This is a genomic window from Streptomyces sp. 35G-GA-8, from assembly GCF_023534745.1.
In the GTDB taxonomy this organism is placed as follows: Bacteria; Actinomycetota; Actinomycetes; order Streptomycetales; family Streptomycetaceae; genus Streptomyces.
The window spans coordinates 562520-676606 of the sequence record NZ_JAMHJQ010000002.1; the positions used below are offsets into that span (position 1 = coordinate 562520).

At 70.1% G+C, this 114087-nt stretch carries 105 protein-coding genes, 1 pseudogene and 2 riboswitches (2 of these 108 only partly in view); of the genes and pseudogenes, 41 read left to right on the top strand and 65 right to left on the bottom strand.

Annotated features, from left to right (window positions below):
* The 4 genes in view from M1203_RS05735 to M1203_RS05750 are tightly spaced (each overlapping or abutting the next) and all read right to left on the bottom strand, a layout consistent with a single transcriptional unit that may run on beyond the window.
* Positions 1-194 carry the 5' end (the start) of a complex I subunit 1 family protein gene (locus tag M1203_RS05735; protein ID WP_249948367.1) on the bottom strand. 775 nt of this gene lie to the left of the window's left edge, so 194 of the gene's 969 nt are visible here — the first part of the coding sequence; it begins with the start codon at positions 192-194; its stop codon lies beyond the left edge, outside the window.
* Positions 191-1078: an NADH-quinone oxidoreductase subunit C gene (locus M1203_RS05740; RefSeq protein ID WP_374402007.1), complete on the bottom strand. Its 888-nt coding sequence runs from the start codon at positions 1076-1078 to the stop codon at positions 191-193. The genes M1203_RS05735 and M1203_RS05740 overlap by 4 nt, the downstream gene beginning before the upstream one ends.
* Positions 1075-1737, bottom strand: coding sequence for an NADH-quinone oxidoreductase subunit B (locus tag M1203_RS05745; protein WP_249948368.1), 663 nt, complete (start codon positions 1735-1737; stop codon positions 1075-1077). The genes M1203_RS05740 and M1203_RS05745 overlap by 4 nt, the downstream gene beginning before the upstream one ends.
* Positions 1728-2120, bottom strand: a complete 393-nt coding sequence (locus M1203_RS05750) for an NADH-quinone oxidoreductase subunit A (RefSeq protein ID WP_249948369.1) — start codon at positions 2118-2120, stop codon at positions 1728-1730. Before M1203_RS05750 ends, M1203_RS05745 begins: the two co-directional genes overlap by 10 nt.
* Before the next feature lie 178 nt (positions 2121-2298).
* Here M1203_RS05750 and M1203_RS05755 point away from each other — a divergent pair, with 178 nt between their 5' ends.
* The 6 genes from M1203_RS05755 to M1203_RS05780 all read left to right on the top strand — a co-directional run bounded on the left by M1203_RS05755 (position 2299) and on the right by M1203_RS05780 (position 9310).
* Entirely contained in the window at positions 2299-3408 is a 1110-nt protein-coding gene (locus M1203_RS05755) for a sensor histidine kinase (protein WP_249948370.1), read from the top strand.
* Positions 3366-3581 (top strand): hypothetical protein, encoded by a 216-nt coding sequence (locus M1203_RS05760; RefSeq protein WP_249948371.1) that lies wholly within the window; start codon positions 3366-3368, stop codon positions 3579-3581. Before M1203_RS05755 ends, M1203_RS05760 begins: the two co-directional genes overlap by 43 nt.
* Before the next feature lie 197 nt (positions 3582-3778).
* Positions 3779-5092 (top strand): sensor histidine kinase, encoded by a 1314-nt coding sequence (locus M1203_RS05765; RefSeq protein WP_249948372.1) that lies wholly within the window; start codon positions 3779-3781, stop codon positions 5090-5092.
* Between the two features lie 251 nt (positions 5093-5343).
* Positions 5344-6003: a response regulator transcription factor gene (locus M1203_RS05770; protein WP_249948533.1), complete on the top strand. Its 660-nt coding sequence runs from the start codon at positions 5344-5346 to the stop codon at positions 6001-6003.
* 285 nt (positions 6004-6288) lie between these two features.
* Positions 6289-8259: a 2-oxoacid:acceptor oxidoreductase subunit alpha gene (locus M1203_RS05775; RefSeq protein WP_249948373.1), complete on the top strand. Its 1971-nt coding sequence runs from the start codon at positions 6289-6291 to the stop codon at positions 8257-8259.
* Positions 8252-9310 (top strand): 2-oxoacid:ferredoxin oxidoreductase subunit beta, encoded by a 1059-nt coding sequence (locus M1203_RS05780; RefSeq protein WP_249948374.1) that lies wholly within the window; start codon positions 8252-8254, stop codon positions 9308-9310. The genes M1203_RS05775 and M1203_RS05780 overlap by 8 nt, the downstream gene beginning before the upstream one ends.
* A 46-nt stretch (positions 9311-9356) precedes the next feature.
* On the opposite strand, the gene M1203_RS05785 is transcribed toward M1203_RS05780, so the two are convergent.
* Positions 9357-9749: a helix-turn-helix domain-containing protein gene (locus M1203_RS05785; protein WP_249948375.1), complete on the bottom strand. Its 393-nt coding sequence runs from the start codon at positions 9747-9749 to the stop codon at positions 9357-9359.
* A 106-nt stretch (positions 9750-9855) separates the two neighbouring features.
* On the opposite strand from M1203_RS05785, the gene M1203_RS05790 reads away from it, so the two are divergent.
* Complete coding sequence (locus M1203_RS05790; protein WP_249948376.1) at positions 9856-10716, top strand: SDR family oxidoreductase; 861 nt, start codon at positions 9856-9858, stop codon at positions 10714-10716.
* Between the two features lie 197 nt (positions 10717-10913).
* Positions 10914-11882, top strand: coding sequence for an EamA family transporter RarD (rarD, locus tag M1203_RS05795; protein WP_249948534.1), 969 nt, complete (start codon positions 10914-10916; stop codon positions 11880-11882).
* Positions 11883-11897: 15 nt separating this feature from the next.
* On the opposite strand, the gene M1203_RS05800 is transcribed toward rarD, so the two are convergent.
* Positions 11898-12512 carry an ABATE domain-containing protein gene (locus M1203_RS05800; RefSeq protein WP_249948377.1) on the bottom strand — a complete coding sequence of 205 codons (615 nt, stop codon included), beginning with the start codon at positions 12510-12512 and terminating at the stop codon, positions 11898-11900.
* A gap of 21 nt (positions 12513-12533) precedes the next feature.
* On the opposite strand from M1203_RS05800, the gene M1203_RS05805 reads away from it, so the two are divergent.
* Both M1203_RS05805 and M1203_RS05810 read left to right on the top strand, forming a co-directional pair.
* Positions 12534-12998: a VOC family protein gene (locus M1203_RS05805; RefSeq protein ID WP_249948378.1), complete on the top strand. Its 465-nt coding sequence runs from the start codon at positions 12534-12536 to the stop codon at positions 12996-12998.
* Between the two features lie 270 nt (positions 12999-13268).
* Positions 13269-14678 (top strand): M28 family metallopeptidase, encoded by a 1410-nt coding sequence (locus tag M1203_RS05810; RefSeq protein ID WP_249948379.1) that lies wholly within the window; start codon positions 13269-13271, stop codon positions 14676-14678.
* A gap of 107 nt (positions 14679-14785) precedes the next feature.
* On the opposite strand, the gene M1203_RS05815 is transcribed toward M1203_RS05810, so the two are convergent.
* From M1203_RS05815 to M1203_RS05830, 4 genes are all read right to left on the bottom strand, one after another.
* Positions 14786-15727: an ABC transporter permease gene (locus M1203_RS05815; RefSeq protein WP_374402018.1), complete on the bottom strand. Its 942-nt coding sequence runs from the start codon at positions 15725-15727 to the stop codon at positions 14786-14788.
* Positions 15714-16733, bottom strand: a complete 1020-nt coding sequence (locus tag M1203_RS05820) for an ABC transporter ATP-binding protein (RefSeq protein ID WP_249948380.1) — start codon at positions 16731-16733, stop codon at positions 15714-15716. The genes M1203_RS05815 and M1203_RS05820 overlap by 14 nt, the downstream gene beginning before the upstream one ends.
* A gap of 120 nt (positions 16734-16853) precedes the next feature.
* Positions 16854-18170 carry a DUF2092 domain-containing protein gene (locus tag M1203_RS05825; RefSeq protein ID WP_249948381.1) on the bottom strand — a complete coding sequence of 439 codons (1317 nt, stop codon included), beginning with the start codon at positions 18168-18170 and terminating at the stop codon, positions 16854-16856.
* A gap of 293 nt (positions 18171-18463) precedes the next feature.
* Complete coding sequence (locus M1203_RS05830; protein WP_249948382.1) at positions 18464-19474, bottom strand: polyprenyl synthetase family protein; 1011 nt, start codon at positions 19472-19474, stop codon at positions 18464-18466.
* A 442-nt stretch (positions 19475-19916) separates the two neighbouring features.
* Here M1203_RS05830 and fahA point away from each other — a divergent pair, with 442 nt between their 5' ends.
* A complete protein-coding gene (fahA, locus tag M1203_RS05835; RefSeq protein WP_249948383.1) occupies positions 19917-21140 on the top strand; it encodes a fumarylacetoacetase in 1224 nt (407 codons plus the stop codon).
* A 98-nt stretch (positions 21141-21238) separates the two neighbouring features.
* On the opposite strand, the gene nuoN is transcribed toward fahA, so the two are convergent.
* From nuoN to M1203_RS05905, 14 genes are read right to left on the bottom strand one after another with little or no spacing between them, the layout of a single operon-like run.
* Positions 21239-22891 (bottom strand): NADH-quinone oxidoreductase subunit NuoN, encoded by a 1653-nt coding sequence (gene nuoN, locus M1203_RS05840; RefSeq protein WP_249948384.1) that lies wholly within the window; start codon positions 22889-22891, stop codon positions 21239-21241.
* Complete coding sequence (locus M1203_RS05845; RefSeq protein WP_249948385.1) at positions 22888-24465, bottom strand: NADH-quinone oxidoreductase subunit M; 1578 nt, start codon at positions 24463-24465, stop codon at positions 22888-22890. The genes nuoN and M1203_RS05845 overlap by 4 nt, the downstream gene beginning before the upstream one ends.
* Before the next feature lie 5 nt (positions 24466-24470).
* Positions 24471-26366 (bottom strand): NADH-quinone oxidoreductase subunit L, encoded by a 1896-nt coding sequence (gene nuoL, locus M1203_RS05850; RefSeq protein ID WP_249948386.1) that lies wholly within the window; start codon positions 26364-26366, stop codon positions 24471-24473.
* Positions 26367-26380: 14 nt separating this feature from the next.
* Positions 26381-26680, bottom strand: a complete 300-nt coding sequence (gene nuoK, locus M1203_RS05855; protein WP_030351371.1) for an NADH-quinone oxidoreductase subunit NuoK — start codon at positions 26678-26680, stop codon at positions 26381-26383.
* A complete protein-coding gene (locus tag M1203_RS05860) occupies positions 26677-27555 on the bottom strand; it encodes an NADH-quinone oxidoreductase subunit J (RefSeq protein WP_249948387.1) in 879 nt (292 codons plus the stop codon). The genes nuoK and M1203_RS05860 overlap by 4 nt, the downstream gene beginning before the upstream one ends.
* Positions 27552-28157, bottom strand: a complete 606-nt coding sequence (gene nuoI, locus M1203_RS05865; protein ID WP_249948388.1) for an NADH-quinone oxidoreductase subunit NuoI — start codon at positions 28155-28157, stop codon at positions 27552-27554. The genes M1203_RS05860 and nuoI overlap by 4 nt, the downstream gene beginning before the upstream one ends.
* On the bottom strand, positions 28150-29550 hold the full coding sequence (gene nuoH / locus M1203_RS05870; RefSeq protein ID WP_249948389.1) for an NADH-quinone oxidoreductase subunit NuoH: 1401 nt from the start codon (positions 29548-29550) through the stop codon (positions 28150-28152). The genes nuoI and nuoH overlap by 8 nt, the downstream gene beginning before the upstream one ends.
* Complete coding sequence (locus tag M1203_RS05875; protein WP_249948390.1) at positions 29547-32090, bottom strand: NADH-quinone oxidoreductase subunit G; 2544 nt, start codon at positions 32088-32090, stop codon at positions 29547-29549. The genes nuoH and M1203_RS05875 overlap by 4 nt, the downstream gene beginning before the upstream one ends.
* Entirely contained in the window at positions 32087-33448 is a 1362-nt protein-coding gene (nuoF, locus tag M1203_RS05880) for an NADH-quinone oxidoreductase subunit NuoF (protein ID WP_249948391.1), read from the bottom strand. The genes M1203_RS05875 and nuoF overlap by 4 nt, the downstream gene beginning before the upstream one ends.
* Positions 33448-34188, bottom strand: coding sequence for an NADH-quinone oxidoreductase subunit NuoE (gene nuoE, locus M1203_RS05885; RefSeq protein WP_249948536.1), 741 nt, complete (start codon positions 34186-34188; stop codon positions 33448-33450). The genes nuoF and nuoE overlap by 1 nt, the downstream gene beginning before the upstream one ends.
* A gap of 35 nt (positions 34189-34223) precedes the next feature.
* The gene (locus M1203_RS05890) at positions 34224-35564 is read right to left on the bottom strand and encodes an NADH-quinone oxidoreductase subunit D (RefSeq protein ID WP_249948392.1); all 1341 of its coding nucleotides are present in this window, start codon (positions 35562-35564) and stop codon (positions 34224-34226) included.
* Complete coding sequence (locus tag M1203_RS05895) at positions 35564-36301, bottom strand: NADH-quinone oxidoreductase subunit C (protein ID WP_249948393.1); 738 nt, start codon at positions 36299-36301, stop codon at positions 35564-35566. Before M1203_RS05895 ends, M1203_RS05890 begins: the two co-directional genes overlap by 1 nt.
* Positions 36298-36852, bottom strand: a complete 555-nt coding sequence (locus tag M1203_RS05900) for an NADH-quinone oxidoreductase subunit B family protein (protein ID WP_046505025.1) — start codon at positions 36850-36852, stop codon at positions 36298-36300. The genes M1203_RS05895 and M1203_RS05900 overlap by 4 nt, the downstream gene beginning before the upstream one ends.
* A 19-nt stretch (positions 36853-36871) precedes the next feature.
* The gene (locus M1203_RS05905; RefSeq protein WP_249948537.1) at positions 36872-37231 is read right to left on the bottom strand and encodes an NADH-quinone oxidoreductase subunit A; all 360 of its coding nucleotides are present in this window, start codon (positions 37229-37231) and stop codon (positions 36872-36874) included.
* Positions 37232-38024: 793 nt separating this feature from the next.
* On the opposite strand from M1203_RS05905, the gene M1203_RS05910 reads away from it, so the two are divergent.
* The gene (locus M1203_RS05910) at positions 38025-38882 is read left to right on the top strand and encodes a C40 family peptidase (protein WP_249948394.1); all 858 of its coding nucleotides are present in this window, start codon (positions 38025-38027) and stop codon (positions 38880-38882) included.
* Positions 38883-39043: 161 nt separating this feature from the next.
* Here the strand turns inward: M1203_RS05910 and M1203_RS05915 are convergent, their stop codons facing one another.
* Positions 39044-39964 carry an SDR family oxidoreductase gene (locus M1203_RS05915; protein ID WP_249948538.1) on the bottom strand — a complete coding sequence of 307 codons (921 nt, stop codon included), beginning with the start codon at positions 39962-39964 and terminating at the stop codon, positions 39044-39046.
* A 115-nt stretch (positions 39965-40079) separates the two neighbouring features.
* Here M1203_RS05915 and M1203_RS05920 point away from each other — a divergent pair, with 115 nt between their 5' ends.
* Positions 40080-40772 carry a TetR/AcrR family transcriptional regulator gene (locus M1203_RS05920; protein ID WP_249948395.1) on the top strand — a complete coding sequence of 231 codons (693 nt, stop codon included), beginning with the start codon at positions 40080-40082 and terminating at the stop codon, positions 40770-40772.
* 53 nt (positions 40773-40825) lie between these two features.
* Here the strand turns inward: M1203_RS05920 and M1203_RS05925 are convergent, their stop codons facing one another.
* Both M1203_RS05925 and M1203_RS05930 read right to left on the bottom strand, forming a co-directional pair.
* Positions 40826-40999: a hypothetical protein gene (locus M1203_RS05925; protein ID WP_249948396.1), complete on the bottom strand. Its 174-nt coding sequence runs from the start codon at positions 40997-40999 to the stop codon at positions 40826-40828.
* A gap of 360 nt (positions 41000-41359) precedes the next feature.
* Positions 41360-42031, bottom strand: coding sequence for a trans-aconitate 2-methyltransferase (locus M1203_RS05930; protein WP_249948397.1), 672 nt, complete (start codon positions 42029-42031; stop codon positions 41360-41362).
* Between the two features lie 93 nt (positions 42032-42124).
* Here M1203_RS05930 and M1203_RS05935 point away from each other — a divergent pair, with 93 nt between their 5' ends.
* The 4 genes from M1203_RS05935 (at position 42125) to M1203_RS05950 (ending at position 43742) form a co-directional block, all read left to right on the top strand.
* Positions 42125-42592, top strand: a complete 468-nt coding sequence (locus M1203_RS05935; RefSeq protein WP_249948398.1) for an NUDIX hydrolase — start codon at positions 42125-42127, stop codon at positions 42590-42592.
* Positions 42593-42734: 142 nt separating this feature from the next.
* Positions 42735-43061 (top strand): PadR family transcriptional regulator, encoded by a 327-nt coding sequence (locus M1203_RS05940; protein ID WP_249948399.1) that lies wholly within the window; start codon positions 42735-42737, stop codon positions 43059-43061.
* A complete protein-coding gene (locus M1203_RS05945; protein ID WP_249948400.1) occupies positions 43058-43414 on the top strand; it encodes a DUF1048 domain-containing protein in 357 nt (118 codons plus the stop codon). The genes M1203_RS05940 and M1203_RS05945 overlap by 4 nt, the downstream gene beginning before the upstream one ends.
* 1 nt (position 43415) lies before the next feature.
* Entirely contained in the window at positions 43416-43742 is a 327-nt protein-coding gene (locus M1203_RS05950; RefSeq protein ID WP_249948401.1) for a DUF1048 domain-containing protein, read from the top strand.
* 612 nt (positions 43743-44354) lie between these two features.
* Here M1203_RS05950 and M1203_RS05955 read toward each other — a convergent pair.
* From M1203_RS05955 to M1203_RS05965, 3 genes are all read right to left on the bottom strand, one after another.
* Positions 44355-44810, bottom strand: a complete 456-nt coding sequence (locus M1203_RS05955) for a VOC family protein (protein ID WP_249948402.1) — start codon at positions 44808-44810, stop codon at positions 44355-44357.
* A gap of 570 nt (positions 44811-45380) precedes the next feature.
* On the bottom strand, positions 45381-45641 hold the full coding sequence (locus tag M1203_RS05960; RefSeq protein WP_249948403.1) for a hypothetical protein: 261 nt from the start codon (positions 45639-45641) through the stop codon (positions 45381-45383).
* On the bottom strand, positions 45641-46114 hold the full coding sequence (locus M1203_RS05965; protein WP_249948404.1) for an ATP-binding protein: 474 nt from the start codon (positions 46112-46114) through the stop codon (positions 45641-45643). Before M1203_RS05965 ends, M1203_RS05960 begins: the two co-directional genes overlap by 1 nt.
* Positions 46115-46357: 243 nt before the next feature.
* Here M1203_RS05965 and M1203_RS05970 point away from each other — a divergent pair, with 243 nt between their 5' ends.
* From M1203_RS05970 to M1203_RS05985, 4 genes are all read left to right on the top strand, one after another.
* Positions 46358-47209: a Scr1 family TA system antitoxin-like transcriptional regulator gene (locus tag M1203_RS05970; protein WP_249948405.1), complete on the top strand. Its 852-nt coding sequence runs from the start codon at positions 46358-46360 to the stop codon at positions 47207-47209.
* 12 nt (positions 47210-47221) lie between these two features.
* Complete coding sequence (locus M1203_RS05975) at positions 47222-47416, top strand: DUF397 domain-containing protein (protein ID WP_249948406.1); 195 nt, start codon at positions 47222-47224, stop codon at positions 47414-47416.
* 90 nt (positions 47417-47506) lie between these two features.
* Complete coding sequence (locus tag M1203_RS05980; RefSeq protein ID WP_249948407.1) at positions 47507-47701, top strand: DUF397 domain-containing protein; 195 nt, start codon at positions 47507-47509, stop codon at positions 47699-47701.
* Positions 47702-48020: 319 nt separating this feature from the next.
* Complete coding sequence (locus M1203_RS05985; protein ID WP_249948408.1) at positions 48021-48371, top strand: hypothetical protein; 351 nt, start codon at positions 48021-48023, stop codon at positions 48369-48371.
* Positions 48372-48412: 41 nt separating this feature from the next.
* Here the strand turns inward: M1203_RS05985 and M1203_RS05990 are convergent, their stop codons facing one another.
* A complete protein-coding gene (locus M1203_RS05990) occupies positions 48413-50950 on the bottom strand; it encodes an enterotoxin A family protein (RefSeq protein ID WP_249948409.1) in 2538 nt (845 codons plus the stop codon).
* A 345-nt stretch (positions 50951-51295) separates the two neighbouring features.
* Here M1203_RS05990 and M1203_RS05995 point away from each other — a divergent pair, with 345 nt between their 5' ends.
* Complete coding sequence (locus M1203_RS05995) at positions 51296-51844, top strand: glycoside hydrolase family 25 protein (protein ID WP_249948410.1); 549 nt, start codon at positions 51296-51298, stop codon at positions 51842-51844.
* A 47-nt stretch (positions 51845-51891) separates the two neighbouring features.
* On the opposite strand, the gene M1203_RS06000 is transcribed toward M1203_RS05995, so the two are convergent.
* The gene (locus M1203_RS06000) at positions 51892-53178 is read right to left on the bottom strand and encodes a geranylgeranyl reductase family protein (protein ID WP_249948411.1); all 1287 of its coding nucleotides are present in this window, start codon (positions 53176-53178) and stop codon (positions 51892-51894) included.
* Between the two features lie 107 nt (positions 53179-53285).
* On the opposite strand from M1203_RS06000, the gene M1203_RS06005 reads away from it, so the two are divergent.
* Positions 53286-53795, top strand: a complete 510-nt coding sequence (locus tag M1203_RS06005) for a GNAT family N-acetyltransferase (RefSeq protein WP_249948412.1) — start codon at positions 53286-53288, stop codon at positions 53793-53795.
* 62 nt (positions 53796-53857) lie between these two features.
* Here the strand turns inward: M1203_RS06005 and M1203_RS06010 are convergent, their stop codons facing one another.
* The 5 genes from M1203_RS06010 to M1203_RS06030 all read right to left on the bottom strand — a co-directional run bounded on the left by M1203_RS06010 (position 53858) and on the right by M1203_RS06030 (position 59247).
* The gene (locus M1203_RS06010) at positions 53858-54550 is read right to left on the bottom strand and encodes a demethylmenaquinone methyltransferase (protein WP_249948413.1); all 693 of its coding nucleotides are present in this window, start codon (positions 54548-54550) and stop codon (positions 53858-53860) included.
* 31 nt (positions 54551-54581) lie between these two features.
* Complete coding sequence (locus tag M1203_RS06015; RefSeq protein WP_249948414.1) at positions 54582-55112, bottom strand: hypothetical protein; 531 nt, start codon at positions 55110-55112, stop codon at positions 54582-54584.
* Between the two features lie 69 nt (positions 55113-55181).
* The gene (mqnC, locus tag M1203_RS06020) at positions 55182-56408 is read right to left on the bottom strand and encodes a cyclic dehypoxanthinyl futalosine synthase (protein WP_249948415.1); all 1227 of its coding nucleotides are present in this window, start codon (positions 56406-56408) and stop codon (positions 55182-55184) included.
* A gap of 175 nt (positions 56409-56583) precedes the next feature.
* Entirely contained in the window at positions 56584-58344 is a 1761-nt protein-coding gene (locus M1203_RS06025; protein WP_249948416.1) for a serine/threonine-protein kinase, read from the bottom strand.
* A gap of 90 nt (positions 58345-58434) precedes the next feature.
* On the bottom strand, positions 58435-59247 hold the full coding sequence (locus M1203_RS06030) for a menaquinone biosynthesis protein (protein WP_249948539.1): 813 nt from the start codon (positions 59245-59247) through the stop codon (positions 58435-58437).
* A 439-nt stretch (positions 59248-59686) separates the two neighbouring features.
* Here M1203_RS06030 and M1203_RS06035 point away from each other — a divergent pair, with 439 nt between their 5' ends.
* A complete protein-coding gene (locus M1203_RS06035) occupies positions 59687-59890 on the top strand; it encodes a cold-shock protein (protein WP_017948713.1) in 204 nt (67 codons plus the stop codon).
* 2069 nt (positions 59891-61959) lie between these two features.
* On the opposite strand, the gene M1203_RS06040 is transcribed toward M1203_RS06035, so the two are convergent.
* The 7 genes from M1203_RS06040 to M1203_RS06070 form a co-directional block, all read right to left on the bottom strand.
* Positions 61960-62589 carry a TetR/AcrR family transcriptional regulator gene (locus M1203_RS06040; RefSeq protein WP_249948540.1) on the bottom strand — a complete coding sequence of 210 codons (630 nt, stop codon included), beginning with the start codon at positions 62587-62589 and terminating at the stop codon, positions 61960-61962.
* A 272-nt stretch (positions 62590-62861) separates the two neighbouring features.
* Positions 62862-64217 carry a dicarboxylate/amino acid:cation symporter gene (locus M1203_RS06045; RefSeq protein WP_249948417.1) on the bottom strand — a complete coding sequence of 452 codons (1356 nt, stop codon included), beginning with the start codon at positions 64215-64217 and terminating at the stop codon, positions 62862-62864.
* Between the two features lie 502 nt (positions 64218-64719).
* Entirely contained in the window at positions 64720-64974 is a 255-nt protein-coding gene (locus M1203_RS06050) for a DUF4229 domain-containing protein (protein ID WP_374402120.1), read from the bottom strand.
* 140 nt (positions 64975-65114) lie between these two features.
* Positions 65115-65645 (bottom strand): GNAT family N-acetyltransferase, encoded by a 531-nt coding sequence (locus M1203_RS06055; RefSeq protein ID WP_249948419.1) that lies wholly within the window; start codon positions 65643-65645, stop codon positions 65115-65117.
* Between the two features lie 49 nt (positions 65646-65694).
* The gene (gene mqnE, locus M1203_RS06060; RefSeq protein WP_249948420.1) at positions 65695-66873 is read right to left on the bottom strand and encodes an aminofutalosine synthase MqnE; all 1179 of its coding nucleotides are present in this window, start codon (positions 66871-66873) and stop codon (positions 65695-65697) included.
* 52 nt (positions 66874-66925) lie between these two features.
* Entirely contained in the window at positions 66926-67906 is a 981-nt protein-coding gene (locus M1203_RS06065) for a zinc-binding dehydrogenase (RefSeq protein ID WP_249948421.1), read from the bottom strand.
* 104 nt (positions 67907-68010) lie between these two features.
* Positions 68011-68466 carry an Lrp/AsnC family transcriptional regulator gene (locus tag M1203_RS06070; protein ID WP_249948422.1) on the bottom strand — a complete coding sequence of 152 codons (456 nt, stop codon included), beginning with the start codon at positions 68464-68466 and terminating at the stop codon, positions 68011-68013.
* A 121-nt stretch (positions 68467-68587) separates the two neighbouring features.
* Here M1203_RS06070 and M1203_RS06075 point away from each other — a divergent pair, with 121 nt between their 5' ends.
* Entirely contained in the window at positions 68588-68743 is a 156-nt protein-coding gene (locus tag M1203_RS06075) for a hypothetical protein (RefSeq protein WP_249948423.1), read from the top strand.
* Positions 68744-68793: 50 nt separating this feature from the next.
* On the opposite strand, the gene M1203_RS06080 is transcribed toward M1203_RS06075, so the two are convergent.
* The gene (locus tag M1203_RS06080) at positions 68794-69504 is read right to left on the bottom strand and encodes a UbiX family flavin prenyltransferase (protein WP_249948424.1); all 711 of its coding nucleotides are present in this window, start codon (positions 69502-69504) and stop codon (positions 68794-68796) included.
* A 131-nt stretch (positions 69505-69635) separates the two neighbouring features.
* Here M1203_RS06080 and M1203_RS06085 point away from each other — a divergent pair, with 131 nt between their 5' ends.
* Positions 69636-70250 (top strand): rhomboid family intramembrane serine protease, encoded by a 615-nt coding sequence (locus M1203_RS06085; protein WP_374402049.1) that lies wholly within the window; start codon positions 69636-69638, stop codon positions 70248-70250.
* 17 nt (positions 70251-70267) lie between these two features.
* Here M1203_RS06085 and mqnP read toward each other — a convergent pair whose 3' ends face one another.
* Positions 70268-71170 (bottom strand): menaquinone biosynthesis prenyltransferase MqnP, encoded by a 903-nt coding sequence (mqnP, locus tag M1203_RS06090; RefSeq protein WP_249948426.1) that lies wholly within the window; start codon positions 71168-71170, stop codon positions 70268-70270.
* On the bottom strand, positions 71167-72618 hold the full coding sequence (locus tag M1203_RS06095) for a menaquinone biosynthesis decarboxylase (protein ID WP_249948427.1): 1452 nt from the start codon (positions 72616-72618) through the stop codon (positions 71167-71169). The genes mqnP and M1203_RS06095 overlap by 4 nt, the downstream gene beginning before the upstream one ends.
* Before the next feature lie 166 nt (positions 72619-72784).
* On the opposite strand from M1203_RS06095, the gene M1203_RS06100 reads away from it, so the two are divergent.
* Positions 72785-73117 carry a PLD nuclease N-terminal domain-containing protein gene (locus M1203_RS06100; RefSeq protein ID WP_249948428.1) on the top strand — a complete coding sequence of 111 codons (333 nt, stop codon included), beginning with the start codon at positions 72785-72787 and terminating at the stop codon, positions 73115-73117.
* A gap of 176 nt (positions 73118-73293) precedes the next feature.
* Here M1203_RS06100 and ccsB read toward each other — a convergent pair whose 3' ends face one another.
* The 7 genes from ccsB to hemL form a co-directional block, all read right to left on the bottom strand.
* Entirely contained in the window at positions 73294-74385 is a 1092-nt protein-coding gene (gene ccsB / locus M1203_RS06105; RefSeq protein WP_249948429.1) for a c-type cytochrome biogenesis protein CcsB, read from the bottom strand.
* Positions 74382-76133, bottom strand: coding sequence for a cytochrome c biogenesis protein ResB (locus tag M1203_RS06110; RefSeq protein WP_249948430.1), 1752 nt, complete (start codon positions 76131-76133; stop codon positions 74382-74384). The genes ccsB and M1203_RS06110 overlap by 4 nt, the downstream gene beginning before the upstream one ends.
* A gap of 4 nt (positions 76134-76137) precedes the next feature.
* A complete protein-coding gene (locus tag M1203_RS06115; RefSeq protein ID WP_249948541.1) occupies positions 76138-76875 on the bottom strand; it encodes a cytochrome c biogenesis CcdA family protein in 738 nt (245 codons plus the stop codon).
* Between the two features lie 28 nt (positions 76876-76903).
* Positions 76904-77524, bottom strand: coding sequence for a TlpA disulfide reductase family protein (locus M1203_RS06120; protein ID WP_249948431.1), 621 nt, complete (start codon positions 77522-77524; stop codon positions 76904-76906).
* Between the two features lie 120 nt (positions 77525-77644).
* Positions 77645-78892, bottom strand: a complete 1248-nt coding sequence (locus M1203_RS06125) for a hypothetical protein (protein WP_249948432.1) — start codon at positions 78890-78892, stop codon at positions 77645-77647.
* A 222-nt stretch (positions 78893-79114) separates the two neighbouring features.
* Positions 79115-79798, bottom strand: coding sequence for a histidine phosphatase family protein (locus M1203_RS06130; protein WP_249948433.1), 684 nt, complete (start codon positions 79796-79798; stop codon positions 79115-79117).
* Entirely contained in the window at positions 79795-81156 is a 1362-nt protein-coding gene (gene hemL / locus M1203_RS06135; RefSeq protein ID WP_283958202.1) for a glutamate-1-semialdehyde 2,1-aminomutase, read from the bottom strand. Before hemL ends, M1203_RS06130 begins: the two co-directional genes overlap by 4 nt.
* A 116-nt stretch (positions 81157-81272) precedes the next feature.
* Between hemL and M1203_RS06140 the strand changes: the two genes are divergently transcribed.
* Positions 81273-81848, top strand: a complete 576-nt coding sequence (locus M1203_RS06140; RefSeq protein WP_249948542.1) for a hypothetical protein — start codon at positions 81273-81275, stop codon at positions 81846-81848.
* Positions 81849-82142: 294 nt separating this feature from the next.
* On the opposite strand, the gene M1203_RS06145 is transcribed toward M1203_RS06140, so the two are convergent.
* The gene (locus M1203_RS06145; RefSeq protein ID WP_249948435.1) at positions 82143-82682 is read right to left on the bottom strand and encodes a flavoprotein; all 540 of its coding nucleotides are present in this window, start codon (positions 82680-82682) and stop codon (positions 82143-82145) included.
* Between the two features lie 291 nt (positions 82683-82973).
* On the opposite strand from M1203_RS06145, the gene M1203_RS06150 reads away from it, so the two are divergent.
* Positions 82974-84671 carry a hypothetical protein gene (locus M1203_RS06150; protein ID WP_249948436.1) on the top strand — a complete coding sequence of 566 codons (1698 nt, stop codon included), beginning with the start codon at positions 82974-82976 and terminating at the stop codon, positions 84669-84671.
* A 275-nt stretch (positions 84672-84946) separates the two neighbouring features.
* A complete protein-coding gene (locus tag M1203_RS06155; protein WP_249948437.1) occupies positions 84947-86833 on the top strand; it encodes an FtsX-like permease family protein in 1887 nt (628 codons plus the stop codon).
* 192 nt (positions 86834-87025) lie between these two features.
* Here the strand turns inward: M1203_RS06155 and cobN are convergent, their stop codons facing one another.
* Positions 87026-90658, bottom strand: a complete 3633-nt coding sequence (cobN, locus tag M1203_RS06160; protein ID WP_249948438.1) for a cobaltochelatase subunit CobN — start codon at positions 90656-90658, stop codon at positions 87026-87028.
* Positions 90659-90714: 56 nt separating this feature from the next.
* Positions 90715-90787: riboswitch (cobalamin riboswitch) on the bottom strand.
* Between the two features lie 179 nt (positions 90788-90966).
* On the opposite strand from cobN, the gene cobG reads away from it, so the two are divergent.
* From cobG to M1203_RS06175, 3 genes and pseudogenes are all read left to right on the top strand, one after another.
* On the top strand, positions 90967-92382 hold the full coding sequence (gene cobG / locus M1203_RS06165; protein WP_249948439.1) for a precorrin-3B synthase: 1416 nt from the start codon (positions 90967-90969) through the stop codon (positions 92380-92382).
* Positions 92379-93041 carry a precorrin-8X methylmutase gene (locus tag M1203_RS06170; RefSeq protein ID WP_249948440.1) on the top strand — a complete coding sequence of 221 codons (663 nt, stop codon included), beginning with the start codon at positions 92379-92381 and terminating at the stop codon, positions 93039-93041. Before cobG ends, M1203_RS06170 begins: the two co-directional genes overlap by 4 nt.
* Positions 93038-94678 (top strand): annotated as a pseudogene (locus tag M1203_RS06175) (precorrin-2 C(20)-methyltransferase); the annotation flags it as partial. The gene M1203_RS06170 and the pseudogene M1203_RS06175, both read left to right, overlap by 4 nt.
* Here M1203_RS06175 and M1203_RS06180 read toward each other — a convergent pair.
* On the bottom strand, positions 94669-95541 hold the full coding sequence (locus M1203_RS06180) for a cobalt-precorrin-6A reductase (RefSeq protein ID WP_249948442.1): 873 nt from the start codon (positions 95539-95541) through the stop codon (positions 94669-94671). The pseudogene M1203_RS06175 and the gene M1203_RS06180 overlap by 10 nt on opposite strands.
* Positions 95542-95558: 17 nt before the next feature.
* On the opposite strand from M1203_RS06180, the gene M1203_RS06185 reads away from it, so the two are divergent.
* On the top strand, positions 95559-96680 hold the full coding sequence (locus tag M1203_RS06185; protein WP_249948443.1) for a cobalt-precorrin-5B (C(1))-methyltransferase: 1122 nt from the start codon (positions 95559-95561) through the stop codon (positions 96678-96680).
* An 8-nt stretch (positions 96681-96688) separates the two neighbouring features.
* Here the strand turns inward: M1203_RS06185 and M1203_RS06190 are convergent, their stop codons facing one another.
* The 3 genes from M1203_RS06190 to cbiT form a co-directional block, all read right to left on the bottom strand.
* Positions 96689-101044, bottom strand: a complete 4356-nt coding sequence (locus M1203_RS06190; protein ID WP_249948543.1) for a serine protease — start codon at positions 101042-101044, stop codon at positions 96689-96691.
* Positions 101045-101248: 204 nt separating this feature from the next.
* A complete protein-coding gene (gene cobM / locus M1203_RS06195; RefSeq protein WP_249948444.1) occupies positions 101249-102001 on the bottom strand; it encodes a precorrin-4 C(11)-methyltransferase in 753 nt (250 codons plus the stop codon).
* Positions 101998-103353, bottom strand: coding sequence for a precorrin-6Y C5,15-methyltransferase (decarboxylating) subunit CbiT (gene cbiT / locus M1203_RS06200; RefSeq protein WP_374402125.1), 1356 nt, complete (start codon positions 103351-103353; stop codon positions 101998-102000). Before cbiT ends, cobM begins: the two co-directional genes overlap by 4 nt.
* Positions 103354-103624: 271 nt before the next feature.
* Between cbiT and M1203_RS06205 the strand changes: the two genes are divergently transcribed.
* The gene (locus M1203_RS06205) at positions 103625-104017 is read left to right on the top strand and encodes a hypothetical protein (protein ID WP_249948445.1); all 393 of its coding nucleotides are present in this window, start codon (positions 103625-103627) and stop codon (positions 104015-104017) included.
* A gap of 87 nt (positions 104018-104104) precedes the next feature.
* Here the strand turns inward: M1203_RS06205 and M1203_RS06210 are convergent, their stop codons facing one another.
* Positions 104105-104767 (bottom strand): TetR/AcrR family transcriptional regulator, encoded by a 663-nt coding sequence (locus M1203_RS06210; protein ID WP_249948446.1) that lies wholly within the window; start codon positions 104765-104767, stop codon positions 104105-104107.
* 92 nt (positions 104768-104859) lie between these two features.
* On the opposite strand from M1203_RS06210, the gene M1203_RS06215 reads away from it, so the two are divergent.
* Positions 104860-105495 carry an NAD(P)-dependent oxidoreductase gene (locus M1203_RS06215; protein ID WP_249948447.1) on the top strand — a complete coding sequence of 212 codons (636 nt, stop codon included), beginning with the start codon at positions 104860-104862 and terminating at the stop codon, positions 105493-105495.
* 130 nt (positions 105496-105625) lie between these two features.
* Here M1203_RS06215 and M1203_RS06220 read toward each other — a convergent pair whose 3' ends face one another.
* Both M1203_RS06220 and M1203_RS06225 read right to left on the bottom strand, forming a co-directional pair.
* A complete protein-coding gene (locus M1203_RS06220) occupies positions 105626-106444 on the bottom strand; it encodes a CbtA family protein (RefSeq protein WP_249948448.1) in 819 nt (272 codons plus the stop codon).
* Between the two features lie 21 nt (positions 106445-106465).
* Complete coding sequence (locus tag M1203_RS06225) at positions 106466-106699, bottom strand: CbtB-domain containing protein (protein WP_249948449.1); 234 nt, start codon at positions 106697-106699, stop codon at positions 106466-106468.
* A gap of 61 nt (positions 106700-106760) precedes the next feature.
* A riboswitch (cobalamin riboswitch) is annotated at positions 106761-106849 on the bottom strand.
* 200 nt (positions 106850-107049) lie between these two features.
* On the opposite strand from M1203_RS06225, the gene M1203_RS06230 reads away from it, so the two are divergent.
* Positions 107050-107772 (top strand): histidine phosphatase family protein, encoded by a 723-nt coding sequence (locus M1203_RS06230; protein ID WP_249948450.1) that lies wholly within the window; start codon positions 107050-107052, stop codon positions 107770-107772.
* Positions 107773-107889: 117 nt separating this feature from the next.
* Positions 107890-110625, top strand: a complete 2736-nt coding sequence (locus M1203_RS06235) for a SpoIIE family protein phosphatase/ATP-binding protein (protein WP_283958203.1) — start codon at positions 107890-107892, stop codon at positions 110623-110625.
* Between the two features lie 104 nt (positions 110626-110729).
* Here M1203_RS06235 and M1203_RS06240 read toward each other — a convergent pair whose 3' ends face one another.
* Entirely contained in the window at positions 110730-111299 is a 570-nt protein-coding gene (locus M1203_RS06240) for a TIGR03086 family metal-binding protein (RefSeq protein WP_249948451.1), read from the bottom strand.
* Positions 111300-111389: 90 nt separating this feature from the next.
* On the opposite strand from M1203_RS06240, the gene M1203_RS06245 reads away from it, so the two are divergent.
* Genes M1203_RS06245 through M1203_RS06255 form a run of 3 tightly spaced genes read left to right on the top strand, consistent with a single transcriptional unit; the run spans position 111390 to position 113708 of the window.
* Complete coding sequence (locus M1203_RS06245) at positions 111390-112319, top strand: helix-turn-helix domain-containing protein (RefSeq protein WP_249948546.1); 930 nt, start codon at positions 111390-111392, stop codon at positions 112317-112319.
* 52 nt (positions 112320-112371) lie between these two features.
* Positions 112372-112977, top strand: coding sequence for a GNAT family N-acetyltransferase (locus M1203_RS06250; protein ID WP_249948452.1), 606 nt, complete (start codon positions 112372-112374; stop codon positions 112975-112977).
* Positions 112974-113708, top strand: coding sequence for a Mut7-C ubiquitin/RNAse domain-containing protein (locus M1203_RS06255; protein ID WP_249948453.1), 735 nt, complete (start codon positions 112974-112976; stop codon positions 113706-113708). Before M1203_RS06250 ends, M1203_RS06255 begins: the two co-directional genes overlap by 4 nt.
* A gap of 41 nt (positions 113709-113749) precedes the next feature.
* On the opposite strand, the gene M1203_RS06260 is transcribed toward M1203_RS06255, so the two are convergent.
* Positions 113750-114087 carry the 3' portion of a hypothetical protein gene (locus tag M1203_RS06260; RefSeq protein ID WP_249948454.1) on the bottom strand. 217 nt of this gene lie beyond the right edge of the window, so the window shows 338 of its 555 coding nt (coding positions 218-555); the start codon falls outside the window, past its right edge — the gene reads right to left on this strand; it ends in the stop codon at positions 113750-113752.

The following is a 114087-nucleotide window of genomic DNA, read 5'->3' on the forward strand; positions in this document are numbered from 1 at the left end:
TCCTTCTGCGCGAACTTCACCCCGTCCGCGACGAGCTGGGCCCAGCCGTGGAAGCCGCCCGCGTGCATGGGGCCGAGACGGCCCTGCATATGGGCCATCACCTTGTGCTCGGTCTGACCGACGACGAGGGGAACGACCAGGAACACGGCGAAGACGACGATGAGCCGGAGGGCGACGTCGAGTACGTCGTTCACGCGTCTCCTTCGGGGCGGCGGTCGCTCTCGGGGCCCTCGCTCCGGGGGCCCTCGCTCTGGGGGCCCTCGGGCTCGGGAGCTTCCGGCTTGGGGCCTTCCGGCTTGGGGCTTTCGCTCCCCGGGCTCTCGGCCGGAGGGGGTTTGCGCCACGGCGCGTCCGGGGTCGTGCCCTCCGGCTGCTGGCTCGCCGAGCCCTGCGTGACGCTGCGCGCGCGGCGCACCGGGCGGTCGCCCGCGGCGGCACCGGCACCCGCGCCACCGGCACCCGCGGCGCGTGCCCCGCGGGCGGGCCGGGCCGGGGCCGGGGGCAGCTGGCCCTTGAGAGGACCCCACTCGTTCGGATCGGGCACACCGGGCGGGAGCATCTGGCGCCGCTTGGGGCCGCCGTGCTCGGACTCGCCCGGCTCCTTCGCGCCCGGCCATGCCTTGACGACCCGGGCCGCCAGGACGAAGTCCTTGCGCAGCGGGTGCCCCTCGAACTCCTCGGGGAGAAGAAGGGGAACGAGATGGGGGTGGCCGGAGAAGGAGACGCCGAACATCTCGTGCGTCTCGCGTTCGTGCCAGCCCGCGCCCGCGTAGACGCCGATGGCCGTGGGCAGGACGGCCGCGTCGTGCGGGACGGTCGTACGGACCAGCAGCCGGCGGACCGTACCGCCCTCCAGGGCGACGACATGGGCGCAGACGCGGAAGCCGGTGCCCGGCTCGTCGACCGCGCTCAGCCAGTCGAAGTAGGTGCAGCCCAGCTGGTCGCGGGCGGTTTCGAGCGCGGGGATCCAGGACTCGGCGGGGACATCGACCGTCAGCAGGTCATAGGTCAGCTCGGCCGTGGCCCCCTCACCGAAGATCTCGGCGGCGGCGTCCGGCAGCCGGTCGTATGCGTTCACGAGGCGCTCTCCCCCGGCGTCGACGTCGTCGGCGGCGGTGGCGGCGTGACCAGTCCGCTGCGCAGCGCGGCGGCCGAGGGCCGGCCGGCCGCGGCGTAGCGCTCGCCGAGCGATTCGCGGGCGATCTTCTCCTGGAGCTTCAGGATGCCCTGGAGCAGCGCCTCGGGGCGGGGCGGGCAGCCCGGTACGTAGACGTCGACCGGGATGATCTGGTCGACGCCCTTCGTCACGGAGTAGGAGTCCCAGTACGGGCCACCGCAGTTGGAGCAGGCGCCGAAGGAGATCACGTACTTGGGCTCGGGCATCTGCTCGTACAGCCGCTTCACGGCGGGTGCCATCTTGTCCGTGACGGTGCCGGAGACGACCATCAGGTCGGCCTGGCGCGGTCCCGGGGCGAAGGGGATCACTCCGAGCCGGATGAAGTCGTGCCGGGACATGGAGGCGGCGATGAACTCGATGGCGCAGCAGGCGAGTCCGAAGTTGAAGACCCAGAGGCTGTAGCGGCGGCCCCAGTTGAGGACCACTTTCATGGGCTGCGGGGCCAGCCGGGAGAGCACACCGAGCCGTTTTCCGGTTCCGCTCGCGGCGGGACCGTCGGCGGGCACGGTCGGCAGGAATTCGGGAGCGGGAGCGGGAGTGGGAGTGGGGGTCACGTCCATTCCAGGACGCCCTTCTTCCATGCGTAGAGCAGTCCTACGGCCAGGAAGCCGAGGAAGATGAACATCTCGATCAGCGTCGTTGCGCCGTATCCCGGGGCCGCGAAGACGGTCGCCCAGGGGAAGAGGAAGATCGAGTCGACGGCGAAGATCACGTAGAGGAACGCGTACACGTAGTAGCGGACCTGGGTGTGTGCCCAGCCCTCGCCCACGGGGTCCACACCACATTCATAGGTGAGCAGTTTCTCCGGCGTCGGCACCACCGGCCGCAGCAGCCGGCCCGCCCCGAAGGCGACGGCGACGAACAGCACGCCGACGACCGCGAGCAGTCCGACCACCGAATAGCTCTGGAAGTAGTCCGACGCGAGAACGGTCGGTTGCGACACGTCCGCCCCTCGCTCCCTGACCTCGTAGCGGCTTCTTCGACGATCTGTACGGACGGGAGTCTAGGCCCTGTTAAAGACTTGGTAAGCAGCCGCGTCCCGCTTAGTGGGGTTATCCCTACTTCAACCGGCCCAGCTACCCCATGGCGCGCGCCATCGGCTCCGTGCAGGCTTGGTCTCTATGACCGTGAGCAGCAGCCTCCCCGACGATGACCGTCCGCCACCCGCGCGTTTCGCTTTCGACCGGCACACCTGGAAGGAGATCGCGCACCTCCTGGTGAACCTTCCGGCTTCCCTGGTCGGTTTTGTCTATGTGGTGTTCACGGTCTCCACCGGTGCGGGGCTTTCGGTGACGGTGATCGGGCTGCCGTGGCTGGTCTGCGGGCTCGCGGGGGCGCGGCTGCTCGGCCGGGCGGAGCGGGCGCGGGCGCGGGCGCTGCTCGGGGTACGGATCGAGGAGCCGAGCCCGCTGCACGGCCCCGGACGGCGGCCCGACGGGCTGCTCGGCCGGATATGGGCCGGGCTGAAGGATCCGGTGGCCTGGCGGACCGTGCTGTACGAGTTCATCCGGCTGCCCTGGGGCGTGCTGACGTTCGGTGTCACGATCGCGGGTCTCTTCGTGTTCTGGCCGGTCCTCCCCTACGTGGCGCGCGGGCTCGCCAATGTCGACCGGGCGATGGTGCGGGCGCTGCTCTCGCCCTCCGACGAGCTGGAGCGGCGGATCGCGGAGCTGGAGTCGGACCGGGGAGTGGTGGTCGACACGGCCGCCGCCGATCTGCGCCGTATCGAACGCGATCTGCACGACGGCGCGCAGGCGAGGCTGGTGGCCCTGGCCATGGGGCTCGGCCTCGCCAAGGAGAAGCTGCTGGAGGATCCGGAGACGGCGGCGAGCATGGTGGACGAGGCCCATGGCGAGGTGAAGCTGGCGTTGCAGGAGCTGCGGGATCTGGCGCGCGGCATCCACCCGGCCGTCCTCACCGACCGCGGGCTGGACGCGGCGCTCTCCTCCGTGGCCTCCCGCTGCACGGTCCCGGTGAAGGTGGAGGTCGATCTCCCCTACCGGCCGGCCGCCGCGATCGAGGGCATCGCCTACTTCACGGTCTCCGAGCTGCTGCAGAACGTCAGCAAGCACGCCAGGGCGAGCCNACCGTGGATCTGGACGAGCGGCCGGCCGAGGCCATCGAGGGCATCGCGTATTTCACGGTCTCCGAGCTGCTGCAGAACGTCAGCAAGCACAGCGAGGCGCGGATGGCGTCGGTGGATGTGTGGCGGCGGGACGACCGGCTGCTGATCCAGGTGCAGGACGACGGGCGCGGCGGCGCGCGGCTGGACGGTGGTACGGGCATGTCCGGCCTGTCCGAGCGGCTCGACGCGGTGGACGGTCTGTTCGTCCTCGAATCCCCGGCCGGCGGGCCGACGGTCGTCACGGCGGAGCTGCCGTGGCGGCGGCGCGGTAAGAGCTGAGCGCGGCTTCGGGCCGCCCAGGGGAGCGCCCAGGGCGGCCCCGCGCGGGGCGCGACCGCACCTCGGGGGTGGGGAAAACCCCAGGGGAAAGACGGAGACCGGCCTCATGGTGCGGGTGCTCGGGCCCCGGGAGCATGGAGGACATGGAGACACGCAGCCCGCTCTCCCCCAGCCCGCTCGCAGAACGGACCACACCCATGGCCTTGGATTATGGATCGCAGCCGCGGCCCCACTTCCTTCCGCCGGCCCTGCGCGCCCCGGTCGAGGGACGCACCTGGCGCGAGTTCGGCTATCTGCTGCTCAGCCTGCCCATCAGCACGGTGCTGTTCTGCTACGCGATAGCGACCATCGCGCTCGGGGCGGGGCTGCTGGTCACCTTCCTCGGGGTGCCCGTGCTGGCCTTGGGGCTGGCCGGCTGCCGCGGCTTCGGGATGATGGAGCGGGCGCGGGCGCGCGCGCTGCTGGGGCTCGATGTGCCGGAGCCGGAGCCGGCCCGTGGCGCGAAGAGCGGGCTGATGTCCTGGGTCGGCGCGGTGCTGAAGAGCGGGGTGTCCTGGCGCCATCTGCTCTACGCGATCCTGCATTTCCCGTGGGCGCTGTTCGCGTTCGTGGTGTCCCTGACGGTCTGGTCCGTGGCCTGGGGGCTGTTCACGTATCCGCTGTGGCAGTGGGTGTTTCCCAGCAATCTCGACCAGTCGGGAATCGCGATCTACAGCGACGGCGCGGGGAACGGCTTCTTCCTGGACACACCGTTCGAGATAGCCGCCACCTCGGTGGTGGGGCTGGTGCTGGTGCTCTTCTGCCCCTGGCTGATACGCGGCCTGGCGACCGTGGACCGGCTGCTGGTGATGGGGCTGCTCGGCCCGTCCCGGCTGGCCACCCGGGTCTCGGAGCTGGAGTCGGACCGGGGAGTGGTGGTCGACACGGCAGCGGCCGATCTGCGCCGTATCGAACGCGATCTGCACGACGGCGCGCAGGCGAGGCTGGTGGCCCTGGCCATGGATCTGGGGCTGGCGAAGGAGAAGCTGGCGGAGGACCCGGAGGCCGCGGCGCGCATGGTCGGCGAGGCGCACGGCGAGGTGAAGACGGCGCTCCAGGAGCTGCGGGATCTGGCGCGCGGCATCCACCCGGCCGTCCTCACCGACCGCGGGCTGGACGCGGCGCTCTCCTCCGTGGCCTCCCGCTGCACGGTCCCGGTGAAGGTGGAGGTCGATCTCCCCTACCGGCCGGCCGCCGCGATCGAGGGCATCGCCTACTTCACGGTCTCCGAGCTGCTGCAGAACGTCAGCAAGCACGCCAGGGCGAGCCGGGCGACGGTGGAGGTGTGGCAGACGCAGGACCGGCTGATGCTTCAGGTCACGGATGACGGCAGGGGCGGGGCGGACGCGACGGCGGGCAGCGGGCTGGCCGGGCTGACGGAGCGGCTGGACGCGGTGGACGGGATCCTGGTCATCGACTCACCCGCCGACGGTCCGACGACGGTGACGGCGGAGCTGCCCTGGCGGGGCTGACGCTCAAGGAACGCCGCACGGCGTGAGCTCGTAGGGCGTGAGCTCGTACGGCGTGAGCTCGTACAGCTGGAACTCGTACGGCGTGAGCTCGTACGGCGTGCTGCCTTCCGGGTGCCCCCGCCCGGGAGGCTCGCGCACACCCAGCGGGCCTTTTCCCGCCGGGTGTGCGCGCAGCGATACGAATACTGGGATGCTGGAGGGCACAGGGGACAGATCTCACCAATGGGGGCTACATCATCGTGGAAGACAGAGTGCGGGTCGTCATCGCCGAGGACTCAGTGCTGCTTCGGGAGGGCCTGACCCGGCTGCTGACCGACCGCGGACACGATGTCGTCGCCGGTGTCGGTGACGGGGAAGCGCTCATCAAGACCGTGGGTGATCTGGCGAACGAGGGCGCGCTCCCGGATGTGGTGGTCGCGGACGTACGGATGCCGCCGACCCACACCGACGAGGGGGTGCGGGCGGCCGTGCGGCTGCGCCGGGACCATCCGGGGATCGGGGTGCTGGTGCTCTCCCAGTACGTCGAGGAGCAGTACGCCACCGAGCTGCTGGCCGGCAGCAGCCGGGGCGTGGGGTATCTGCTCAAGGACCGGGTGGCCGAGGTCAGGGAGTTCGTGGACGCCGTCGTACGGGTGGCCAGGGGCGGGACCGCGCTGGACCCCGAGGTGGTCGCCCAGTTGCTGGGCCGGAGCCGCAAGCAGGATGTGCTGGCGGGGCTGACGCCCCGCGAGCGTGAGGTGCTCGGGCTGATGGCCGAGGGGCGGACGAACTCGGCGGTCGCCAAGCAGCTGGTCGTGAGCGACGGAGCGGTCGAGAAACATGTCAGCAATATCTTTCTGAAGCTTGGGCTTTCCCCTAGTGATGGGGATCACCGCCGGGTGCTGGCCGTCCTGACGTATCTGCGGTCCTGACCGGGGAACAGACCGGGGGACACCCTGGCTGTCGCCCCGTCGGTCGCACAGGCGGGGCGGGGGGCGGGACGAAAGCCCTAGCACCAAAGGATGAGAGCGGAACGACTTTCACGGATCCCATCGGGGGTGGGCAAAGTATGACAAATCAGCGCACGCGGCCGTCTCAAACTGGCGTCCACCATTCGATCGGTCAAGGGAAGGCGACCCTTACCGACGTAGGGTGGCCTCCGGGACTGCCGGGCGGCCGGTCGGTCCCGAGCCGCCGCCCGAGGGAGGTCCAGTTCAGTGACCAGCCAGGTCAGTAGCCCAGCCGAGCAGGCCGATGGGGCCGACGACGCGCGTGAGAGCGATCGCGCCGTCGGTGACCAGCGCGCCCCCGCGTCCGGACAGGGGGGCGCAGGCGAGAAGGAAGTCCGTCGACTGGACCGGGTCATCATCCGTTTCGCGGGTGACTCGGGTGACGGGATGCAGCTGACGGGTGACCGGTTCACCTCCGAGACGGCGTCGTTCGGGAACGACCTGTCGACGCTGCCGAACTTCCCGGCCGAGATCCGGGCTCCCGCGGGGACGCTGCCGGGCGTCTCCTCGTTCCAGCTGCACTTCGCCGACCACGACATCCTCACGCCGGGCGACGCGCCCAATGTGCTCGTGGCCATGAACCCGGCCGCGCTGAAGGCGAATATCGGCGATGTGCCGCGCGGCGCGGAAATCATCGTGAACACCGATGAGTTCACCAAGCGGCCGATGGCCAAGGTCGGCTATCTGACCTCACCGCTGGAGGACGGCTCGCTCGACGGCTACCAGGTGCACCCGGTGCCGCTGACGACGCTGACGATCGAGGCGCTCAAGGAGTTCGGTCTCTCCCGCAAGGAGGCCGAGCGCTCCAAGAACATGTTCGCGCTCGGGCTGCTCTCCTGGATGTACCACCGGCCGACGGAGGGCACCGAGAGGTTCCTGCGGGCCAAGTTCGCCAAGAAGCCGCAGATCGCGGAGGCCAATGTCGCCGCCTTCCGGGCCGGCTGGAACTTCGGGGAGACCACCGAGGACTTCGCGGTCTCCTACGAGGTCGCCCCGGCCGGTGCCGCGTTCCCGACCGGCACGTACCGCAATATCTCCGGGAACCTGGCGCTGGCGTACGGCCTGATCGCCGCAGGCCACCAGGCGGACCTGCCGCTCTATCTCGGCTCGTACCCGATCACCCCGGCCTCGGACATCCTGCACGAGCTGTCCCGGCACAAGAACTTCGGCGTACGGACCTTCCAGGCCGAGGACGAGATCGCGGCCATCGGCGCGGCGCTGGGCGCGGCGTTCGGCGGGTCCCTCGCCGTCACCACCACCTCGGGCCCGGGTGTGGCGCTCAAGTCGGAGACCATCGGTCTGGCGGTCTCGCTGGAGCTGCCGCTGCTGGTCGTCGCCATCCAGCGCGGCGGTCCCTCCACCGGGCTGCCGACCAAGACCGAGCAGGCGGATCTGCTCCAGGCGATGTACGGGCGCAATGGCGAGGCCCCGGTGCCGGTGGTCGCGCCGCAGACCCCGGCGGACTGCTTCGACGCCGCCATGGAGGCCGCGCGGATCGCGCTGACCTACCGCACCCCGGTCTTCCTGCTCTCCGACGGCTATCTCGCCAATGGCTCCGAGCCCTGGCGGATCCCGGAGACGGACGAACTCCCCGATCTGCGGGTGCGGTTCGCGACCGGACCCAACCATGAGCTGGCCGACGGCACCGAGGTGTTCTGGCCGTACAAGCGTGACCCGCGGACCCTGGCCCGCCCGTGGGCGGTGCCCGGCACACCGGGGCTTGAGCACCGTATCGGCGGGATCGAGAAGCAGGACGGCACGGGCAATATCTCGTACGACCCGGCCAACCACGACTTCATGGTGCGCACCCGCCAGGCCAAGATCGACGGGATCCAGGTCCCCGATCTGACCGTCGACGACCCGGACGGCGCCCGCACGCTGGTCCTGGGCTGGGGCTCCACCTATGGGCCGATCACCGCCGCGGTCCGCCGGCTGCGCAGGGCGGGCACGCCCATCGCCCAGGCGCATCTGCGTCATATCAACCCCTTCCCGCGCAACCTCGGGGAGATCCTTGGCCGTTATGACAAGGTCGTCGTGCCGGAGATGAACCTCGGCCAGCTCGCCACGCTGCTGCGGGCGAAGTATCTCGTCGACGCCCACTCGTACAACCAGGTCAACGGCATGCCGTTCAAGGCCGAGCAGCTGGCCACGGCCCTCAAGGAGGCCATCGATGTCTGATGCGAACGAGTTGCTGACGCTGGTCCCCAAGGCCGAGGCCAAGCAGTCCATGAAGGACTTCAAGTCGGACCAGGAGGTCCGCTGGTGCCCCGGCTGCGGTGACTACGCGGTGCTGGCCGCGGTCCAGGGCTTCATGCCCGAGCTGGGCCTCGCCAAGGAGAACATCGTCTTCGTCTCCGGCATCGGCTGCTCCTCGCGCTTCCCGTACTACATGAACACGTACGGGATGCACTCCATCCACGGCCGCGCCCCCGCCATCGCCACCGGGCTGGCGACCTCGCGCCGCGATCTGTCGGTCTGGGTGGTCACCGGCGACGGCGACGCGCTCTCCATCGGCGGCAACCATCTGATCCACGCGCTGCGGCGGAACGTCAACCTCAAGATCCTGCTGTTCAACAACCGGATCTACGGGCTGACCAAGGGCCAGTACTCGCCCACCTCCGAGCTGGGGAAGATCACCAAGTCGACCCCGATGGGTTCGCTGGACGCGCCCTTCAACCCGGTGTCGCTGGCGATCGGCGCGGAGGCGTCGTTCGTGGCCCGTACGGTCGACTCCGACCGCAAGCACCTCACCGAAGTGCTGCGCCAGGCCGCCGACCACCCCGGCACCGCGCTGGTGGAGATCTACCAGAACTGCAATATCTTCAACGACGGCGCCTTCGAAGTCCTCAAGGACCGGGAGAAGGCCGCGGAGGCCGTGATCCGGCTGGAGCACGGGCAGCCGATCCGCTTCGGCGTGGAGGGCAAGAAGGGCGTCGTCCGCGACCCGGCCACCGGTGACCTGGAGGTCGTGGCCGTCACGCCCGAGAACGAGTCGCGGATCCTCGTCCATGACGCGCACGCGACCAGCCCCACCACCGCGTTCGCGCTGTCGCGTCTCGCGGACCCGGACACGCTGCACCACACCCCCATCGGGGTGCTGCGCAGCGTCGAGCGGCCCGTCTACGACACCCTGATGTCGGACCAGCTGGACGCGGCCGTCAAGCGGCAGGGCAAGGGCGATCTGGCCACGATGCTCGCCGGTGGCGACACCTGGACGGTCGTCGGCTAGGGCCTGGACCCGAAGTCGGGACGCGGTTCTCCGGGGCCCGGATCTCTTACGAGGTCCGGGCCTCGTCGTATGCCCGACGGGCCTTGAACACGTCGTCCAGCCGTCGTTCCGTCCAGCGCCCCAGATCGCACACATACTCGGCGGCCTCCCTGCCCAGCTCGGTCAGGGAGTAGTCCACGCGCGGCGGGATGACGGGCTTGGCGTCGCGGTGGACGAAGCCGTCACGCTCCAGGGTCTGGAGTGTCTGGGCGAGCATCTTCTCGCTGACCGCGCCGATCTCCCGGCGCAGTTCGCTGAAGCGGTACGAGCGCTCCAGCAGGGCGCCGAGCACCAGCACCCCCCAGCGGCTGGTGACATGCTCCAGGACCAGCCGGGAGGGACACATGGACGGGGTGACGTCCGACTTCTCCGCCTTGCCCACCTGCTTGCTTACGACCATGCCAGTACCTTACTTCAAGGTGGGTACTTTCGCATGGTTAGTGTCGACCCTAGGGTGAGTGACAGAGAGTCCCGATCCGCGCATATCCACCCGAACTGGAGCATCCATGAGCATCGTTGTCACCGGAGCCACCGGACACCTCGGCCGACTGGTCGTCGCGGCCCTGCTGGCCGACGGCGTGCCGGCCGACGGAATCGCCATCGTCGTACGGAACGAGGAGAAGGCCGCGGACCTGGTGGCGCGCGGTGTCGAGCTGCGCGTCGCCGACTACAGCAAGCCCGAGACGCTGGCGGACGCGTTCCGGGCCGGTGACCGGGTGCTGCTGATCTCCGGCAGCGAGGTCGGGCAGCGCGTGCCGCAGCACACCGCCGTCATCGACGCCGCGCGGGCGGCGGACGTGGCCCAGCTCGCGTACACCGGCATCCTCGGCGGCCCCGACGCCGATGTCCGACTGGCCGACGAGCACAAGGCGACCGAGCGGCTGATCCTCGACTCCGGGCTGCCGTACACCTTCCTGCGCAACGGCTGGTACACCGAGAACTACACCGGCAACCTCGCGCCCGTACTGGAGCATGACGCCGTCGTCGCCGCCGCGGGCGAGGGCAGGATCGCCGCCGCCTCCCGCGCCGACTACGCGGCCGCGGCGGCGGCCGTACTGACCGGTGAGGGTCACCTCGACAAGGCGTACGAGCTGAGCGGCGACACGGCGTGGTCGCTGAGCGAGTACGCGGCGGAGCTGTCGCGGCAGACCGGCAGGACCATCGCGTACAACAACGTGCCGGCCGGGACGCTGCTCGGAATCCTCACCGGCGCGGGGGTGCCGGAGCAGATGGCCTCGATCCTGGTCGACGTGGACCACGGAATCGAGCGCGGCCTGCTCGCCGGTACGACCGGGGATCTGGCCCGGCTGACCGGCCGCCCCACCACCCCGCTCGCCGAGACGATCGCCGAGGCGCTCAAGGGCTGACACTCGCGCACAGACGCGTCATGACCGTATGACGATACGGACATGACATCGCGGCCCGCGCGGCGCTACCTTCTTGGGGGCGCCGTGCCGGGACGGCGCGTCTGTGGTGGGGAGGGCCAGTGAAGGCGGACGGCGACCAGCGGGCGGGACTGCCGGCCCAGCGGGCGGGACTGCTGTACGGGATCGGTGCCTACGGGATGTGGGGACTGGTCCCGCTCTACTGGCCGCTGCTCGAACCGGCCGGGGCGATGGAGATCCTGGCCCACCGGATGGTCTGGTCGCTGGCGTTCGTCGCCGTCGGGCTGCTGGTGCTGCGCCGCTGGGGCTGGATACCGGAGCTGATACGTCAGCCTCGCAAGCTGGGGCTCATCGCCGTGGCCGCCACCACGATCTCCCTCAACTGGGGTTTCTACATCTGGGCGGTCAACAGCGGCCGGGTCGTCGAAGCCTCGCTGGGCTATTTCATCAATCCGCTGGTGACGATCGCCATGGGCGTTCTCCTGCTCAAGGAACGGCTGCGGCCCGCCCAGTGGACGGCGGTGTTCATCGCCCTCGCCGCCGTGCTCGTCCTCGCCGTCGGATACGGGCAGCCGCCCTGGATCTCGCTCGTACTGGCCTTCTCGTTCGCGACCTACGGCCTGGTCAAGAAGAAGATCAACATTGGCGGACTGGAGTCGCTGGCCGCCGAGACCGCGGTCCTGTTCCTGCCCGCGCTCGGCTATCTGGTGTGGCTGGGCGCGTCCGGCTCGGCCACCTTCGGCTCGGAGGGTACGGGCCAGATGGCCCTGCTCGCCGGGACGGGCGTGATCACCGCGCTGCCGCTGATCTGCTTCGGCGCGGCGGCGATCCGGGTACCGCTGTCGACGCTGGGCCTGCTCCAGTATCTGGCGCCGGTCTTCCAGTTCGTGCTGGGGGTCGCGTACTTCCACGAGGCGATGCCGCCGGAGCGGTGGGCGGGCTTCTCGCTGGTCTGGCTGGCCCTGGCGATCCTGACCTGGGACGCGCTGCGAAACGCCCGCCGTACGCGGGCGGAGGCGCTACGGCTGGCGGCGGAGGCGGCAGCGACGGCGACCGCGACCGCGACGACCGTGGCGGCCTCGTCTTCGGCCTCGACTGCGGCCTCGACTTCGGCCTCCCCCGATCCCCGCGAACCGGGCCCCCGGTAACCGGGCTCAGTCAGCTCAGGCGGTGTCGCCGCGGGTGCGGTGGGCCCGCACCTTCTCGCGCGTACCGCACCGCTCCATCGCGCACCAGCGGCGGCGCCCCGGCCGTGACGTGTCGACGAAGAGCAAGTAGCAGTTGTGCGCCGCGCATTCGCGCACGCGCGCCGCGAAGGGGCCGGTCAACAGCTCGACGGCGTCGCGGGCGACGGTCGACAGCAGCCCCGGCCCGGTGGCGCCCGGGGCCCAGGCGCGGGTCCCGTCGGGCGCGATACGGGTGACGAGCGGGGGTTCGGCCGCCGCGGTGTTGATCACCGCGAGATCCGCCGCCGCCAACGCTCCACCGTGGGCGCGGGCCAGGGTCAGCCGCAGCAGCGCGTCCCGCACCGTACGGGCGCCCCCCACATCCTCCTGCCGCACCGACAGCACCCCTTCGAGCCCCGGCGCCAGCCGGCTCCGCCGTACCCACTCCAGCAGCGCCGCGGGGTCGTGCAGCACCTCGTGCCGCGCGTACATCCCCGGGCCGCCGGTCGTCAGCAGCTCCAGGCAGAGCGCGCCCGTGTCGAACCGGTAGGGGCGGCCCCCTCCGGGCGGCTGAAGAAGCATGCCCGTCCTGTCTGTTGCGGGCTGACTCATGTAACCAATATAACTGGTTACATGAGTCAGTCCCCCAAGCCCGTGCACTGGAAACTCGTCATCGACGCCGCCGATCCGCACACCCAAGCCGACTTCTGGGCGGCGGCCCTCGGCTATCTCGTCGAGGACCACAGCAGCCTCATCGAGAAGCTGCTGAGCCTCGGCCAGGTGACGGACGCGGATGTCCTGGAAGCGCACGGCCGCCCGGCCTGGCGGGATCTGGCCGCCGTCCGCCATCCGGACGAGCCGTACGAGGAGGAGAGCGGCATGGGGATGGGCCGCCGGATCCTGTTCCAGCGCGTGCCGGAGGCCAAGACCGTCAAGAACCGGATCCATCTCGACCTGCACCCCGGCCCCGAGCTGCGGGAGGCGGAGGTCGGGCGTCTGGAGAGGCTGGGAGCGACGGTGGTCCGCCGCGTGAAGGAGCCCGGCGGGGCATGGGTCGTCATGAGCGACCCTGAACTCAACGAGTTCTGCGTGGCGTAGGTCGTGTCTTCAAAGTCCCGCCTGCCCGGCCGAGCGAGCCCGACATCCCGTCCGGTCAGCGAACACCGCTGACCGGTTTGCTCTCTTGACGGCGAGTCAGCCTCTCACCGAGCATTCAGCACGCACAGCGCACCGACAGCTTCCGCATCACGATCAGCACCAGCGCACCACAGGCACAGCACCCGCACAGCTCCAACGCCCCGCGCACCACCTGTCGCGGGGCGTCTCGCACGTTCCGTCCTGTCCCCGTACGGAATCCGGAGCCCCCACATGAAACTCTCCGTTCCCGGAGCCCACCGCATATCCGGTCGGCGCGTCCGACCCGGCCGAATATCCACCCGCGCCACCACGGCCGCGGTCGCGGGACTCGCCGCCGCAGGGCTGCTCGCCGCCGCCGCGCCCGCCGTGTCAGCGGCGCCCGCCGCGCCTCCGGTCTCCACCAGACCGGCGCAGTCCACGCCCGCCGCGCCCGCCGCCCTCGCGGCCCCCGATATCCCGCTCGCCAATGTCAAGGCGCATCTCACCCAGTTCTCGTCCATCGCCGCCGCCAACGGCGGCAACCGCGCCCATGGCCGCGCCGGCTATCTGGCCTCCGTCAACTACGTCAAGGGCAAGCTGGACGCGGCCGGGTTCACCACCTCCGTACAGCAGTTCACCTCCGGCGGCGCCACCGGCTACAACCTGATAGCCGACTGGCCGGGCGGCGATCCGAACCAGGTCCTGATGTCCGGTTCGCATCTCGACTCGGTCACCTCGGGCGCCGGGATCAACGACAACGGTTCGGGCTCCGCCGCCGTCCTGGAGACCGCGCTCGCCGTCTCCCGGGCCCAGCTCCAGCCGGCGAAGCATCTGCGGTTCGCCTGGTGGGGCGCGGAAGAGCTGGGTCTGGTCGGTTCGCGGTACTACGTGAACAATCTGCCGGCCGCCGAGCGCGCGAAGATCAGCGGATATCTGAACTTCGACATGATCGGCAGCCCGAACGCCGGTTACTTCGTCTACGACGACGACCCGACCATCGAGCAGACCTTCAAGAACTACTACGCGGGCATCGGCGTCCCGACGGAGATCGAGACCGAGGGCGACGGCCGCTCGGACCACGCGCCGTTCAAGAACGTCGGCATCCCCGTCGGCGGGCTCTTCAGCGGCGCCGGTTACATCAAGAGCGCCGCGCAGGCGCAGAAGTGGGGCGGCACCTCGGGGCAGGCCTTCGACCGCTGCTACCACTCCTCCTGCGACACCACGGCGAACATCAACGACACGGCGCTCGACCGCAACAGCGACGCCGCCGCCCACGCGGTCTGGACGCTGTCGGCGAACTCGTCCGGCCCCTCGGGCGAGGTCTTCGAGACCGTCGACGATGTCACCATCCCGGACAACGGCCCCACCATCACCTCGGCGGTGACCGTCTCCGGCCGTACGGGCAACGCGCCCGCCGCACTCAAGGTGGGTGTGGACATCAAGCACACCTGGCGGGGTGACGTGGTCATCGACCTGATCGGCCCGAGCGGGACGGTCTACCGGCTGAAGGACTCCAGCGGCAACGACTCGGCGGACAACGTGATCGCCACGTACACGGTGGACGCGTCGAGCGAGACCGCGAACGGCGTCTGGCGGCTGCGGGTCCAGGACGTGGCCGCCCAGGACACCGGCTACATCGACAGCTGGCGCCTCACCTTCTGAGACCACGAGCCCTCCCGAGACCGCGGGCCCTCCCGAGACCGCGATCGCTCCCCCGAGACCGCGGCTGCCCGCGTGCTGCAATCGGTGCGCACGCGGGCAGCCGCACGTCAGGCGCTGATGTCCTTCGCCGTGAAGCGCGCCCAGGCCGCCGAGCCGAACACCGCCGCGTACAGCGCCTGGAGCCCCAGGTTCTTGACGATGTCGTCCCAGTAGAACGGCTCGCGCAGCAGATCCGCGAAGGACAGCCAGTGGTGCGGGAAGAGATACGGCTGTATCGCGTGCAGCTGCGGGATCGTGTCCAGGATCTGCACCGTGATCAGCAGCCCGACGGTCGCCGCCATCGCCGCGATCCCGCTGTTGGTCAGGGTGGAGATGAACAGACCGAGCGCCGCGAGACCCACCAGCGAGGCGGCGACGACCAACGCGATCAGCAAGGCCCGCAGCAGCCCGTCACCGAAGGAGATCCGGGTGCCCGAGATCGTGGTGACCTCACCGAGCGGGAAGAGCAGCGCGCCGACGGCCAGCGCCGAGGCCGCCACGACGAGCGTCGCGACCAGGCAGAAGGCCAGCGTGGACGCGTACTTGGCGAGCAGCAGTCTCGTACGCCCGGCCGGGGCGACCAGCAGATAGCGCAGTGTCCCGCCGTTGGCCTCACCGGCGATCGCGTCGCCCGCGATGACCGCCACCGCCATCGGCAGGAAGACGGGCAGCGTCGCGGCGAGCGCGGCGAAGACCAGGAACAGTCCGTTGTTGGTGATCTGCGTCAGGAACGCGGGCCCGTGCGCCCCGCCGCCCCCGCCCACTCCGCCGCCGTCGCTCGTCTCGATCTTCACGGCGATCCCGATGAGGACGGGTACGGCTGCGAGCACACCCAGCAGCGCGAGGGTCCGCCAGCGCCGGAAGGTGGTGGTCACCTCGGAGCGCAGCAGCCCGAAGGTCCACCACAGCCGGCGCTCCCGGTCCCGGGCCATGGGCTCCGCCGGTCCCCCGCCCGCCGTCGCCAGGTCCCCCGCCTCAGCCTCCAGGTCCCCCGCCTCAGCCCGCGACATCGAAGCCCTCCCCCGTCAGCGCGACGAAGGCGTCCTCCAGCGAGGCGCGCTCCTGGCCGAAGGCCCGTACGCGCACCCCTGCCCGGACGAGCGCCGCGTTGAGGTCCGCGGGGTCCACCGGCTCCGTCCCGCCCGTGGGCAGCTCTCCGCTCACCCGGTCCTCCGCCACGACCACATCGGTGACCCCCAGTTCCTTCAGCACCCGGGCGGCCTCGCCGGGGTCGGGGGTGGTGACGGCCAGCCGGCCCCGGGTCCCGGCCGCCAGCTCGGCGACCGGACCCTGTGTGACCAGCCGCCCCTGGGCCATCACGGCGGCGTGCGTGCACACCTGCTCGATCTCGTCGAGGAGGTGCGAGGAGAGGAAGACGGTCGTGCCGTCCGCCGCCAGCTCCCGTACCAGGGCCCTGATCTCCCGCATGCCCTGCGGGTCCAGCCCGTTCGTGGGCTCGTCGAGCACCAGCAGCCGGCGCGGTCGCAGCAGCGCCGACGCGAGCCCGAGCCGCTGCTTCATCCCGAGGGAGTACGCCTTCGCCTTCTTGCCCGCGGCGGCGGTCAGCCCGACCCGGTCCAGGGCATCGGTCACCCGGGCGCGGCGGGTACGGGGATCGGCCGTCGGGTCGGCGGAGTCGTACCGTACGAGGTTGTCCCGGCCCGACAGGTAGCCGTACAGCGCGGGCCCCTCGATCAGGGCGCCGACCTGGGGAAGTACGGCGCGGGCCGCGCGGGGCATGGGCCGGCCGAGGAGCGAGGCCGAGCCCGCGGTCGGCTCGATCAGCCCCATCAGCATCCGGATCGTGGTCGTCTTGCCCGACCCGTTGGGCCCGAGGAAGCCGAAGACGCTGCCGGCGGGGACGGCGAGATCGAGCCGGTCCACGGCGAGCTGACCGCCGCGGAACCGCTTGGTGAGTCCCCGCGTCTCGATCACATCGATCTCATCGCGCGCCTCGCCCACGTCACTCACGTCGCCCACGTCGCCCACGTCGCCCCCATCGAGCACGGCTGTCATCACCCTCCCGTCCCTCCCGGTCGCACATCGGCAGTACGAGAACGGACCGGCCCCGGTCAGCGTTCCGCCCCGCCGTACGGAGCGTACGGCGGGGCGGAACGTGCCGGATGGGCCGAATCGTCACTTCGCCGCGTTGGCGGCCTTGACCAGCGCGTCCTGCGTCACCGCGCCGACGTACACCGTGCCGTCGTCCGTCATCAGGGCGTTGATCAGACGGGTCTTGAAGACCGTGCCAGAACCGAACTTCCCGGTGACCTTGTCACCCAGCGCGTCCAGGAACTGCTGCGCCTCGGCCGGGACATCGCCCGACTTCGCCGCGTCCGCGCCGGCCGCGCCCGCAATACCCCCGTCGACGCCGGTCTCCAGCTCGTAGACGGCGTTCCAGCCCTCGCCGATGACCTTCGGCTCGCTCTTGTCCCCGGTCCCCTTGGCGCCGTCCTCGCCCTTGGGCAGCTCCCAGGCTCCGCCCTTGTCGCCCTTGTGCTCGCCCGCGCCCTTGTCGTCGCCCTGCGTCACCTTCGCGCCCTTGGGCGGCGTGAACTCGAACGTGGAGGCAGCGGGCTTGGCGAAGTCGACATCGGTGAAGCCGACATCGACCACGGCCTTGCCACCGCTGCTCGGGGACAGCGTGAACTTCAGCGGGGTGCCGGTCTCCGCGTCGACCGCGATCTTGATCGAGCCGACCGTCGAACCGCTCTGCTTGGGCTTGATGAGCAGCTGGTACGCGTCGCGCCCGGCGATCTTCGCCGTACCGTCGACGGTCACGGATGTCGTGTCGCCCGCGGCCTTCAGCGCCTCCTCGGCGAAGTCCTTGGGGGTCGCCGGGATGTCCTTCAGGGCGTCCTTCGGGGCCTGCTTCTCGCCGCTCCCGGCCGCGCCGTCCTTGGCCGCGTCCTTCGGGGCGGTCGCGTGGTACGCCTCGTTGGAGGCGCTGTCGTACGCCCAGACCTCGCCGGCGTTGTGGATCAGGCTGTACTCGGCGGCGGTGTCGCGGATCGACAGCCGCTGCTTGTCGGGGCCGTCCACCGCGATCCGGAGCGTGTGCGTGCCGGAGCTGAGCTCCATCAGCTTGGCGTTCGGGTCCGCGGACGAGCCGTCGGTGGGTCCGGCGCCGCCGGGCCCGCCCTTGCCACCGGCGAGCGCGCCGCCGGCCATGTCGCCGAGGCCGCCGAGCGACGGGAGCCCCAGATCCGTGGTGATCTTCACGGAGCCCGAGAGCTGCTCGGTCTCCGACGCGGCGATCTTCTCGATGAGTTGCTGCGCGCTGATCTTCGGCAGTTCGGGGTCTCCGGTCGCGGCGAGTGCCGGGACGAGCCCGATGGTCGCCGCAGCCACCACCGCCACCGCGGCGGGGAGCGCGTAGCGCGCCGCCTTGCGGCGGCCCTCGCCGGGCTCCCTGTCCTCCTCGGTGATCCGTGCGCTGTCGTTCGGTGCCATGTGTGCCCTACCTCCGTGGTCGGCGGCCTTCCGTCCCGTGCACTCGTCCACTCCGCGCCGCCAGTCTCACCCGAATTGGTCAGGAGTGGTGTTGACCATCTGACCAAACGGCCCCGTGTAAAGCGTCAGACCCCGGGCGCAACTTGTCGTACTGCTCTGGGATGACATCCCGATGAGATGCTTCCCGCATCCACTAGGGGAAGACAGGATTCCGCCGGTCCGGTTCCCGGCTCGGGACCTCCGGCGGCTCACGCCACGTCAGCGCACGCCACGCAGGGCGGACAGACGCCCCGTCAGCCCGCCCGGTGGACCACGGCGTCGCACAGCTCGATCAGCGCCGACTTCGCGTACCCCTCGGGCAGCGGCGTCAGCGTCGCCCGCGCCTCCTGCGCGTACCGCACCGTGTCCCTGCGCGCCTGCTCCAGGGCCGGATGCGCGCGCAGCCGCCGCAGCGCCTCCGAGAGCCGCGCGTCGTCCGCCAGATCGCCGTCCAGCAGCTCGACCAGCGCGAGGTCGTCGGGGCGGCCGTGTGCCTCGGCCTGGGCGCGCAGCAGCAGCACGGGCAGCGTGGGGATGCCCTCACGCAGATCCGTGCCGGGCACCTTGCCCGACTCGTGCGAGTCACTGGCGATGTCGAGAACGTCGTCCGCGAGCTGGAAAGCGACTCCCAGGCGCTCCCCGTACTGGGTGAGGATGTCGACGACCGACTCGTCCGCGCCGGAGGTCATCGCGCCGAAGCGGCAGGAGACCGCGACCAGCGAACCGGTCTTGCCGCCCAGGACGTCGAGGTAGTGCGCGACCGGGTCGCGGCCGTCGCGCGGTCCCGCGGTCTCCAGGATCTGGCCCGTCACCAGCCGTTCGAACGCCTCGGCTTGGATCCGTACCGCCTCGGGCCCCAGATCGGCCAGGATGTGCGACGCGCGCGCGAAGAGAAAGTCACCCGTGAGGACGGCGACCGAGTTGCCCCAGCGCGCGTTGGCGCTGTCCACGCCCCGGCGGACCTCCGCCTCGTCCATCACGTCGTCGTGGTACAGCGTCGCGAGATGGGTCAGCTCGACGACCACCGCGGCGGGGACGACACCGGGCGCGTACGGATCGCCGAATTGTGACGCGAGCATGACCAACAAAGGCCGGAAACGTTTGCCGCCCGCCCGTACCAGGTGCTGGGCAGCCTCCGTGATGAAGGGCACGTCGCTCTTGGTGGCATCGAGCAGTCCTGCCTCGACAGCCGCCAACCCGGTCTGGACATCGGCCTCAAGAGCCTGGTCCCGCACGCTCACCCCGAACGGCCCGACGACGGTCACGAGAGGTACTCCTGTCTGCTGACGATCACACGGATTGTCGATGTGTCGGCGTCTCCACTCAAGTCAGCCTATCCGGTCGCCTTTCGATCACCGTGGGCGCCTTCCCGGACCCGCCGGTATGTTCGGGATCAGCCATACGACCAGGAGTAGTGCTTTCGTCCCGAACAGTGACCGAACCCCGAGCGAACAGGGAGCGGCCATCACGCGGCGATGATCATGGTCGGGACCGCCCGCCGGGGTACGAGGCAACCACGAGGCGACCGGCATGCCTCCGCCCACTCCCCCCGCCTGCACCCCCGCCGCCATCCGCACCGGCTTCCCGCACGAGACGACACCCCACATCGCCGCCCCATTGGGTCAAGACGGACTTTTTGCCACTGCCGCGGCTGGGCAACAGCGACGTAACGTGTCCTGCATCGATCCGGAAAGCGAGGCAGCACCAATGCCCGAGCAGAGCCCGCTCGAACCGGCCGAGGGAGATCCCTTCGGCCCGCACAACCTCCCGTACGGAGTCTTCTCCACCGCCGACGAGCCCGACCGCCGCCGGCTCGGGGTCCGTATCGGCGACCACGTGCTCGACGCGGGAGCGGCGGCGCACGCCCTGGGCTCCCCGTACGCGGCACTGCTGGCCAGGCCGAGCCTCAACCCCCTGATGGCGGCGGGCCGTACGGCCTGGCGCGATGTCCGCCGGGCCCTCACCGCCTGGGTCACGGTGCCCGCGCACCGCGCGGACATAGAGCCCCTGCTCCATCCGCTCGGCTCGGTCACCCTGCATCTGCCGTACGAGATCGCGGACTATGTCGACTTCTACGCGAGCGAGCACCACGCCACCAATGTGGGCCGGATCTTCCGCCCCGACGGAGACGCGCTGCCGGCCAACTGGAAGCATCTGCCGATCGGTTACCACGGCAGGGCCGGCACGATCGTCGTGTCGGGTACGGATGTGACGCGCCCGTCGGGACAGCGCAAGGCGCCCTCCGACCCGGCGCCGGTCTTCGGCCCCTCCGTCAAGCTCGACATCGAGGCGGAGGTCGCCTTTGTCGTCGGGACGCCCTCGCGGCAGGGCAGTCCGGTCGAGCAGACGTCCTTCCGTGACCATGTCTTCGGGCTGTCGCTCCTCAACGACTGGTCGGCGCGCGACATCCAGGCATGGGAGTACGTGCCGCTCGGCCCGTTCCTCGGGAAGTCCTTCGCCACCTCCGTCTCGGCCTGGGTGACCCCGCTGGAGGCCCTGGACGCGGCCCGGGTGGCGCCCCCGGCCCGTACCGCCGAGCTGCTTCCCTATCTGGACGACGCGGACGACGAGGAGCCGGGCGGCTTCGATCTGCGGATCTCCGTCTCGCTCAATGGCCGGGTCATCTCCGAGCCGCCGTTCTCCACCATGTACTGGACGGCGGCCCAGCAGCTGTCCCATATGACGGTCAACGGCGCCTCGCTCCGTACGGGCGATGTCTTCGCGTCCGGCACGGTCAGCGGCGCGGAGCGCGAGCAGCGCGGCTCCCTGCTCGAACTCACCTGGAACGGCACCGAGCCCCTGGAACTCCCCGACGGCGGCCGGACATTCCTGGAGGACGGCGACGTGGTCACCCTGACCGCCTGGGCCCCGGGTCCCGACGGCACCCGGGTCGGCCTCGGCGAGGTCACGGGCCGGATCGTGCCCGCCTGAACCGGACTGCCCGGCACCCGCGGACGGGTGCCGGGCAGCCGGCTCGTTACGCGGCGGCGCACGCACCCCGCGGGCAGCGGCGTGCGGGCGCCCCCGGGCTACCGCACGAACCCGCCCGCCTGGCCCGCCAGATCCAGGAAGTACTGCGGGGCCACGCCCAGGACCAGCGTGACCGCGACGCCGACCGCGATCGCCGTCGTCGTCAGGGCCGACGGCACCGCGACCGTCGGGCCCTCCGGCTTCGGCTCGCTGAAGAACATCAGCACGATGACCCGGATATAGAAGAACGCGGCGATCGCCGAGGCGATCACACCGATCACGACCAGCACGCCCGCGCCGCCGTCCGCCGCCGCCTTGAAGACCGCGAACTTCCCGGAGAAGCCCGAGGTCAGCGGGATACCGGCGAAGGCGAGCAGGAAGACGGCGAAGACCGCGGCCACCAGGGGCGAACGCCGCCCGAGCCCGGCCCACTTGGACAGATGCGTCGCCTCGCCGCCCGCGTCGCGCACCAGCGTAACGACCGCGAACGCGCCGATCGTGACGAAGGAGTACGCCCCCAGATAGAAGAGGACGGACGAGATACCCTCGCTCGTCCCCGCGATCACACCGGCCAGGATGAAGCCGGCGTGCGCGATCGAGGAGTACGCCAGGAGGCGCTTGATGTCGGTCTGGGTGATGGCGACGATCGCGCCGCCCAGCATCGTGACGATGACGACGCCCCACATCACCGGCCGCCAGTCCCAGCGCAGCCCCGGCAGCACGACATACAGCAGCCGCAGCAGCGCGCCGAAGGCCGCCACCTTGGTCGCCGCGGCCATGAAGCCGGTGACCGGCGTGGGCGCGCCCTGGTAGACGTCCGGAGTCCACATGTGGAACGGCACCGCGCCGACCTTGAAGAGCAGCCCCATCAGGACCATCGCGCCGCCGATCAGCAGCAGCGCGTCATTGCCCATGGTGTCGGCGAGGGCCGGGTTGACGTTCTGGACGGTGCCGTTGACGACCTCCGCGATCCGCGCGTACGAGACGGAGCCCGCGTATCCGTACAGCAGGGCGATCCCGAAGAGCAGGAACGCCGACGAGAAGGCGCCCAGCAGGAAGTACTTGACCGCCGCCTCCTGCGACATCAGCCGCTTGCGGCGGGCGAGGGCGCACAGGAGGTAGAGCGGGAGCGAGAAGACTTCCAGCGCGATGAAGAGCGTCAGCAGATCGTTGGCCGCCGGGAAGACCAGCATGCCCGCGACGGCGAACATGGCCAGCGGGAACACCTCGGTGGTGGTGAACCCGGCCTTGACCGCCGCCTTCTCGCTGTCGCTGCCCGGTACGGCCGCGGCCTGCGCCACAAAGGAGTCGACGCGGTTGCCATGGGCCTCCGGGTCGAGCTTGCGCTCGGCGAAGGTGAACACGGCGACGATCGAGGCCAGCAGGATCGTGCCCTGGAGGAAGAGCGCCGGGCCGTCGACGGCGATGGCGCCCATGGCCGCGATGTGCTTCTTGGTCGTGCCGTATCCGCCGGCCGCGAGCCCGACCACCGCCGCGAAACCGGCGGCCAGGGCGACCACGGAGAGGAACAGCTGTGTGTGGTACCTGCCCCGGCGCGGGACGAACGCCTCGGCCAGGATGCCGAGGACCGCCGCGCCCAGCACGATCAGTACGGGTGACAGCTGCGCGTACTCGATGTTCGGGGCCGGGATCTTGGTGATCCCGTCGGCCGCCGTCGTTGTCCACAGGCTGTGGACGACAGTCGCACTCATGGAGCGGCCTCCACCTCGGGCTTGGGATCGGTCTGCTGTACGTCGGAGAGCGTGTGCTCCACCGCCGGGTTGACGATCTCGGTCAGCGGCTTCGGATAGACGCCCAGGAAGAGAAGCAGCGCGATCAGCGGGGTGATGACCACCAGCTCCCGGACGCGCAGATCCGGCATCGACCTGACCTCGGCCTTCACCGGCCCGGTCATCGTGCGCTGATAGAGCACGAGGACATAGAGCGCGGCGAGGACGATGCCGATGGTGGCGATGATGCCGATCACCGGATATCTGCTGAACGTACCGACCAGGACCAGGAACTCACTCACGAACGGCGAGAGCCCCGGCAGCGAGAGCGTCGCGAGCCCGCCGATCAGAAACGTCCCGGCGAGAACCGGCGCGACCTTCTGCACCCCGCCGTAGTCCGCGATGAGCCGCGAGCCGCGCCGGGTGATCAGGAAGCCGGCCACCAGCATCAGCGCGGCCGTCGAGATCCCGTGGTTGACCATGTAGAGCGTGGCGCCCGACTGGCCCTGGCTGGTCATCGCGAAGATGCCCATGATGATGAAGCCGAAGTGGGAGATCGACGCGTACGCGATCAGCCGCTTCATGTCCCGCTGGCCGACCGCGAGCAGCGCGCCGTAGACGATGCTGATCAGCGCGAGCACCAGGATCACCGGGGTGGCCCACTTGGACGCCTCCGGGAAGAGCTGGAGGCAGAAGCGCAGCATCGCGAACGTGCCGACCTTGTCGACCACGGCGGTGATCAGTACGGCGACGGGCGCGGTGGCCTCGCCCATGGCGTTGGGCAGCCAGGTGTGCAGCGGCCACAGCGGCGCCTTCACCGCGAAGGCGAAGAAGAAGCCGAGGAAGAGCCATCGCTCGGTGTCGGTCGCGATGGACAGCGAGCCGTTGGCCCGCGCCTCGGCGATCTCGGAGAGCGAGAAGCTGCCCGCGACGACATAGAGCCCGATGACGGCGGCCAGCATGATCAGGCCGCCGACCAGGTTGTAGAGGAGGAACTTGACGGCGGCGTACGAGCGTTGGGTGGCCGCCGCCTCGTCCCCGCCGCTGTGGGCGCGGTCGCCGAAGCCGCCGATGAGGAAGTACATCGGGATGAGCATGGCTTCGAAGAGGATGTAGAAGAGGAAGACGTCGGTGGCCTCGAACGAGAGGATCACCATCGCCTCGACCATCAGGATCAGCGCGAAGAAGCCCTGGGTCGGCCGCCAGCGGCGGTTCGGGTTCACCTCTTCCAGCGGGTCGGCGTCATGCCAGCCGGCCAGGATCACAAAGGGGATCAGCAGCGCGGTCAGCGCGAGGAGCGCCACCCCGATGCCGTCCACGCCCAGTTCGTAACGGACCCCGAAGTCGGAGATCCAGGCATGCGATTCGGTGAGCTGATAGCGGTCACCACCGGGCTCGAAGCGGACCACCACGACGGCGGCCAGCACGAGCGTGGCGAGCGAGAAGAACAGCGCCAGCCACTTGGCGGCGGTGCGCCGGGCGGCCGGGACGGCCGCCGTGACGATCGCGCCGACCGCGGGCAGCACGGCCGTGGCTGTCAGGAGCGGGAACGACATGTCCGTTACACCGCCCTCATCAGCAGGGTCGCGGCGATGAGCACTGCCGTACCTCCGAACATCGAGACCGCATAGGTGCGGGCGTAGCCGTTCTGCAGCTTGCGCAGCCGGCCGGAGAGCCCGCCGAACGACGCGGCGGTGCCGTTGACCACTCCGTCGACCAGGGTGTGGTCGACATAGACCAGGGAGCGGGTGAGGTGCTCGCCGCCGCGGACCAGGACCACATGGTTGAAGTCGTCCTGGAGGAGATCGCGGCGGGCGGCGCGGGTGAGCAGCGAGCCGCGCGGGGCGGTCACCGGCACGGGCTTGCGTCCGTACATGACCCAGGCGACGGCGACCCCGATGACCAGCACGACCACGGTGGCCGTGGTGACGGTGGCCGCGCTGACCGGCGAGTTCCCGTGGGAGTATCCGGTGACGGGCTCCAGCCAGTGCACGAAGCGCTCACCGATGGCGAAGAACCCGCCGGCGAAGACCGAGCCGAAGGCCAGGATGACCATGGGGATGGTCATGGACTTCGGGGACTCGTGCGGGTGCGGCTCGTGTCCCTTCTCATCGGGCTGCCAGCGCTTCTCGCCGAAGAACGTCAGCAGCATCACGCGCGTCATATAGAACGCGGTGATCGCGGCGCCCAGCAGCGTGACGGCGCCGAGGATCCAGCCCTGCGTCCCGCCCTTGGCGAAGGCGGCCTCGATGATCATGTCCTTGGAGAAGAAGCCGGACAGCCCGGGGAAGCCGATGATCGCCAGATAGCCGAGACCGAACGTGACGAACGTGACCGGCATGTACTTCCGCAGACCGCCGTACTTCCGCATGTCGACCTCGTCGTTCATGCCGTGCATGACCGAACCGGCACCGAGGAAGAGCCCGGCCTTGAAGAAGCCGTGCGTCACCAGGTGCATGATCGCGAAGACATAGCCGATCGGGCCGAGGCCCGCCGCCAGGATCATGTACCCGATCTGCGACATCGTCGAGCCCGCGAGGGCCTTCTTGATGTCGTCCTTCGCGCAACCGACGATCGCACCGAACAGGAGCGTCACCGCGCCGACCACGACGACCACCAGCTGTGCGTCCGGCGCCGCGTTGAAGATCGCGCCGGAGCGGGTGATCAGATACACGCCCGCCGTCACCATCGTCGCCGCGTGGATCAGGGCCGAGACCGGGGTCGGGCCCTCCATCGCGTCACCGAGCCAGGACTGGAGCGGCACCTGGGCCGACTTGCCGCACGCGGCCAGCAGCAGCATCAGGCCGATCGCCGTCAGCTTGCCCTCCGTCGCGTCGCCCGTGGACGACAGCACGGGGCCGAAGGCGAAGGTCCCGAAGGTGGTGAACATCAGCATGATCGCGATCGACAGACCCATGTCGCCGACCCGGTTGACCAGGAACGCCTTCTTGGCGGCCGTCGCCGCGCTGGGCTTGTGCTGCCAGAACCCGATGAGCAGGTACGAGGCGAGCCCCACACCCTCCCAGCCCATGTACAGCAGCAGGTAGTTGTCGGCGAGGACCAGCAGCAGCATCGCCGCCAGGAACAGGTTCAGATAGCCGAAGAAGCGGCGGCGCCGCTCGTCGTGCTCCATGTACCCGATCGAATAGATATGGATCAGCGTGCCCACGCCGGTGATCAGCAGGACGAAGGTCATCGACAGCTGGTCGAGCTGGAAGGCGATGTCCGCCTGGAACCCCTCGACGGGGATCCAGCTGAACAGATGCTGGTGCAGGGAGCGGCCTTCGCCGCTCTTGCCGAGCATGTCGCTGAAGAGCACGACACCGATCACGAAGGACGCGGCGGCCAGCAGCGTGCCGAGCCAGTGGCCCACGCGGTCGAGCCGACGGCCGCCGCACAGCAGCACCGCCGCTCCGAGCAGAGGCGCCGCGATGAGCAGCGCAATCAAGTTCTCCACGATTCAGCGACCCCTCAGAGCTTCATCAGGCTGGCGTCGTCGACCGAGGCCGAGTGGCGGGAACGGAACAGCGACACGATGATCGCGAGCCCGACCACGACCTCCGCGGCGGCGACGACCATCGTGAAGAAGGCGATGATCTGGCCGTCGAGATTGCCGTGCATCCGGGAGAAGGCGACGAACGCGAGGTTGCAGGCGTTCAGCATCAGCTCGATGCACATGAACACCACGATCGCGTTCCGCCGGATCAGCACCCCGGCCGCGCCGATGGTGAACAACAGCGAGGCGAGATAGAGGTAGTTGACCGGATTCATCGCTTGACCTCCTCATCCTCGCGGCCCAGCCGCTCCGACGACCGCTGCTCCAGCGCCTTGAGGTCCGCGATGGCCTCGTTCGACACATCGCGGATCTGCCCGCGGTCCTTCAGCGTCTTGTTGACCGTCAGCTCGGACGGGGTGCCGTCGGGCAGCAGACCGGCGATGTCCACCGCGTTGTGCCGGGCGTAGACACCGGGGGCGGGCAGCGGGGGCAGTTGCGTGCCCTTGCGTACGCGCTCCTCGGCCAGCTCCCGCTGGGTCTTGGCCCGTTCGGTCCGCTCCCGGTGCGTGAGCACCATCGCGCCGACCGACGCGGTGATCAGCAGCGCGCCGGTGATCTCGAAGGCGAACACGTACCGGGTGAAGATCAGGGCGGCCAGTCCCTCGACATTGCCGCCGGCGTTGGCCTGGCCGAGCCCGGTGAAGGAGTTCAGCGAGGCGTTGCCGATCCCGGCGATGAGCAGGACCCCGAAGCCCAGCCCGCAGGCGGCGGCCCACCAACGCTGGCCCTTCAGCGTCTCCTTGAGGGAGTCGGCGGCCGTGACACCGACGAGCATCACCACGAAGAGGAACAGCATCATGATCGCGCCGGTGTAGACGACGATCTGCACCACGCCCAGGAAATACGCCCCGTTGGCGAGATAGAAGACCGCCAGGACGATCATCGTGGCGGCCAGGCACAGCGCGCTGTGCACGGCCTTCTTCATCAGGATCGTGCAGAGAGCGCCGATCACGGCGACGGTGCCGAGGATCCAGAACTGGACGGCCTCACCGGTCGAGGTCGTCGTGGCGGCGGTGGTGAGAGAGGAAGCCGAGGTGAGAGAGGAAACGGGCAGGACGGACGCGAGGGAGGACGCGGCGAGCAGGCTCATGCACCGACCTCCTCGTCCGTCGGCTTCTCGCCCTTGCTGACCGCGACCTGCCGGACCGTGCCCGGCGCGGCCTCGGTGACCAGCCCCCGGTAGTAGTCCTGTTCGTCGGTGCCCGGGAAGATCGAGTGCGGTGTCTCGACCATGCCTTCCTGAAGGCCCGCGAGAAGCTGCTCCTTCGTATAGATCAGGTTCTCGCGGGAGCTGTCGGCCAGCTCGAAGTCATTGGTCATCGTGAGCGCCCTGGTCGGGCAGGCCTCGATGCACAGACCGCACAGGATGCAGCGCGCGTAGTTGATCTGGTAGACGCGGCCGTAGCGCTCCCCCGGGGAGTAGCGCTCCTCGTCCGTGTTGTCCGCGCCCTCCACATAGATCGCGTCCGCCGGGCACGCCCAGGCGCACAACTCGCAGCCGATGCACTTCTCCAGCCCGTCCGGATGCCGGTTCAGCTGATGCCGGCCGTGGAAGCGCGGCGCCGTCACCTTCTGCTGTTCCGGGTACTGCTCGGTCAGCCGCTTCTTGAACATGGCCTTGAAGGTCACGCCGAAGCCGGCCACCGGATTCCGGGGGGGACGCGGGATGTCCCCCGGCGAAGAGTCAGACACTGTCAGCCTCCTTTCCGTCACTCTCGGTACCGTCACTCACAGTATTGCCCCCGCCACTGACAATCAGCTCGCGGTCACGTCGTGGCCGCCTGCGCGGTACGGGCGGCAACTCCTGTCCAGGCAGCGGCGGTACGGGGAATCCGCCCGCCATCGGGTCGAAGGCCGGGGGCTCCGGTTCGTTCGCCGCCGCGGCCTTCTCCTTCCTGTCGCGGAAGATGTCCACGACGAAGGAGAGCAGCAGGATCGCGATGACCGCCCCGAGGACGTACAGCACGATCGACTGGAAGCCGTAGTTCTCGTTGCGCAGGGCCCGTACGGTCGCGACGACCATCAGCCAGACCACCGAGACCGGGATCAGCACCTTCCAGCCGAGCTTCATCAGCTGGTCGTAGCGCACGCGCGGCAGCGTGCCGCGCAGCCAGATGAAGAAGAACAGCAGCAGCTGGACCTTGAGGACGAACCAGAGCAGCGGCCACCAGCCGTGGTTCGCGCCCTCCCAGAAGGTGGAGATCGGCCACGGGGCGCGCCAGCCGCCGAGGAAGAGCGTGGCGGCGACGGCCGAGACGGTGACCATGTTGATGTACTCGGCGAGCATGAACATCGCGAACTTGATCGATGAGTACTCGGTGTTGAAGCCGCCGACGAGGTCGCCCTCGGACTCCGGCATGTCGAAGGGGGCGCGGTTCGTCTCGCCCACCATCGTGACGATGTAGATGATGAAGGAGACCGGCAGCAGGATGATGTACCAGCGGTCGGCCTGGGCCTCGACGATCGCCGAGGTCGACATCGACCCCGAGTAGAGGAACACCGACGCGAACGCGGCGCCCATGGCGATCTCGTACGAGATCATCTGCGCGCACGAGCGCAACCCGCCGAGCAGCGGATACGTCGACCCCGACGACCAGCCCGCGAGGACGATGCCGTAGATCCCGACCGAGGCGACGGCGAGGATGTAGAGCATCGCGATCGGCAGGTCGGTCAGCTGCATCGTGGTGCGGTGGCCGAAGATCGAGACCTCGTTGCCGGCCGGGCCGAACGGGATCACGGCGATCGCCATGAACGCCGGCACCGCCGCGATGATCGGCGCGAGGACGTAGACCACCTTGTCCGCGCGCTTGACGATGATGTCTTCCTTGAACATCAGCTTGGCGCCGTCGGCGAGGGACTGGAGCATCCCCCAGGGGCCGTGCCGGTTCGGGCCGATGCGCAGCTGCATCCAGGCGACGACCTTGCGCTCCCACACGATGGCGAAGAGCACGGTCAGCAGCAGGAACGCGAAGCAGAACACCGCCTTGACGACCACGAGCCACCACGGGTCGCGGCCGAACATCGACAGGTCCTCGACGGCGAGGACCGGTCCCGGGGCCGTCGCGAGTTGGGCGAAGGCGGTCATGCGCGCACCTCCGGTGCTTCCGTGGCCGTGTCGCCGGGCTCGGCCGGGCCGATACGGACGAGCGTGCCGGGGCGGGAGCCGGTGTCCGCGAGGACCCCGCCGCCCGTCGAGTTGAGCGGCAGCCAGACCACCCGGTCCGGCATCTCCGTGACCTGGAGCGGGAGCGTGACCGTGCCCGATGGGCCGGTGACGGACAGCTCGTCGCCGTTCTTGACGCCCGTCTCGGCGGCCGTCGCGGTGGAGAGCCTGGCGACCGCCGCGTGCCGGGTGCCGGCCAGCGCGTCGTCGCCCTGCTGGAGAAGACCGAGGTCGAGCAGGAGCCGGTGGCCCGCGAGTACGGCTTCGCCCTCGCCGGGCCTGGGCACCGGACGGGACGGTTCCAGCGGCTCGGTGGCGCGCGGTCCCTCCCAGTGGCCGAGCCGTTCCAGCTCGGCGCGTACGGCCCTGAGGTCGGGCAGTCCGAAGTCGCCGATCCCGTCGGCGTCCGAGGTGGCGGCGAGCGTGTCGGCCAGCATGTGCAGCACGCGCGCGTCGCTCGGTGCCAGGCGCCGGGTCATCTGCTCCGGCTTCAGCGCGGCCTCGAACAGCCGCGCCCTGCCTTCCCAGTTGAGGAACGTGCCCGACTTCTCCGCGACGGCGGCCACCGGGAAGACCACATCGGCCCGCTCGGTGACCTCGCTCGGCCGCAGCTCCAGCGAGACGAGGAAGCCGACGGCGTCCAGCGCGGCCCGCGCGGACGCCGGGTCCGGCAGATCCGCGACCTCCACACCCGCGACGACCAGGGCGGTCAGCTCGCCGGTGGCGGCGGCCTCGATGATCCGGTCGGTGTCCCGGCCGTAGGCGCGCGGCAGTTCGCTCACGCCCCAGACCGCCGCGGTCTCCTGACGCGCCCGCGGGTCGGTGGCGGGACGGCCGCCGGGCAGCAGCGACGGGAGCGCGCCCGCCTCCAGCGCGCCGCGCTCGCCGGCCCGCCTGGGGATCCACACCAGCCTCGCGCCGGTCGCGGTGGCGGCCCGCGCGGCGGCGGTGAGCCCGCCCGGCACGGCCGCCAGCCGCTCACCGACGACGATCACGGCGCCCTGCTCGCGCAGCGCCTGGGAGGCCCGTTCGCCGTCCCCTTCGAGTCCGGCGCTGACCGGATTGGCCGCCAGCGCGTCCAGCCACTCGGTCTCGGTGCCCGGCGCGGCGGGCAGCAGCGTGCCGCCGGCCTTCTCCAGACCGCGGGTGGCGTAGGTGGCCAGCGAGAACGTGCGCTGGCCGCGGTTGCGGTGCGCCTTGCGCAGCCGCAGGAAGACGCCGGGCGCCTCCTCCTCGGACTCGAAGCCCACGAGCAGCACGGCCGGAGCCTTCTCCAGCATGGTGTACGTGAGCCCCGTGCCGTCCAGGTCGCGGCCGTGGCCCGCGACATGGGCGGCCAGGAAGTCGGCCTCCTCGGTGCTGTGCACGCGCGCGCGGAAGTCGATGTCGTTGGTGTCGAGGACGACCCGGGCGAACTTGGCGTACGCGTAGGCGTCCTCAACGGTGAGCCGGCCGCCCGCGAGGACCCCCGCCCGGCCGCGCGCCGCGCTCAGACCGCGGGCCGCGGCCTCCAGCGCCTCGGGCCAGCTCGCCGGTTCGAGGACGCCGTCCCCGTTCCGTACGAGCGGGGTGGTGAGCCGGTCGGGCTTCTGCGCGTAGCGGAAGCCGAACCGCCCCTTGTCGCACAGCCACTCCTCGTTGACCTCCGGGTCATTGGCGGCCAGCCGCCTCATGACCTTGCCGCGCCGGTGGTCGGTCCGCGTGGCGCAGCCGCCCGCGCAGTGCTCGCAGACGCTCGGCGAGGACACCAGGTCGAACGGGCGGGAGCGGAAGCGGTACGCGGCCGAGGTCAGCGCCCCGACCGGGCAGATCTGGATGGTGTTCCCGGAGAAGTACGACTCGAACGGGTCGCCCTCGCCGGTGCCGACCTGCTGGAGCGCGCCCCGCTCGATCAGCTCGATCATCGGGTCGCCCGCGATCTGGTTGGAGAAGCGCGTACAGCGCGCGCACAGCACACACCGCTCACGGTCGAGCAGCACCTGCGTGGAGATCGGGACGGGCTTCTGGAACGTGCGCTTCTTGCCCTCGAAGCGGGTGTCCGGGTCGCCGACCTGCATGGCCTGGTTCTGGAGCGGGCACTCGCCGCCCTTGTCGCAGACCGGGCAGTCCAGCGGGTGGTTGATGAGCAGCAGCTCCATCACCCCGCGCTGGGCCTTCTCGGCGACCGGCGAGGTCAGCTGCGACTTGACGACCATGCCGTCGGTGCAGGTGATGGTGCAGGAGGCCATCGGCTTGCGCTGGCCCTCCACCTCGACGATGCACTGGCGGCAGGCGCCGGCCGGGTCCAGGAGCGGGTGGTCGCAGAAGCGCGGGATCTCGATGCCGAGGAGTTCGGCGGCGCGGATGACCAGGGTCCCCTTGGGGACGGAGATCTCGATGCCGTCGATGGTCAGCGAGACCAGGTCCTCGGGCGGGACCGCCGGCTCGCCGCCGCCGGAGGGAGCGCTCGTCGTCACGGTCATGCGTTCACCTCCAGGTGCGGGTTCCGGTCTGCCCAGACGGTGGACTTCGCGGGGTCGAAGGGGCAGCCCTTGCCGGTGATGTGCTGCTCGTACTCCTCGCGGAAGTACTTGAGCGAGGAGAAGATCGGGGACGCGGCTCCGTCGCCGAGCGCGCAGAAGGACTTGCCGTTGATGTTGTCGGCGATGTCGTTGAGCTTGTCGAGGTCGGACAGCTGTCCCTTGCCGTCCTCGATATCGCGGAGCAACTGCACCAGCCAGTACGTCCCCTCGCGGCACGGCGTGCACTTGCCGCAGGACTCATGGGCGTAGAACTCGGTCCAGCGGGTGACGGCCCGGACGACGCAGGTGGTCTCGTCGAAGCACTGGAGGGCCTTCGTGCCGAGCATGGAGCCGGCGGCGCCCACCGCCTCGTAGTCCAGCGGGACATCGAGGTGCTCGTCGGTGAACATCGGGGTCGAGGAGCCGCCCGGTGTCCAGAACTTGAGCCGGTGGCCCGCGCGCATGCCGCCGCTCATGTCGAGCAGCTGGCGCAGGGTGACACCGAGCGGGGCCTCATACTGGCCCGGGCTGGTGACATGGCCGCTGAGCGAGTAGAGCGTGAAGCCCGGGGACTTCTCGCTGCCCATCGACTTGAACCAGTCCTTGCCGCGGTTGAGGATCGCGGGAACGGACGCGATGGACTCGACGTTGTTCACCACGGTGGGGCAGGCGTAGAGGCCCGCCACCGCCGGGAAGGGAGGACGCAGCCGGGGCTGTCCGCGACGGCCCTCCAGGGAGTCGAGCAGCGCGGTCTCCTCACCGCAGATGTACGCGCCCGCGCCCGCGTGCACGATGACATCGAGATCGAGCCCGCTGCCCAGGATGTTCTTGCCGAGATACCCCGCCGCGTAGGCCTCGCGGACCGCTTCGTGCAGCCTGCGCAGTACGGGGACGACCTCGCCGCGCAGATAGATGAACGCGTGCTGCGAGCGGATCGCGTAGCAGGCGATCACGATCCCCTCGATGAGGGAGTGCGGATTGGCGAAGAGGAGCGGGATGTCCTTGCAGGTGCCCGGCTCCGACTCGTCCGCGTTGACGACGAGGTAGTGCGGCTTGCCGTCGCCCTGCGGGATGAACTGCCACTTCATCCCGGTGGGGAAGCCCGCGCCGCCTCGGCCGCGCAGGCCCGAGTCCTTGACGTAGGCGATGACGTCGTCGGGCGGCATCGCGAGGGCCTTCTTGAGCCCCTCGTACCCTTCGTGGCGCTCGTAGGTCTCCAGTGTCCAGGACTCCGGCTGGTCCCAGAAGGCGGACAGGACGGGCGCGAGGATCTTCTCGGGGCTGGTCCCGTTCTCGTTGAGCGCGGCGGCCACTGTCATCACTCCCCCTCCTCGGCTGCGCCCGGCTGCGATTCGTTCTGCGGATGCGCGCCGTCCCGGGGCCGTACCACCCGCTGGGGTGCCTCGCCCTTGGCGAGCCGCAGGCCGACCAGCGACGCGGGTCCGGCGCCGCCGGTCGCCTCGACGGCGCCGGGGCGCTCGTCGGGGAAGCCGGCGAGGATGCGCGCGGTCTCCTTGTAGGTGCACAGGGGGGCGCCGCGGGTGGGCTGGACGGTCCCTCCCTCGCGGAGGTCGTCGACGAGCCGCTTGGCGCTGTCGGGCGTCTGGTTGTCGAAGAACTCCCAGTTCACCATCACGACCGGCGCGAAGTCGCAGGCCGCGTTGCACTCGATGTGTTCGAGGGTGACCTTGCCGTCCTCGGTCGTCTCGTTGTTGCCGACGCCGAGATGCTCCTTGAGCGCGTCGAAGATGGCGTCGCCGCCCATCACCGCGCAGAGCGTGTTGGTGCAGACGCCGACCTGGTAGTCGCCGCCCTGCTTGCGGCGGTACATGGAGTAGAACGTCGCGACGGCCGTGACCTCGGCGGTGGTCAGTTCGAGCAGCTCCGCGCAGAAGGCCATCCCCGTACGGGAGACGAACCCCTCCTCGGACTGCACGAGGTGCAGCAGCGGGAGCAGCGCGGACCGGGAGCCGGGGTAGCGGCCGATGATCTCCTTGGCGTCCGCTTCCAGCCTGGCGCGCACATCGGCCGGGTAGTCGGGAGCGGGGAGCTGTGGCATCCCCAGGCTCACCTCTGCGTTGGGCGGTGTGGTGGTCACCGGTCGACGCCTCCCATCACGGGGTCGATGGACGCGACGGCGACGATGACGTCGGCGACCTGGCCGCCCTCGCACATCGCCGCCATGGCCTGGAGATTGGTGAAGGACGGGTCGCGGAAGTGGACCCGGTACGGGCGGGTGCCGCCGTCGGAGACGACATGCGCGCCCAGCTCGCCCTTGGGCGACTCGACGGCCGCGTACGCCTGTCCCGGCGGGACCCGGAAGCCCTCCGTCACCAGCTTGAAGTGATGGATCAGAGCCTCCATGGACGTGCCCATGATGTTCTTGATGTGGTCGAGCGAGTTGCCCAGACCGTCGGGGCCGAGCGCCAGCTGTGCGGGCCAGGCGATCTTCTTGTCGGCGACCATCACCGGGCCCGGCTCCAGCCGGTCCAGGCACTGTTCGACGATCCGCAGCGACTGGCGCATCTCCTCCAGGCGGATGAGGAAGCGGCCGTACGCGTCGCAGGTGTCGGCGGTCGGGACCTCGAAGTCGAAGGTCTCGTAACCGCAGTACGGGTCGCTCCTGCGCAGATCGTGCGGAAGTCCGGCGGAGCGCAGGATCGGTCCTGTGGCGCCCAGCGCCATGCAGCCGGTCAGATCGAGATAGCCGACGTCCTGCATACGGGCCTTGAAGATCGGGTTGCCGGTGGCGAGCTTGTCGTACTCCGGCAGGTTCTTCCGCAGCGTCTTCAGCAGCTCGCGCAGCTGGTCGACGGCGCCCGGGGGCAGATCCTGGGCGAGTCCGCCGGGGCGGATGAACGCGTGGTTCATCCGCAGGCCGGTGATCATCTCGTAGGCATCGAGAATCAGTTCACGATCACGGAAGCCATAGATCATGATCGTCGTCGCGCCCAGCTCCATACCGCCGGTGGCGATACAGACGAGATGCGAGGAGAGCCGGTTCAGCTCCATCAGCAGGACGCGGATGAGCGTGGCCCGGTCCGGGATGTCGTCCTCGATGCCGAGCAGCTTCTCCACGCCCAGGCAGTACGCCGTCTCGTTGAAGAACGACGTCAGGTAATCCATGCGCGTGACGAAGGTGGTGCCCTGCGTCCAGTTGCGGAATTCGAGGTTCTTCTCGATACCGGTGTGCAGATAGCCGATGCCGCAGCGGGCCTCGGTGACGGTCTCGCCCTCGATCTCCAGGATCAGCCGCAGCACTCCGTGGGTGGAGGGGTGCTGGGGACCCATGTTGACGACGATCCGCTCGTCGTCGGCCTTGGCCGCGGACTGGACGACCTCGTCCCAGTCGCCACCGGTGACCGTATATACGGTGCCCTCGGTGGTCGCACGGGGCGTGGCCTGGGGTGCGTGGGGTGCGTGGGGAGCAGACATCAGGAGTACGACCTCCGCTGGTCCGGAGCCGGGATCTGGGCGCCCTTGTACTCGACGGCGATCCCGCCGAGGGGATAGTCCTTGCGCTGCGGGAAGCCCTGCCAGTCGTCCGGCATCATGATCCGGGTCAGGGCGGGGTGGCCGTCGAAGATCAGCCCGAAGAAGTCGTACGTCTCGCGCTCGTGCCAGTCGTTGGTCGGATAGATCTCGACCAGGGACGGCACATGCGGGTCGGCGTCCGGCGCTGAGACCTCAAGACGGAGCAGCCGGCCGTGGGTGAGCGAGCGCAGGTGGTAGACGGCGTGCAGCTCGCGGCCCTTGTCAGCGGGGTAGTGGACGCCCGAGACCCCCGTACAGAGCTCGAAGCGCAGCGCCGGGTCGTCGCGCAGGGTGCGCGCCACCTGGACGAGATGCTCGCGGGCGACGTGGAAGGTGAGCTCGGCGCGGTCGACGACCGTCTTCTCGATGGCGTTCTCCGGGAGGAGACCCTGCTCCTCCAGCGCGCCTTCGAGCTCGTCGGCGATCTCGTCGAAGGACCCGCCGGGGCCGCCGTACGGCCGGGCGGAGGCGCCCGGCAGCAGCACGGTCCTGACGAGCCCGCCGTAGCCGGAGGTGTCGCCGCCGTTGTTGGCGCCGAACATGCCCTTCTGTACGCGGATGGGCTCGCGGGTGTCCTCACGCGCGGACGGAACGTTGTTTCCGGAGGGCCGCTCTCCGGATCCCTGGTCGCCGGTCACCGCAGCAGCCCCTTCATCTCGATCGTCGGGAGCGCCTTGAGGGCCGCCTCCTCCGCCTCACGGGCCGCTTCCTCCGCGTTGACCCCGAGCTTGGAGCTCTGGATCTTCTGGTGGAGCTTGAGAATGGCGTCCATCAGCATCTCGGGGCGTGGTGGGCAGCCGGGCAAATAGATGTCGACAGGGACAATATGATCCACACCCTGGACAATCGCGTAATTATTGAACATTCCGCCCGATGATGCGCAAACCCCCATGGAAATCACCCACTTGGGGTTGGGCATCTGGTCATAGACCTGTCGCAGAACCGGCGCCATCTTCTGGCTCACCCGCCCGGCCACGATCATCAGATCGGCCTGTCGCGGCGAACCGCGGAAGACCTCCATGCCGAACCGCGCCAGGTCGTACCGCCCGGCACCGGTCGTCATCATCTCGATGGCGCAGCACGCGAGGCCGAAGGTCGCGGGGAAGACGGATGACTTCCGCACCCAGCCCGAGGCCTGTTCGACGGTGGTCAGCAGAAAACCGCTCGGCAGCTTCTCTTCGAGTCCCATTGGTGGCCCCTCAGCCCCTTTAGTCCCATTCCAGACCGCCGCGCCGCCACACATACGCGTAGGCGACGAAGACGGTGAGCACGAAGAGCAGCATCTCCACGAGCCCGAAAATCCCCAGGGCGTCGAAGGTGACGGCCCAGGGGTAAAGGAAGACGACCTCGATATCGAAGATGATGAAGAGCATCGCCGTCAGGTAGTACTTGATGGGAAAACGGCCGCCTCCGGCCGGCGTCGGCGTGGGTTCGATGCCACACTCGTACGCTTCAACTTTGGCCCGGTTGTAGCGCTTTGGGCCGATAAGCGTGGCCATGACCACGGAGAAGATCGCAAACCCAGCCCCGAGGGCGCCGAGCACGAGGATGGGTGCGTAGGAATTCACGCCCCTCAGCTCCTTCCAGTCGTCCTTGACCGTTGGATCGCACCGGGCGGTTCGCCTCGCCGCCCCGTCACGATCACTGAAGATCGCGCACATGTGAGGCAGTTCACAAGCCCGACTGCCCCGCATCCTATGCCCGGTGGTCTGTGATCTGCGACACGGGGTGCGACAACAGCTTTGTGATCTCCACCACCCGACGAAGGATCATGAAGTCGGATGAGCGGTGATCTTCATACGTGAAGCGGCCGAGCGGTCACCAGATGTGACAACCGAGCCCGTTTCCACTGGTCAGGGGCGGGTCGCTCTATCAAGCGATGCACCGTACAAGCAAATTTGCGATGAAACAGTCTACCGTGCTATGCGGCTCGGCGGTCACTCGCGCGAGGGGGAAGTGCGGACCGACGTGGACACGTGCACGCATTCACGAGCAACCGGGACAGCTTCGCGAGCGTCCATGGAGAGACGCGTGAGCGCGCCGGAAGACCCGGCGGCCACCCGGAGCGCGGCCCGTGATCGTTCCGACCGCCACATGGTGACCACTCTGTGACCTGTACCACTCCACTCAACCGTCAAGACAAGAGGGCTTGGCCAGGGGCGTAAAGGGATGGTAAGCGGCGGGCAATTCGGACGTTTATCGGAAAGACCGTGATCACAGCCATGATCACCCATGCCCGGTTTGCCCGTTACGGCGTCAATAAGACCCGAGGCTAAGCGGATTCACAGATTCCGAACGTAACTGTGGCGCAACACACCTTGCTTGACGGGAACCAGGTATCACCTGATAGCCGTAGGTCTCATGTCCCACACCGCTCACATACCCAGCCACCGGAAGCCCCGCCGCAGCGCGTCGAAAGTCGTCCTCCGTAGCGGAGTTGCCGGTGGCGTCCTCAGCACCATCGCGGTCGCAGGTGCCGCCGGCCCGGCGAACGCCGAGCCGGTGACCACCCAGACCATAGAAATGCCCACGCTCACCTCCGGCCTCGTCGGCGACTTCACGCGGTCCGCCGAGGCCACGCAGCGCATGGCGAACTCCCTGGACCTGCGCGCCCAGCAGGACGCCGCGGCCGCCAGCGCCGCGCAGACCGCCAAGAAGGCCAAGGCCGACGCGGAGCGCAAGGCCGAGGCAGAGGCCAAGAAGAAGGCCGAAGCGGAGGCCCGCGCCAAGGCCGCCGCCGCCGAGCGCGCGTCCCGTACCGCGGAGCGCACCACGCTGTCGGCGCCCTCCTCGTCGAACTCCGGCTCGGGCTCCTCGTCCGGTTCGTCCGCCTCGACGTCGTCGAAGTCGACTTCGGGGGCCACCGGTTCCGCGGCAACCGTGCTCGCCTTCGCCCAGGCCCAGCTCGGCGACGCGTACATCATGGGCTCGACGGGCCCCAACGCCTGGGACTGCTCCGCCCTCGTCCAGGCCGCCTACCGCCAGATCGGCGTCGACCTCCCGCGCGTCTCGCAGGACCAGTCGACCGCCGGCACCCAGGTTTCCCTGAGCAACCTCCAGCCGGGCGACATCCTCTACTGGGGCGGCGCGGGCAGCGCGTACCACACGGCGATCTACGCCGGTGGCGGCGAGTTCATCGGCGCGCAGAACCCCAGCAGCGGTGTGGTGAAGAAGTCCCTGGACTGGGACCCGCCGAGCGGCGCGGTCCGCGTCCTCTGATCCGCTGCCCCACGCGCGGTACGACCGACCCAGTCGTCGTACGGCGACGAGAACCCGCACCCTTGCTCGGGAGATGCGGGTTCTTGTCGTGTTGCGGGTTCTTGTCGCAATGCGGATTCTTGTCGCGCTCGCCCCCGCTCGCCCCTTTTGCCCTGCTCTCGTCAGACGGTTGAGGCGGGGATCGCGACGCCGGTGAGGCGCTCGGACTCGGCCCACAGACGGGCGTTGGCGGCCGGGTCGAGGGCCCGGCGGGTGATACGGGCGGTGGTCGTGGGACCGATCAGCCCGAAGCGTCCGCCCGGACCGTAGTACCCGCCGGCGACGGCGCCGGGGTCGGCCGCCGCGTACAGCAGTGGTTCCGTGCCCTGTTGGACATCCTGCGAGGGCAGGATGGTGAGCAGGGGATTCCGGCGCGAGGGCTTGCCGGTGCCGAGACTCGCCCCCGCCGTCTGGAGGTTCGTCCGCGTGTAGCCGGGGTGCGCGCCGATGCTCAGCAGCGGCCAGCCGCGCTCGGCGGCGAGGGCCGCGAGCTGCCGGGTCATCATGAGGTTGGCGAGCTTGGACTGCGCGTAGGAGAGGTTCGGGCTGTAGCGGCGCTCCCACTGAAGGTCCTCGAAGTGGATACGGCCGAAGTTGGCCGTACCGCTGCTCATGGTGGCCACCCGTGGCGCGGTGGCGGAGAGCAGCAGCGGAAGCAGCCGGACCGTCAGCGCGAAGGGGCCGAGGTAGTTGCTGCCCATCTGCAACTCGAAGCCGTCGGCCGTGGTCAGCCGGACCGGCGGGGTCATCACCCCGGCGTTGTTGACCAGCAGATCGAGTGGGGTGCCATCGGCGATGAGCCCGTCCGCGAACTCCCGGACGGAGGCCAGATCGGCCAGATCGATCCGGCGCACCTCCAGTTGGGCGTCCGGCTGCCGGGCCAGGATCTCGGCGCGGGCCCGCTCCCCCTTGGCGACCGTACGGACGGCCATCACGACACGTGCCCCCGCACCGGCGAGCCGACGGGCCGCTTCCTTGCCGGTCCCGCTGTTGGCGCCGGTGACGACTGCGAGCTTTCCGCTCTGGTCGGGGACGACGTACATGGCCACTCCTTCGTCATAGGCGACCGTCTCGTAGTAGACCGCCGGTCTGTTGCATTCGACGCTAGCAGACCGCCGGTCTACTAACAACAGACCGGGGGTCTGTAGCCTGGTGGCCATGACAACGCCCTTCCAGCGCGCCCGCAGCGAGGAGCAGCGCGCCGTACGCCGGCAAGCGATCCTGGACAGCGCGGCGGCGATGCTGACCGAGATGCCCGTGGCGCAGGTGAGCCTCAACGAGCTGAGCCGACGCGTCGGCCTGGCGAAGTCGAACGTGCTGCGCTATTTCGAGTCCCGTGAGGCCGTCCTGCTCGAACTGCTGGACACCGCGCTGCGGGAGTGGCTGGACCTGCTGGACGCCACCCTCGCCACGGCGATCGACGCGACCACCGGACCGTACGAACGCGGCGACCAGCTCGCGGGCGCGATGGCGGACACACTGGCGGCCCGTCCGGTGCTCTGCGATCTGGTCAGCGCGCAGGCCGCGGTGCTGGAACGGAACGTCTCCCCGCGCATCGCCGCGGAGTACAAGCGCGCCACCATGGCCAACGTCACCGTCCTGGTCCGGCTGATCCGCGCGCACCTACCCGAGTTGGACGAACCCGACGCGACGAAATACGCCGCCGCCGCCTTCCTGTCGACCGGCGCGGTCTGGACCCACGCGCAGCCCTCGGCCGCGATGCTGGCCGCCTACGAGGCCGACCCCGCGCTGGCCGTCATGCGGATGGACTTCACCGCGACGCTCCGCGAGCTGCTGGAGGTACTGGCCACGGGTCTGCTGACCCGGGCACCGCGCGGCTTCCCCGCCTGAACGCACCCCGGCCCCCCGCGGTGAACCCGCGGGGGGCCGGTAATGAGCAGGCGTCACTTGTCGCCGAAGATCACAACCGTGTTGAAGCTGTTCTTGATCTTCGAGTCGATGTCGATGAGCTCACCCCGTCCGTCGTGCTCCCAGCTCGACGCTGAGGCGGCACCGGCGCCACCCAGGACGGCCATGGCGGCAAGAGCGGCGGCGGCGACTGCTGTACGAATTCGCATGAGTTTTCTCCTTGTGAAGAAACATTCGGTTCGGACACTTCACAGATTCACGGTGGAGCGCCGTCGATAACCGAGCGGGAGAAGAGACCACTCCGATGCGGAGAAAGAGCAGGACCGCAGGCCGAGGAACGCAAAAAGGCTCGTCTCCGACCCGGCGGTCGGGCCGCCGGGACTCCGGGATGCGCGACTGACGGCCCGGTATCAGACTGACGAGGTTGAGCCCGAACCGCACGCCGGGATCGGCGACGGGACGCGCGGCCGTCCCGCCCCGCCGGGCACACCTCCCGACGGCGATGCGGTCCCCTCCTTGTTACCGGCCGGTTCGATGGCGGGTGGGGGGCCGGGTCCCCGCAGGACGGATCAACGCGGCGCGGGACGCGGGGCCGGGGGCTGCGCGGTGCCGACGATGAAGTCGCCGCCCACGTGCCGGACATCGGCCGACCACCCCAGCGCGGCGAGCTCGTCGGTGAGCTCGCCGGCGTCGTGGAAGACCTTGACGACGCGATACGGGCTGCCGTCGTCGAGGCGCCGCAGCACCGCGGGGGCGGACTGCTGGTCCAGAACCTCTTCGCGCGCGGCCTCGGCGGGGCCGTCGTCGATGAAGATCGCTCTCCCGTTCGGTGCGAGTGCGGCTGCGACCGTGCCCCAGAAGTCCCGTAGCCGGGACGGCGGGACGTGGGAGAGCCAGAAGGCGAAGAACACGGTGTCGTAGCGGCGCGGCGGCCGCCAGGCGAACAGATCGGCCTGGACGAACCGGACATGCGGGGCGGCGACCCGCGCACGCGCGATGGCCAACGGCTCGTCCGACGCGTCGACAGCGGTCACCGAGCGCGCCCGCGCGGCGAGCGCCTTGGTCCACTGGCCCGTTCCGCAGGCCAACTCCAGTACGTCCCCCACGATCGGCAGGTCGTCGGCCGCGGCCAGCAGCTCCCGCAGCTCCTCCCGCTCGGAATAGGGCCGGTCGTACTCGCCCGCGTGGGCCCGGTAGTAGGCGACCTGCTCTGCCAGAAGAGCGTCCTCATCGCTGTCCATGCGGCCGACCCTAGTGGGCGTCCGCCCCTGCGCGCCCGCCCTTCGGGGCACGGATCCCGGACGTTGGATAGGGTCCGGGAGGAGGTGCGGGGGATGAGTTTCCGGCTGGCGGCGTACGCCGTGTGCGTCGAGGACGGGCGTGTGCTGCTCGCGCGTCACGTACCGCCGGAGGGCGAGAGCAACTGGACTCTTCCTGGCGGTCGCGTCGAGCACGGGGAGGACCCGTTCGACGCGGTGATCCGGGAGCTCGCCGAGGAGACCGGCTGCGACGCGGTGGTCGAACGCCTGCTGGGCGTGGACTCCCGGGTGATCCCCGCGGCCGTCGCGCGTGCGGGGGTCGAGCACCAGAATGTCGGCGTCTTCTACCGGGTCCGTATCACCGGCGGCCAACCGCGGCCCGAGCCGAACGGCGAAATCGCCGAGTCCGTCTGGACCCCGATCCCCGATGTCGCTCGCCTGCGCCGGTCGTCACTGGTCGACATCGGCCTCGACCTGGCCCGGACCCTTCCGGCGACCGGCCACGTCGCTCCCGTACCGGTCGGCGGTCCGATCCAGCACTGAGGCACCGCTGTTCGCAAGCGGACCGCACCAAGTGCGGCGCCGACGATCCCCGTCACTTCCTCGCCCGCCGGGCTACTCGGTGCTACCGTATAGTGGTACTCGGCACTACGCAGTACCAGGGCGATCGAAGAGGCGGCGCGCGGTGGAGGACCTGACAGAGATGTTGAAGGGCACGCTGGAGGGCTGCGTGCTGGAAATCATCGACAGCGAGGAGACCTACGGGTACGCCATCACGCGCCGGCTGAACGAACTGGGCTTCACCGACGTCGTCGAGGGGACGGTCTACACCATCTTGCTGCGACTGGAGAAGAACAAACTCGTCCAGGTGACGAAGCGACCATCCGGGGTGGGCCCGCCACGCAAGTTCTACGCACTCAACGACGCGGGACGCGCGGAACTCGGGAAGTTCTGGGCGAAATGGAAATACCTCTCATCACGCATCGACAAGCTCAAGGAGGGCGGGAGATGAACCTCTGGGAGACCATGACCGGCAGCGACCTCACCAGGGACTGGAAGGCGTTCGAAGCCCGCGCCGCGACACTGCCCGACGACTACCGGGCGGCATGGGAACAGATCAAGGCCCATCTCTTCCCCTACTCGGGCTTCACGGGCCGCAACCTGATGCCGATCCTCGACGGCGCCCTGGCCCTGCTCGAAGAGACGGCGGCGGACGGGCAGACCATCCACGAGGTGCTGGGCGACGACATCGCGGGCTTCTGCGCGGCACTGGCCGGCGGAGAAGGGGCCCGGAACTATCGCGACCGGTGGCGCGAGCAGCTGAACAGGAACGTCGCAAGGAAACTGGGCCGGCTGGGAGGCTGACATGGGCATCCAAGACATCATCGAAGGCAAGAAGCAATGGCGGGCGCACGTAGCGCGGGTCAAGGCGCTCCCGCCGGACTACCAGATCGTCTACAAGGAGATGCAGAAGTACTTCTTCAAGATCGGCCCGGTCGACCTGACCGAAGGGACCCTGCTCTCCGGGATTGTCGACTTCTTCGAGGAGGGCGTCGCGGCCGGCAAGGGCGTCCTGGAACTCATCGGCACCGACGTGGCCGCCTTCTGCGACGACCTGATCAAGGACTCGCGCACCTACGCGGACATCTATCAGGAGTCCATCAGCGGGAAACCCGGCACGGCCGAGAAGTAAGCCGGCCCGCGAACGGACGACTTGGGGCGGCGAGGCCGCGTGCTGGGTGGGGGTTCGTGCCGAGGGGTAGTCGGGGGCAGCCGGTGCGTTTGATGACGGGTGGGGGCCGCCCCTAGGTTTCAGTTTCGCGGTTCCGGGTCGGGCGTCAAGGGCGCTCCTTCGTCGCGTCGGCTGCGCCGATTCCGCTTCGCTCCACCCTTGACCCCCGCCCCTCCACCGCAAGTGCAGCTTTGAGGGGGGCGGCCCGGGGGGAGGGGTCCCCGGAGGGGATCCGTGCATGGTCCGGTCCCTTGCCGACCGCAGGTCGGTGGGTGGGGCGCGGGAGTGGAGTGGGGCGGCCCGGCCCCGGCAAAGCGACTGACGGTCGGGAAGCGGCTGGGACTCATGCCCCGCTGTGCGGGCCCGTTGTCGGGTGACACCTGTCAGCCGAAGCAGACGGCCCTATCATCTGCACCCAATGTCCCAGTTTGGAAGGGGCTTTGGGGAGCGCTCCGGCGGGTCATGCGTCCTGGGGTCGGTTAAGTCGTTCCCACACCACATCACCACCGGGGTGGGGCTGCCGCCGGTCCCCGGGCAGCGGATCGACGGCATACGGCTCCATCGCGACGGCCCTCAGACGACGTCGAATTCGTTGCCCTCGGGATCCTGCATGGCCACGGCGTAGAACCCCATGTCCGGCTCATCCTTGACCCTCAGCACGGTGGCACCGGCTTCGACCAGCTGGTCAACAGCGACCCTGACCCGCCGCGCTCGGACATCCAGCGGGACGTCACGGCCACCACCGACCTTCAGGTCGAAGTGCCACCGGTTCTTGGCGGTCTTGGGCTCCGGAACCTGCTGGAACCAGACGCGCGGTCCCCGACCCGCCGAATCGACGATCGACTCCGGAACGTCGCCGGCCCCGGTCGGCAGCTCCTCCGCGGGCACCCCCATCGCCTCCCAGTAGGCACGCCACGTGGCGTGCCCGTCCGGCGCGGGCTCGGGCACATAACCCAGGGCCCGCGTCCAGAACGCCACCATTCTCTGCGGATCGGAGCAGTCGATCGTCAGCTGCAATGTCATCTCCATGCCCCGAGCCTCCCAGACAGGTCTGACAGACGATCCACTACCGCGCAGACCACCCACCGACCCGAGGGGATCCCCTCCGGCCCCCCGGACATGTGGGTGAGGCGTCATGGGAACGACTTAACCGACCCCAGGACGCATGAGCCGCCGGATCCCTCCCCAAAGCCCCTTCCAAACTGGGACATTGGGTGCAGATAGTAGGTCCGTCCGCCTCGGCTGACAGGTGTCACCCGACAACGGGCCCTCACAGCGGGGCATGAATCCCAACCACCCACGGGGATCAGTCGCTGAGCCGGTGCCGGGCCGCCCCACTCCACTGCCGCGCAGACCACCCACCGACCCGAGGTCGGCAAGGGACCGGACCATGCACGGATCCCCTCCGGGGACCCCTCCCCCCGGGCCGCCCCCCTCAAAGCAGCACCTGCGGTGGAGGGGCGGGGGTCAAGGGTGGAGCGAAGCGGAATCGGCGCAGCCGACGCGACGAAGGAGCGCCCTTGACGCCCGACCCGCAACCGCGAAACTGAAACCTAGGGGCGGCCCCCACCCGTATCCACACCCCCCGGCCGACCCCGACTACCCCTCGGCACTGACCTCACGCCGACCACCCGCCACCCGCCCCACCAAGTGCGCCTGCGGCGCACGCACCGTCACACGCACCGGATCAGGGCAGCAGTAGCAGGTGTACGTGTAGCCCTCTTCCGCGTCGAGCGGAACGGGTGGCACGCCGCCGTCCGCACTCGGCATCACCGCGTACAACACCGCCACCGCCAGCACGATCGCACTCATCGCGATCGACACAACACCCCACAGCGCCGGGTCCGTTACAGGCTCCATCACCCAGCCACCTCGCTCCTGGCCTCGGCCAACGTGAACCAGACCGCCTTCAGCCTGGGCGAGCGGCCACCGTAGATGGTGAATCCCCACGCACGGGCCAGGCTGTCCACGAGCATCAGCCCCCGCCCGCCCTCTTGTTCGCGCCCCACGCACACGGCAACCGGTTCGGCCGGCACAGGAAAGGCCCAGGGCCTGTCGTCGGCCACGGAGACCGTCGCCTGTTTGTGGTCGACCGTCACATGCACGCGGATCAGCGACGTATGGGTATGGCGGTGCGCGTTGGTGACCACCTCGGTCACACAGAGGCGCGCGTCATCGACGAGGCCGCGATGCCGGTTCACCCCCAGCAGCGACGTGACGAAGTCACGCGCGACCTTGGCCGCACTCGCGGTGTTAGGCAGGGCGAGCCGGTAGGTCTCGCCGCCTTGAGGTGGTGGGGGTACGGGGGTTGCGGTGGCGGTCACGGTGGTCATGTCGTTCTCCCAACGCGGTGCGATCTGAACTGACGCGTGGCCCGCCATGCGTGGCGATGACCGCGACAGCGCGCCTCAAGGCGCGCCAAAGCGGCTGCACTTCGGTCTTACTGACGTGCGACGCGGTGCTGTGAGTACATTAGCGTTACGGCTAATACTTTGGACACCGTCGCGTAAAATCATGAACGAGTGGACCCTTGTTTGGTCACGGGCCACACTGAGACCCGACAAGAGGAGAGGCTGATGCCGTCGAGGAAGGCGCCCACAGGACGCCAGTGCCGGTTGGGTACAGAGCTGCGCAAGATTCGCGAGCGCACGGGCCTGTCACTCACTCTGGCCGCCCCCAAGCTGGGTACGGATCGCACCACCATCAGCAACATCGAATCGGGACGGTTCGGTGTGAGCCCCGAGCGAGTGCGCACGTGGGCCGGCCACTACGAGTGCCCCGACGCCGCCTACGTCGAAGCGCTCGCCAGCATGGCTGCGGAGCGCATAAACGGATGGTGGGAGGACTACCGTGGCGACCTCTCCAGCGGCGCCCTCGATCTGGCCGAGCTTGAGCACCACGCCGTCGGCATCCGGTCAGTGGAAATCATGCATATGCCGGGCCTGCTCCAGACCGAGGACTACGCACGTGCCGTATTCACGGAGGCCGTGCCGCCACCAAGCGCCACATACCTACGACGGCTGCTTTCGCACCGACTGAAGCGGCGCGATGTGCTCGACCGCACAGATGCACCCGCTTGTACGTTTCTGATCCACGAGGCCGGACTACGGATGACGTACGGCGGCTCCAAGATCGCTGGCAGACAGCTCGACCATCTACTCAAGGAGTCGGAACGCGACAACGTCACCGTCCGAGTAATTCCGTTCTCGGCGGGCGGGTTCCCGTATGCCAGCAGTTCGGCACACTATGTGTACGGTCCCGTTCCGCAGCTCGATACCGTGCAGACGGATACAGCGACAGGAGCGGGATTCCTGGATGCCGAGACAAGCCTTGAGAACTGGCGAGTCGCGCTGGATCGGACCGAAGAGAAATCTCTCGATCCGGAGAGTTCGCGAGACTTCATCCGCAAAATCGCTCAACAAGTATGAAGGCGTGAAAAAATGGAAATTCAGTGGCGTAAGTCATCGAAATCGTCGAATGCCGATGGCAACAACTGTCTCGAACTCGCCCAGCACGACGGCGAGATCCTGATGCGCGAGAGCGACAACCCCGACGTCATCATCCACACCACCCCTGCCAAGCTGCGCGCCTTCCTCGACGGCGCCAAGGAAGGCGAGTTCGACTACCTCGCCTGAGCAACCACCACACCCCGCAACGGGCGGCCCCACCGGCGCAGGTGGAGGCCGCCCGTTTTTTTCGCGGGACACCACGGCAGACATACAGGTATGGATATTCAGTGGCGCAAGTCTTCTAAGTCTTCAAACGCCGCAGGCTCCGACTGCCTCCAACTCGCCGAACACGACGGCCAGATCCTCATGCGCGAGAGCGACAACCCCGACGTCATCATCCGTACGACCCGCGCCCAACTGCGCGCCTTCCTCGACGGTGCCAAGCAGGGCGAGTTCGACAACCTCGCCTGAGCCTCCGCCAAGGTAACCCGCGTCAACGGATACAACCCGTCGACATATGCCACCTCACTCGTTAGACGTCAAACACTTGATACGCGCCCGCAGCAAACGCTAGCGTCTCCCCGTGTCGCCGCCACGGGCAGAACCTCCGGCACGGTCTCGTCGTGCCGTGCCGTGCCCGCCGCGCGTCGCACAACTCCCCCACCTTCTGCGCCAGTTGGGGGAGCGCTGAAAGGTTGTCCCCTGCCCGCCGCTCGTCACGCCGGCCAAAGGCAGGGGACAACCCTGGCCCACCACCACCTGCCCATCCCGCCCGCCAGGAGGCCCCACCATGCCCAACTCCGGCACACAGCAAGCCTTCTGGTGCGAGCGGGTCACCTACAGCCCGCTCTCCATCGACGGCATCGCCGACGCATCGCACCACTTGGCCCCCTCCCCCGCCGAGGCGATCCGCGCCATCCGCAAGGCCGTTCGCGACCTCGCCGCCACCCTCACCCCCGTCGAGCGCAAGCGCGCCCTGAGTTGGGTGGACGGTGGCGGCTGCATCGGCGCGGTCGGGGCGCTGCACCGGGGCGAGCCGTGTGGATTCTCGCTCAGCCACCGTGGCCTCTGGACGGAGTGGACCGTATGCCCCGTCCCGCTCCCCCTCAGTACCCGGCATGACGAAGGCCCTGTGTGGTGACCGGTCGGTCACCACACAGGGCCGTTCGCGCGGCTCAGCCGTCAGTCTCGCTCGTTCGGCGGCTCGTACCACTTGTCGTTCGGTATGTACTTGCCCAAGCTGCCGTCCGGGTTGATCTCCCAGGCGCCCTTGATGTACCGCGAATCGATACCGCCGGGGAAGGCGACCTCTTCTTCGCTGGCCCAGCGACTGTCTTTCCCGAGGGTCGCGTTGACGTCGATTCCGCCCGGCGGATCGATGTCGTAGCGGTACTTCCTGTCTTCGTAGAGCAGATCCGGTTGCTCGTTCCTCGTTGTTCCGACGAACGCCGAGTCCGTGTTCTGCGTGACGTAGTCGTACAGATCCCCGTTGCTCGGCCTCTTCGGATCGAAGCCGTTCAGGAAGATGTCCTCCGGGGGACGGTCATCGAAGCGGTACAGAGGCTCGTCCGTGTCGCGCCACTTGATGTCTTCCTGGTCGACACCCGTGATCTTGATGTCGTATTCGTCCTCCATCACCTCGGGATGGGGGTTGGGGTTGGGCTTGCCGACCGGGCAGTCCTCCGGCCCCGGCTCGGGCTCGGGCTCAGGTTCCGGCTCCGGCTCGGGCTCCGGGTCGTCCCTGATCGGCGGGGGCGGCGGGTCCGTGAGGCCGATCGCGATGGTGAGCCGGTCCTTCACGTCGTCGAACGTGTCGACGCCAGGGATCGTGGCCCCGGAGACCGTGGACAACAGGTTCAGAGTGGAGAATCCGGAGCCGGCCGCGAGGACGCTGCCGCTGAAGACAACGGGCGTACGAGTACCGGCCGAGGCGAGCGTGTAGCGCCCGCTGCCTGCCGCACCGGCGGTCGGACTGCCGTAGAAGGCGACATTGGAATTGTTCCGACAGTCGTCCTTGTCGTCGTCCTTGTCGTCCTCATCCGGGTCGTCGTCCGGCTTATCTACCTCCGTGCAGTGCTGGGTGATACCCGCAGGACCCATGACCGGATTGCAGATGGTCTCCTTTTCGTCCTCCTTGTCGTCATCCTTGTCGTCGTCGTCGTTGTTGTCGTCGCTCTTGTCGTCGTCCTTGCCGCCGCTGCTCCCGCCGGAATCAGACCCGCCGGTGCCCGTTTCCCGGCAGTTCTGCATGTAGCCCCAGGGCGCCATGACCGGAATGCACTCCCAGTCGTCATCCGACCCTCCGTTGGAGCCGCCGCTGCTGGAGCCACCACTGCTGGAACCACCACTGCCGGAACTACCACCACTGCCGGAACTACCACCGCTGCTGGAGCCACCACTGCTCGAACCACCGCCGTTCGAGCCACCACCGCTGGAACCACCGCTGGAACCACCGCTGCTGGAGCTACCGCCGCTCGAACCGCCACTGCTGCTCGAACCACCACCATTGGATCCACCACCGCTCGAACCACCGCCGTTCGAGCCACCGCCGTTCGAGCCACCACCGCTGGAACCGCCACTGCTGGAGCTACCGCCGTCGGACCCACCATCGGAACCGCCGCCGTCCGACCCACCACCGTCAGACCCACCATCGGAACCGCCACCATTCGAACCACCACCGTTGGATCCACCACCATTGGATCCACCACCGTTCGACCCACCGCCGTCCGACCCACCATCGGAACCGCCGCCGTCCGACCCACCATCGGAACCGCCGCCGTCCGACCCACCATCGGAACCGCCGCCGTCCGACCCACCACCGTTGTCGCCACCACCGTTGTCGCCACCGCCGTTGGATCCACCACCGTTGGATCCACCACCGTTGGATCCACCACCGGAGTCACCCCCACCGTTAGCGCCGCCTCCAGATTCGCCCCCAGAGTCACCACCACCATTGGCACCACCACCGTTAGCGCCACCCCCGTTAGCGCCCCCACCGTTAGCGCCACCCCCGTTGGCACCACCACCGTTGTCGCCGCCACCCGACTCGCCGCCACCCCCGGCAACCGTGTCGCTCTCGCAGTCGCCGCCAAGGATGTTGCAGACCGCCGTCTGAAGACCAGTCGCGACCTGAGTCCCCACACCACTGAAAACAAGCGCACCGATGATCAGGGCGACCAGGCCGATCATGCCTACGTACTCGACCGTCCCCTGACCGCGGTTCCGGCGCCATCCGATCATGTGCGGAATCGACGGAAACGCCTCCCGACGCAACCGCTCACGCGTCCACCGCGACCTCACAGCCCGCTGATCCGCAGGCAACTCAAACCACGCCCGGCTCGCACCCGCACTGACCAACGCCAACAGAGCACCCGGCAACAGAAGCTGACTCAGCCCCCGCTCCGAACCCCCATACAGATTCACCACACTGCCGACCAGCAACCACGCCTGAAGCCCGACCAACCCGAACCAGACGACCTTCCCACCCGTCCACACAAGCCGCGCCAGAACCACCGCGACAATCCCCGGCACCACCGCATACAACGCCACCAAAGACAGCACCGGCGTGATATGAGTACCCAGCTCCAGCAGCGAGTTCACCACCCCCACACCGCCCAGCAGCGTGAGAGCGAACATCAGATAGAGCAGAACCCGGGTCACCACGAGCGATCTCGGCAACTCCCAGCGACGCGCGGGCGCGGGTATGCCGACCTGGATCATCAAGCCTTGTGACTCCGACAACGGAAGAACCTTCCACCAAACTGCTGTAGCCGTCCGCCCCAGGCGTCCAGCCTTGGCACGTATATCGGCACAGTACGTACGCACAAGGCCCATTCCGAAGGGCCCACGGACCCACCTGGGGCCCAAACCCACCCCCACCGGGCCCACTCGGCGTTTCATCACCGACTAGGAGCGCGCGAGGGGCGCGCGAGTTCCCTCAGCTGGGGAATTTCACTCGTAAAGATGTCGTGGCTGTCACCGATACGCCAGCGCGATCCGAACGAACCACGCTTGGGTAGGGGGAAGTTGAAACACTTGAACTACCGCGCAGGAGGCCTTCCCCCCATGACCGTCAAAGGCATCGACGTCTCGTCACATCAGAGTTCCAGCTACAGCACGGCCGACCTCGACTTCGTCTTCATCAAGGCCACCGAGGGCACGTCGTACGTCAACCCCAAGATGAACGCCCAGGCGGCGCGCGCCCGGGGCGCCGGGCTGGTGACGGGGTTCTATCACTTCCTGCGGCCCGGTGACATGAAGGCGCAGGCGCGGTACTTCGTCGAGGAGTGCGCCAGTGTCGAGTACGACCCGCTGTTCGCCGACTGGGAGGACGACGGAGTTTCCTGCGCCGAGAAGGACACATTCCTCACCGAGGTGAAGCGGTTGCGCGGGTCCAATCACCAAGTGGGGCTGTATTGCGGGCAGTACTACTGGCTGCACCGCGACACCACCAGCAACGCGGGCGACGCGCTGTGGATCGCCGACTATGTGGCCGCCGGAAAGCCCCGGATCAAGGCGGCGTGGAAGTTCCACCAGTACACGGACACTCCGGTCGACACGAACGTCGGGAAATTCGCCGACCGGGCCGCCCTGAAGAAGTGGACCCGAGGCTGACAAGGGTCCCGGCGCCGAGACGAGCCCCGCGCCCTGTCCCCTTCGCCTTACGCCTTGGGAGCCACCTTCGACAGCCCATTGATAATGCGGTCCATCGCGTCGCCACCCGTCGGGTCCGTCAGGTTCGCCAGCATCTTCAGCGTGAACTTCATCAGCAGCGGATGCGTCAGACCGCGCTGCGTCGCGATCTTCATGACCTTCGGGTTGCCGATCAGCTTCACGAAGGCGCGGCCGAGCGTGTAGTAGCCGCCGTAGGTCTCCTTGAGGACCTTCGGGTAGTGGAGCAGCGCCATCTCGCGCTGGGCGGGGGTCGCGCGGGCATGGGCCTGGACGATGACGTCGGCGGCGATCTGGCCGGACTCCATGGCGTACGCGATGCCCTCGCCGTTGAACGGGTTGACCATGCCGCCCGCGTCACCCACCAGCAGCAGGCCCTTGGTGTAGTGAGGCTGACGGTTGAACGCCATGGGCAGGGCGGCGCCGCGGATCGGCATCGTCATGTTGTCCGGGGTGTAGCCCCAGTCCTCCGGCATCGAGGCGCACCACGCCTTGAGCACCTCGCGCCAGTCCAGCTCCTTGAACGCGGAGGAGGAGTTGAGGATGCCGAGGCCGACGTTGGAGGTGCCGTCGCCCATGCCGAAGATCCAGCCGTAGCCGGGCAGCAGCCGGTCCTCGCCCGGACCGCGCCGGTCCCACAGTTCGAGCCAGGACTCCAGGTAGTCGTCGTCGTGGCGGGGCGAGGTGAAGTACGTACGCACGGCGACGCCCATCGGCCGGTCCTCGCGGCGGTGCAGGCCCATGCCCAGGGAGAGCCGGGTCGAGTTGCCGTCGGCAGCGACGACGAGCGGTGCGTGGAAGGTGACCGGGGTCTTCTCCTCGCCCAGCTTGGCGTGTACGCCGGTGATGCGGCCGGTGCGGTCGTCGGTGATCGGAGCGCCGACGTTGCACCGCTCGTACAGCCGCGCGCCGGCCTTCTGCGCCTGGCGGGCGAGCTGCTCGTCGAAGTCGTCGCGCTTGCGCACCAGTCCGTAGTCCGGATACGCGGCCAGGTCCGGCCAGTCCAGCTGGAGCCGTACGCCGCCGCCGATGATCCGCAGCCCCTTGTTGCGCAGCCAGCCCGCCTCTTCGGAGATGTCGATGCCCATGGAGACGAGCTGCTTCGTGGCACGCGGGGTGAGGCCGTCGCCGCAGACCTTCTCGCGCGGGAACGCGGTCTTCTCCAGCAACAGGACGTCCAGGCCCGCCTTGGCGAGGTAGTACGCGGTGGTGGAACCGGCCGGGCCGGCGCCCACGACGATCACATCTGCGCGGTTTTCGGAGAGGGGCTCGGTCACAGCGGGTTCTCCCGAAGACTCGAATATGGGTACCTGGCGGCACGGGGCATGTGCAGTCTATTGGGGTGCACCGTTACCTCCACTGAAGGGTTGCCCTCGTGAACAACATGACCCAACCGCTCCCTGTGGTGCAGCTCCGCGTCCCCACGGAGGAAGACGCGTTCCACTGGCACCGGGTTTTCAACGATCCCGAGGTGATGGAGTTCCACGGCGGCGTCTCGGCGGAGATGTCCGTGTACGAGGAGTTGACCGCCCGGCAGCGCAGGCACGACGCCGAGCGCGGCTTCTGTTTCTGGACGATGACGGACGACGACGGTGAGGTGATCGGCTTCACCGGCGCCCAGCCCTGGCCGCACGAGACGTTCGGGCCGGTCGGCGAGATCGAGATCGGCTGGCGGCTGGGGCGGACGCACTGGGGGCGCGGTTACGCGACGGCCGCCGCGCGGGCCACGCTTGAGCGGGTGCGCGCGGCGGGGGTCGGCCGGGTCGTGGCGATGGTCAACTCCCGCAACGCGCGCTCGGTCGCGGTGACGCGGCGGCTCGGGATGGAGTTGGCGGAGACGTACCCGATCACGTCAACAGGGGACACCGCGTACTGCTTCCGGCTGGAGTTGTGAGCCGGTAGCCCGGCCCGGCCCAGCCCAGCCCAACCCAACCCAACGCAGCCCAGCCCCGAGGATCAGTGGCGTACGCCCCGGTGCAGCGCCACGATCCCGCCCGTCAGATTCCGCCACGCGACCTTGGACCAGCCCGCCCCCTTCAGCCGCGCCGCCAGGGCGGGCTGGTCCGGCCAGGCCCTGATCGACTCCGCGAGATAGACATACGCGTCGGGGTTGGAGGACACGGCACGCGCGGTCGGCGGCAGCGCGCGCATCAGGTACTCCTCGTAGACCGTACGGAACGGCGCCCACGTCGGGTGCGAGAACTCACAGATCACGATCCGCCCGCCGGGCTTCGTGACCCGGTACAGCTCGCGCAGCGCGAGGTCCGTGTCCTGGACGTTGCGCAGACCGAAGGAGATCGTCACCGCGTCGAAGACCTCGTCGGCGAACGGCAGTTTCGTCGCGTCCCCGGCCGTGAACGGCATCCACGGGTGCCGCTTCTTGCCCTGTCGCAGCATGCCCTGGGAGAAGTCGCAGGGCACGACGTACGCACCGGTCGCCGCGAGCGACATCGAGGAGGTGGCGGTGCCCGCGGCGAGGTCGAGGACCTTCTCGGCCGGGCGGGCCTTCACGGCCTTGGCGACCTCCTTGCGCCACAGCCTGGCCTGGCCGAGCGAGAGCACATCGTTCGTGAGGTCGTACTTCTCCGCCACGTCGTCGAACATCGAGATGACTTCGTGCGGCTGCTTGTCCAGGGAGGCTCGGGTCACGCCGTCCATTGTGGCAGGCGGCTGTACGTGACTAGGCGCGGCGGTGTACCAGACGGCCGGCGCACACCGTGGCGACGCAACGCCCGTCCGCGTCGAACACGGCGAGATCGGCGCGGCCTGCCTCGGTGATCCCGGTGCCCCCGCTGAGCCCGGTGGCCCCAGTGCCCCCGGTGATCCCCGTGACCTCGGCGATCTCCGTGACCTCGGCGATCTCCGTACGCACGGCCGCGGGCAGGACGAGCACGCCCACCCGCGCGGCGGCGTCGCGCAGCCCCGGGGCCGTCGCGTACTCGGCGAGGACCGCCGTCGCGCCCAGTTTCAGTACGGCGTGGATCCGTTCACGCGGGGTCGGGGCCTCGGGCAGCGGCCCCTCGTGGACGCGCGCGGGGCCGAGCACCCCGGCCCACGTCCGCACCCGCGCGCCGGGGAACCGCACCCGCAGCTCCTCGAACGTACCGACCGCGCCGATCCGGTCCCCTGCCACCACGACGCCACCGCCCCTGATCGGCTCGGCGTCGTCCCAGGCGCGGCGCACCTCGTCGGCCACATGCAGGGTCTCCACCGCACGGACTCCCGGTCAATCTGCTCGGATCGGATCGGATCGGCTCGGATCGGCTCGGATCGGCTCGGCTCAGTTGGTGGCGATGAGCTTCAGCTCGGGGTGGGCCGTACCGCCCTCGATCGCCGTCGACGAGATGTGCGACTGGACCCGGTCGTCGACGGGGTCGTTCGCCGGGTCGTCGTGCACGACAAGGTGCTCGTACGTCGTGGCGCGCTGCGCCGGGACACGGCCCGCCTTGCGGATCAGGTCGATGATCTCCAGCCGGTTGGAGCGGTGCTTGGCACCGGCCGAGGACACGACGTTCTCCTCCAGCATGATCGAGCCGAGGTCGTCGGCGCCGTAGTGCAGCGACAGTTGGCCGACCTCCTTGCCCGTGGTCAGCCAGGAGCCCTGGATGTGCGCGACGTTGTCGAGGAAGATCCGCGCGATCGCGATCATGCGCAGGTACTCGAAGAGAGTGGCCTGCGTCTGCCCCTTCAGATGGTTGTTCTCGGGCTGGTAGGTGTACGGGATGAAGGCGCGGAAGCCGCCCGTCCGGTCCTGTACGTCACGGATCATCCGAAGGTGCTCGATGCGCTCGGCGTTGGTCTCGCCCGTACCCATGAGCATCGTGGACGTCGACTCGACACCGAGCCCGTGCGCGGTCTCCATGATCTCCAGCCAGCGTTCGCCGGACTCCTTGAGCGGCGCGATCGCCTTGCGCGGGCGCGCGGGCAGCAACTCGGCGCCCGCGCCCGCGAAGGAGTCGAGACCGGCGGCGTGGATGCGCTGGATCGCCTCCTCGACCGAGACGTTGGAGATCCGGGCCATGTGCTCGACCTCGGAGGCGCCGAGGGAGTGGATGACCAGCTGCGGGAAGTCCTTCTTGATCGCGGCGAAGTGCTTCTCGTAGTACTCGACGCCGTAGTCCGGGTGGTGGCCGCCCTGGAACATGATCTGCGTACCGCCCAGCTCCACGGTCTCCGCGCAGCGGCGCAGGATGTCGTCGAGGTCGCGGCTCCAGCCCTTGGCGGTGTCCTTGGGCGCGGCGTAGAAGGCGCAGAACTTGCACGCCGTCACACAGACGTTGGTGTAGTTGATGTTCCGCTCGATGATGTACGTCGCGATGTGCTCGGTCCCCGCGTACCGGCGACGGCGTACGGCGTCGGCCGCCGCGCCGAGCGCGTGCAGCGGCGCGGAACGGTAGAGGTCGAGCGCTTCCTCAGGGGTGACGCGGCCACCGGCGGCGGCGCGGTCCAGGACATCAGTGAGGCTGCCAGTGACTTTTACGGACGTGAGGTCGGCCTTCTCGGTCACCGGTGCGGGTCCTTCCCAAGGGGTCTGTGACGACCGATCCAGCCTACGCCAGGGGTGGTGGCGAGCCGCGAGCGCCATGGGAGCGGGCGGCCCGCCGTGCGTGGCGGCGGGCGGTTCAGCTCTCTGACGGGCGGTTCACCTCTGTGGGGGGCGGTTCACCTCCGTGGCGGGCGGTTCACCTCTGTTTCGTCAGGATGCCGGTGGGGCTGCCCGCCCGCGCGTCCCGGGAGAGGTAGCGCAGACCGTCGCGTTCGAGGCCGAGCCGCAGACCGGTCGTGGTCTCGGTGCACATGTCCTTGCTGCGCGGGCCGCGCTTGGCGTCGACGACCAGGGTCTTGCCCTCGACGCCGGTGAGGGTGAGGAGGTCCTCGCAGATGAAGTTGCCGAGGATGTCGGTCTGTTCGGCCTTCCCGATCCGCTCGCCGGTGGCGCCTGTTTGTATGGTCACCTTCATCGTGCCGGCGGGCAGGCCGGAGGCGGTGACCTCGCCGTCCCAGATACCGACGAGTTCGGCGGGCACGGAATCGTCGCCGTCACCGGAGCCGTCGCCGGAACCGTCACCGTCGCCGGGGGCTTCGCCGGTCGCGGGCGTCGAGGCGGCGACGCTCGACGGCGGGTCGGCCTTGCCCGGGGAGGCCGTGTCGTTGGTGCCACCGCCGGGCATCAGGTCGAAGAGGAACGCGCTGCCCACCATCACGGCGGCCAGGGCGCCCGCGACGGCCAGGGCCACCGTGCAGCTGACCTTGCGCGCGCGACGTCCACCGCCGGGGCCGGTGCCGAGACCGGTATCGGTGTCGGGACCGGTGCCGGGGCCCGCTCCCGTACCGGTGTCGGCGGAGACCGATACGGAGAGCCGCGGCCCCGCCGACACGTCCACGGGTACGTCCATGGGTACGTCCATGGGCGGGTCCGTCGGAGGTCCAAAGACCCCGAGCGCCGGACTGCTGAAGGGCACGGGACCCGTCTGTACGGGCGGATCCGCCGCCTCCAGGTGCAGCAGCCGGACCACCGCGCGGCTGACCTCCTCGACCAGCGGCGCCGGCAGCCAGCCCGCGGCCATCAGCCCCGCCGCGCCATGGGCCGCGTCGACTCTGTCTGCGCCGTCAGTACCGCCGGCCCCATGGGTGACAAGCCGACGCACGATCTCGGTCGGCGCGGGCCGTGCGGACGGGTCCTTGGCGAGGCAGTCCGCGACCAGCTCCCGCAGTTCGCCGCGCAGGGAGCCCAGCTCGGGTTCCTCGTGCACGACCTTGTAGAGGAGCGCGGCCGAGGAGTCGCCGGGGAAGGGGCTCGTACCCGTCACCGCGTACGCCAGTACCGCACCCAGCGAGAAGACGTCCGCCGCGCCCGTGACCACCTTGCCGAGGATCTGTTCGGGCGACATGTAGCCGGGCGACCCGACCGAGACACCAGTCGAGGTGAGCGAGGCGGTGCCGTCCGTGGCGCGTGCGATACCGAAGTCGATCAGCCGGGGCCCGTCCGGGGCGAGCAGTACGTTCGACGGCTTGACGTCCCGGTGCACCAGATCGAGGCCGTGCACGGCCGCCAGCGCCTCCGCGAGACCGGCGCCCAGCGCGCGTACGGAGTGTTCGGGCAGCGGCCCGTACGCCCCGACGGCCTGGGTCAGCGACGGACCCGCGACATAGGCCGTCGCCACCCACGGAACGACTGCCTCCGGATCGGCGTCCAGCACCGGCGCCGACCAGCGGGGCCCGTCGGGGCCCGTACCGACGCGGCGCGCCGCCTCCACCTCACGGCGGAAGCGGGCCCGGAACTCCTGGTCCATCGCGAAGTGCGGATGGACGACCTTGACCGCGACCGTACGGCCGCCCTGCGAGCGGGCGACGTAGACCCTGCCCATCCCGCCCGACCCCAGCCGCCCGAGCAGCCGGTACGGACCGATGGTCGCCGGATCGCCGGCCTCCAGCGGCTGCATTCCCCGTCCCCCTCATGAGTCCTGTCCTGCGTCCCGCACGTCCCGACGGACCTCTAGGCAGCAGACTAGGGGGTGGGGGTACGGCGGAGGTCAGCCCTTGAGCAGCTCGACGTGTACATCGGCGGGGAAGCCGGTCGTGGGGCCGATACGGCGCGCGAACTCCGTCACGCCCGCGAGCTGGTCGGAGCCGAAGCGGAAGTCGAGCGTCGTGAAGTACCGCTCCAGCAGCTCCGCGTCGAAGGTCTCCCAGCGTGCCGCCTGCTTGGCGACCTTCGCGACCTCCTCCAGAGAGAGATCCCGGGACGCGAGGAACGCCTCGTGGACCTTCCGTACGACATCCGGCTCGCGCGCCAGATAGTCCTTACGGGCCGCCCACACCGCGAAGACGAACGGCAGGCCCGTCCAGTCCTTCCACATCTGCCCCAGGTCATGGACCTGGAGGCCGAGCCGGGGCGCTTCGTAGAGGGAGGCGCGCAGCGCGGCGTCACCGATCAGGACGGCGGCCTCGGCCTCCTGCATCATCAGACCGAGATCCGGCGGACACGTGTAGTAGTCGGGGTTGACCTTGTACTGCTCGCTCAGCAGCAGCTGGGCCAGGCGTACCGACGTACGGGACGTGGAGCCGAGGGCGACCCGGGCGCCGTCGAGCTGGTCCAGCGGTACCTGCGAGACGATGACGCAGGACATGACAGGTCCGTCGCAGCCGACCGCGAGATCGGTGAAGGCGACGAGATCGTCGGCATGACGGAGGAATTCGACGAGGGCGATGGGGGCGATATCCAGTTCGCCGCGTACCAGCTTTTCACTGAGCTTGTCGGGGGTGTCCTTCGTCAGCTCCAGATCGAGAAGGGCGCCGGTCCTGGCGAGGCCCCAATAGAGGGGCAGGCAGTTCAGGAACTGGATATGGCCGACACGCGGCCGACTGCGGTGATCGCCCCGGTCGTCCTCACCTCCGGCCGCCGCGGGGGCCCCGGGGGTTTCGGTCGGAGGTGCTGCCGCACCGGATGCCCCTGATACCGCTGATGCCCGTGATGCTTCTGCCGCTGTGTTTTCCGCTGGACTGTCCACATCGCGAGGCTAGACCCGCGTCGGGTGCGGGGGCGCTGCGGGGCCCGGTTGCGGCGTGGCTCGTCAGCACGTCAGAGCCCTATACAAACGTCTGGGTGAAGTGATCTTTCCCTCTACCGCTGGACATGTGCTGCGTGCTAGGCTCGCCGCAAGTTGCAGTTTGGTTTCCCTTGCAGTACAGAGCCTGCGGAGCATGTGACCCGCAGGCTTTTGTAGTTTTCAGACTTCTTTGCAGGTTCTGGAGCAGGGCAACCCTTTGGCCCAAGGAGGGCTTATGGCTACCGGAACCGTCAAGTGGTTCAACGCTGAAAAGGGCTTCGGCTTCATCGCCCAGGACGGCGGCGGCCCGGATGTCTTCGTCCACTACTCCGCGATCAACGCGACCGGCTTCCGCTCCCTTGAGGAGAACCAGGTCGTGAACTTCGACGTCACTCAGGGCCCGAAGGGCCCGCAGGCGGAGAACGTCACCCCGGCCTAGTTGCCCGGGTCGGCGATCGCGTACGACTTACGCAGTAACCAAGGAGCCCTGCTTCCCCACTCGGGTGGGGGCAGCGGGGCTCCTGCCTTTTGGCACTGCTGGTGGGGGTCAGGGCGGAGGGGGTAGTCGGGGTGGGCCGGGGGGTTTGGGCTCGGGTGGGGGCCGCCCCTAGGTTTCAGTTTCGCGGCTCCGGGCCGGGCGTCAAGGGCGCTCCTCCGTCGCGTCGGCTGCGCCGATTCCGCTTCGCTCCACCCTTGACACCCGCCCCTCCACCGCAAGTGCAGCTTTGAGGGGGGCGGCCCGGGGGGAGGGGTCCCCGGGGAAGCACCCATGTGCCGGGGGTCTGTTCCCGGCTTTCAGGTGGGTGGACCCTGCGGGGCTGCGCGGCAGTGGAGTGGGGCGGCCCGGCACCGGCAAAGCGACTGACCGTCGGGAAGTGGCCAGGATTCATGCCCCGCTGGTGGGGGTGTGTGGGTGGTGGGGTGGGTGTGACTGATGAGGCGCTGATTGGGCAGGTCGGAGGCGGTGATGTGTCGTGGGGACGACTTAACCGAACTCAGGACGCATGACCGGCCGGGGAGCCCCCAGAACAGCCCACCAAACTGGGACATAGGGGGCGGGTGACGGGTCCGTCTGCCTCCGTCGACAGGTGCAGGCGACAACGAGCCCGCACAGCGGGGCATAAGTCCCAGCCGCCCACGGGGATCAGTCGCTTTGCCGGTGCCGGGCCGCCCCATTCCACTGCTGCGCCCCACCCACCGGGTCGCAGGCCGGGAACCGGACCGGTCCAATAGACAGGCCCCCCGGGGACCCCTCCCCCCGGGCCGCCCCCCTCAAAGCTGCACTTGCGGTGGAGGGGCGGGGGTCAAGGGTGGGCGCAGCCCATCGGCTTGCCGACGCGACGAAGGAGCGCCCTTGACACCCGACCCGCAACCGCGAAACTCAAAGATCAGGGGCGGCCCCCACCCGTCTCTGGACCCTCCGGGTAACCCCGACTACCCCTCGGTCCTGACCCCAGACCTCGCCCCCGAGCATGTGGGTGGCCGGTCGGAGGCGGTGATGTGTCGTGGGGACGACTTAACCGAACTCAGGACGCATCACCGGCCTGAGGGCCCCGGAATGGCCCACCAAACTGGGACATAGGGGGTGGGTTGCCGGTCCGTCTGCCTCGGCTGACAGGTGCAGGCGACAACGAGCCCGCCCAGCGGGGCATGAGTCCCAGCCGCCCACGGGGATCAGTCGCTTTGCCGGGGCCGGGCCACCCCACTCCACTGCCGCGCCCCCACCCGCCGACCTGCGGTCGGCAACCGGCCTCCAGCACATGGGAGCTTCCCCGGGGACCCCTCCCCCCGGGCCGCCCCCCTCAAAGCTGCACTTGCGGTGGAGGGGCGGGGGTCAAGGGTGGGCGCAGCCCATCGGCTTGCCGACGCGACGAAGGAGCGCCCTTGACACCCGACCCGCAACCGCGAAACTCAAAGATCAGGGGCGGCCCCCACCCGTCTCTGGACCCTCCGGGTAACCCCGACTACCCCTCGGTCCTGACCCCAGACCTCGCCCCCGAGCATGTGGGTGGCCGGTCGGAGGCGGTGATGTGTCGTGGGGACGACTTAACCGAACTCAGGACGCATCACCGGCCTGAGGGCCCCGGAATGGCCCACCAAACTGGGACATAGGGGGTGGGTTGCCGGTCCGTCTGCCTCGGCTGACAGGTGCAGGCGACAACGAGCCCGCCCAGCGGGGCATGAGTCCCAGCCGCCCACGGGGATCAGTCGCTTTGCCGGGGCCGGGCCACCCCACTCCACTGCCGCGCCCCCACCCGCCGACCTGCGGTCGGCAACCGGCCTCCAGCACATGGGAGCTTCCCCGGGGACCCCTCCCCCCGGGCCGCCCCCCTCAAAGCTGCACTTGCGGTGGAGGGGCGGGGGTCAAGGGTGGGCGCAGCCCATCGGCTTGCCGACGCGACGAAGGAGCGCCCTTGACGCCCGACCCGGAACCGCGAAACTGAAACCCAAGGGGCGGCCCCCACCCGCCATCAAACCCCCCGGCCCACCCCGACTACCCCCCGGTCCTCACCCGCACCGGCTCGCCTTCGCCGTCCAGCGTTCCCCCGCCATGAGGTTCCCGAGGCCCGTCCACGCGAAGTTCATCAGCGTCGCCGCGGCCTCCTTCGCCGAGACGCCCGGAGTCTCGTTCGCCCACGCCGCGAGCGATTCGGCGGCGCCCACCAGCGCCTGCGCCAGCCCGGCCACATCCCCGTCGCTCAGATCGGGCGCGTCGTGTGCCTCGCGGGCCGTCGCGCCGATCAGTCCCGTCACATAGGCGACCAGCGCGTCCCGCATCTTCGTGACCTCGGCGGCGAACGGCTCGCCGGACGTACGTGCCAGCCGGTGCAGCACCGCCCAGCCGTCCGGGTTCTCCGCGGTGTGCGCGAAGAACGCCACCAGCCCGGTCCACAGCTGCCGGTCGGCCGGCGCACCCGGCTCGACGCCCGCCGTCACCGCCGCGACCAGCGCCTCCGACTCGCGCCTGATACACGCGATGAACAGCGCTTCCTTGGAGTTGAGGTAGAGATACACCAGCGGCTTCGAGACGCCCACCAACTCGGCGATCTCGTCCATCGAGGCGGCGCGGTAACCGCGCTGTCCGAAGGTGCGCACGGCGGCGTCCAGCATCTGCCGTTCGCGCTCCGCGCGCGGCATCCGCTTGCCCTTGCCGGCGCTCACGGCGCTCACGTCAGACTTCCTCCCGCCCTGCCGGCAGTCCCAACGGCAGTCCCGCCGACAATCCCGCCGTTCCACAACTCCGATAAGCCTACGGTCCGTCGGAAGCGCATAGACCGGCCCCGTGATCTTCCGGCCCTCTCAGACGCACGTCGCCCCCGGCCTCGGCGGAGGCCAGGGGCGATCGAAGTGTGCGATCCGCGTGTGTGCGATCCGCGGGTGCGCGGTCCGCCCTACGCGCGCTACGCGCCTTACGCGGGCACCGGGACGTTCGCCTCGCGCTTGTCCTCGGCGCTGTCGTAGTCGTCCACCGGCGAAGCCGAGGCCGAGTTGTACGCGTCGTGGTCGAGGATCTTCTCGCGTGCCGCGACGATGACCGGGACCAGCGCCTGGCCCGCCACGTTCGTGGCCGTGCGCATCATGTCCAGGATCGGGTCGATCGCCATCAGCAGGCCGACGCCCTCCAGCGGGAGCCCCAGCGTGGAGAGGGTCAGCGTCAGCATGACCGTCGCGCCGGTGAGGCCCGCGGTGGCCGCCGAGCCGACGACCGAGACGAAGGCGATCAGCAGATAGTCCTGGATGCCCAGTTGGACGTCGAAGATCTGCGCGATGAAGATCGCGGCGAGCGCCGGGTAGATCGCGGCGCAGCCGTCCATCTTGGTCGTCGCGCCGAACGGTACGGCGAAGGACGTGTACTCCTTCGGGACGCCGAGCCGTTCGGTGACCTTCTGGGTGACCGGCATCGTGCCCACGGAGGAGCGGGAGACGAAGGCGAGCTGGATCGCGGGCCAGGCACCCTTGAAGAACTGGAGCGGGTTGACCTTGGCGACGGTGGCCAGCAGCAGCGGGTAGACACCGAAGAGCACCAGCGCGCAGCCGATGTAGACGTCGGCGGTGAACGTCGCGTACTTGCCGATGAGGTCCCAGCCGTAGTCGGCGATGGCGAAGCCGATGAGGCCGACCGTACCGATCGGGGCGAGCCGGATGACCCACCACAGGGCCTTCTGGAGCAGTTCGAGGACGGCTTCGCTGAGGGTGAGGATCGGCTGGGCCTTCGGGCCGAGCTTGAGGGCCGCGATTCCGGCGACGGCGGCCATGAAGACGATCTGGAGGACGTTCAGCTCGGTGAACGGCGTGATGACGTCGGTCGGCACGATGCCGGTCAGGAAGTCGATCCAGGACCCGGAGCCCTCGGGCGCCTTGCCGTCCTTCGGGGTGAGGCCGGTGCCCGAGCCCGGGTTGGTGATCAGACCGATCGCCAGGCCGATGGCGACCGCGATCAGCGACGTGATCATGAACCAGAGCAGGGTACGGGAGGCAAGCCTGGCCGCGTTGTTGACCTTGCGCAGGTTGGTGATCGACACCAATATCGCGAAGAAGACCAGCGGGGCCACGGCCAGCTTCAGCAGCTGGACGAAGATGCTGCCGATCTTGTCGAGGGTGGTGTAGAGCCAGCTGATGTCCTGGCTGCGGGCGAGCCAGCCGAGCAGGACACCGAGGACCAGACCGGCGACGATCTGCGCCCAGAACGGGATCTTGGGAATACGGAGGCCGGATCTTGGATCAGCCGGCTTCTCGGGGACGGTGGACGCGGGGTTCGCGGACACGAACACACTCCAGACAGGACGTATCGGGGCCATACGGACAGGGGTGCGGCGCTCGTGCTTCGAAGGACTCGGGAGGGTGAGGACTCGGGAGGCTCAGAACGGGCGCCGCTGCATGATGCCGGGTCAGACCACGCGGCAACAGACCGCGGACATACAGCGGCACAGATCGACATGCAGGCGTGCCACGAGCGGGATGCCCCGGTGGCGGCGGTGACGCACTGCTGTCTTCATATCGAGCACGTTAACACTTGAACTTTGGGAATCTCAAAGGACTTCTTTGGGGCCCAAAGCGCCGGAAAGCGGCCGGGAAGAGGCCGGAAACAGTGGCGGAAAGTGGCCGAAAAAGGCCAGAAAACACGGCACCCCAGCCCTGGAGGGACGGCTCCGGAGCTGGGGTGTGGCGGATGTGAGAAAGCTTACGTGGCGCTTATGCGCTCGGGCGCTTATGCGGCGCTCATGCGGCTTACGGCTCCCACGCGGGCCGCTTGCCGCGACCCGGCGGCTACTGGGCGACGCCGTCCTCCTGGGCGCGGTTCGCCTCCAGCCGCGTCTTCGCGCTGTCGACCTTGCCGACGATCTGCGCGGACATCTCGTCACGCTGCTTGCGCAGCAGTACGAAGCTGAGCGGCGCCGAGATCACGATCGCGAGCAGCAGCACCCAGATGAAGTTGGAGTCGCCGAGCCCCTTGGGCAGCACACCGAACTGGACCAGGCCGGCGACGACCACGAAGCAGCCGACGAAGATGCCCAGACGCATCGCGGTGTACCGGATCGTGGCGCTCGTCTTCGAAACGGTCACAGCGGGCCCTCTCTCTTCCTTCTCTTCCTGGCGTACTGACGTCGCCGCAGGTCCGGCGTCGCGGTATGTCCGAGTCCTACCAGTCAAGCACGGCGCGTTCAGTACCGGTTCAGCGGGAGCAGCATGGTGATGTCGTCACGGTCGTCACCGGGGGCGACCCTGATCGCGTCCGGCACCCGCCCGACCTCCTTGTAGCCGCAGGAGGCGTAGAACCTGTCGACGCCCGTGCCCCCGCGGCAGGTGAGCCGGATCGCCTCGATGGAGTCGATCCCCTGGGCGGCGTCCGCGGCGGCGGCCATCAGGTCGCGGCCGTACCCCTTGCCCTGGTGCCGGGGGTGGACCATCACGGTGTAGAGCCAGAGCCAGTGCCGCATCAGCCGGTGGGTGTTGAGCGTGAGGAACGCCGTCGCGGCGACGGCGCCCTCCTCGTCGTACCCGACCAGCAGTCTGGCCCGGCCCTCGGCCATGGCCGTGAGGTGCTTGACCAGCTCGGGCCGTATGTCGTCCACCGTCACCGGCGGTACGAATCCGACGGCACCGCCCGCGTTGGAGACGTCCGCCCAGAGAGCGAGAAGTCCGTCGCGCAGGGCGGGGTCCACCGCCGGATCCAGCTCGAATATGAGCGCCATCGCGTATGCCCTTCCAGACCCGTACGCAGTCTCGGACCCGTGTACCCGCTCAGACCCGCATGGGCTGCGGGGACTCGCGGCGGTCGGCGTCGGGGCCCGGGTACTCACGGATGATCTCGTAGCGGGTGTTCCGCTCGACGGGCCGGAAGCCCGCGTCGCGGATGAGGTCGAGCAGATCCTCGCGGCCGAGCTTGTTGGGCGTGCCGTAGTTGTCCGCGTCGTGCGTGATCTTGTACTCGACGACCGAGCCGTCCATGTCGTCCGCGCCGTGCTGGAGGGCGAGTTGGGCGGTCTGGACGCCGTGCATCACCCAGAAGACCTTGACGTGCGGAACGTTGTCGAAGAGCAGCCGGGAGACCGCGAAGGTCTTCAGCGCCTCCGCGCCCGTGGCCATGGTCGTACGGGCCTGGAGGCGGTTGCGGATCTTGCCGTCCTTCATGTCCACGAAGTCGTGCTGGTAGCGCAGCGGGATGAAGACCTGGAAACCGCCGGTCTCGTCCTGGAGCTCACGCAGCCGCAGTACATGGTCGACGCGGTGCCGGGGCTCCTCGATGTGCCCGTAAAGCATCGTCGACGGGGTCTTGAGCCCCTTCTCGTGCGCGAGCCGGTGGATCCGCGACCAGTCCTCCCAGTGGGTGTTGTGGTCGACGATGTGCTGACGGATCTCCCAGTCGAAGATCTCGGCGCCGCCGCCGGTCAGCGACTCAAGACCGGCCTCGATCAGCTCGTCGAGGATCTCGGAGGCCGACAGGCCGGAGATCGTCTCGAAGTGGTGGATCTCGGTGGCGGTGAACGCCTTGAGGGAGACCTGCGGGAGGGCTTCCTTCAGCGCGCTGAGCGAGCGCGGGTAGTAGCGCCACGGCAGCGTCGGGTGGAGGCCGTTGACGATGTGCAGCTCGGTGAGGTTCTCGCCCTCCATCGCCTTGGCGAGGCGGACGGCCTCCTCGATGCGCATCGTGTACGCGTCCTTCTCGCCCGGCTTGCGCTGGAACGAGCAGTAGGCGCAGGAGGCGGTGCAGACGTTCGTCATGTTGAGATGACGGTTGACGTTGAAGTGGACGACGTCACCGTTCTTGCGCGTACGCACCTCGTGCGCGAGACCGCCGAGCCAGGCCAGATCGTCCGATTCGTACAGCGCGATGCCGTCCTCACGGGTCAGCCGCTCGCCGGCCCGGATCTTCGCCTCCAGCTCGCGCTTGAGACCCACATCCTGAACAGATGCAGTCATCAGGCCGCCTCCCACTATGTCTGCCAAATCGTGCCAGTCGAGACTACGCCCCTCACGGAACGAGAACGACGCGGCCCATGCTGACGCGCTGTTCGAGCAGGTCATGCGCGCGGGCGGCCTCGTCGAGCGGTACGCGCTCATGGATCACGGGCCGTACGGAGCCGTCGGTGACGAGCCGGACGAGCAGCCGTACGCCCTCCTCCACGAGCGCGGGAGCGCCGCGCGCCATGGTGGCCATGCTGAAGCCCGTCACCTGCCGCATGCCCATCAGATCCATGAGCGGGAGGGCCGGCTGCTCGCTGTCGCCGCCGGACGCGCCGTAGCAGACGAGCCGTCCGTACGGCGCGAGGAGCCGCACGCCGTCGAGGAGCTGGGGGCCGCCGACGCCGTCGAGGATCACGTCAACTCCCTCCGCTCCGGCGGCCTCACGGACCCGCGCGGGCCAGTCGGGCCGGGTGTGGTCGACGGCCGCGTCGGCGCCGAGCGAGCGTACGAAGTCCAGCTTGCGCGGCGAGCCGGCGGTGGCGATGACCCGTTCCGCGCCCAGGGCACGGGCCGCCTGGACGGCGATATGGCCGATCGCGCCGGCGCCCGCCCGCACAAGTACCGTCTCTCCGGCGGTCAGCCGCGCGGTCTGGAGCAGATGCACCGCGACCCGGCCGGTGGAGCCCAGCAGCGTGGCCTCCGCGAAGCCGAGGCCGTCGGGCAGCGCCAGCACGCGCGCGGCGGGGGCGGCCACGAACTCCGCGTAGGCGTCCCGGGCCTGCCATACGACGACCCGCTGTCCCGGCTCGATCCCGGTCACGCGGTCGCCGATCCCGACGACCGTGCCGGCGACATCCGTGGAGGGGCAGTACGGCAGCGGCGGGGCGCCGAGCGGGAACGTGCCGAGGCGGCGCTGTACATCGGCGTGGTCGACGCCGATGGCCGCCGCGCGGACGAGCACGTCCTCGGGGCCGTGGGCGGGCGGCTCGGCCTGCTCGGTCCGCAGGACCCGGGACGGGCCGTACTCGTGGTGACGGACGATGCGCACGCTCGCTTCCCTTTCCTCGGCAACCCTTCTCGGCACGGCCGTCCGATACCGCCCCGGGTCAGGGACGGCATCGGACGGGAGAAGCGAAGTCGGCCCCGGCGGTGTCAGGCCTCCTCGGGCAGTTCTCCCACCCGGTTCTCCCACTTGGTGGAGAGCACGATGGTGGTACGGGTCCGGGAGACGCCCTTCGTACCGCTCAGCCGGCGGATCGTCTTCTCCAGGCCGTCCACATCGCTCGCGCGGACCTTCAGCATGTACGAGTCGTCGCCCGCGATGAACCAGCAGTCCTCGATCTCCCCGAGATCGCGCATCCGGCGGGCCACGTCCTCGTGGTCGGCGGCGTCGGAGAGCGAGATCCCGATCAGCGCGGTGACGCCGAGGCCGAGCGAGGCCGAGTCGACCGTGGCGCGGTAGCCGGTGATGACGCCCGCCGCTTCGAGACGGTTGATGCGGTCGGTGACGCTGGGCCCGGAGAGCCCGACGAGCCTGCCGAGCTCGGCGTACGAGGCTCTGCCGTTCTCCCTGAGGGCCTGGATGAGCTGCCTATCCACGGCGTCCATATGCCTGAAGCCTTCCATTAATCAGCAATCTCGCAAGGTTAGGTGTAGAATCTAAGGCATGCAGGGCTGAAGTCCTGCGAATCTTTTAGACGATCAACGATGATCCTTCGAACTTTCAGGAGTGAGACCCACCGTGTACACGATCGAGATGGCCTACGCCCAGATGCGCTCGCTTCAGGAGCAGGCCAGCCGCTCGCGTGTCCATCAGGCCGTCACCACGGGCCGCGCCGGCGCCGAGAAGGCCGGTCGCTCGCGGCGCCGCGCCAAGAAGCGCTGAGCGGCCACAGCCGAGCGGCCACACCCGACGAGGGCCCTGTCCGCCCTCAATCACCGCGAGAGCCCGCCAAGCTCTCCCTCCCAACGGCGGTACAGCCGGTGCGGCACCCCTGCCGCGTCCAGGACCCGCCCGGCGACGAAGTCCACCAGATCCTGGATATGTGTCGCCCCCGCGTAGAACGCCGGAGAGGCGGGCAGCACCACGGCGCCCGCCTCGTCCAGCGTCACCAGATGTTTCAGCGTCTGCCCGTTGAGCGGCGTCTCCCGTACGGCGACCACCAGCGTCCGCCGCTCCTTCAGGGTCACGCTCGCCGCGCGCTGGAGCAGATCCTTCGAGAGACCGAGCGCCACCCCGGCCACGCTCGCCGTGGAAGCGGGCACGATCAGCATCCCCTTCACCGGGTACGAGCCCGAGGAAGGGCCGGCCGCCAGATCGCCGGCCGACCAGTGCCGTACGTCGTCCGCACCCGCGTCCCGGTCCAGCTTCACCTCGAAGGTGTCCGGCTTGCCGTCCGCGCCGCGCGCCAGCCAGGTACGCAGATCCTCCCGCCAGCGCGCGTCCCTGAAGGCGACGCCCGTCTCGTCGAGCAGGGTCAGCCGCGCTGCCCGGCTGACCACGAGATCGACACTCTCCCCCGCGTCCAGCAGCCCCCGCAGCACGGCCGCGGCGTACGGCGTCCCCGACGCTCCCGAGACACCGACGACCCAGGGCCGCCGGGGCTGTCGCGGGCTGTGCTCGTCTTCGTACGATCCGGGCTTCACGGATCCGAGCCTATCCGGCGGCCCGGGACAGGAACCGGTGACCGTACCCCGGACGTTCACCAGGACAGAAGCACGGGAACACGGACAGGGAGACATCCCGACAGACCAGCAGGGACCAAAGGGGGGCCGCGATGTCGTATGGGACCACCGGCACGACCACACGGAGCCGGACGTCACGGATGAAACCGGCCGCGGCCGTCATGATCGCCTGGGTCGCGCTGCTCTGGGTGCTCGAAGCCGTGAACGGCGCGACGGGATCGCTCAGTACGTACGGACTGAGCCCGCGCGACGTCGGCGAGCTGCGCGATGTCATCCCGATGGCCTTCCTGCACCACGGCTACGACCATCTCGTGTCCAACTCCCTGCCGCTGCTGGTGCTCGGCTTCCTCGCCGCGCTGACCGGTCTGCGGCGGTTCGCCGCCGTCGTGTTGACGATCATGGTCGTCGGCGGTCTGGGCGTCTGGCTCACCGCCGCCGACCACACGGTCACGGCGGGCGCCTCCGGGGTGGTCTTCGGGCTGCTCGGCTATCTGCTGGTGCGCGGCTTCGTCGACCGGAACGCGGTGGACATCGTGACCGGTCTGCTGGTCCTCGCGTTCTACGGCTCGGCCCTGTGGGGCGTTCTGCCGACCAACTCCGCCGTCAGCTGGCAGGGTCATCTCTTCGGGCTGATCGGCGGGGTGATGGCCGCGTTCATGTTCCGCAGGCCGCCCCCGCTGAACGAGCGAATAACGGCCCGGGGCTGACGCCGGACAGCCGGGTCCTACAGCGTCAGGCCGCGCACCAGGAGGTCCAGCAGCGCGGCCACGAAGAGAATTATCCCGATGAAGCCGTTCACGCTGAAGAACGCGCGATTCAGCCGCGACAGATCGCCTGGCTTCACGATCGAGTGCTCGTACAGGAACGCACCGGCGACGACGGCCAGCCCGGTCCAGAAGAACGCCCCGGCGTCCGTGGCCAGCGCGTACCAGACCAGCAGCGCCACGGTCACGGCATGGCAGGCGCGCGCCCCGTACAGCGCCGCCGGGATACCGAACCGGGCCGGTACGGACAGCACGCCGTGCGCGCGGTCCGCCTGGACGTCCTGGCAGGCGAAGATCAGATCGAAGCCGCCGATCCAGATACCGACCGCGAGACCGAGGATCACCGCGTCCCACGACCAGCTGCCGGTGACCGCGAGCCAGGCGCCGACCGGACCTATGGCCTGGGCGATACCGAGGATGGCGTGCGGGAAGTTGGTGAACCTCTTCCCGTACGGATAGACCACCATCGGGATCACGGCGATGGGCGCGAGGGCGAGACAGAGCGGGTTGAGCGCCGCCGCGGCCCCGAGGAAGATGACGACGGCGATGAGCGCGCCCGTCCACGCGGAGCGCACCGACACCGCGCCCGTGACGAGTTCGCGTCCCGCCGTGCGCGGATTGCGCGCGTCGATCTCGCGGTCGATGATCCGGTTGCAGGCCATCGCGAACGTACGGAGCCCGACCATCGCGAGGGTGACCAGCAGCAGCCGGACCCAGTGGACGTTCCCGTCCAGCCGGAACATCGCGGTCAGGGCGGCGATATAGGCGAACGGCAGCGCGAAGACCGAGTGCTCGATCATCACCAGCCGCAGAAACGCCCTGGTCCTGCCCGGTTGCGGTACCGCCGCCGCCGCACTGGTCACAGTCCGTACTCCCGCCACCGCCGGTCGACCTTCGCCGCCGTCTCCGGGTCGGACTCGACCATCTCCGGCCAGCCGCCGTCCCGGGTGTACCCCTCCTCGGGGAGCTTCCTCGTCGCGTCGATCCCCGCCTTGCCGCCCCAGAACTGCTGGTAGGAGGAGTGGTCGAGATGGTCGACCGGGCCCTCGACGACGGTGAGGTCGCGCGCGTAGTCGGTGTTGCCCAGCGCCCGCCAGGACACCTCGTGCAGATCGTGCACATCGCAGTCCGCGTCGACGACCACGATCAGTTTGGTCAGCGACATCATGTGCGCGCCCCAGATCGCGTGCATCACCTTCTGCGCGTGCTTGGGGTACTTCTTGTCGATCGAGACGATCGCGCAGTTGTGGAAGCCGCCCGACTCGGGCAGGTGGTAGTCCACGATGTCCGGCACGATGATCTTGAGCAGCGGCAGGAAGAACCGTTCCGTCGCGCGTCCCAGCGGCCCGTCCTCCGTCGGCGGCCGGCCGACCACGATCGACTGGAGCAGCGGTCGTTTCCGCATCGTCACACAGTCGATGGTCAGCGCGGGGAACGGCTCCTGGGGGGTGTAGAAGCCGGTGTGGTCGCCGAACGGACCCTCGGGCAGCATCTTCCCCGGTTCGAGCCAACCCTCGATGACGACCTCGGCGTTGGCGGGCACCTGGAGCGGCACGGTCTTGCAGTCGACCATCTCGATGCGCCGGCCCTGGACGAAGCCCGCGAAGAGGTACTCGTCGATGTCACCGGGCAGCGGGGCGGTCGAGGCGTACGTCACGGCGGGCGGACAGCCGAACGCGATGGCGACGGGCAGCCGTTCACCGCGCTTGGCGGCCACCTGGTAGTGGTTGCGGCTGTCCTTGTGGATCTGCCAGTGCATCCCGATGGTGCGCCGGTCATGGCGCTGAAGCCGGTAGAGCCCGAGGTTGCGGATGCCGGTCTCGGGGTCCTTGGTGTGGGTGAGACCGAGATTGAAGAAGGAGCCGCCGTCCTCGGGCCAGGTGAACAGCGCGGGCAGCTGGTCCAGATCGACATCGTCGCCGGTGAGGACCACCTCCTGGACGGGCGCGTCCTTGATCTTCTTCGGCGGTACATGCGCGACGGAACTGAGCTTCCCGAACGCCTCGCGCACCCCCACGAAACCCTGTGGCAGCTCCGGCTTGAGGAGTCCGCCGATCTTGTCGCTGATGTCGCTGTACGACTTCAGCCCGAGCGCCTTGAGCAGCCGGCGGTCCGTGCCGTACACGTTCATGGCGAGGGGCATCGCCGAGCCGCGGACGTTCTCGAAGAGCAGCGCGGGCCCGCCCGCCTTGTTCACCCGGTCGACGATCTCCCCGACCTCCAGGTACGGGTCGACTTCGGCCTTGATGCGCTTGAGGTCGCCCTCGCGCTCCAGCGCCCGGAGCAGCGAGCGGAGATCGTCGTAAGCCATGCGGTCCAGTGTGTCATCCTCCCGGGCGCGGTCCGCCGGGGGCTTACCGTCGACCCGGCGAGGCGAGGTGTTGACCGTCCCGGACCGGCTCTGTTCGGTTACTCGCTACCCTGGTGTGGTCAGGGGCCGCGATCCGGTCTCGCTCTCCACTCAAAAGGGGACCTCCATGCTTCGGGTGCTGATGATTCTGGTGCCGTTGGCTCTCAGCATCTATGCCTTCATCGACTGCATCACGACCGATGAGAAGGAGATCCGGTACCTCCCCAAGCCCATCTGGGCGATTCTGGTGCTGCTTTTCCCGTTGGTCGGCTCCATCTCGTGGCTGATCGTGGGCCGGGAGCGGACGAGGGCGGTGCGTCGCGGCGGCTGGGTCGCGCCCGACGACAACCCGGAGTTCCTCAACTCCCTGAAGGAGGACCGGGAGATGGGCAAGGAGAAGGGCACGGAAAGGGGCACGGAGAAGGGTGGCGGCGCGGACGACACCCCGCCGAAGCCCTGAGCTCTGAACCCCGAGCCCTGAGCCCTGAGCCCTGAACTCTGACAGCAACCCTTCAGACGCACGTACGCACATACAGGGGCGCCCCCCGCGGAGTCAATACCGCGGAGGGCGCCTCTTGATGTATCCGGTGCACGCGCATACCGGCGTCGTACGCCCCGGTGCGATACGCCCCGGTGTCAAACGCCCGCGTACGAGTGCTTGCCCGTGACGAAGATGTTGACGCCGTAGTAGTTGAAGAGCCAGCAGCCGAGGGCGATCAGCGCCAGATAGGCGGCCTTGCGGCCCTTCCAGCCGGCGGTGGCGCGGGCGTGCAGGTAACAGGCATACGCGACCCAGGTGATGAAGGACCAGACCTCCTTGGGGTCCCAGCCCCAGTAGCGGCCCCAGGCGTCGCCGGCCCAGATCGCGCCCGCGACGATCGTGAACGTCCAGAGCGGGAAGACCGCGGCGTTGACGCGGTACGCGAACTTGTCGAGCGACGCCGCCGCCGGCAGCCGTTCGAGCACCGAGGTCGCGAAGGAGCCCGGCTTGAGACCGGCGGCGAGCTTCGACTCGTACCGCTCACGGAAGAGATAGAGCACGGTGGTCAGTCCGCCGACGTAGAAGACCGCGCCGCAGAAGATCGCCGTGGAGACATGGATCCAGAGCCAGTACGAATGCAGCGCCGGAACCAACTGGTCGCTGTCGGTGTACAGGACGGTGATGGCGAGCCCGAGATCGAGCAGGACCGTGATGATGAGCGGCAGCCCGATCCAGCGGACGTTCTTCTTCAGCGCGAGGAGCGCGAGATAGACGCCGACGGCGACCGTGGTGAAGGTGATGTTGAACTCGTACATGTTGCCCCACGGCGCCCGCTGCACGGACAGCGCGCGGGCGACCACCCCGGCCGCCTCGATGCCCCAGGCGAGGACCGTGAGGGAGATGGCGATCCGGCCGTACAGATCGCCCTGCGCGTCACCGCCTGCCGCACCGGGGCCGTCCGGCAGATCGCGGCTGCCGCTCGCGGAGCGGGTGATGACCTCCGGCCGCTCCAGGACGGCCGTGGCACCGCCCTCCCGCGTGGACCGTACCGTCACCGGCGCCGCCGCGGACTTCCGTTCGCCGCCGGTCAGCGCGGCGGCGGTCCTGGCGACCTTGCTGCGGCTGCCGAACAGCCACTCGGCCAGATACGCGAGGAAGGCCAGCAGGTAGACGGCCATGGCCGAATAGATCAGCACATTGCTGGTCTGCGCCAGGCTCTCATTGGTTGCTGTGGCGGCGAGATTCACTTCTCAGCCCCTTCAACAGTCTTTTCTGCGGGATCAGGCGCGCTGGGCGCCTCTGAATAGAGGGTGCCGGCCAGCTCGGCCAGTTCCTCGGGGAGCCTGGTGGACTCGCTGCGGCCGAGTCCCGCCATCTCGACGACGGTGACGCCGTCGGCGCCCCGTACGGCCCGGACCCAGACCCGGCGCCGCTGGATGAAGAGCGAGCCGGCCAGCCCCGCGATGGCGGCGACCGCACCGGCGAGGGCCCAGGTGTTACCGGGCTCGTGCGTGATCTGGAAGCTCGCCCACTCCTTGACCTCCTTCTCGAAGGTGATGGAGCCGGCGCCGTCGGGCAGGGTGAGGGAGTCGCCCGGCAGCAGGGTCTTCTTCAGGACATCGCCCTTGGCGTCCTTGAAGGGCTTCATCTTGTCGGTGTTCAGCTGGTACACGTTCTGCGGCAGCCCGGAGTCGACACCGAGACTGCCGTGGTACGCGCCGATGTTGAGCACCGGGAAGTCGAGCGCGGGGAACCGGGAGAACATCTGCCCGGAGCCCTTCCCGCCGTACGTCGGCACGAAGAACGCGGCGAAGCCCAGCTGGTCCTTCTTGCCGTTCTTGTCGCGGTAGCCGTCCATGACCTTGATGGCGCCCGTGGACGAGACGTTGTTGTCGATCGGCAGCAGCGGGACCGCGCCCCGGAAGACCTCCTTGCCGCGGCCGTCCTTGACGGAGACGACGGGGGCGTATCCGTGGGCGATGAGGTAGACCTTCGAGCCGTCGAGCTTGAGGGGCTTGTTGACCTCGATGACCGACTTCTTCTCCGGACCGGTCGCGTCCGTGGTGTACCGGATGTCGGCCTTGAAGGTCCGGGGGGTGCCCAGTTGCGGCCCGCTGCGCTCGTACGTACCCGTGAACGCGTCCAGGGTGAAGCTGAACGGCGTCAGCTCGTCCGTGTCGAAGAGGGAGCCGGACTTGAAGTCGTCGTACTGGGTGAGGGTGTTGGAGAAGCCGTCGCCCTCGACGATCAGCTTGCCGCCCTCGTACTTGAAGAGCTGTCCGCTCGCGAAGGCCACCAGCATCACGATCAGCGCGATATGGAAGGCGAGATTGCCCGCCTCTCGGAGATAGCCCTTCTCGGCGGCGACCGCGTCACCGACGGTGTGCGCCCGGAAGCGGCGCTTCTTGAGGATCGCGAGCGCGGCCTCGCGGGCCTCCTCGGGGTCGGCGGTGGTGCGCCATGTCGCGTACGCGGGCATCCGGTTGAGGCGCTTGGGCGCGCCCGGCGGGCGGCTGCGCAGCTGGCCGACGAACTGCCAGGTGCGCGGGACGATACAGCCGATGAGGGAGATGAACAGCAGGATGTAGATCGCGGAGAACCACACCGAGCTGTAGACCTGGAAGAGCTGGAGGTTCTCGTAGATCGGCGCGAGCGTCTCGTGCCGCTCCTTGAAGTCCTGCACCTTCATCTCGTCGATGCCGGTCTGCGGGATCAGGGAGCCGGGGATGGAGCCGAGGGAGAGCAGGAAGAGGAGGATCAGCGCGACGCGCATGGAGGTGAGCTGGCGCCAGAACCAGCGGAGCCAGCCGACGATCCCGAGGGTGGGGCCGCCGATGACGGTGTCCTCGCGCTCTTCGCGGGGGGCGGTGGAGAGGGCGCGGGCTTCTTGGGCTTCACGGGCTTCTCGGGCCTTTTGGGCTTCTCGGGCCTTTGGGGCTTCCCCGGTGTCGCTCCCGGTGCCGGTTCCCGTGTCGTTCATGGACGCCTTGCTCATGGAACTAGATCCCCACCGTGAAACCGTCGGACCAGGTCTGCATGTCCTGCACGATGCTGTCCCACGCGCCGGTCAGCAGCGCCAGCCCGGTCAGGATCATCATCGCGCCGCCGATGCGCATCACCCATACGTAGTGGCGCTTGATCCAGCCGAACGCCCCGAGCGCCTTGCGGAACGCCACCGCCGCGAGCACGAACGGCACTCCGAGACCGAGGCAGTACGCGACGGTCAGTATGGCCCCTCGGCCGGCGCTCGCCTGGTCGAACGCCAGGGCGTTCACCGAGGAGATGGTCGGCCCGAGGCAGGGCGTCCAGCCGATCCCGAAGAGCGCGCCCAGCACGGGCGCGCCCGCGAGGCCGGTCACCGGACGCTTGTGGAAGCGGAACTCGCGCTGGGTGAGCCAGGGCATCATCCCCAGGAAGAAGACACCCATGAGGATCATCAGGACGCCGAGGACCTTGGAGAGTACTTCGCGGTGTTCCTGGAGAGTCCCGCCGAAGTAGCCGAAGAGCGCCCCGCCCGAGACGAAGACCGCGGTGAAGCCGATGACGAAGAGCGTGGCGCCGACGACCATCCGGCCACGCCGGGCGTCCGCCAGATCGGTGCCGCTGACGCCGGTGACATACGAGAGATAACCCGGTACGAGCGGCAGCACGCACGGCGAGAAGAAGGAGATGAGTCCGCCGAGCAGGGCGATCGGCAGCGCGAGCAGCAGCGCTCCGCTGTAGACCGTCTCATTCATGCCGGGGGCGGCGAGAACCTGCACAGGATCACTTCTCCGCGATCAGCGGGTCGATCATCTTGCGCAGCTTCTCCTCGTCGAGCGCCATCAGTGCGCGGGCCGCGATCTTCCCGTCCCGGTCGAGCACGATCGTGGAGGGGATGGACTGCGGGTTGAGACTTCCCTTGGGGAAGCCGTTGACGATGAGCTTGCCCGCCGGGTCGTACAGACTCGGGTACGGGACGCCGTAGTCCTTCTCGAACGCGAGCGCCGGGCCCTTGTTGGCGTCCCGGGTGTTGATCCCGACGAACGCCACGCCCTTCGACTCGGTCTCCTTGGCGACCTTCGCGAAGTGCGGGGCCTCGGCGCGGCAGGGCGGGCACCACGAGCCCCAGACGTTCATCACGACGATCTTGCCCTTGAGATCGGCCACATCGAGCTGCTTGCCCTCCAGGGTCTCCCCGGAGAGCTGGTTGACGGGCTTGCGGTCGGCCGCCGCGACGGTGGAGATGCCGCCGGTGTTGGTGACGAAGTTGGTGTCACCGCCGCCGCCGGACTTGCCGCCGCCCCCGCAGGCGGAGAGCGTCAGGGCCGCCACGCCCACGACAACCGGTGGGAGGGCGCGGAATCGTCGCTCGGAGCGGCGTCGGGGAGCGCGGCCTGAGTTCATGTGAAAAGTTTCGCATGGGCGTTTCAGGGATCTTGCGCACCCCCCTGGCTGCCCGTAAAGCCCGTTGTAAAGAGTGGCGGGCGGGCAACAGCCGGGGGCTGCACAAGCGACCTGGCCTTCTCAGGCCTTGAAGAAGGTGTTCCAGCCGCCGACGGGAGCCTGGCCGACCTCCAGGGTGCGGAGTTTGTCGAGTACGGCGGGGTCCTGTGCGTCGAGCCAGTCGGTGAACTGCCGGAACGAGACGAGCCGTACGTCCTTCTTGCCCGCCATCCCCTTCAGCGCCTCCTCGACGGCATCCATATAGATCCCGCCGTTCCACTGCTCGAAATGGTTGCCTATGAAGAACGGCGCGCGATTCGACTCGTACGCGCGGTTGAAACCGCCGAGATACGCGTCGGTGGCCTGCTTGCGCCACTCCGCGTAACGCGAGGTCATGCCGTTCGTCGAATTCCCCGACTGATTCGCGAGGATGTTGTAGTCCATGGAGAGGACCTCGAAGGTGTGCCCGGGGAACGGGACTTGCTGAAGCGGGAAATCCCAGATGCCCAGCTTCTTGTCCGGCCACCGCTGCGTGCCGCCCGGCGAACTCGCGTCGTAGCGCCAGCCCAGCTTCCTCGCCGTCGGCAGCAGATTCTCCTGGCCGAGCAGACAGGGCGTACGGCTGCCTGTCAGTTCCTTGCGGTAGTCGAAGGGCAGCGGGTCGAGTTCGGTCCAGCCGCTGTTCGTACGCCACTCGGTGACGAAGGACACAGCCTGGTCTATCTCGCTGCGCCACTGCTGCGGGGTCCAGTCGCCGACGGTGCCTGAGCCGGCGCAGAAGTGCCCGTTGAAGTGCGTCCCGATCTCATGCCCGTCCAGCCATGCCTGGCGGACGTTCTTGAGGGTGTCCTTGATATGGCCGTCGGTGAGATAGCCGATGTCGGAGGCGCCGACGGGGTTGTTCGGCGGGCGGTAGAGCGTCTTCTTCGATTCGGGCAGCAAGTAGAGGCCGGAGAGGAAGAAGGTCATCGCCGCGTCGTGGTTCTTGGCGAGTTCCAGGAAGCGCGGGAAGAGACCGTTGCCGACCTCGCCCGCCCCGTCCCAGGAGAAGATCACGAACTGCGGAGGGGTCTGGCCGGGCTCCAGGGGGACCGGGGCGGGCGGCTGGTGCGGCTGCTTTCCCGTGTCGGAAGTGGAACCGTCCCCTATGAGCCGGACCTCTTTACCGAGGGGACTGGCACTGCTCGTCGCGCCTGCGCCCGCACCGCCCTTGCCCACCTCCGTGTGCCGGACCGTGCCGCTCCCGCCGGTGGAGCAGCCCGCGATTCCGATCGCGGCAGCCGCTCCAATTCCCGCTCCGAGAAGACCCCTTCGGCTGATCTCGCGCATACCGTTCCCATCCGCGCTCGTCTGTGCGTATGCCGCTCATAAAAGTCTTACAAGCGGCAACACAGGAGATGAGGTGGCGAACGTGGAGGTTCCAGCACTTGTCATATCTTTACTTATCTTCGCTGATGTGCCGATGTGCCGATGCGCTGATGTAACGACAGATATGACAGATATGACAGATATGACAGGGGCGATCAACGGATTGCGAGCATGCGGATCCGTTCAGGCACCGAAGGCCTTGGCGCCGCCCTTGACGGGCCGGGCGCCGGCGAGCAGATGAGCCGGGACGAGATCGCGCGCGGGCTCGGAGTAGCCGACGGAGACGATCTTGTCGCCCTGATAGGTGAAGCTGGTCAGGGACGCGAGCGTGCACTGCCGACGGCGCGGGTCGTGCCACAGCCGGCGCCGCTCGACGAAGCTGCGCACGATCCAGATCGGCAGCTGATGGCTGACGGCGACCGCTTCGTGCCCGCGGGCCGCGTCGCGCGCGGAGTTCAGGGCGCCCATCATCCGTACGACCTGATCGATGTACGGCTCGCCCCAGGACGGCCGGAACGGGTTGGTGAGATACCTCCAGTTGCCGGGCTTGCGCAGGGCGCCGTCACCGACCCCGAAGGTCTTGCCCTCGAAGACGTTCGCGGCCTCGATCAGCCGGTCGTCGGTGTCGAGGGTCAGCCCGTGGCTCTTGGCGATGGGGGCCGCGGTCTCCTGCGCGCGCTCCAGGGGGGAGGCGACGACGTGAGCGATGTCACGGTCCGCGAGATGCTCGGCGACCCGGTCGGCCATCCGCCTGCCCAGCTCGGAGAGGTGGTAGCCGGGTCGTCTGCCGTAGAGGACACCGTCGGGGTTGTGCACTTCGCCGTGGCGCACGAGATGGACGACGGTGATCTCTTCGCTCTTGCTCATGCGGCGCTCTCCGGGTCGGCGGGCTCGGTCGGGGTCGGCTCGGGGGCGGTCGCTTCGGCGGCGGCGCGGGCGGCGGCCGGCAGCGCGGCGGCGATCCGCTCGATCGCGCGCTCGTCGTGTGCGGTGGAGACGAACCAGGACTCGAAGGAGGACGGCGGCAGATAGACGCCGTCGGCCAGCAGCGAGTGGAAGAAGGGGGTGAAGCGGAACGACTCCTGCCGCTTGGCGCCCTCGTAGTCGTGCACCTCGTCGGCCGTGAAGAAGACGGAGAACATGTTGCTCGCCGTCTGCACGCGGTGAGCGACGCCCTCCTTGCTGAGCGCCTCCGTCACCAGCCCCTGGATCTGCCGCGAGACGGCGTCGATCTTCGCGTACGCCGCGTCGTCGAGCAGCCGCAGCTGCGCGAGGCCCGCGGCGGTGGCGACCGGGTTCCCGGAGAGCGTGCCCGCCTGGTAGACGGGGCCCGCCGGGGCGAGCCGCCCCATGACATCGGCACGCCCGCCGAACGCGGCGGCCGGGAAACCGCCGCCCATGACCTTTCCGAAGGTCATCAGATCGGGCACGACACCATCGACGCCGTACCAGCCGGCCTTCGACGTACGGAAACCGGTCATCACCTCGTCCGAGATGTAGAGCGCGCCATCGGCGGCGCAGATCTCCTTGAGCCCGGCGTTGAACCCGTCCCGGGGCGGTACGACGCCCATGTTGCCGGGCGACGCCTCCGTGATCACACAGGCGATCTCACCGGGGTGCGCGGCGAACGCCCGGCGCACGGCGTCGAGATCGTTGTACGGCAGGACGATGGTGTCCCCGGCCTGCGCGCCGGTCACCCCGGGGGTGTCGGGCAGCCCGAGGGTCGCGATTCCGGAGCCGGCGGCGGCGAGCAGCGCGTCGACATGCCCGTGGTAGCAGCCGGCGAACTTCACCACCTTCGCGCGCCCGGTGAAACCGCGGGCGAGCCGGATGGCGGACATGGTCGCCTCGGTCCCGGACGACACGAGCCGTACCTGCTCGACGGGGGCGACCCGGGCGACGATCTCCTCGGCGAGCGCCACCTCGCCCTCACCGGGCGTACCGAAGGACGTACCGCGGGCGACAGCGGCCTGGACCGCTTCGATGACCTCCGGATGGGAATGACCGAGAATCATCGGACCCCAGGAACATACGAGGTCGACATATTCACGGCCGTCCGCGTCGATGAGGTACGGACCATGCCCGGACACCATGAACCGGGGCGTACCGCCCACCGCGCGGAAGGCACGGACGGGAGAGTTCACGCCGCCGGGTGTCACGAGGGCGGCGCGGTCGAAAAGCGTCTGCGAAACTGGGGCGTCATAGGGGAAGCTCACGGAATCCATGGTGTCAGAGGCTCGGACGTTCTTGCGGACAGGTGTTTCACCGGACGTTCGTGGGGGAGGTCACTGTCACGATGATCGGGTTGCGCGGCCATGGCTGCGAGTGGTCGGGTGGAGATATGCATCGCGGTGGCGGACTGGGCGAGGGAACCGACGACCTCGGTCCCGAGCCTGCCCGGCGTGGAAAGCATCGACGGCGCGAACGTGAGGCGCGGGAGCAACCTCCGGGAAGGCCGGAAAGCAGGAGTGGTGGCCGGGTGGGGGTGACCTACAAATACTTCGGCGCGCCCGACGGAGCCACGGCCGCGCGCGTGCCCATTTCCATGCGCCCGGAGGAGCTGGGCGGCGATGAGCTCGGTATGAACGGCATGTTCACCAAGATCAAGCCGGAGACGATAGCGGCGATGGTCCTCACGGGCATTCAGGGCATGCCCCTGTACAAAGTGCCCCCGCTGGAACTGGTCGTGCTGCATCCCGATTACGCGGTGGTCAAACTCCCGATGACGGTGGTGGACCCACTGCGCGGCATCGGCGAGGAATCCGTGGGCGCGGCGGCCTTCATCTGGTCGACGGTCCCGGACAGGGGCGGCCCGAGGGACGCGTACAACGTCTACCAACTGCTGCACCAGTGGCAGGACTTCAGCCATCGCTTGCATGAGGCGGGGCATCAGCCTTATTGCTTGGTGTGGCCCTGACGCGGGGTTTCGTTCTCAGCCCGATCCGATCGGATTAGCGCATCCGGTCGGATCAGTTGCTGAGCAGGAGCCAGCCCCCGAGGCCGCCGCACATGCTCGCGTTGAAGGTGCCGGTGCGGTAGCCGGGCGGGACGGGCGTGCCGGGGCAGGCCCACCCCGGGCCTCCTGGGCGGCGGCGACTGCCGCACGATGGCCGCGGCCGGGCTATAGAGCGCGGATGACCTCAGTGGGAATCGGCGCGGCTGGTCAGCACCGGAGGGGATGCCTCGTCAACCTGGCCGAGAACTGAACTGATCAACCTCGGGACGATATCGCCGGAGCGAGCAGTTCCAGCGCCTCCTCCCAGCGGTATTGGTCCGCGCCTCCCTCCGACGTCGGGTCATGGGGCCGGTACGAACCGATGAGCACGCCCATCTCCCGCAGCCGCGCCAGGCTCGCGGAGTACGCGGGGTGCGCGGCCATCGCCGCGTTCATGTACGGGAGGACCGCCGTCGGGATGCCCAGTCCGTACGCCTCGCACAGAATCCCCAGGGCGAGGGTGTCGGAGATCCCGGCGGCCCACTTGTTGATCGTGTTGAAGGTGGCCGGCGCGACCGCGATGGCGTCCGGGGGCGGTAGCGGACGGGGGTCGCCTGGGCGGCGCCAGGCGGAGCGGATCGGATAGCCGGTCCGCGTCTCCACCGCCTCGGTGTCGAGGAAACCGAGGCCCTGCGGGGTGGCGATGACGCCCACGTCCCAGCGCCGCTCCCGCGCGGCGGTGATCAGCTTGCCGACGTCGCCCGCGATCGCGGACGCGCACACGACGACGTACAGGAACGGCTTCTCCGCGGTCATGTTCCCGACCCTAACGGCCGGTCAGGCATGGACCGTTGTGAGACCGCCCCGCGGCGGGGCTCCGGCGGGCTCGGGAAGCGCGACGGCACGACGGTCGCGCCCCGTCCCCGAGGAGTTCACCCAACTGTCCGCCGGGCGCCACTTTTCGCAGGTAGGAGGGGGTGCGCCCGGCTGAAACTGGGCCCGCCGGGACCCCTCAACTGGGCCCGGGGACCCTGCGTTTGGGCCCGGCCCAATCCATACGCTGCTCTCGCTCGGGGGATGGCGGACGGTGTGGGGCGAGGAGAACCGATGAGCGGCATGAGGGGCGACGAGAGGCTGCGCAGATGGCACAGGCGAAGCCGGGGGCTGGTCGACAGAGAACGTCTCGACCGGGGGCAGGGCGGCGCCGAGTACGCCGCGATGGTCGGTGTCGTCTCACTGGTCGTCGCGGCGATCGTCGGTCTGAGCGTCCCCGCCGACACGGCGACCGGACTGAAGAGCGCGGTGTGCCGAATACTCCACCCGCTCAGCGGCGCCGAGGCGTGCTCCTCCGGCGACTACGCGGGCGACGGGAAGGGCGGCGACGGCGGGGGCGGTGGCGGAGGTGGCCCCGACGATCCGTTCGTACCCAACGGCGACCCGTTCGAGCCCGCACGCTGTCTGCTCTCCCAGGACCAGACGAAGACCACCGTCGTCATCCAGATCATCTTCATCAAGATCAGCAGCTCGGAGACCGTCAAGCTCCAGCAGTGGTCCGACGGCACCGTCACCCTGGAACGCGTGACGGAGACCTCGGGCGGGGTCACGGCGAGCATCTCCGCGGGGATTCCGGGCCTGAAGGACTGGGGCGGCAGCGCCAAGCTGAGCGGCACGTATCTGGCGGGCAGCGGCAGCGGCGGGCAGTGGCTCTTCAACGGGAACAAGACCGGGGACCCCCAGGCGGATCTGGAGGCCAACCTGAAGGACGCGCAGCAGTTCGCCGAATACCTCAAGGCGATGGACGACTGCAACAGCCGGCCCGCCGGACCACGCTCCTCCGAGCTGGGCATGATCTGCGGCTACCACGCGAACAAGAAGAAGCCCGACCTCGATCCGGAGAGGGCGCCCGACGTGGACATCACCAAGACGTCCATCGAGGCGTCCGGCAACGCCAGCTTCGGCGGAAAGTTCAAGGGCAACGGCAAGAGCGGCAAGGACTCCGGGAAGAGCGACGGCCCCAAGGATCTCGGCAAGATCTCCGGCGAAGTGCTCTCCGGCACGATGACCGAGGACGTCGTGGTCATGCGCGCCCAGAACGGACCGAACGCCGGGAAGATCACCTTCATCTACACCTTCACCGTCAAGGGCTCGGCCGGCATAGGCGGGGTCGCCACCGGCGAGAAGATGCAGCAGGTGGCCGTCACCTACGACGCGGCGGCCTACGACCAGGAGGAGAAGGACGGCGCCGAGCACCACCCCGAGAAGCTGGTCATCACCACGAGCCAGGAAGCCGGGGACGGCACGGGCCTCAAGATCGAGGCAGGCGCCAACGCCGGTCCCGTGACGATCGACGTCGGTGGTGGCGGCGGATCCACCAAATCACAGATCCACACCGAGTCGGCCGAACTCCTCCTCGACAACGACACCGACAGCACCATCGTCGAGGACTGGCTGCGCGGAAAGGGCAACCCCGCCAAGAACCCGCTTCCCTCCCCCTCGGACGCGGCCGAAGTACCCGACTCCGACGCCAGCGACCTCGAACGGCTCCTGCACGACAAGGGAAAGCTCAGCAAGCTCGACTACAACGCCAACACCGACTGGTGGAACGCCTCGCTCGGCATCGGCTTCGGCATCTCCGCCGGACAGGTCAGCTTCGGTTTCAAGATCTTCGGGATCGACATCACCCACGAAGAGAAGAACCAGACGATCACCGGCGACCCCAAATACGCCACCGGCCCGCAGAACGGCGGCGCGCGCCCCTGGGTCGAATGGAAGAACTGCACCAAGACCAAGCCCATCCCCACCTGACCGACCTGACCGGCCTGACCGGGGCAACCTGACCGGGCCTGACCGGGGGCACGTCTCCGATGCGGCGGGACGGGCGAGTCGGGCGGGACGCCCCCGCCCGTCCCGCCCGACTGCCCGGCCGAAATGCACGGTTAGGGGATACGGGCGGATCCCGGAGATTAGCCTTGCTCTCCGTGGCGGAGCAGAGGCGGCAGAGTACGGGGGCAAAGTCGGCGTCGGGGTTACGCGCGGGGACTCGGCTCTTTGTCGGTGAAGTACGTTCCTTCCCTGCCCGGTTGGCCGGGGTCGCGCTGGCCTGCGCGGTGACCGCGGCTGGGGTCGGCGCCTGCACCCTGCTGCTCGTCGGTGTGAGCGGGCCCGGTTTTCCCGAGAACTCCCCCGCTGCCGCCGCCGCGCTCGATGCCCAGAACGTGCTGTCGCTGCTGTTGTCGCTGCTGCTCATGTCCGCGGTGCTGGTCACCGGTTCGACCGTCTCGCTGTGGACCGGGCAGCGCCTGGGGCAGTTTGCCGTGCTACGGGCCCTCGGGGTGACCGCGGGACGGCTGCGGCGTATGGTCGCCGCCGATGTGGCGCGGCTGGCCGTGTTCTCCGCCGCCGTGGGGACCGCGCTGGGGATGGTGCCGCTGGCGCGACTCGGACGCGGGCTGCTCGTGGAACGTGAGCTGTTCCCCGGAAGCACCGGGTTGCCCGATGGTGGCCAGATCTGGACGACCGGGATCGGAGTCTGTCTCGCCGTCGGCGCCGTCGCCGTACTGGCGGCGCTGGCGAGCGTGCTCGCGGCCGGCCGGGTCAGCGCGATCGATCTGCTCAAGGATCCGGAGCCTCCCACGGCCCGCACGGCCCGCAGTCGGGCCCGGCTGTTGACCGGGCTGGCCATGGTCGGTCTCCTCTGTCTGCCCCTGCTGTTCGTGATGGCGTTCATGGACCTCCCGGGGACCGTACGGGCGGCCGTCGCTCCGGGCCTGGCCCTGATGGTCATCCCCACGCTCGCCGTACTCGCTCCCTGGGCCGTCCCGCCCCTGACCTGGCCGGTACGGGTGACGCTGCGCGTCCTGGACCGTCGTGTCGGCCGTATCGCGGCGGCCGGACTGAGGGCGGCCCCCGCGCGCACCACCGCCATCGCGGTCCCCGTGCTGCTGGCGGTGGGGGTGGCGGTCTGCCTGCTCGGCGCGGGAGCCACCGTGGGGCAGGCGGTGCAGCGTCAGACGGAGGAGGGGTTACGGGCCGATGGGGTGGTCACAGCGGAGCCGGGAACCGACCTCCCCGTCACCGTCACGCCCCCGGCGGGGGTCACCGCGACCCCGCTCATCGCCACGGAAGTCACCCCACCGCCAACCGACTTCGACACCCGGCCGGGACCGGCGCGGGCCTGGGGAGCCGACGGCTCCTCGTTGGCGAAGGTCCTGGATCTGGGCGCGCGACAGGGTCGCATCGCCGATTTGAAGGAAGGGACCTTCGCGGCGGGAGCGACCCAGGCCGACGGCCATCACTGGCGCGTCGGCCAGAAGGTCCGGCTCGAACTCGCCGACGGCACCGCGCGAACGCTCACCCTCGCCTACGTCTACAAACGCGATCTGGCCTTCCCCGAGTTCGTACTCCCCCGCTCCACCGCCCTGGCGCACACGGCGTCCCCGTACGCCGAGCAGTACCTGCTGACCGGCGCCGTCGCCTCGTGGCCGGCGGAGGACAGCCGACGGGTCGCATCCCGGGCTACGTATCTGAGGGAGCTCACCCCCCGCGATCCGGCCGACGATCTCGCCGTCCGGCTGATCGTGGCCGTGGTCTCGGGCTACGCGCTGCTGGCCGCGGCCAACACCTGCGCGCTCGCCCAGCGCGACCGGCACTCCCAGCGCGCCCATCTGCGTGCGATGGGCCTGGGCCGGTTCCAGCTGCTGCGCTGTGTGCTGTACGAGGCCCTGGGCGCGGCGCTGGTCGGTATCGCCCTCGCCGCCGTCACCGCGCTGGCCTGTCTGGTCCCCCTGGCCGCCGTCCTGAACGCCGGGACGGGTACGGGGGCGGGGGCCTTGGCGCTGCCGGCCTTCGATGTGCCCTGGACGGCCGGGGTGCTGGCGGCCGTGGTCGCGGCGGTCTGCGTTCCCGCGGCGCTGACGGCGCGTCCGATGTCCGGCATCCACCACCAGTTCGCGCGACGCGTCCCGTAAGCGGACGCACCTCCCGAGCCGCGCACCGGGCCGCAGTCGCCCCCGCGAGGTCGACCCGAGCCCCCGATTCCCAGTGCGCTCAAGCGACTTCGGGCCCCGGCGCCGTCGGGTTTCCGCGGCCTCGGGCCGACGCGGAGGCCCACGCGCCGACGCGGAGGCCCACGCAGCGGCCCGGGCAGCCGACCCCCAGGCTCAGTCCTCCCCCTCCAGCTCCCCCTCCGTCTCCAGGAACACCGCCCGCAGCGCGTCCAGCACCGCCGGGTCCGGCTTCGCCCACATCCCGCGCGACTCCGCTTCCAGCAGCCGCTCCGCGATGCCGTGCAGGGCCCAGGGGTTGGCCTCCTGGAGGAACGTGCGGTTCTCGGGGTCCAGGACGTAGGTCTCCGTGAGCTTGTCGTACATCCAGTCCGCGACCACGCCCGTCGTCGCGTCGTACCCGAAGAGGTAGTCGACCGTCGCGGCGAGTTCGAAGGCGCCCTTGTAACCGTGGCGGCGCATCGCCTCGATCCAGCGGGGGTTGACCACGCGGGCGCGGAAGACCCGTGACGTCTCCTCGACCAGGGTGCGGGTGCGGACGGTCTCGGGGCGGGTCGAGTCGCCGATGTACGCCTCCGGGGCCGTGCCCTTGAGCGCGCGGACCGTGGCGACCATGCCGCCGTGGTACTGGAAGTAGTCGTCCGAGTCCGCGATGTCGTGCTCGCGGGTGTCGGTGTTCTTGGCGGCCACCGCGATGCGCTTGTACGCGGTCTCCATCTCGTCGCGCGCCGGGCGGCCGTCGAGTTCACGGCCGTACGCGTAGCCGCCCCACACCGTGTAGACCTCGGCGAGGTCCGCGTCGGTGCGCCAGTCGCGGCTGTCGATGAGCTGGAGGATGCCCGCGCCGTACGTACCGGGGCGGGAGCCGAAGATACGGGTCGTGGCGCGGCGTTCGTCGCCGTGCTCGGCCAGGTCCGCCTGGGCGTGGGCGCGGACGAAGTTGGCGTCGGCGGGCTCGTCCAGCGAGGCCGCGAGCCGTACCGCGTCGTCCAGCAGCCCGATCGCGTGCGGGAACGCGTCGCGGAAGAAGCCGCTGATGCGCAGGGTGACATCGATACGCGGCCGGTCGAGCTCGGTGAGCGGGATCGCCTCCAGACCCGTCACCCGCCGCGACGCGTCGTCCCACACCGGGCGGACGCCCAGCAGCGCCAGCGCCTCCGCGATGTCGTCGCCCGAGGTGCGCATCGCGCTCGTACCCCAGAGGGACAGCCCGACCGAGGTCGGCCACTCGCCGTTGTCGGTGCGGTAGCGGGTGAGGAGGGAGTCGGCGAGGGCCTGGCCGGTCTCCCAGGCGAGCCTGCTCGGTACGGCCTTGGGGTCGACGGAGTAGAAGTTGCGGCCGGTCGGCAGGACATTGACCAGGCCGCGCAGCGGGGATCCGGACGGGCCCGCCGGGACGAATCCGCCGCTCAGCGCGTGCACCACGTGCTCGATCTCGTCGACGGTGCCCGCGAGGCGCGGTACGACCTCGCGCGCCGCGAAGTCGAGGATCGCCGCGACCCCGTCCGGGAGGCCGGCGGCCACATCCGGCACCGCCGTCGGGTCCCAGCCCGCGTCCTCCATCGCCTGGACGAGCGCGCGGGCCCGCTCCTCCGCCTCGTCGGCGCCGGTACGGGTCGCCGCCGACTCGTCGAGCCCAAGAGCCTCGCGCAGACCGGGCAGGGAGGCCGTACCGCCCCAGATCTGCCGGGCGCGCAGGATCGCCAGGACCAGATTGACGCGCGCCTCGCCGGTGGGCGCGCCGCCCAGCACATGCAGACCGTCGCGGATCTGCGCGTCCTTGACCTCGCAGAGCCAGCCGTCGACATGGAGCAGGAAGTCGTCGAACCCGTCGTCGTCGGGCCGGTCTTCGAGCCCCAGGTCGTGGTCGAGCTTGGCCGCCTGGATCAGCGTCCAGATCTGGGCGCGGATCGCGGGCAGTTTCGCGGGGTCCATGGACGAGATCGCCGCGTACTCGTCGAGCAGCTGCTCAAGGCGCGCGATGTCGCCGTACGACTCGGCGCGCGCCATCGGCGGTACGAGATGGTCCACCAGCGTGGCGTGTACGCGCCGCTTGGCCTGCGTCCCCTCGCCCGGGTCATTGACCAGGAACGGATAGATCAGCGGCAGATCACCGAGCGCGGCATCGGGGGCGCAGGCGGCGGACATGCCCGCGTTCTTGCCGGGCAGCCACTCCAGATTGCCGTGCTTGCCGAGGTGGATCATCGCGTCGGCGCCGAAGCCGCCGTCCTCGCGGACGGCCTGGATCCAGCGGTACGCGGCCAAGTAGTGGTGCGAGGGCGGCAGATCGGGGTCGTGGTAGATCGCGATCGGGTTCTCGCCGAAGCCGCGCGGCGGCTGGATGAGGATCAGCAGATTGCCGCGTCGCAGGGCGGCGAGCACGATGTCGCCGTCCGGGTCCCCGCCGGCGGCGGACCGGCTGCGGTCCAGGAACATCTCACCGGGCGGCGGTCCCCAGTGCCGCTCCACCGACTCGCGCAGTTCGGCGGGGAGTTGGCCGTACCACCGCCGGTAGTCGGCGGCCGGGATACGGACCGGGTTACGGGCGAGCTGCTCCTCGGTCAGCCACTCCTGGTCATGGCCGCCGGCCTCGATGAGGGCGCGGATCAGCTCGTCGCCGTCACCCGAGGCCAGACCGGGGACGGGCTCGGAACCGAAGTCGTAGCCCTCCTGGACCAGTCGGCGCAGCAGGGACACCGCGCTCGCGGGGGTGTCGAGGCCGACCGCGTTGCCGATGCGCGAGTGCTTGGTCGGGTACGCGGAGAGCACCAGCGCGACACGCTTGTCGGCGTTCGTGACATACCGCAGCCTGGCGTGGCGTACGGCGATCCCGGCCACCCGGGCGGCCCGCTCGGGGTCGGCGACATAGACCGGCAGACCGTCCGGGTCCAGCTCCTTGAAGGAGAACGGGACGGTGATGAGGCGGCCGTCGAACTCCGGCACCGCGACCTGCGAGGCGGCGTCCAGCGGGGACAGCCCCTCGTCGCTCTCGGCCCAGGCGGCGCGGCTGCCGGTGAGGCAGAGGGCCTGGAGGATCGGTACGTCGAGCGCGGCGAGCGCCCCCGCGTCCCAGGCTTCGTCGTCCCCGCCGGCCGATGCCTCGGCGGGCCTGGTGCCGCCCGCCGCGAGCACGGTCGTGACGATGGCGTCGGCCTCGCGCAGGGCCACCAGCAGCTCGGGCTCGGGCGAGCGCAGCGAGGAGACATAGAGCGGGAGGGCCTTGGCGTCGGCCGCCTCGACCGCCTCGCACAGCGTGTCCACGAAGGCGGTGTTCCCGCTGAGGTGGTGCGCGCGGTAGTAGAGCACGGCGACTGTCGGCCGGTCCGCGCCGAGCGCGGTGGCCCGTACCGGACGGGGCACCCGGCCCCAGGTGGGCGCGGCGGCGGGCGGCTCGAAGCCGTGGCCGGTCAGCAGGACCGTGTCGGAGAGGAACCGCGCGAGCTGGTCCAGATTGGCCGGACCGCCGTGCGCGAGATAGGCGTGTGCCTCGGCGGCGATACCGATGGGCACGGTCGACGCCTCCATCAGCTGCGCGTCGGGGGCCTGTTCACCGGTGAGGACCACGAGGGGGCGGTCGCCCGCGAGCAGCAGATCGATCCCGTCCTGCCAGGCGCGCAGCCCGCCGAGAAGCCGTACGACGACGAGGTCGGCGCCCTCCAGGAGCGCGGGCAGTTCGTCGAGCGGGAGCCGGGCGGGGTTGGCGAAGCGGTACGGGACGGGCCCGCCCGCCGCGTTCGCCGCGCGGGCGCTGAGCAGATCGGTGTCGGACGTCGACAGGAGCAGAAGCATGCGGCGTCTGGCCTTCCTCGGGGTCCGCGCCCCGGGCGAGGTGTGGAGGACGGCGGGAGTTCCTGGCTCGCCCGGCTGCTGCCGGACTCACAGTGGCGGGACCGCGCCGGGTTCGCACCGGGCTTCCTCCCCATGACGCCGTCGCTGGCGTTGACGGGCCTGGGCAGCCCGTCGTCTGCATAGTAAGTGCTGAGGTCACGGGCCGGGGAGGGTGCCCGGAAGGCGGGCCGGTACTGGGGGCGGCAGGAGCGGCGGCGACCGGACGGCGGGACGGGAGCGGGTGTGGGTACGTGGGTATGCTCGCCGCCATGCCGCCCACCTCGCCAACACCCGTGAACCGGGACGAAGCGCCCCCGCGGGCTGCCGTACGGGAGTCCGTACAGGCTCCTCTGCGGGAGCGGGGCGACGCCTGCCCCGGCGCGCTGCGGCTGCACGCCGCCGACGACGGACGGCTGGCCCGACTGCGGCTGCCCGCCGGTTTGTTGACGGTCCGTCAGGCCGAGACCCTGGCGGACGCGGCGGAGCGGCTGGGCGACGGACATCTGGACCTCACCTCCCGGGGCAATGTGCAGCTGCGCGGCCTGGACGAGGGCTGCGGCCCCGAACTGGCCGGGCTGCTGCACGAGGCCGGGCTGCTGCCCTCGGAGACACACGAGCGGGTACGGAACATCGTCGCGTCACCGCTGGCCGGACTGGACGAACCGGCCGGACTGGACAAACCGCCTTACCCGAACGTCCAGTTGTGGGCCCGCGAGCTGGACGGACTGCTCTGCGCGAGCGCGCGGGCGGCGACCCTTTCCGGGCGGTTCCTCTTCGCGCTGGACGACGGACGCGGCGATGTGGCGGCCCTCGGCGCCGATGTGACGTTGCTCGCACACCAGGACGGCTCGGTTGTCGTACGTACCGGGGCAAACCGGCCGGGGCTGTGTGTGGCCCCCGAGGACGCCCCGCGCGCGGCCCTGTTGGCGGCGGAGACGTTCCTCACGCTCGCGGAGGCGGGCGGCTCGGGGGCCTGGCGGGTACGGGAACTGCCCGCCGAGGACGGCCGGGAGCTGGACGCGGCGCTGCGGGCGGCGCTGGCGGATGCCGGGATCGCGACGCGGGGCGTGGCGGAGGCGACAACACCGGACCTTGAAGGGGAGCCTCCTCTTCCTGGTCCCGTGCGGTCGCCCGACGGGACCGTGGCTCTCTCCGTCCACGCCCGCCTCGGCCGACTGACCGTGGCGCAGTGGCGGCTGCTCGCGGCGGCGGCGAACGGGCCGCTGCGCGTGACCCCCTGGCGCGGAGTGATCGTGCCGGGGGTGGCCCCGGCCATGGCCGACGCCGTCCTGGACCGGCTCCGTACGGCCGGACTGGTCACCGACCCCGGCTCCCCCTGGTACGGGGTCGGCGCCTGCACCGGCCGGCCCGGCTGCGCGAAGGCGCTGGCCGACGTACGGTCCGACGCGACGGCGGCGGCCCTGTCCCGCCCCGGCTCGGAGGGACTGCCCGTCTACTGGTCGGGATGCGCGCGCCGCTGTGGCCATCCGCAGGGCCGGTGGGTGGATGTGGTCGCGACGGGCGAAGGCCGCTACGACATCTCCGTACAGGCAGACGCCCGTCCGGTCACCACCACCCCACGACCAGGACCAGGACCACAACCACGACCAGGACCGGAACAGGAACTGGAACTGGAACTCGCCGACGCGGTCGCGGCGGCACGCACCACCCCATTGACGAGATGAGCGAGAAGACCACGGTGTCCACAGTGCCCACAGGGTTCGAGTACGAGAAGGACGGCGCGGCGATATACCGCCAGTCCTTCGCCACGATCCGCGCCGAGGCGGATCTCAGCGGGCTGCCGGCCGAGGTCTCGCAGGTCGCGGTGCGGATGATCCACGCCTGCGGCATGGTCGACCTGGTGCGTGACCTCGCCTTCAGCCCCGGAGTGGTGATCCGCGCCCGCGAGGCGCTGCGCGCGGGCGCGCCCGTGCTGTGCGATGTGGCCATGGTCGCCAGCGGGGTCACCCGCAAGCGGCTGCCCGCGGACAACGAGGTCGTCTGCACCCTCTCCGACCCGTCGGTGCCCGCCCTCGCCGCCGAGTTGGGGACGACCCGCAGCGCCGCCGCGCTTGAGCTGTGGCGGGACCGGATGGAGGGCGCGGTGGTGGCCGTCGGCAACGCGCCGACCGCCCTCTTCCGGCTGCTGGAGATGATCGAGGACGGCGCCCCGCGCCCGGCGGCGGTCATCGGGGTGCCGGTCGGTTTCATCGGCGCCGCCGAGTCCAAGGACGCGCTCGCCGGACACTTCTCCGGCCTGGAACACCTGGTCGTACGGGGACGGCGCGGCGGCAGCGCCCTCGCCGCCGCGGCCGTCAACGCGATCGCGAGCGAGGAAGAATGACCGCCCGGAGCACCACCGGTGAGCAGACCTCGCACGCGCGTCCCCCGGCCGGCGAACGTGGCACGGGCCGGCTGTACGGGGTCGGGCTGGGCCCGGGAGACCCGTCCCTGATGACCGTACGGGCCGTGCGGATCATCGCCGAGGCCGATGTGATCGCGTATCACAGCGCCCGCCACGGCCGGTCCATAGCCCGGTCCATCGCGGCCGAGCATCTGCGCCCCGACCACATCGAGGAGCCGCTGGTCTACCCGGTCACCACCGGGACCACCGACCACCCCGGCGGCTATCAGGGGGCGATGGACGAGTTCTACGCCGAGTCGGCCGCCCGGCTCGCCGCCCATCTGGACGCCGGGCGCACGGTCGCGGTGCTCGCCGAGGGCGATCCGCTCTTCTACGGCTCGTACATGCATATGCACAAGCGGCTGGCCGACCGCTATCCGACCGAGGTCATCCCCGGTGTGACGTCAGTGAGCGCGGCGGCGGCACGGCTCGGCACCCCGCTCGTCGAGGGCGAGGAGGTGCTGACGATCCTGCCGGGCACGCTGCCCGAGGAGGAGTTGACGGCCCGGCTGGCCTCGGCGGACTCGGCGGTGGTGATGAAGCTGGGCCGTACGTTCCCGACCGTACGGCGGGCGGTCGAGCGCGCGGGCCGGCTGGCGGACGCGCGGTACGTCGAGCGCGCCACGATGAGCGGCGAACGCACCGGGGCGCTGGCCGAGACGGACCCGGAGTCGGTCCCGTACTTCTCGGTGGCGGTGCTGCCGAGCCGTGTCGCCGCGCGTGCCGTGCCCGGGGCCCACGACGAACCGTTCGGCGAGGCCGACGGGGACGGCGAGGCCGACGGGGGCGGCGGGGGCGGCGAATCGGGTGGCGGGAGCGGCGAATCGGGTGGCGAGGTGGTGGTCGTGGGGACGGGCCCCGCCGGGCCGCTCTGGCTCACGCCCGAGACGCGCGGCGCCCTCGCCGCCGCCCAGGATCTCGTCGGCTACACCACCTATCTGGACCGTGTTCCGGTCCGCCCCGGCCAGCGGCGCCACGGCTCCGACAACAAGGTGGAGTCGGAGCGCGCGGAGTTCGCCCTCGACCTCGCGCGGCGGGGCCGCCGCGTGGCCGTGGTCTCGGGCGGCGATCCGGGGGTCTTCGCGATGGCCACGGCCGTCCTGGAGGCCGCGTCCGCCGATCCGTACCGGGACGTGCCCGTACGCGTACTCCCGGGCGTGACCGCCGCCAACGCCGCCGCGGCCCGCGTCGGCGCCCCGCTCGGCCACGACTACGCCGTGCTCTCGCTCTCCGACCGGCTCAAGCCGTGGGAGGTCATCGCGGAACGGCTGCGCGCGGCGGCGGGCGCGGACCTGGTGCTCGCGCTCTACAACCCCGGTTCCGCCAGCAGGACCTGGCAGGTCGGCAAGGCGCGCGAACTCCTCCTGGAGCATCGCGCCCCGGACACCCCCGTCGTGCTCGGCCGCGATGTGGGCGGGCCGGAGGAGAACGTACGGATCGTGCGGCTGGCCGATCTCGATCCGGCGCAGGTCGACATGCGGACGATCCTGCTGGTCGGCTCCTCGCGGACGGTGACCGCGCGGCGGGGCGAGAACGGTGACGAGACGGTGGTCTGGACGCCGCGCCGCTACCCGGAGAACTCGGAAAGCCCAGGGAGCCCAGCAAGCCCAGGGAGCCCAGCAAGCCCGGGAAGCCCAGGGAGCCCAGGGAGCCCAGGCAACTGAGCCAGCCACGCCACCGCGTCCTCGACCGTGGCCACCGACGCCACCCCTTCCGGGACGGCCGGCCGGCGGACGACCACGACCGGAATCCCCGCCTCTCGGGCGGCCGTGAGCTTGGGCGCGGTGGCGGCGCCGCCGCTGTCCTTCGTCACCACGACATCGACGCGATGGCGGCGCAGGATCTCCCGCTCGCCGTCGAGGGTGAACGGACCCCGGTCCAGCAGCACTTCCGTACGGGCCGGGCACGGGGGTTCCGGGGCGTCGACGGACCGTACGAGGAACCACATCTCGTCGAGGTGCGCGAAGGAGCCGAGCCCCATCCGCCCGGTGGTGAGGAAGACCCGAGCGCACCGCAGCGCGGTCAGCTTCTCGGCGGCCCGCGCCAGGGAGCCGACCGCGTGCCAGTCGTCACCGTCGACCGGCACCCAGGAGGGACGGCGCAGGCAGAGGAGGGGAACATGGGTGAGCGCGGCGGCCTGTGCCGCGTTGCGGCTGATGGTGTCGGCGAAGGGATGGGTGGCGTCGATGAGCGCGTCCACGCGATGCTCGCGCAGCCAGCGCGCCAGCCCTTCGGCGCCGCCGAACCCGCCGATCCGTACGTCGCCGGGCGGCGGTACGGGCCGGGCGACACGGCCGGCGAGGGAACTGGTGACGCGGAGACGGCCGTCGCCGTACAGGCGCTCGGCGAGCCGGCGCGACTCCGTCGTACCGCCGAGGATCAGCACATGGGCGGGGGCCGAAGTCAGGTCCGGGGCCATGGCCTGGGTCGGTTCACTCATCGTCGGCGGGTCTTTCCATGACTGAGAAAGGGAAGGGCGGGCGCGCCGCCCAACTCAAGCACACCGGCCTCCGGCCCGGCTGGACGACCGGTGCCTGCGCGACGGCGGGGGCGACGGCCGCGTACACGGCGCTGCTGACCGGCGAGTTCCCCGACCCGGTGTCGATCACGCTGCCGCAGGGCCGGACACCGTCCTTCGCCCTGGCCACGGAGGACCTGACCACCCGGGACCGGGCCACGGCGGGTGTCGTCAAGGACGCGGGCGACGACCCCGATGTCACCCACGCCGCCCTGATCCGGACGACCGTACGGCTGCTGCCACCGGGCGCGGGTGTCGTCTTCCGCGCGGGCCCTGGTGTGGGTACGGTCACCCGCCCCGGACTCCCCCTGGACGTGGGCGAACCGGCGATCAACCCGGTCCCGCGTCAGCTGATGCGCTCCCATGTGGCGGAGGTGGCGGCCCGGCACGGCGGTACGGGCGATGTGGAGATCACCGTCTCCGTGGACAACGGCGCGGAGATAGCCCGCTCCACCTGGAATCCGAGGCTGGGCATCCTGGGCGGCCTCTCCATCCTCGGCACGACGGGCGTCGTCGTCCCGTACTCCTGCTCCGCCTGGATCGACTCGATCAGACGCGGCGTGGACGTGGCCCGCGCGGCGGGCCGCACGCATGTGGCGGGCTGTACGGGATCGACGTCCGAGAAGACGGTCCTCGCGGTCCACGACCTCCCCGAGGACGCCCTCCTGGACATGGGGGACTTCGCGGGCGCGGTACTCAAATACATCCGCCGCCACCCCGTCGACCGCCTCACGCTCTGCGGCGGCTTCGCCAAACTCTCCAAACTGGCGGCGGGCCACCTGGACCTCCACTCGGCGCGCTCCCAGGTGGACAAGACCTTCCTCGCCGAACTCGCCCTGACGGCAGGCGCGGACGCACCGCTGGCGAACCGGGTGGCGGCGGCCAACACGGGCCTGGAAGCGCTCCGCCTGTGCGAGTCGCGCGGCGTGCCGCTCGGCGACGAGGTCGCGAGACGGGCACGGGACGAGGCGCTGGCGGTGCTGCGCGGAGCGCCGGTGGAGGTGGACGTGATCTGCGTCGACAGAGCGGGCACGGTGGTGGGCCGCAGCGCCCCGGCGTGACCCCGGCCTCACCCCCCGCACGCCTCCCCCGGCGGTACGTCCGCCGGTATCGCGTCGTGCTCCGCGCGCGTGAGGGTGCGCTGTCCGATCACCGCGCAGAGTCGCCCGATCCAGGCCTCCGGGTCCAGGCGTACGGAGGTTGTCTGGCCGTCGTCGGTGAACAGGACCGTCGGGCCCTGGGCGGCGGCGGGGAATGTCCCCGGGGCGCTGTCGGTCAGCGTTCCGAAGTTGAAGGCGGACTCGTAGGTACGGCTGCCGGCTTTGTAGATCCGTACCTTCCCGGCGTCCGCGACCAGGAGGCGCCCCTCCGTGTCCATGAACTCGAAGACGAAATCGCCTCCCTCGCCGACACCGGGCATCGGGCCGAGTTCCCGGCGGAGCGGGTCGAGCCGCCACAGCTCCCAGACGCCGCCGCTGCGGAGGACCGCCATGTAGTTTCCGTCGGCGTCGAACCGGACGCCGATCGCGTCGTTCCCGATGTCGATCCGGAGGTCCTTCACCTCGCGTCCCGTGCCGAGGTCGACGACGTGGACGCGGCCGTCCCCGAGGACCGCCACATGCCCCTCCCTGGGATAGGGCCAGAGGAAGGGCGAGGTGTCCGTCACCGTGTCGGCCAGATCCGTCGTACTCAGATCGATACGGTCGGCCAGCCGTCCGGTCCTGGCGTCCCAGCGCTCGATGACGCCCCGGGTCGCGACCAGGAGATACCTCTCATCGGCGAACCGGAAGACCGACCCGATACGGACCCCGGTGGGGACGGTGGCGATCCGCCGCAGGGACGGCACCGCGCGGATATGGATCTCGCCGCTCACGGCGGGATCCGCCACCAATGAGCCGTCACCGCTGATCCGGATGCCCGCCTCCCCTCCCGCCGCCGGGTTCGGCCGCTTCGCCGAGGCGACCTCCTTGAACCCCTGGCCCACGGTGTAGGTCCGCAGTTCCGTCCCGTCGGGCGACCTGCTGACGACGGTGGAACCGTCCGGGGTGAGTTCCTCGTAGGAGCGGTCGTCCCGTGGCAGGAACTCCTGGACATCGGTGGACACGGCGGTGAGGGCCGCGCCGGCCGAGTCATGACTGAGCAGGTACGTCCGGCCGCCGTCCTCCAGAAGGCGGGGAAGCACCTGCCGGTCGCCGGTGCGGCCGTCCACCTGCGGCTCGCTCTGCTTCCCGGTCACCGCGATCAGGTTCTCCCGCTCCGTGTCGAACAACCGGACGAGGGGGCGGACGGTATCCGCGACGCCCACACGCAGTCCGGTGCGGTCGACGACCAGCTTCGTACCGCACCGGCCGGCGTCCCTGAACCGGCCGCGCTCCTCGCCGTCCGCGATCCGCACCACCCGGTACAGCCCCTTGTCGGCCCCGTCCGACACGCGGCAGTGGACCAACGCCGTTCCGTCGCCGGAGACTTCCACCCCCTCCACGCCCGTGGCGACCGTGCGCGGGGCGCGCGATCCCTCGTAGGCCAGCAGTGTGTACGGGTTGTCCGTCAGGGCATCGGCATCGCGGTCCGCCGCCGCCAGCAGGGTGTCCCGGTCGGACCCGAACCAGACCTTCGCGAACGAGTCCTGGCCCTCAGGGGGCGGGATCGTGCGCACGACCGTGCCCTTGTCCAGGTCCCAGACCGCGAGATGGTCGCCGACGACAGCCGCCACCCGGCTGCCGTCGGAGGAGATCGCCGCGCCCCGTGGGGACACGAAGTCGGGGAGATCCGTCGACTCCTCCGTGCCCCCGGTACCCGGTGTACCCCCCGTACCCGCCGGCCGCACCGCCATCGTCCGCGCCGACCCCGTCAACTCGGCTCTCGCCGGGCCGACTTCGTGCCACACCAGCGCGCCGTCCCTCCCGATGTACCCCACGCCGCTGCCGTCCGGCGCGACCACCGGATAGCGCGCGTCCCCCTCCGCCGGAAGGTGCGCCCCGCGTATCTCCCCGTCGTCACTGCGTACGAACAGGGTGGCCCGTCCGAGCCTGGTGGTCGCCAGCACCACGCGTCCGTCGCCGCTCGCGGCGACGCGCTCCACCTTGCCCAGCGTCCCGGACATCAGCCAGCGCGCCCGCCCGTACGTGAGATAGCTCTGGAGCAGTGCGTCACGCGCCGATTCCGTGGGCGACCTGCGGTACGCGGAGATCGCGAGGAGCGCGGACAGCGCCGGGTCGGTGGCGCGCAGGTCCGTCGAGGCCGCCGCCATGGAGCGGGAGTCCGCTGCGGCGGCACGTTCGTCCGCCACGCTCCGCTGGTACACGAACAGCGAGCCGAACACCGCCGCCAGCGCCAGTACGGTGCCGATGCCGGTGAACAGCCCGCGTCTGCGCCTGGTTCTCGTCCGCCACCGGTCGCGGCCCCGGCGCAGGAAGTCGGCGTCGGCCTCGCTCAGATCCTCGCCGCGCTCGCGCTCCCAGCGGCGCGCCACGTCCAGGGCCGAGGCGGCGGGCAGCAGATCCGGCGCGCGGTGGGCGGCCTCCCAGCGTTCGCGGTCGTGCCGGATCCCCTCCCGCCAGGCGAGGAAGTCCCGGTCGCGCTCCACCCATGCGCCGAGCCGGTCCCAGGCCCGGATCAGCGTTTCGTGGGCCAGCTCGACGGTCTCCCGCTTCTCGTCGTCGAGGCCGATGACCACCAGCCGTTCCCGGGCCAGCGCCCGCGCGACCGTCCACTCCGGCTCGCCCAGCTCGGCGCGGGGCACGACGCGGCGCGTGGCCGCCGGGCCGCCGAGCGGCAGCCGGACGAGTCGGGTGAACAGCCGCCGTGCCGTGGCCTCGTCGGCCTCGTCGGCCCCCTCCGCCCGGTCCGGCCCGCCCGTCTCCCGTACCGCGCGCAGCCATACGGTCTCGGCACGCTCGGCCAGCGCGCCGCTGACGCCGCCCAGTTCCTCGTACGCCCGGTGGGTGAGCAGACCGCCCCGCTGCCGCTCCCACAGCTGGTCGAGGGTGAACTCGAGCAGCGGCAGCACTCCTTGCGCGTCGCCGCAGTCGGCGAGGATGCGCTGCTCCAGTCCGTCCGCGTATCCGACGGACGCGATCGCCTCCACCGGCAGGACCACCGCCTGCCGTACCTGTTCCGCGGACATCGCGGGCAGGAGGAGGGACTTGCCGCGCAGGGCGCGTTCCAGACCGGGGCGCGCGCTGACGGCCTCCAGGAAATCGGCGCGGAGGGTCGACAGCACGCGCAGCCCCGACGGCGGGTGTTCGGGGAAGAGCGCGGCGACGGCCTCGGCGGCTGACCGGGCGCCGGGGCCCTGGTCGAGAAGTTCCTCAAGCTGGTCCACGACCACGACGAGACCGCGTACGCCGCGCGCGCGACGTGTACGCGCCCCCCTGCTCGTACCGGTACCTGTGCTGCCGCCCGCGCCCGTCAGCTGCGCCAGGATCTCCCCCCAGCCGTGCACGGAGAGCTCCGCCTCCACCACCCGGCTCTCGTCGCGCTGCGCGCTGCCGGTCAGCTCCGGCCGGGTGAGTCGCGTCAGCTCCATGGCGAGGCCGCCGAGCAGACCGGAGGGACCGCCGGGCCGTACGATCACGACAGCGTGTCCCGCCTTCCTCAGCCGGGGCACCACACCCGCCCGTACCAGCGACGACTTACCGCAGCCGGACGGCCCGAAGACGGTGACCACCGGATGCTCGGTGACCAGCGCGGCGACCTCCTCGCTCTCCTCGTCCCTGCCGTGGAAGACCTCGCTGTCCGTCTCCTGGAACGCGGACAGCCCCCGGAACGGCGAGGGCGGCAGCACGGCCTCCCGCAACGACGGTACGGCGAGCAGCAGTTCGCCGGTCGGGATGAGAAAGGCGGACGGCTGCTGGGGGTCGGCGGCCACCACCATGCCGACCACGGCGCCCAGCCGCTCGTCCCACACCGGTGCGCCGCTGAAGCCCCGGCTGATCGCGTGGTTGCTGCCCGCCGCCCGCTCGAACTGGAGCCAGCCGGCCCCCTGCCGCGCCCGCAGCACCCCCGCGTGCCACACCCCGTCGGCATGGCGGGCCGGGAAGCCGAAGGTCCGCACGGGGTGTCCCCATACGTCGTCCGCCTCGGCCATGCGCAGGGGCACGGCGCCGGGGAGGGTGGACCGCAGGCGCAGTACGGCGATGTCCCGGGCCCCGGACGGGCCGTCCTCGGGCCAGTACTCCACCACCGCCGGAACGGCCACCGGACCGTCGGCGGCACCGGTCACCGGGCCGAGCGGCAGGTCCACCTCGACCGTCGCCCCGGCGGCCGGGCGCTCGTCGTCGTCGAGTCCGAGTGCGGAGGCCACGACATGCGCGCAGGTGACGGCCAGCTCCCCGGTCACGAGGAAGCCGACACCGACGGCCGTACCGTCGGGATACCGGACCCTGAGCACCGCGGCGGCGAGCGGATCGGGCGTACTCGGCATCTCCACCACGTACACCCAACTCCCCTGTACGACTTGGCTGTTTGTTGGTGAATTATTGAATGTTTGATTGCCCGATCAGTATGGCGCGCGGAGGGATCTCGTGTGGAGTCATCGAACGAACGCGGGAGAACACATCAGCTGTTCGTGTCGATCGGGTGCCCGTAGGGCGTGTGCGCGTAAGGCACGTGTCCGTAGGGCACGTCCTCAACAGGTGTGCGGGCGCTCCCTGTCCGCCGAGTACAGATGGCTGTCGCGGAACTGCTCCGCGCCGAGCGTCCGGCCGACCATGATGACCGCCGTCCGCACCACACCCGCCGCCTTCACCTGGCCCGCGATGTCCGCCAGCGTCCCGCGCAGCACCAGTTCGTCCGGGCGGCTGGCCATCGCCACCACCGCGGCCGGGCAGTCCGCCCCGTAATGCGGCAGCAGCTCCGCCACGACCCGGTCCACATACCGCGCGGCCAGGTGCAGTACGAGCAGCGCCCCGCTCCGGCCGAGCGTCGCCAGGTCCTCGCCCTCCGGCATCGGGGTGGCCCGCTGCGCGATCCGCGTGAGGATCACGGTCTGGCCCACGGTCGGGACCGTCAGCTCACGCTTCAGCGCGGCGGCCGCCGCCGCGAACGCCGGTACGCCCGGCACCACTTCGTACGGCACACCCGCCGCGTCCAGCCGGCGCATCTGCTCGGCGACGGCGCTGAAGACCGACGGGTCGCCGGAGTGCAGCCGGGCGACATCGTGGCCCTCCTCGTGCGCCCGGACCAGCTCGGCCGTGATCCCGTCCAGGTCCATCCGCGCGGTGTTCACCAGGCGCGCGTCCGGCGGGCACTCGGCCAGCAGCTCGCGCGGCACGAGGCTGCCCGCGTACAGACACACCGGGCAGGCGGCCAGCCTGCGGGCGCCGCGCACCGTGATCAGATCGGCGGCGCCGGGACCGGCGCCGATGAAGTACACCGTCATCGTTCGTCTCCTGCTGAGGGGGCTCCCGCCGGGGGGACCCGCGGTCCCGCCGGGGGGACCCGCGGAGGGTGGTCCTTCGTGACCGCCCACTGAGTGACCGGCATGGCCTGCCGCCAGCCGGTGAACCCGCCCACCGGAACGGCGTGCGCGACCACCAGCCGTACGAGTTCCCCGCCCAGGCGGCGGTACCACTCGGCCAGCAGCGCCTCGGACTCCAGCGTCACCGTGTTCGCGACCAGCCTGCCGCCCGCGGGCAGCGCGTCCCAGCAGCTCTCCAGCAGCCCCGGCACGGTCAGCCCGCCGCCGATGAACACCGCGTCCGGCACCGGCAGTCCGGCCAGCGCGCCCGGCGCCCGGCCGGTGACCACGCGCAGCCCGGGGACGCCGAGCGCCCGCGCGTTACGGCCGATACGTTCCGCCCGCGCGGGATCGCGCTCGACCGAGACGGCGCGGCAGGAGCGGTGCGTACGCATCCACTCCACGGCGATCGAACCCGACCCGCCGCCGATGTCCCACAGCAGCTCGCCGGGCGCGGGCGCCAGCGCGGCCAGTGTCGCGGCGCGCACATGGCGCTTGGTGAGCTGGCCGTCGTGTGCGTACGCGGTGTCGGGCAGGCCGGGTACGGCGCCGAGTCGCGGCGCGTCCGGAGCGCGCCGGCACTCGACCGCCACGACATTGAGCGGATCGCCCGCGGGCTCCGCCCACTCCTGGGCGAGGGCTTCGATGTGCCGCTCGTCCGCGCCGAGTTGTTCGAGTACGTGCATCCGGCTCGGGCCGTAGCCGCGGTCGGTCAGCAGTGCCGCCACCTCGGCGGGCGTCGCCGCGCCCGCGCTGAGCACCAGGACCCGGCGGCCGTCGTGCAGGGCGGCGGCCAGCAGTTCGGTGGGGCGGCCGACGAGCGTGACCACCTCCGTGTCCTCCACCGGCCAGCCGAGCCGGGCGCACGCGTACGAGACGGACGACGGATGCGGCAGCACGCGCAGGGCCCCGGCCCGCCGGGCGTCGGCGCCAAGGGTCTCGGCACCACGCGTCTCGGCGTCAGGGGTCTCGGCGTCAAGGGTCTCGGCGTCAAGGGTCTCGGACAGGACCTCGGACAAGGTCCGCCCGATCCCGTGGAACATCGGGTCCCCGCTGGCCAGGACGGCGACCCGGCGCCCGGCATGGGCGGCGAGCAGCCCGGGAACGGCGGGGCGCAGCGGCGACGGCCACAGCACCCGCTCGCCCGCGCACTCACCGGGGAGCAGGGCCAGTTGCCGGGGGCCGCCGATGAGTACGTCCGCCTCGCGCAGCGCGGCCCGCGAGCCGTCCGGCAGTCCAGCCCAGCCGTCGGCGCCGATCCCGACGACAGTCACCGGAAGCACCGGCAGCGCGGGAGTCGACGCCTGCGGTACCGAGGGCCGGGGCCCGTCGGGTCCGGTGGGCCCGTCGGGTCCGGTGGGCGCGGAGGGCGGGGCGGGGCTCACTGCCGTACACCTCTGAACTGGGGGAAGACCGAGTCCGCACTCTACTGGCCGCCCTCCGGACGAGATGCGGGAGACCCTTACCTGTGGAACCTTGAGGTGACCACCACGGCCGCCGGCCGACACCGGCCCCCGGCCCGTCTCCTCACCGAGGGAGCGCCCCATGACGGCCAAGAGGGCACTTGCTACCGGATGGACGGTCTTCGCCGCGGTTCTCATGATCTTCGGCGGCGTGATGACGATCCTGGCGGGTATCTCCGCCATCGCCAATGACGACATCTTCCTGGCGACGCGGAACTACGTGTTCTCGTTCAGTCTCCTCGGCTGGGGATGGGTCCATCTCTTCATCGGCGCCATCATCTTCATCGCGGGCTGCGCGCTGTTGCGGGGCGCGGTGTGGGCGCGCGTGGTCGGTGTGATCCTGGCGGGTCTGGGCGCGATCTCGAACTTCCTCTGGATCCCGCGCTATCCGCTGTGGGCCCTCGTGCTCCTCGCCGTCGACCTCTTCATCATCTGGGCGCTGTGCGCGGGCGACCGGCGCCGCTCCGAGAGATGAGCCCGGAGACGGGCTGAGCCTACGACGGGCTGAGCCGGAGACGGGCTGAGCCCGAGACCGGCCGAGCCCGAGCCACGCCGGGCCCGATCACGGGCCCGGCGGCGCGATGCCCGCCAGCAGCGCCCGTACGGTCTCCCGCGCGAAATCCGCCTCGCTCCGCGGACGCAGAACACCCTCCGGGGGATCCGGAGCGAAGAACAGCCCCAGAAAGGCCCGGTGGAAGCAGGCGCCGACGAGAAGCAGCGCCGCCGCGTCCGGGTCGATGTCCGGGGAGACCCGGCCCAGCTCCTGTTCCGCGGCGAGATACGCGGCCACGGACCGGCTCACCTCGTGCGGCCCCGAGCCGTCGAGCCCGAGCCGCTTGCGGTGGGCGACGAGCAGGTCGGGGCTGGCGAAGAGGGACGCGGCCATCGGGAACGTACCCCGGTAGAAGAGCACCCCCACCCGGGCCACCTCCTCCAGATGACCGGCCACCTCCCCCTCGCCCACGCGTCCGGGCAGCCGCGCCAGCGCGTCCGTGAAGCGCGGCGCGCGCTCGTGCAGGACGCCGACGAAGATCTCCTCCTTGTCGCGGAAGTGCTTGTAGAGCGCGGCTTCCGAGCAGCCCGCCGCCCTCGCGATCTCCTTGGTCGTCGTGCGCGTCAGCCCCACGGTCCCCATCAGCCGCGCGGCGGCGTCGAGGATGCGGGAGCGCGTCAGGGCACCGCCGGTCAGGGGCGGCGCGGCGGCTTCTCGATGCGTGCCGGTCATGTCGTACCCGTCATGCCCTCAGTCTACTTTGACAAGTGAGTGAACGCTCACCCACTATGGCTGGTAAGCGTTCACTCACCCCTGGAGGGGTCATGAAAATCGCTGTGCTGGGAGCCACGGGAGGCGTCGGACGGCAGATCGTCCGCCACGCTCTCGCGGACGGACACAAGGTTTCGGCCGCGGTACGGGACCCGGCCAAGCTGACGACGGAACACGAGGGCCTGACGGTCGTACGCGCCGACGCCCTCGACGCGGCCTCCCTGACCGAGGTCGTCGACGGGGCCGACGCGGTGCTCTCCGGGATGGGCCAGGCCGGCCGGCACGACCCGCTCAGGCCCGCCTCCACCTCGGCCCGGGCGGCGACCGAGGCGATGGCCGCGACCGGCGTCCGGCGGATCGTCGTGGTGAGCGCGGCGCCGCTGAACCGCTCGGGGGCCGGTCAGCCGTGGCTCGCGCGCCAGGTCCTGATGCCCGGGATGTGGCTGGCGCTCAAAGAGCTGTACACCGATCTCGAACTGATGGAGACGATCCTGCGCGAGAGCGGGCTCGACTGGACGTCGGTACGGCCGCCCCGGCTGACGGACGCCGATGGCAAGGGCACCTACCGCCACGCCGTGGAGGCGGGCCCGGCCGCCAACGCGATCGCCCGCGCGGACGTGGCCCGCGCCATGCTGGACTTCGTCACGGACCCGGCGACATTCGGGCACGCGGTCGGCGTCAGCGACTGACGGCCGGCCGGAGACCGGCGGACCCGAGACCGGCGGACCCGAGACCGGCGGACCCGAGACCGGCGGACCCGAGACCGGGACCGGCCCGCGATCACGCGGCGCGGGCCGGCCCCGGTTCCGTTCTCTCTCTTCAGCCGGCCGTACGCACCGGCACGGCCGCGCTGTCCGCCGCCGGCGCGGCGGCCTGCCCAGGCCGGAGCGCCCGCTCCGCCAGCGCCCCGAAGATCAGCCCGAAGGCCGTCCAGAGCAGCGCCTGTACGGCGATCGACGCCAGCCGGAATTCCCAGAGCAGAGCGGCCGGGAACGTGGCCGGAATGGCGTCGGTGTTGGCGGGCAGGACCAGACACGCCACCACCACGGCGACGACGTAACCGCCACCGGCGGCGACCGCCGCGTTCCAGTTGCCCAGACGCGGCGCGAGCCGTCGCCCCGCGATGACCGCGACGACCGCGAGCAACACGCTCAACACGATCATCAGGAAGAACAGCGTGGTGCGTTTCCCGATGGTGTCCGGGTCACCGACCGCGGGCGGGTTCGCCGGATACTTCAGGAACGGCACCAGATAGACGGTGACGAACGCGGCCCCGGCGAGCAGGGCCGCGGTCGCCCTCGGACCGAACCGGCCGATCCTGCCCAGGCACCCGGCGAAGACCAGCGAGGCGATCCCGCCCAGGGCCACCCCGTACACGAGGACGCCGGTGGCCAGCCCGAAGGTCGACTGCACCGGCCGGCTGACCAGCTCTTCCTCCTCTTCTTGCGCTGCCGCGCCCTGCTGATGTTCTTCGCCGCCGTGCTGGTGCGCGGGCGCGGAGTGGGCCTCCTCCTGCGCGATGGAGTCCCGTACCGAGGGCTCACCCGCCACATAGGCCAGCACGAACGCGCAGAGTCCGGCGAGGACGCCCGCGATCATGCCGCGGACGAGGAGGGTTCTGACGGTGGAGGCATGCATGTGCGTGATCTCCGTCGGTCGTCAGTGGCAGGGGAAGCCGAGGAGATGACGGCCGTCGTGAACCCACTCGTGCACCTCGGCACCGGAGAACACCGACGTCGCGCCCTGCTCCGCGCCGACGAAGTAGAGCAGCACCAGCATCAGGGTGCCGACGAACACGGCCCAGGGCAGTACCGCGCGGAGCGGAAGGGGGGTGATCGCGGCGCCGTCGGCACCGGTGGATGTAGCGGCCGGGGGCGCTATGGACTGCGCCATGGCACAACCTCCTTGGGGGAACTCGCGTCCCGTTCAGTGGAGCTCGAACGACGGCATCCGGGTCTGACTCACCGGGACCCCCGCCGCGCTGTACGCGACCGGCGCCCGGCTTACAGTGGCGCGACCGTGCCGGATTCCCACCGGACTTCCGTTCCGCCGTCGTGATTTCGACGTGAAGGTACCGCGATCCGGGGGACCGGCCAAGGGGACCTCATTCCGGAACCGGGCCGGGACCCGGTCCGGGCCCCGGGCCGGAACCCGCACGGAACCCGGCCGGGCCGCGCGGTGACGAGCCAGTACCGAGCCAGTACCGAGGCAGAACCAAGGCAGAACCAAGGAGCGAGGACCGTATGACCATCCGGCTCATGCTCATCTCACCGGCGATGAACCCGGCCCTGCGCGAGGCCCGCTTCCCCCGCACCGATCAGCCGGCCGCGACCGACGGCGGACCCGCCGACACCGGACCCGCCGACCGCGGACCCGCCGACCGCGGACCGGGCGGCGACGCGCTGGACGCCCTCGGGCTGCGGGGAGCCGAAGCCGTACGGGAGACCTTCCCCGCCACCGCCACCACGTACGTCTCCCCCTCCCCCCGCTGCCGTCGCACCGCCGAGGCCCTCGGCCTGGACGCGCAGCCGCTGCCGGCCCTCGCACCCTGCGCCATGGGCAGCTGGCAGGGCAGGACCCTCGACGAAGTGGCCGCCGCGGAACCGCACGCGTTGGCCTCCTGGCTGTCGGACCCGGCGTCCGCCCCGCACGGCGGCGAATCCCTGCTGGCGCTGCTCGCCCGCGCCGCCCACTGGCTCGACACACTGGCCGACGTCACCCCTGCCGACGTCACCCCTGGCGACGGCAACGCTGGCGATAGCAACGCCGGGGGCCGCGTCATAGCCGTCGCCGAGCCGGACATCATCCGCGCCTGCGCGGTCCACGCCCTGGGCGCAACTCCCGCGGCCTTCTGGCGCATTGACGTACGCCCCCTCACCGCCACGGAACTCAGCGGGCGGGCCGGTCGCTGGAACCTGCTCAGCGGGCGCCCGCTCCACAGCGCCACGCCCTCGCCCACCCCCTGAGGCCGCCCTCCGAGCGGGGCCCTGAGGCCGCCCCCTCAGGACCGTTCCGTACTCCCTGGCTCCCCGCGGACCCATGCCCGTTCGCCTTGTGAACACAGGCGGTGTAGATGTAGGTACATGGCCGGACATATGGGTCGATCCTGGGCTCGGGCCCTGTCTGCCCGCTCCGGCCGACGCCCACGGAGCCGGTGGCGTCGTCCGCCATGGCTGAACGTCCGCACGCTCGCCGGACAGGTCTTCATCCTGCAACTGGTGATCGTGCTGCTGCTCATCGGTTCCTCGCTGGTCTCGCTCCTCCTGGTGTCCCGGCGCGACACCGAACAAGAGGCACGCAACCGCTGCGTCTCCGTCGCCACCGCGTTCGCGAACTCGCCCGGAATCGTGCCCGCCCTGCGGGCACCCGACCCGTCCGCGATCCTCCAGCCGCGGGCCGAGGCGGTCCGCAAAGCCTCCGGCGTCGACTTCGTCGTCGTACTGAACACGAAGGGGATCCGGCTCACCCACCCGAACCCCGCGCGCATCGGAGAGCACTTCATCGGCACCATCGGGCCGTCGCTGAAGGGCCGCACCATCACCGAGACCGTCCCAGGGACCCTCGGTCCCTCCGTACGCGCGGTGACCCCCGTCAAGGACACGAGCGGAAAAGTGGTCGGCCTGGTCTCGGCCGGGATCACCATCAACAAGGTGAACAGTCTCGCCAACCGCGAGATCCCCATCGTCCTGGCCGCCGCCGCCGCCTCGCTCGCCCTCGCCACCGGCGGTACGGCGCTGGTCAGCAGTCGGCTGCGCCGTCAGACCCATGGGCTGGAGCCCGTCGAGATCGCCCGTATGTACGAACACCACGACGCGGTCCTGCACGTCGTACGCGAGGGCGTGCTCATCGTCGACGGCGACGGCCGGCTGGTGCTCGCCAACGACGAGGCACGCCGTCTCCTCAATCTGCCTCCGCGTCCGGAGGGCCGCTCCGTCACCGAACTCGGCCTGGACTCCCAGATGGCCGATCTGCTGGCCTCCGGACGCCGTGCCAGCGACGAGGTGCTGGCGACCGGAGAGCGGCTGATCGCGGTGAACAACCGCTCCACGGACCGGGACGGAGGCCCGCCGGGCAGCGTGGCGACACTCCGCGACACCACCGAGCTGCGCGCACTCACGGGCCGGGCGGAAGTGGCGCAGAAACGCCTCAAGCTGCTGTACGACGCGGGCGTGGAGATCGGCACCACCCTCGATGTGACCCGGACCGCCGAGGAGCTGGCGCAGGTGGCGGTGCCGCGGTTCGCCGACTTCGTCACCGTGGATCTGGCGGAGGCCGTCCTGCGCGGTGAGGACCCGGCGTCGGTCACCGCCCACTCCGAGCTGCGCCGTACGGCCGTGGTCGGCATCCACGACGACCACCCCTTCTACCCGCTGGGCGCGCGGTTCACGTTCCGCCCCACCACACCGCAGGCATGGAGCCTGCGGAGCGGGCGCGGGACCGTCGAGCCCGATCTCGCCCGGGCGGGCGGCTGGAAGTCCCAGGAACCCGAGCGGACGGCCCGGGTCATCGCGTACGGCGTCCACTCCCTCGTCACGGCCCCGCTGCGCGCGCGGGGCATCCTGCTGGGGGTCGTCATCTTCTGGCGCTCGGAGCGGCCGGAGCCCTTCGAGGAGGAGGACGTGTCCCTCGCCGAGGAACTGGCCAATCACGCGGCGGTCTGCATCGACAACGCGCGTCGCTATACCCGCGAGCACGCCATGGCGGAGACGCTTCAGCGCAGTCTGCTCCCCCGGCGGCTGCCCGAGCAGACCGCGCTCGATGTCGCCTACCGATATCTGCCCGCGGAGGCGGGGGTGGGCGGCGACTGGTTCGATGTCATCCCGCTGCCCGGCGCCCGTGTGGCCCTGGTCGTGGGGGATGTCGTCGGACACGGACTGCTCGCGGCAGCGACGATGGGCCGGCTGCGTACGGCGGTCCACAACTTCTCGACGCTCGATCTGCCGCCCGACGAGATCCTTTCCCATCTGGACGACCTGATCACCCGCATCGACCGCGACGAGGGCATCGCGGGCGGCGGCGCCGTCGTCACGGGCGCGACCTGTCTCTACGCGATCTACGATCCGGTCAGCCGGCTCTGTTCCATGGCCCGCGCGGGCCATCCGCCGCCCGCGCTGGTCGGCACGGACGGCAGCGTGGAGTTCCTCGATCTGCCGGTCGGGACTCCGCTGGGGCTCGGCGGGCTGCCGTTCGAGACGGTGGAGCTGCGGCTGCCGGAGTCCAGCCAACTGGTGCTGTACACCGACGGGCTCATCGAGGACCGCGACCGGGAGATCGACGACGGGCTGCTCCTGCTGCGCGCCGCGCTGTCCCACCCGGACCGGGACCCGGAGGAGACCTGCACTGCGGTGCTCGAAGCGCTGCTGCCCGACCGCCCGAGCGACGACATCGCGCTCCTCGTCGCCCGTACCCGCGTGCTCCAGCGCGACCGGATCGCGGAGTGGGAGGTGCCGTCCCATCCCTCCGAGGTGTCCCAGGTGCGCGCCGCCGTGGCCCGGCAACTGGCGGACTGGGGGCTGGACGAGCTGGCGGACTCCACCGAGCTGATCCTCAGCGAGCTGATCACCAACTCCATCCGCTACGCCCTCGGCCCCATCAAGGTGCGGCTCCTCCGCGACCGGGCCCTGATCTGCGAGGTCGCCGACTTCAGCAGCACCTCACCGCATCTCCGTTACGCGGCGGCCACCGACGAGGGGGGCCGGGGCCTGTTCCTCGTCGCGCAGTTCACGGAGCGCTGGGGCACCCGGTACACCGCGGAGGGCAAGGTCATCTGGGCCGAGCAGGCGCTGCCGCCGAACGCCGCACCGCCTGCGGAGAGCTGACGCTCGACGAACGTGCTGAGGCCGCCCCACGAACGTGCCACGGGCCGCCCCACGACCACGTCACGGACGGCCCACGACCGCGTCACGGACGGCCCACGACCGCGTTACGGACGGCCCCACCCCGGATCGCGCCCGGTCATGGCCAGCAGGGTCTCGAACGGACCCGCGTCCTCGCCCACCGGCACCGGCTCCCCGAACATCCCCATCTTCCGCGCCGTCGGAGCCAGCGCCCCGAACTCCGCCCCGAGCATCCCGACGAGCGCCGCGTCCGGCTCGTACGGCTGCCCCGTGGCCCGCGCCAGGTCCCATCCGTGGACGGCCAGATCGCCGACCACCATCGCGCCCACCGTCCTGGCCGGCAACGCCATGGACCCCGTGGTGCCCTCCTCGGCGCCCGGCTGCGCCCAAGCCCCGATGAGCCGTGCGGTCTCGTCGGCGAACCGGCCGCGCCACGCCCCCGTCAGATGCTCGGGGGCGACGCCGAAATCGGAGTCCTTCTTGGCGGCCAGCGCCTGGAAGTTCACGATGACCTGGAAGAGATGGTCGACGAGGGCGTGTACGTCGTACTGCGCGCACGGGGTCGGCGCGGTGAGCTGGTCGTCGGTGATGTTCCTGACGACGGTGACGGTACGGTCGGCCGCCACCTCCAGAAGCTTGCTGATGGTGTCGTTCATGGCCCTGACCATAGGAAACGACGCTCCCAGGCGTCTTGAACAAACGCGACATAGGATCCGGGCATGGCAGGACCGGGAGGACAGCCGGGCATGGCAGGACCGGCAGGACCACGGCGTGACACCCGGGGCATCGTCGACGCCCCCGGGCTCTTCGCGCGGGTACGGTTCCGGCGCCGCGAGCCCGCTCCGGCCCTGCGGCCGTATCTGGAGCACTACTGGCTGATCGACTGGGATCTCGAACACCCCTACACCTCCTATGTCGTGCCGCACCCCTCGGTCAACGTCGTCTTCCAGCGCCTCGGCCCCGGCCCGGACAGCCCGGCCTTCGCCGAGGTCGCGGGCGTCGGCCTGGAGCTGTTCGCACAGAAGCTGGCGGGGCGGGGGCGGGTGTGCGGGGTGCAGTTCAGGCCGGGCGGCTTCCGGCCGTTCGCGCCGCGGTGGCCCGTGTCGGAGTGGACGGGGCGGCGCGTGCCGATCGCCGATGTCATGCCGGCGACGACGGACGCGGACATCGCGGCGGTGCTCGGCCCTGCCGGGGAGGACGCCCGGGTGGCCGCCCTCGACACGTATCTGCTGGGCGTCGGCCCGTACCAGGACCCGCACCCGGACCCGCGGACGGCGCAGGCCATGGCGCTGGCCGACCGGATCCGTACCGACCGCACGATCCGGCGCGTGGCCCGGCTCGCCGAGGCGGAAGGGGTGTCGGTGCGCTCACTGCAACGGCTCTTCGCCGCGTATGTGGGAGTGGGGCCGAAGTGGGTGATCCTGCGCTACCGCATTCACGAGGCGCTGGAGCGCGCGGAGTCGGAGACGCGTACGGGCCCCGGCACCGGCCCGGAGGTGGACTGGCCGGAGCTGGCCGCCGAGCTCGGCTACAGCGATCAGGCCCATCTCGTACGGGACTTCACGGCGACGGTCGGGGTACCGCCGACGGCGTACGCCAGACCCCAGGACACCGGACCCCACGACACCGGACCCCAGGACACCGGCCCCCAGGACACCGGCCCCCAGGACGCCTGAGCATCAGAAGCCGGACGCCCGGATGTCAGACCCCAGCCCTACAGTGCGTGACATGGAGAGCGAAGCGCCGCGCGTGCGGCTGGATCCGTGGTCCGAGGGCGATCTCGGCCTGCTCCGCGCCATGAACGCGCCGGAGCTGATGAGCCATCTGGGCGGCCCGGAGACCGAGGACCAGCTGCTCACGCGGCACAGACGGTACGTGGACCTGAGCGCGGACCTGACGGGCCGGGGCCGGATGTTCCGGATCGCGCTGCTGCCGGCCGGCGAGGCGGTCGGCACGATCGGGTTCTGGGAGCAGACCTGGCGGGGACAGCGGGTGTACGAGACGGGCTGGGGCGTGCTCGCCGCCCATCAGGGGCGCGGTATCGCGGCGGCGGCAGCGGCGGCCGTCGTGGAGAAGGCGCGCGCCGAGAGCAAGTACCGCTATCTGCACGCCTTCCCGTCGGTCGACAACCGGTCGTCGAACGCGCTGTGCCGCCGGGTGGGTTTCTCGCTCCAGGGCCCGTGCCGTGTCGAGTACCCGAAGGGGCATCTGATGCGCGCCAACGACTGGCGGCTCGACCTCGCACCCGGCGCCGACGGCACGGAAGGCCCTGCGCAAGGCCCTGCGGAAAGCCCTGGCCCGGCCCCCGCGTCCAATGACATCCTGACGACGTGAACGGACCGGAGATCCAGATCGATTTCGCCCCTGAGCTGCGCCTCTTCGTCCCCGCCGAGCGGCGTCGTGGACGTACGCCCCTGCGCACCGACGGGGCGTCCACGCTCGGTCACGTCGTCGAATCGCTCGGTGTCCCGCTCACCGAGGCCGGCGCACTGCTCGTGGACGGCCGCGAGGTGTCCGCCGCGCACATCCCCGCGGCGGGCGAAACCGTCGAGGTACGGGCCGTGAGCCGCCCCCAGCGGGTGCCGGGCGCTCCCCTGCGCTTTCTGCTCGATGTCCATCTCGGCACGCTCGCGCGACGGCTGCGGCTGCTCGGCGTCGACGCGGCGTACGAGAACGAGGACATCGGTGACCCGGCCCTGGCCACCCGCTCGGCCGCCGAGCGCCGGGTGATGCTGTCCCGGGACCGGGGGCTGCTGCGCCGCCGCGAGATCTGGGCCGGGGCGTATATCTACAGCGACCGCCCCGACGCCCAGCTCCGGGACGTCCTGGAGCGCTTCGCGCCCGCCCTCGCGCCCTGGACCCGCTGCACCGCCTGCAACGGCGGCCTTGGCCCCGCCGACAAGGCGACCGTCCAGGAACAGCTGGAGCACGGCACGCAGCGTTCGTACGACGTCTTCGCCCGGTGCACGGCCTGCGGCCAGGTGTACTGGCGCGGCGCGCACCACGCGCGGCTGGCGGCGATCGTCGAGGACGCGGTGCGGGAATTCGGCGACGCCGCGGCGTAGATCCTGTCCGATCGGTCTTCCCGACCGCTCCTCCCGGGCGGTCAGAAGACGTACGGGTCGCCGGTGGCCGGGACCAGCACCCGGTGCCGGTGGTTCTCGGGGTTCGGGTCGCTCGCGCCGCCGTTCCAGTGGGTGTCGATCTGCACGACCACCTCGACCGGCCTGCCGGCTGTCCTCAGGTCAAGGGCGGTCTCGGGGCTCCGCCCGCCCGCCCGCAGCTGACCCGCGCGGCAGAGCACCACGCGGTCACCGTCCCGCAGACAGTTGGCCGGCAGGCTCTGCCTGGCCGCCAGGGCGACCGAGAAGGCCAGCCGCACGGTCGCGTCCGCCGTCGCGGACGGGCCGTGGTTCTCGGACTCGAAGCGGACCGTCAGCTGTT

Bases quoted from the DNA above. Each gene is read 5' to 3' on its own strand.
- M1203_RS05745 (WP_249948368.1), bottom strand. From the start codon at position 1,737: ATGGACGTGACCCCCACTCCCACTCCCGCTCCCGCTCCCGAATTCCTG.
- M1203_RS05760 (WP_249948371.1), top strand. From the start codon at position 3,366: ATGGCGTCGGTGGATGTGTGGCGGCGGGACGACCGGCTGCTGATCCAG.
- M1203_RS05765 (WP_249948372.1), top strand. From the start codon at position 3,779: ATGGCCTTGGATTATGGATCGCAGCCGCGGCCCCACTTCCTTCCGCCG.
- M1203_RS05780 (WP_249948374.1), top strand. From the start codon at position 8,252: ATGTCTGATGCGAACGAGTTGCTGACGCTGGTCCCCAAGGCCGAGGCC.
- M1203_RS05785 (WP_249948375.1), bottom strand. From the start codon at position 9,749: ATGGTCGTAAGCAAGCAGGTGGGCAAGGCGGAGAAGTCGGACGTCACC.
- M1203_RS05790 (WP_249948376.1), top strand. From the start codon at position 9,856: ATGAGCATCGTTGTCACCGGAGCCACCGGACACCTCGGCCGACTGGTC.
- rarD (WP_249948534.1), top strand. From the start codon at position 10,914: ATGTGGGGACTGGTCCCGCTCTACTGGCCGCTGCTCGAACCGGCCGGG.
- M1203_RS05800 (WP_249948377.1), bottom strand. From the start codon at position 12,512: ATGAGTCAGCCCGCAACAGACAGGACGGGCATGCTTCTTCAGCCGCCC.
- M1203_RS05805 (WP_249948378.1), top strand. From the start codon at position 12,534: ATGAGTCAGTCCCCCAAGCCCGTGCACTGGAAACTCGTCATCGACGCC.
- M1203_RS05810 (WP_249948379.1), top strand. From the start codon at position 13,269: ATGAAACTCTCCGTTCCCGGAGCCCACCGCATATCCGGTCGGCGCGTC.
- M1203_RS05815 (WP_374402018.1), bottom strand. From the start codon at position 15,727: ATGTCGCGGGCTGAGGCGGGGGACCTGGAGGCTGAGGCGGGGGACCTG.
- M1203_RS05820 (WP_249948380.1), bottom strand. From the start codon at position 16,733: ATGACAGCCGTGCTCGATGGGGGCGACGTGGGCGACGTGGGCGACGTG.
- M1203_RS05825 (WP_249948381.1), bottom strand. From the start codon at position 18,170: ATGGCACCGAACGACAGCGCACGGATCACCGAGGAGGACAGGGAGCCC.
- fahA (WP_249948383.1), top strand. From the start codon at position 19,917: ATGCCCGAGCAGAGCCCGCTCGAACCGGCCGAGGGAGATCCCTTCGGC.
- nuoN (WP_249948384.1), bottom strand. From the start codon at position 22,891: ATGAGTGCGACTGTCGTCCACAGCCTGTGGACAACGACGGCGGCCGAC.
- M1203_RS05845 (WP_249948385.1), bottom strand. From the start codon at position 24,465: ATGTCGTTCCCGCTCCTGACAGCCACGGCCGTGCTGCCCGCGGTCGGC.
- nuoK (WP_030351371.1), bottom strand. From the start codon at position 26,680: ATGAATCCGGTCAACTACCTCTATCTCGCCTCGCTGTTGTTCACCATC.
- M1203_RS05860 (WP_249948387.1), bottom strand. From the start codon at position 27,555: ATGAGCCTGCTCGCCGCGTCCTCCCTCGCGTCCGTCCTGCCCGTTTCC.
- nuoH (WP_249948389.1), bottom strand. From the start codon at position 29,550: ATGACCGCCTTCGCCCAACTCGCGACGGCCCCGGGACCGGTCCTCGCC.
- M1203_RS05875 (WP_249948390.1), bottom strand. From the start codon at position 32,090: ATGACCGTGACGACGAGCGCTCCCTCCGGCGGCGGCGAGCCGGCGGTC.
- nuoF (WP_249948391.1), bottom strand. From the start codon at position 33,448: ATGACAGTGGCCGCCGCGCTCAACGAGAACGGGACCAGCCCCGAGAAG.
- nuoE (WP_249948536.1), bottom strand. From the start codon at position 34,188: ATGCCACAGCTCCCCGCTCCCGACTACCCGGCCGATGTGCGCGCCAGG.
- M1203_RS05890 (WP_249948392.1), bottom strand. From the start codon at position 35,564: ATGTCTGCTCCCCACGCACCCCACGCACCCCAGGCCACGCCCCGTGCG.
- M1203_RS05900 (WP_046505025.1), bottom strand. From the start codon at position 36,852: ATGGGACTCGAAGAGAAGCTGCCGAGCGGTTTTCTGCTGACCACCGTC.
- M1203_RS05910 (WP_249948394.1), top strand. From the start codon at position 38,025: ATGTCCCACACCGCTCACATACCCAGCCACCGGAAGCCCCGCCGCAGC.
- M1203_RS05915 (WP_249948538.1), bottom strand. From the start codon at position 39,964: ATGTACGTCGTCCCCGACCAGAGCGGAAAGCTCGCAGTCGTCACCGGC.
- M1203_RS05920 (WP_249948395.1), top strand. From the start codon at position 40,080: ATGACAACGCCCTTCCAGCGCGCCCGCAGCGAGGAGCAGCGCGCCGTA.
- M1203_RS05925 (WP_249948396.1), bottom strand. From the start codon at position 40,999: ATGCGAATTCGTACAGCAGTCGCCGCCGCCGCTCTTGCCGCCATGGCC.
- M1203_RS05930 (WP_249948397.1), bottom strand. From the start codon at position 42,031: ATGGACAGCGATGAGGACGCTCTTCTGGCAGAGCAGGTCGCCTACTAC.
- M1203_RS05935 (WP_249948398.1), top strand. From the start codon at position 42,125: ATGAGTTTCCGGCTGGCGGCGTACGCCGTGTGCGTCGAGGACGGGCGT.
- M1203_RS05945 (WP_249948400.1), top strand. From the start codon at position 43,058: ATGAACCTCTGGGAGACCATGACCGGCAGCGACCTCACCAGGGACTGG.
- M1203_RS05950 (WP_249948401.1), top strand. From the start codon at position 43,416: ATGGGCATCCAAGACATCATCGAAGGCAAGAAGCAATGGCGGGCGCAC.
- M1203_RS05955 (WP_249948402.1), bottom strand. From the start codon at position 44,810: ATGGAGATGACATTGCAGCTGACGATCGACTGCTCCGATCCGCAGAGA.
- M1203_RS05960 (WP_249948403.1), bottom strand. From the start codon at position 45,641: ATGGAGCCTGTAACGGACCCGGCGCTGTGGGGTGTTGTGTCGATCGCG.
- M1203_RS05965 (WP_249948404.1), bottom strand. From the start codon at position 46,114: ATGACCACCGTGACCGCCACCGCAACCCCCGTACCCCCACCACCTCAA.
- M1203_RS05970 (WP_249948405.1), top strand. From the start codon at position 46,358: ATGCCGTCGAGGAAGGCGCCCACAGGACGCCAGTGCCGGTTGGGTACA.
- M1203_RS05975 (WP_249948406.1), top strand. From the start codon at position 47,222: ATGGAAATTCAGTGGCGTAAGTCATCGAAATCGTCGAATGCCGATGGC.
- M1203_RS05980 (WP_249948407.1), top strand. From the start codon at position 47,507: ATGGATATTCAGTGGCGCAAGTCTTCTAAGTCTTCAAACGCCGCAGGC.
- M1203_RS05985 (WP_249948408.1), top strand. From the start codon at position 48,021: ATGCCCAACTCCGGCACACAGCAAGCCTTCTGGTGCGAGCGGGTCACC.
- M1203_RS05990 (WP_249948409.1), bottom strand. From the start codon at position 50,950: ATGATCCAGGTCGGCATACCCGCGCCCGCGCGTCGCTGGGAGTTGCCG.
- M1203_RS05995 (WP_249948410.1), top strand. From the start codon at position 51,296: ATGACCGTCAAAGGCATCGACGTCTCGTCACATCAGAGTTCCAGCTAC.
- M1203_RS06005 (WP_249948412.1), top strand. From the start codon at position 53,286: ATGACCCAACCGCTCCCTGTGGTGCAGCTCCGCGTCCCCACGGAGGAA.
- M1203_RS06025 (WP_249948416.1), bottom strand. From the start codon at position 58,344: ATGCAGCCGCTGGAGGCCGGCGATCCGGCGACCATCGGTCCGTACCGG.
- M1203_RS06035 (WP_017948713.1), top strand. From the start codon at position 59,687: ATGGCTACCGGAACCGTCAAGTGGTTCAACGCTGAAAAGGGCTTCGGC.
- M1203_RS06040 (WP_249948540.1), bottom strand. From the start codon at position 62,589: ATGCCGCGCGCGGAGCGCGAACGGCAGATGCTGGACGCCGCCGTGCGC.
- M1203_RS06050 (WP_374402120.1), bottom strand. From the start codon at position 64,974: ATGCGTCTGGGCATCTTCGTCGGCTGCTTCGTGGTCGTCGCCGGCCTG.
- M1203_RS06055 (WP_249948419.1), bottom strand. From the start codon at position 65,645: ATGGCGCTCATATTCGAGCTGGATCCGGCGGTGGACCCCGCCCTGCGC.
- mqnE (WP_249948420.1), bottom strand. From the start codon at position 66,873: ATGACTGCATCTGTTCAGGATGTGGGTCTCAAGCGCGAGCTGGAGGCG.
- M1203_RS06070 (WP_249948422.1), bottom strand. From the start codon at position 68,466: ATGGACGCCGTGGATAGGCAGCTCATCCAGGCCCTCAGGGAGAACGGC.
- M1203_RS06085 (WP_374402049.1), top strand. From the start codon at position 69,636: ATGTCGTATGGGACCACCGGCACGACCACACGGAGCCGGACGTCACGG.
- M1203_RS06095 (WP_249948427.1), bottom strand. From the start codon at position 72,618: ATGGCTTACGACGATCTCCGCTCGCTGCTCCGGGCGCTGGAGCGCGAG.
- M1203_RS06100 (WP_249948428.1), top strand. From the start codon at position 72,785: ATGCTTCGGGTGCTGATGATTCTGGTGCCGTTGGCTCTCAGCATCTAT.
- M1203_RS06110 (WP_249948430.1), bottom strand. From the start codon at position 76,133: ATGAGCAAGGCGTCCATGAACGACACGGGAACCGGCACCGGGAGCGAC.
- M1203_RS06115 (WP_249948541.1), bottom strand. From the start codon at position 76,875: ATGAATGAGACGGTCTACAGCGGAGCGCTGCTGCTCGCGCTGCCGATC.
- M1203_RS06120 (WP_249948431.1), bottom strand. From the start codon at position 77,524: ATGAACTCAGGCCGCGCTCCCCGACGCCGCTCCGAGCGACGATTCCGC.
- M1203_RS06125 (WP_249948432.1), bottom strand. From the start codon at position 78,892: ATGCGCGAGATCAGCCGAAGGGGTCTTCTCGGAGCGGGAATTGGAGCG.
- M1203_RS06130 (WP_249948433.1), bottom strand. From the start codon at position 79,798: ATGAGCAAGAGCGAAGAGATCACCGTCGTCCATCTCGTGCGCCACGGC.
- hemL (WP_283958202.1), bottom strand. From the start codon at position 81,156: ATGGATTCCGTGAGCTTCCCCTATGACGCCCCAGTTTCGCAGACGCTT.
- M1203_RS06140 (WP_249948542.1), top strand. From the start codon at position 81,273: ATGCATCGCGGTGGCGGACTGGGCGAGGGAACCGACGACCTCGGTCCC.
- M1203_RS06145 (WP_249948435.1), bottom strand. From the start codon at position 82,682: ATGACCGCGGAGAAGCCGTTCCTGTACGTCGTCGTGTGCGCGTCCGCG.
- M1203_RS06150 (WP_249948436.1), top strand. From the start codon at position 82,974: ATGAGCGGCATGAGGGGCGACGAGAGGCTGCGCAGATGGCACAGGCGA.
- cobN (WP_249948438.1), bottom strand. From the start codon at position 90,658: ATGCTTCTGCTCCTGTCGACGTCCGACACCGATCTGCTCAGCGCCCGC.
- cobG (WP_249948439.1), top strand. From the start codon at position 90,967: ATGCCGCCCACCTCGCCAACACCCGTGAACCGGGACGAAGCGCCCCCG.
- M1203_RS06170 (WP_249948440.1), top strand. From the start codon at position 92,379: ATGAGCGAGAAGACCACGGTGTCCACAGTGCCCACAGGGTTCGAGTAC.
- M1203_RS06180 (WP_249948442.1), bottom strand. From the start codon at position 95,541: ATGAGTGAACCGACCCAGGCCATGGCCCCGGACCTGACTTCGGCCCCC.
- M1203_RS06185 (WP_249948443.1), top strand. From the start codon at position 95,559: ATGACTGAGAAAGGGAAGGGCGGGCGCGCCGCCCAACTCAAGCACACC.
- M1203_RS06190 (WP_249948543.1), bottom strand. From the start codon at position 101,044: ATGCCGAGTACGCCCGATCCGCTCGCCGCCGCGGTGCTCAGGGTCCGG.
- cobM (WP_249948444.1), bottom strand. From the start codon at position 102,001: ATGACGGTGTACTTCATCGGCGCCGGTCCCGGCGCCGCCGATCTGATC.
- M1203_RS06205 (WP_249948445.1), top strand. From the start codon at position 103,625: ATGACGGCCAAGAGGGCACTTGCTACCGGATGGACGGTCTTCGCCGCG.
- M1203_RS06210 (WP_249948446.1), bottom strand. From the start codon at position 104,767: ATGACCGGCACGCATCGAGAAGCCGCCGCGCCGCCCCTGACCGGCGGT.
- M1203_RS06215 (WP_249948447.1), top strand. From the start codon at position 104,860: ATGAAAATCGCTGTGCTGGGAGCCACGGGAGGCGTCGGACGGCAGATC.
- M1203_RS06220 (WP_249948448.1), bottom strand. From the start codon at position 106,444: ATGCATGCCTCCACCGTCAGAACCCTCCTCGTCCGCGGCATGATCGCG.
- M1203_RS06225 (WP_249948449.1), bottom strand. From the start codon at position 106,699: ATGGCGCAGTCCATAGCGCCCCCGGCCGCTACATCCACCGGTGCCGAC.
- M1203_RS06230 (WP_249948450.1), top strand. From the start codon at position 107,050: ATGACCATCCGGCTCATGCTCATCTCACCGGCGATGAACCCGGCCCTG.
- M1203_RS06235 (WP_283958203.1), top strand. From the start codon at position 107,890: ATGGCCGGACATATGGGTCGATCCTGGGCTCGGGCCCTGTCTGCCCGC.
- M1203_RS06240 (WP_249948451.1), bottom strand. From the start codon at position 111,299: ATGAACGACACCATCAGCAAGCTTCTGGAGGTGGCGGCCGACCGTACC.
- M1203_RS06245 (WP_249948546.1), top strand. From the start codon at position 111,390: ATGGCAGGACCGGCAGGACCACGGCGTGACACCCGGGGCATCGTCGAC.
- M1203_RS06250 (WP_249948452.1), top strand. From the start codon at position 112,372: ATGGAGAGCGAAGCGCCGCGCGTGCGGCTGGATCCGTGGTCCGAGGGC.